Here is a 115,343-nt window from a genome sequence, read left to right as displayed (position 1 = left end):
TCTGCAGATCAGTAAGGGCGGACCGATCATCCTTGTTCAGGTAGAGAATGAATTTGGTTCGTATGTGTCGCAGCGAAAAGATATACCGCTGGAAGAACACAAGAAGTACAATGCCGCCATCCAAAAGTTATTGACGGATGCAGGCTTCGAAGGACCTTTCTTTACATCGGATGGTACATGGTTGTTCGATGGTGGTTCTATAGCCGGCATATTACCAACTGCTAACGGAGAAGGTAACATTGATAACCTGAAGAAGGCTGTAAATAAATATCATAACAATCAAGGTCCCTATATGGTGGCCGAGTTTTACCCGGGATGGCTTGATCATTGGGCAGAACCTTTTGTCCGGATTGGTGCCAATGAGATTGTGAAGCAAACCGAGAAGTACCTGCAGAACAATGTGCACTTTAATTTCTATATGGCACATGGGGGTACAAATTTTGGTTTCACCTCGGGCGCTAACTATAACGATGAGCACGATATACAGCCGGATATAACGAGCTACGATTATGACGCACCGATCAGCGAAGCCGGGTGGGCAAGTCCCAAGTATATGGCTATCCGCGAACTGATGAAAAAGTATGTGAAATATACTATACCTGAAATTCCGGAAAAGATACCGGTGTTGAAATTGCCGGATGTGGCTATATCAAAAATGGCTGACTTCTTTGAGTGGAAAAATACAGTGAAGCCCATAGTGAACGATACACCACTGTCTTTTGAAGATTTAGGACAAGGCCACGGGTATGTATTGTACAGTAAATCGTTTAACCAGCCTATACAAGGTTTACTTCAGATCAACGGTCTGCGCGATTATGCACTGGTATATGTTAATGGAAGGAAAGCGGGTGAGTTAAGTCGTCAGGATAAAAAGTATACGCTGGAGGTAAATATACCTTTCAATGGCAGATTGGACATTCTGGTAGAGAACATGGGCCGCATTAACTATGGTGCTGACATTGTAAACAGTACCAAGGGCATTATTTCTCCCGTAACCATCAACGACTTTGAAATTACTGGTGGCTGGAAAATGTATAGCCTGCCGTTTGATAAGGTGCCGGATCTTTCAAAGAGCGCTGCTAAAAATGTCGCAGGCCTTCCGGTATTTTATACCGCTACCCTTGCTGTTGAAAAACCTGGCGATGTTTTCCTCGATATGCAGGGCTGGGGTAAAGGAATTGTCTTTATCAATGGTATACATATAGGACGTTACTGGAAAGTAGGTCCGCAGCAAACACTCTATGTGCCGGGCTGCTGGCTGAAAAAAGGGCAGAACGAAATAGTAATATTTGAACAGCAGAACGATGTTGTTCAGAAGACCATAAAAACATCGAGTGAGCCTATACTTGAGGCGCTTGCGTTGCCACAAAACTGATTTGACTTAAAACGAAATTCTGCATGAAGTATACTGCTATAGTGGCAACGGCCCTCTCTGTAATTTTAGCCGTAACGGGATGTAAAAAGGAAACAACAACTGACCATACCGATGCCGTGACTTTGAAGAAAGATAGTTTAATACTCTCGGAGCAGGATTTCGTTTTTGGTGACGATCGTCCGTTTCCGCAGTGCCATGCTTCAACGCTGGTTCGTACAAACGATGATAATTTTCTGGTAGCCTGGTTTGGCGGAACGCACGAGAAGCATGACGATGTAGGTATATGGTTGTCTAAAGGTAAAACCAAACACTGGTCTGCTCCGATCGAAGTAGCCAAGATACGCGAGGAGCCTCACTGGAACCCGGTGCTTCACAAAACTTCTTCGGGTGATATCATCCTATATTTCAAAGTTGGTAAGCCGATTGATGTCTGGGAAACATGGTATATGATCTCGCAAGACAACGGCACAACATGGTCAACACCGAAAGAACTTGTGCCGGGTGATAAAGGAGGCCGCGGACCAGTAAAGAATAAACTTATTGTACTGTCCAATGGTACATGGCTGGCTCCTGCATCCAATGAACGGAAGGGTGTATGGAACGCATTTGTTGATCGCAGTGAAGACAACGGCCAGACGTGGAAGTCAACCCCGTTCCTGACATTCAATCGCGACTCTATTTCGGGCGAAGGTGTTATACAGCCTACACTATGGGAATCGTCTCCAGGTAAAGTTCACATGTTGTTGAGAAGTTCAGCCGGAGTGATCTGTCGTAGTGATTCTGAAGATTATGGTAAAACATGGTCGCCCGTATATAAAACAGATTTACCCAATCCCAACAGCGGCATTGATCTTACAAAATTGGACAACGGTATATTAGCCCTTGTATATAATCGTGATGGAAAGAATTGGGGAAATCGCAGACCTGTGTCGATAGCCTTGTCGCATGATAACGGTAAGACATGGCCGGTTATAAAAGATCTTGAGACAGGCCAGCAAGGTGATGAATTTTCATATCCGGCCATTATACATTATGGAGATACAATAGCGCTGACGTATACATGGAAACGTCAGCGCATTGCATTCTGGAAAGCGAAGATATTATAATCAGCGTAAGCTTCCGGGAACTGGTAGCTAGAAGCTTTTCGATACTGCCCAATCTTCTTTAGCAGTGCCCCATGTAGGAGAAGGTTTGTTACCCATCTCGAGTATCATGTCTCCGCCATTCATAATATCGCTGTAGCGGAAATATGATTTGGTATAGGGCTTGCCATTCAGCGTAACCTGCTGGATATAGATGTTGGCAGCTGAGTTGTTCTTTACATCTATCGTAAATTTCTTTTTCCCCGGAAGGTTGATCACGGCATGATCCATCGCCGGACTTCCAAATATATATATACCATTGGCCGGGTTTGCCTGGTAGAAGCCAAGCGATGAAAGTACATACCAGGCAGACATCTGTCCTACGTCTTCATTTCCACTGAGACCATCGGGTTTGTCAGTATATAAACTGTCGATGATGTAGCGCACCTTCTCAGCGGTTTTCCAGGGTTGTCCTGCGTAAGCATAGAGATAAGGTATATGGTGACTTGGTTCGTTGCCATGTGCATATTGCCCGATGAGCCCCGTGATGTCATTGGATGCTTCTTCGCCCATATCGCCTTGTACGGTAAATAACGAATCAAGCTTTGCCAGGAATGCCTGCTCACCGCCCATCAGTTTTATCAGACCTTCTACATCGTGTGGCACAAGCCATGTATATTGCCAGGAGTTTCCTTCGGCAAAATCATCCTTCATGTGTCGCGCAGCAAACGGACTGAATGGTGTTCTCCATTCTTTGTCCGATATTCTTCCGCGCACAAAGTTTATCGTAGTATCAAAATAGTGTTGATAGTTCTGTCCACGCTTGCTAAAGAATTCGTACTCTTCTTTATTTCCAAGTGCCTGCGCTAACTGTGCAGCACACCAGTCATCAATGGAGTATTCAAGTCCTTTTGCTACCGTTTCAGTTTCTGCATTAGCCGGTATATATCCTTGCTCGCGCACATATTTCAGTCCGCGATCATCGCGCATTACAGAAGCTTTCATAGCCTTTAGCGCGAGGGCTCCATCAAATCCGCGGAAGCCCTTCAGGTAGGCATCTGCTATAACCGGGAACGCACTGTTGCCGGGCATCGTGTTGGTTTCGTTACCAACCAAATGCCACACCGGAAGTTTACCTTGTTGTTCGTAGATCTTCAGCATGGAGTTTACCATATCATCTACACGCTCCGGTTGAGTAATGGTATAGAGTGAATGCGCTGCACGATAGGTATCCCACAATGAAAATGTAGTGAGATTGGTAAATGTAGTGTCGTGGTATACCTGCTTGTCGGTGCCGCGGTAATCGCCGTTGTGATCATTGAAGATTGAAGGTGCGATCATCGTGTGATAGAAGGCTGTGTAGAATTTACGCATGCGCTCTTCGCTTGCTTTGATCTGTACCTTGTTCAGCTCCTTGTTCCAGGCTGCATCTGCTTCTTGCGCAGTGCGGTCAAAATCCCAGTGTGGTATCTCTGCTGCTATATTCTGCAAAGCATTTTCTGTACTTACCGGCGATATACCAACTTTGACGAGCAACGGCTTTTCAACAGCATTACCAAAATGCAGTACACCTTTTACTTTTTTACCGCTGCCTTTTGTTCCCTGTATCGGTTCTGTGCCCTCGAAAAGATCGAGTTGGTTTACAGGAGCAGAGAACACAATAGCAAAGTACAGACGCTGATCTTCAGCCCATCCTTTTGAATGACGATATCCGGTAATGGTTGTATCGTTTACCTTCTCGATGAATGTCTCATACGGCAGATCCCATCCTATACCTTCACGCAGATCGATCAATACTTTAGCATCGTCTGTTTTTGGAAATATATACTTGTGAAAGCCCACGCGTTCAGATGCCGTAAGGGTTACATCAATATTATAGTCTTTTAGTTTTACACTATAGAAACCAGGTTTAACTTTCTCATCTGCGTGCGAGAAGAGTGAACCATAACCGCTGCCCGTAACACCGGGTTTACCTTTTACTAATTTAGTCTCTCCCGTTACAGGCATCAACAGTACATCACCAAGATCACCAATACCTGTTCCACTCAGATGCGTGTGCGAGAAACCTATAATGACTGAATCAGAATAATGATATCCGGAGCACCAGTCCCATCCTTCGGATAATTGTGTTGGTCCTACCTGAACAGCACCAAACGGAACATTTGCTCCGACAAAAACGTGTCCGTGAAATCCGCTTCCGATCAACGGATCAACATATTGAGTAAGATTTAAAGTCGTGTCTGCCGTGCCTTCCTGCACAGTCTCTTTACACGACCAGAATGTGAGCATCATTAACAATAAAACTCCAGCGCGCATTTTCATACCATGTATTTAGTGAGGGTGCAAGTATATTTAATGATGAGGGAATTTAATTGACAGGTTAGAAATTTAGTTTACCACCGTTGCGTTCTGCAGCACAATGTTGTTAATGGGTAAACAACTAATGAGACAGTGTTATGTAATATTGAATCCGTTTATTCAATACCGAAATCAAAAATGTTGTTTTTGGATAGCACTGCTGAAAATATTTTTTGAACACGGTTGAAGAAAGACACACGACACATCTGCATTAATTCACTCCTTTTACAGCCTTTTGTTACGGAAATGGTGCGTGAGAATTCTGTAATCCCGAAGATTATTGGGTTATGTAAATAATGTTTGCAATTAGATTTTATTTTTCCCGTTTAAATATCGATTTTGTACTATGTTTCCGCACACGGAGCCATTTATAAGCTACTTATAACCCAGATTATAAATACATGGAAGCTGCCAGACAAATTGATAACGATGCACTCCAGCCAGGGCAGGGGAGTCGTTCAATTTCCATGAATGATTATATACTTTGGAAGGAGTTCAAGTCCGGTGATCTTGCTGCGTACGCCATGATATACCGTAAGTATTTTTTCGCGCTCTATAATTATGGCAAGAAGCTTAGTGCAGACGAAGATCAGATCAAGGATTGTATACAGGAGTTGTTTGTTAAGATATGGAATAACCGCGAGAACCTGAATGAGACAACCTCGATCAAGTATTATCTCTTTACATCGCTCAAACGAAAATTACTCGATACGCTGAAGTCGCCACACGTGCGATTAAAAGCCGAAGAAGACTTTACTGATTTTGATGTTGAAGATGGAACGATGCAGGATGATGAAGTAATGCATTGGCAAAAGGAGCAAGTGCTCAAAGCGATGAGTTCTTTGTCCGGACATCAACAAAAGTTACTGCACATGAAATATTACCGGGAACTCTCGAATAAAGAGATATCAGACGAACTCGGTATTACCATTCAATCGGTTTACAATGCCGTATTCAAAGCGCTGCGTTCACTACGCAAGCAAATGCAAACCATTGTGCTTCTGGCACTCTCCTGGTTCATGCTGTAATTATTTACAGTTGCCACGCCTATTTACGGGCAAAGAAAAACTTTTATAATTTTTAGGTATAGCAGAGTAGAATTATACACCGCTGTCGTTTATAGGCCAGTGCTACCACACAGTTTTGGTAACGTCTGTGTGCGTAGTTGGGTTTGGGAGTCCTCCTTGTTCTTCTATAAGAAGGGCGGGAGGATTCAAACTTTACAGGCATTTCTTATAATACCCGATGTGCCAGGGATACCGTTCGCGCGTGCTATAGAATGATTCAGGTATAGTTGAAGGAGCTATACGAGGCGATTTGATACACTGAACTCATGTGATGTTGAATGATCGATTTTGTTTGCCGGTATCTGAAAGTATACGCAGTGCGTTATAATACCATAAGCCGCACTGCAGGAGCATTTACAACAGCCTTCGTATAAACCGATATGCACGCAAAAGATACATTGCTTTCGCAAGTCTTTGTTGGGATAGAACCCGCAGCCGCCAGAAAGTATTGGGCGTTGAAAGGTATGCTGAATACTTTTCACGGAGGCAATGGTATATTTCTGCAGCTTCAGTTGCTGGACCTTGACAACCGGATACTCAGTGAGAATTTTTACTGGTTGCCGGTTGATAACGATGCCTATACCGGGCTTAACAATACCCGGGCTGCGAGTATACAGGCCGAGGCCCGTTGGTTTGACGGAAAGATTGAATTGAAGCTTTCGAATTTCTCACCGGGTATGGTAGCCTTCTTCAGCAGAATAACCATGATGAACCCGAATACCCGGAAGCGGTTAATGTCCGGGTTCTACAGCGACAGCTATATATCCATAGCGCCCGGCAGTCAACGTACTATATATCTTGAGTATAATCCTGAAAAAGATTTCGGTACGCCCCTGGTATCCATCAGCGGGTGGAACGTGAGCGAGGCAACACTCGACACTATATAGTTTAAGATTGTCAGAATGATTTTATCCGGGTATCCCAGGCCGGTTCCATAGAGGCAGCTTCCTTGCAGGCCGGGAGTATAATTTTGAATTCTGTTCCCAGGTATATAGTACTCTCTACAAAAATGCGGCCGTTTAGTTTGGACAAAGCTTTTTGTACCAGGTGCAAGCCGAGACCGCTTCCTATAGATCGGTCGCTATACCGCGTGTAGGGATTGAATATAGACTTCAGATATTTCTGTTCGATGCCGATACCATTGTCTTTAAAGACAACCTCGACATGGCCGTTTGCGCGGGTTGACCGAACGGTTATCTCCGGGTCAATCTGGTTATTAAATATACAGGCATTCTCAAAGATGTTGATAAAGATGATATCGAGCAGCCTGATGTTGGAGTTTACAAGAATGTCATCTTCCAGGTCGGCATGAAACGTTATCTCGGGATAGAGTCCTTTGAACTGCTCCATCAGCGACAAAATATAGTCTTTCATGTTAACCGACTGGATACCTTCAAGTTTATCCAATTCGTAGGCCATGTGTATTTTAGACAGCATCTTGTCCATATCACGGGCCGTAAGATCGATCTTCTGTTGAATCGCTCTCCGTTCATTCTCATCGTGCGTTAACCCGGCAAGCTGTCCTAAACCTATAATACTGAGAATAGGTCTGCGAACATCATGAGAAGCGCGGTATAGATATGTGTCGAGTTCGCTGTTGAGTTTTACAAGTTCGGCCGTGCGGGCTTTTACTTTATTTTCAAGTTCAGCATTGAGTGCACTGGTTTTACGGTAGCTTCTGCGGATGGTATATAGCAGTATACTAATCAGTACGAGCACAGCGAGAATGGACACGATCAGAATTCTGCTGGTATTTAGTTCACTGCTTCTCAGTTGATTTTCGGCACGAAGCAACGTCAGTTGCTTTTCGAATTGAAGTTGTTTCTGCAAACGCAGCAACTGCTGGCTCTGCGGACTTTGCACCGAATCGCGCAGGGCTATATATCTTTCAAACGTAAGGTGTGCCGAATCAAATTGATGCATAAGCTCGAACCAACTGTGCAGACTTTTAAAGTAATCAAGCCAGATGGATGGTCTTCGTTCAACCCGCATCAAATGCCAGGCGCTATCGTAGTATTGTTTGGCGAGATCGTATTGTTTTTGCTCCACATATACTTCTGCCAATCCGGTAAGTGCTTTACCGGCTGCTGCCCGCTCGTTGTATTTGAGACACACGGTAGCTTCCTGTGTATATTTCGCTATAGCAGCGCCCAGGTTGCCGCGTATAAAATCAACGCGTGCTATATTTCCAAGAATCAGCCCTTCCCATATATCGCTGTTAATGTGCCTCGTAAGCGGGAGCGCAGCGCCATAACTTGTCGCAGCACTATCAATATATTTAAGGTGAACATACGACATGCCCATAGTATTGTAGGCGTTGATGATGTGAAGCGTGTCTTCTCTTTTCAGATCTTTACTTTTCTTGTAGAGCATAACGGCCTGTTTTGCATTTTCGAGAGCGATCTCAAAATTACCGGTATTAAACTGCAGGTTGGCAATGGACAGACGTTTGGAAGCTGCTTCTTTGGTAATGCCCAGCTCCATCAGAATATCAGCCGACTGATAGGCATCATACGCAGCGAGCTGTGCATTGAAATGATTGGTATGTATAAAACTCCGCAGCGATAACAGTATGGCTCGCTCGTATAGGTAATTATAGTCTTCTGTTTCAGGAAGTATACGGTTGATGATCCGGATGGCTTCGTCACCAAAGTCATTCTCGGAAAGTGCATGTGCTTTTTTATACTGAAGCCAGATCTCTTTTGTTTTGGCAGAAGGATTTACGGATGTGAGAAAAGAACTGGTATCGTCTGCGGAAGCGCATGCCAGTACTGAATCAGGCGTGCTGTGGCGACACCTGCGTGCGGCTTCATCCAGCCATGCAAAGACTTTGATTTTCTGCTGCAGGGGAATAATATAGCCATCGTCCTCGCATGCAGATACCATACATGTCAGGAGAATAACAATACATGCAAATCTATATGCTTGCATAGGACAATTTAATGTACAACAATTTTTAAACAAATGCTATGACGAAACTGTTTATGTAAACAGGCCCGGGATATCATTATAACCTATCTGGAGAAGAAAAAAATAGTAACCGCCTGAAGGATAAATAATTTTGTTTTTCAACAACGCACCACTGTTTGGTATGACAAGCAAAGGGTGCAATAAAAAAAGCCCGGTGGTGAACCGGGCCTTGTATACCCAACGGGTATATTATATATGTTTGAAAATCAAATACCGTACTTCTCCATTCTGCGATAGAGCGAAGCACGGGTTAGTCCTAATTCATCAGCAGCTTTTGAAATGTTACCGTTGTGCATATTCAATGCTTTCACAATCGCGGTCTTTTCCACCTCGTCCAGGTTCAGCGTGTTGCTGTTGGGGTTGGAGGAGACAGTGCGGCTCAAAAGGAAATCACTTTCCTGCAACGTTGCCGAGTCGGTCATGATCACGGCACGTTCAATACCATGCTGTAGTTCGCGGATGTTACCCGGCCATGCATAGCGCTTCAGTTTATCAATAGCCTCTGCCGTGATAGACGATACATGCTTGTGATATTTCCTGGCGTAGTAATTCAGGTAGTGTTGTGCCAGCATGGGTATATCTTCCACGCGCTCGGCCAAAGGCGGAACATGAAGCTCCACCGTATTGATACGATATAATAAATCCTGGCGGAACGTACCTTCCTGCACCATCTTGTGGAGCGGCATATTGGTAGCACAGATCAACCGGATGTTTACCGGTAATGATTGGTTGGCTCCAACGCGCGTTACCTGTCGCGACTGCAGGGCACTGAGTAATTTACTCTGTAAACTCATGCTCAGGTTTCCGATCTCATCGAGGAAGAGCGTACCGTTGTTGGCAAGTTCAAATCTACCCGGGCGATCTTCACGTGCATCGGTAAAGGCTCCTTTCTTATGACCGAAGAGTTCGCTTTCAAAAAGTGTCTCGGTTATGGCACCCATATCTACCGATACAAAGCTGTTGTCTTTTCGAAGCGAGCGTTGATGTATAGCACGGGCTATAAGTTCTTTACCCGTTCCGTTCTCTCCGAGTATAAGTATATTGGCGTCCGTCTTGGCTACCTTATCTATCAACGTAAATACTTCCTGTATAGCTTTACTCTCTCCTATAATTTCACCGAAAGGTCTGCTGATCTGCTCTTCCAGCATTTCTTTTGCCTTCTTCAGTTTATCTACTTCGTTATACGATTGCTTCAGGCGTATAGCGGTAGATATAGTGGCAACCAGTTTTTCATTTTGCCATGGCTTGAGTATAAAATCGGTAGCGCCTGCTTTCAGGGCACGCACGGCCATCTCTACATCGCCAAAGGCTGTAATGAGTATAACAACAGCAGAAGGATCGTGTCCTAAAATCTGCTCGAGCCAATAGAAACCTTCTTTACCACTCGTAATGTCTTTGCTGAAGTTCATGTCGAGCAGAATGACATCGTAGGTATCGTTATGAAGTAGAAAAGGAATTTTCTTTGGATTCTTTTCAATGATCACATGATGACCTTGTTTCTTCAACAACATTTTTGCCGCGAGGAGTACATCCTCATCATCATCAATCATTAGAATTTTGCCGCCTTCCGGATTCACAATACAATAGATTTAGGTGAAACGCTTTTCAGTCAGAAATTTTATGCCAGATTTAGAAATGTGCGATTTTAAATCATATCAGGTACATTGCCGTTTCTGAAGATGCAAATATGTTCAAAAGTGAACAGTTTCAGAAATCTTTTGCTACGTATCTGAGCTATTCTATTGTGCGCGGTATATTTCAATGATGTTCTTTCGGATCAGGAAGAATCGCTCATCGGTAATGAGCGCAAAGTTACCCTGTGTAGCCAGCTTCTGCTCGCGTGTTTCGGTAGTGAAGAGATCGAAGAAGCGAAGGGTATCGCCTTGCAGGTAATAGAGCTCTTCGCCCAGGAAGTTGAAGTAACTGAGATTCTTTACAGCGATGGTTCGGATATGTTTGCCAACACCGTTGAAGATCAGAATTCCTTCGCTTACATCCAGCAGAAACACAAAGCCCTGGTACTCGCGAAGAAAGGTATAGTTTGATTTTTGTTTTGATTTCGTTTCTATCACTTCTTCCACCGATAGGGCACCCGTTGTAGTGTTTATTTTCTTGAGTGTCCAATCGGCCACATCGAACAGCCAGATGTTATAGTCACCGGATACGCAGGCAAGCCAGGGTTCGGTGGCAAACGATGAGTCGATCGAAAAAGCCTGCACAGCTTCGAACGATGGATTGAGAAAATTGTATTGTCTTGATTCACGGAAAAAAGCAAAGAGTCTGCTGCCATCACGCGGATCGAACAGGGTAGGAGCAGGTTTGTCTTTATGGAGGGCTAAGAGTTTACCATCGGTATCAAATTTCTGAAGTTGTCCGGAAGTAGTTACAATATATAGCTCACCGGGGCGGTCAACAGCCGCATAGCGAATGGTATCGCTCACTTCCAGCGTTTTGATCTTTCGGGTTTGGGCTGAAGCGGAAGCGTATAGCAGTATACCGGTCAATAAAAGAACGTATACTTTTATATATACCGGTATAGGTGAATGATGTCGGGAATATTGTCTTACAGTAAATTTCACAAGTCAAATGTTTTAAGCGCTACCGTTTTTCCATCGTACACAGCGTAGGTGCTGAAATTTACCCACTCGCCCAGGTTGATATAGCGGCTGTGCTCACCAATGGGCAGATCGAGCGGTAAATGCCGGTGTCCAAATATATAATAGTCGTGATGCTGCTTTTGCTCTATCTCACTACAATATACCCAGAGAAATTCTTTTTCATTTTCCTGGTATCCGTCTTCACGTTTCATATTGGTAAGACGACTGCTCTTGGACCAACGATTTGCAATACCAATGCCAAGATTAGGGTGGAGGCGTGCAAACATCCACTGACAGAAACTGCTGTTGAAAAACTTCTTGAGTATTTTATAAGTATGATCACCCGGACCTAAGCCATCACCGTGTCCGATCAGTAATCGTTGCGAGCCCACTTCGAGTACAAGCGGATCGCGATATACCGGTATACCCAACTCTTTCGGGAAGTAATCGAACATCCACATATCATGATTGCCGGTAAAAAATACAATGGGTATACCGGCATCGCGAAGCTCGGCTAATTTACCCTGCAGCCTGATGTGTCCTTTGGGTATAGCGTGTTTATACTCAAACCAGAAATCAAATATATCGCCCAGCAGATAGATCGTGTGCGCTTCATTTTTTATAGAGTCTAGCCATGCAATGATCTTTTTCTCACGTGCTACACTGGCGTCATGATTTGGCACACCCAGGTGAAAGTCTGATGCGAAGAAGATCTTTTTATGCTGCAGGTCTTGAATTCTTTCAAGCATATCGTTTCGCGGTTACGCAGAAATAGAAAGAACAGTACGCTGCATGGTTGAAAATATAGGCCTGCGGTAAAAGAATAAAGTTGCTCTGTTCATGGCAAAAGTTGCGTATAGGGGTATCGTAAAAAAAAATGGACTCAGGCACTTCGGTACCTGAGTCCAAAAATAAGAGTATTCTCTTTAAGTTCTATTGATTCGCCAGCTCATCCGGTTTATCACCCTCCAGGGTAGGAGTAGGGTCAACGCCAGGCTGCTCGCTTTCCTGTTGCTTCTTCTCATATTTACCCTGTCCGTTGGTAAACTGCTGGTATGTAGTAAGCTTCTCAAATGGACGCTTTCCGATCAGTCTTTCAAGATCTGCCTGGAAGAGAATTTCTTTCTCCAGCAATTCTTTCGCGATCACATCTAAGTGCTGGCGGTGTTGCATTAGCAAAGATCTGGTGCGTTCGTACGCCTCGTCAATGATCTTCTTTACTTCACGGTCAATCTTCTCGGATGTTGCTTCTGAGTAAGGCTTCTGGAAAGAGTAATCGTTGGCTTTCGAATCGTAGAACGACATGTTACCGATCTCTTTGTTCATACCATAGATGGTAACAATGCTGTAGGCCATCTTCGTGATACGTTCCAGGTCGCTCAATGCACCCGTTGATATTTTACCGAACACTATATCTTCTGCTGCACGACCACCAAAGGCCATGCACATTTCATCCAGCATTTGTTCTGTCTGGTAGAGGAACTGCTCTTTCGGCAAGTACTGAGCATAACCAAGTGCAGCTACACCACGCGGTACTATACTTACTTTAACCAGTGGATCAGCATGCTCCAGGAACCAGCCCGCTACTGCGTGACCTGCTTCGTGGAAGGCAACGATCTTCTTCTCTTCCGGAGAAATGATCTTGTTCTTCTTTTCCAAGCCACCGATCACACGGTCGATAGCATCCTGAAAGTCTTGCATATCTACAGCTTTCTTATCTCTGCGGGCAGCGATAAGCGCAGCTTCGTTACATACGTTGGCAATCTCTGCTCCGGCAAATCCGGGAGTTTGTGCCGAAAGTTTTTTAGCATCTACACTCGGATCAAGTTTGATAGGCTTGAGGTGTACTTTAAATATAGCTTCACGACCTACGATATCCGGTTTATCGATACTGATCTGGCGATCGAAACGACCCGGACGAAGTAACGCAGAGTCCAATACATCCGGACGGTTTGTTGCAGCCAGTATAATTACTCCAGAGTCGGTAGCAAAGCCGTCCATCTCCACGAGTAATGAGTTCAATGTATTTTCACGCTCATCGTTCGCTCCGGGTAATTGTCCACGACCACGTGAGCGACCTATAGCATCAATCTCGTCTATAAATACAATACAAGGAGCTTTTTCTTTTGCTTGTTTGAAGAGGTCGCGAACACGCGCAGCACCTACACCCACAAACATCTCCACGAAATCAGAACCTGATAGTGAGAAGAATGGTACACCGGCTTCACCGGCTACAGCTTTTGCAAGCAATGTTTTACCAGTACCGGGAGGGCCTACTAAAAGAGCACCTTTAGGAATTTTACCTCCGAGCTTGGTAAACTTGCCCGGGTTCTTCAGGAAGTCTACAATTTCTTTTACTTCTTCTTTCGCTTCATCAAGACCAGCAACGTTATCAAACGTGATCTTTACTTTGTTCTCAGCATCAAATAATGCAGCCTTGGATTTACCAATGTTGAAGATTTGTCCGCCAGGGCCACCGCCTCCGGTCATTCTGCGCATCAGCATCCAGAATCCGAAAAGCAGGAGGAATAAAAGTCCCCATTGGAAAAGTTGACTTACATAATCACCACGATCTTCTGTATCGTACTCGGGGCGCTGGCTTTGAGCAACCTGCTTATCGAGAAACGTACGGAACTCCTGGTCAAAATTACCGGCATCCACTACTTTCAAAACATAGTGCGGACCTGAGTTTCCGGAACTGAGCGGTCCGTTATTGATATCCTGTTTATACTTTGCATTCTGCAGGGCAGCAGAGGTAAGTGTAACTTCAACAAACTTTTGGTTTTGTATCAGTACAACCTTGCGTACATCTCCGTTTTTAACCATCTCTTTGAAGTCATCGTAGCGGACGGTTTTAAGACTGCTAGCAGAGTTAAAATACATTACACCAAAGATCACAGCTATCGTTGCGATAATTACCCAGATCTGGTAATTACCTTTCGGTGGCTTTGTTGGTAACAGCGGTTTATTATTTTCTTTCTTGTCGGCCATTTCTTACGTTCTTATTCAATCAATTTAAAAATATCAAAACATTAACGAGTTAAAAAGCTTTTGGTTCAATCGCCATCAATTTCAGTGATTTCTGCATCGCCCCATAAGCGTTCGAGGGCATAGAATTCTCTGCGGTCTTTTCTGAAAACATGGGCAACTACATCCGTGTAGTCGAGTAGCATCCACTCTTTATTGTTTTTTCCTTCAACGTGCCAGGGATTTTCTTTCAGCGCTTTGAAAACTTCTGCGTCAATTGAGTCGGCAATGGCATCGAGCTGTTTATCAGAATTACCAGAGCAAACAATAAAGAAATCGGCCACAGCATTTTTAACTTTCCGAAGATCCATGATAACGATGTCCAATGCTTTTTTTTCCTGCATGCCCTTCACAATCACTTCACTCAGTTTTTCTGAATTGGCTCCCTTCCTTTTTTTTGCCATTAAACTATATTCGTTTTTAGATTAACTCTCAAAATTAAACAAAATACCTTGTATAAAATTCCTGCCAATACCCTTTTCATGGGCGGCAACTTAGTTTTTGTGCCGGAATGTCACTCAACCAACACCCTGGCCCTGCAACTATGCCAGCAGCCTTCAACACCGGAAGGTACTGTGGTAATTACCAATAATCAAACTGCAGGCCGTGGCCAGCGAGGAAATTCATGGGAAGCAAAGCCGGGAATGAATCTTACCTTCTCCATTATTCTGAAACCTGTGTTCCTTGATTTGAAAGATCAATTCTTTCTAAACATCATTATTTCTCTCGGCATTCATGATTACCTGGTAACAAAGAAAATTTCAAATAGTCACATCAAATGGCCAAACGATTTGATGGTCGGTAAAAAAAAGCTTTGTGGTATTTTAATCGAAAACCAGGTGCAAGGTTCGCGTTTTACGGCCTCTGTTGTCGGTATTGGTATCAATATCAATCAGCAGTATTTTAATAACGATACAGCCACTTCATTAAGTATAGTTACCGGAACAGAACATCTTTTACAAGAAGAACTTGAGCAACTCCTGCAAAAGGTGGAAGCACGTTATCTGCAACTGCGACAGAACTCAGTGGCCAAAATCAAAAATGATTACCTCGATGTTTTATACTGGAAAGATGAAGTACATCAGTTCGCATCGAATGGCGAAAATTTTACAGGTGTTATCCAGGGGATTGATGATGGCGGCAGACTGAAAGTGCTGCGTAACGATACCGGGGAAGTAAAAACATTTGATCTGAAGGAAATCAGTTATCTGCAATAATGCAGGTGTAAATTATTCAAGCATCTTTGCAGCATGAATGTTTTTTCTGATCGCAGTCGTATCATCATTACGTGCAATAAACGGTTAACGCCCTACCTGGAGCTGGAGGTAACAGAACTTGGTTTTACGCTTACACGAACCTTTCAAACAGGCGTAGAGCTGGAAGGAACCATGGCGGATTGTATCCGGCTAAACCTCAACCTGCGTTGTGCCAGTCAGGTGCATTACTCACTCAAAGAATTTCGTGCCGAGCATCCGGAAGAACTATACAATGTACTGGTGCGGATGCCGTGGGAAAATATACTTAACAACACAAGCTATATATCGGTTACTTGCACGGTAGATCAACTGACGGTGAATAACGAGATGTTTGTAAATGTTAAAGTAAAAGATGCTATTGTAGATAAACTTCGGAGGGAGACCAGTGTACGACCTAACTCAGGACCTGATCTTACCGGAGCCGTGATTCATTTGTACTGGAAGGATGATCGTGCTGAAATATTTATCGATACCTCCGGTGAAACACTCGCGAAGCATGGCTATAGAAAGATACCGGGTAAAGCTCCGATGCTCGAAGCACTTGCTGCGTCAACGGTAATGGCTACGAAGTGGGACCGTCAGTCACCGTTCATCAACCCGATGTGTGGTTCCGGTACGGTAGCGATTGAAGCTGCACTACTAGCGACCAACCGAAGGCCGGGTTTATACAGAACGAATTATTCCTTCATGCACCTGAAAGATTATGATGAGCAGGTATACCTCGCAGAGATGCAAAGGCTGCGCGACCAGATAAAAGAAGTGCCGGGCTTGCTGGTGGAGGCAACCGATATCAGTGATGATGCGATCAACATCTCCAAAGTAAATGCTGGTATAGCCGGTGTTGAAAATATGATTCACTTCAAACGATGTGATTTTGCGCTCACGGATGTTCCCGAAGGTAAAGAAGGCGTTGTTTACTTTAACCCCGAGTATGGCGAACGACTGGGAGATGTAAAACAACTGGAAGAAACCTATGCACGCATGGGCGACTTTCTGAAACAGAAATGTAAAGGATATACCGGCTATATCTTTACGGGTAATCTTGACCTTGCTAAAAAGATAGGACTGAAAGCACGCAGAAGAATAGAGTTCTACAACGCCAAAATTGATTGTCGCTTACTGGAATATGAATTGTATTCCGGCAGTAAAGACAAGGATCGAAGAGAGAAAGTCAGTCAGGAATAACGATTCCGTAAAACATAACCTTCCGTTAATCACAGGAAGGTTTTTTATTTTCAACATCGCGCCTAAATTGAAAACGCAATCAGTATGCTATGATTTCAGTTCAGAATCTTTCGTTTCAATATGCTGCCGGAAACGCCATCCAGTTTCCTGATTTTACGGTAACACGTGGCGAGCATTGTTTGTTGCTGGGAGAATCCGGCAGTGGTAAAACAACCCTGCTTCATTTACTCGGAGGTTTACTTCGTCATTACTCCGGCTCTCTTAAGATAGAAGACACGGAATTAGCGCAGTTATCGGAAGCTTCGCTCGATCGTTTTCGCGGGCAAAATATAGGCTTTATCTTTCAACGTAATCATCTCATTAATGCCTTAACCGTTGAAAAGAATCTGATGATGGCACCTTACCTCGCTGGATTAAAAATAGAAAGCGAACGAATTACAGAAGTACTTTCGGGATTAGGACTGGCCGAGAAACGAAAGAGTCGTGTTACACAGTTAAGTCACGGACAGGCACAACGCGTAGCGATTGCACGCGCGGTGCTGAATAAACCTTCTATCATTTTTGCCGATGAACCAACGTCTGCGCTGGACGATAAAAACTGCGAACGCGTTATACACCTGTTAATGGATGTAGCGAATCAACATCAATCTACCTTGCTGGTAGCTACGCACGATCAGCGGCTCAAGGATAAAATATCAAATCAGGTTCGGTTATCATCACTATAGATTGGTTGGCCTGTTTTTATATTCATTGTATACTTTAATAATTGTAGCATGTCTATTTTCACACTCGTCTGGAATTATCTCAAGGCAAGACCTCTCAATACAGCGATTAACATTTTGCTCCTCTCACTGGGCATAGCCGTAATAACGATATTGTTACTTTTTAATAAGCAGCTTGAACAAAAAATTACCGAGAACGCGCGCGGTATAGACCTGGTAGTAGGAGCAAAGGGGAGCCCGCTGCAACTTATACTTTGCAATATATTTCATGTTGATTTTCCTACGGGTAATATCAAGCTTAATGAAGCTGAACGTTTTGCCAAACATCGCCTTGTAAAAAATGCTATACCGCTTGCATTGGGCGATAGTTACCAGTCGTATAGAATTATTGGTACCAGTCAAAAATATGCAGAGCTCTATAAAGCTGAGATACAACAAGGCAACTGGTGGAAGAACAACCTGGACGTTACCATCGGTGCCAATGTAGCCACGCTGACACAATTGAAGCTCGGTGATAAATTCGCCAGTGCCCACGGACTTGCTGATGGCGGTCATACACACAACGATCATCAATATATAGTGGTTGGTATACTTAAACCCACAAACAGTGTATTGGACAACCTGATACTCACCAACGTAGAAAGTGTTTGGGAAATGCACGAAGAGCATGCTGAGGAGGAAGAAGGACATGCCGAACATGAGCATGCCGCTGATTCGAACTTTATACCATCTCCATTAGTGCCTTCAGTAGGGAAAGGCGATTCACTGAAAGAAATTACTTCCATGCTTATTCAATACCGCTCACCGATGGGTGCTATACAATTGCCAAGATTGGTAAACTCACAAAGCAGTTTACAGGCAGCATCACCGGCATTTGAGACAGCGCGTTTGTTTTCTATTTTAGGTGTAGGCGTAGATATACTCATGGGTTTTGCGTATGTGCTTATCGTTATATCAGGGTTAAGTATATTTATTGCATTGTATAACTCGCTAAAAGAGCGGAGGTACGATCTGGCCATCATGCGGTCGATGGGGGCATCGCGGACCAAACTGTTTGTTTCGATCCTGCTGGAAGGTGGAGTGCTCACGATGTTAGGAAGTCTCATTGGGTTGTTGATGGGACACGGTGTACTCGTTCTTTTATCCGGAATGGTGGAAGAAACGCAGAAAGCCGGTATCAACGGATTTATTTTCTATCCGGAAGAATGGATAATTTTGGGCGGAAGTTTGTTACTGGGTCTGATATGTGCAGTGATTCCGGCCATACAAGCGTACCGCACGGATATATCGAAGGTACTGGCAGGGAATTGAAATTCATTCCGCAGAAGGCAGATTTACGCAGAAGAAATTTGCATTTAAATTCTGTGTCAATCTGCGGTCTCTGTGGGAAATAAAAGGAACGAATAAACTGGAAGAATATATAAAAGATAAAAACCATGAAGAAGATTTGTTTGCTTGGTGTATTTATACTTTGTGCAGGAAGTTTACTGGCACAGGGAAAAACGGATATGTGGGAAGCGTTTGCCAAAACCAAGTTCGAACCGAAGTATTATGAAAAACTTGGCGAGTATCTTTTCTACCCGACTTTCCCGGCCGAGATCAAAGCACTGGAAGGTAAAGAAATTACCGTGCAGGGATTTTATGTTCCGTTCGCTCCGGAAGATGGTACCTATATCATCATCTCCAAATACCCGATGAGTCAGTGTTTCTTTTGTGGAGGCGGTGGTCCCGAATCTATAGCAGAAGTAAACTTTGCGAAAGAACCACGTAAATTTCAGGTAGATGATCTGATCACCGTGAAAGGTAAATTAAAGCTGAATGCCGAAAACCTTGATCACGTGAATTTCATTTTAACCGATGCTGTATTGGTTAGTAAATAATAGACTGATACAGACGATCGGTTTCTTCTAAAACTATATATAGTATGACGAAACCGAAGATCAAAGAAAAGACAATCAGTGTACCCGTTTCTGAAAGTATAGGGGCGGTATCAGCTGTTATACTGGAGCCGGCATCATGTACTGCGATGATGACACTCGCGCACGGAGCGGGTGCCGGAATGAATCACACCTTTATGGTGCGTCTGGCCCAGGCGTTGGCGGAGCGCTCTATCGGTACCATTCGTTTCAATTTCCCTTATATGGAGCAAGGAAAGAAACGCCCCGATATGCCACCTACAGCTCACAAAGCTATCGAGGAGGTAATCGAGTATACTTCCAAACATTATCCAGCCCTTCCGTTGTTTGTTAGTGGTAAATCATTTGGTGGCCGCATGTCATCGCAATTGCTGGCTAAGAAAACATTCAGTCCGGTGAAGGGTATAATTTTCTATGGCTTTCCGCTGCATCCTGCAGGCGCGCCCGCTATAGATCGCGCGGACCATCTGCGCGACATTACTATACCCATGCTATTTCTACAAGGTACACGTGATGCATTAGCTGAGTGGAGTCTCATAACAAAAGTATCCGCATCATTATCTACGGCGAAGCTTGTGTCTTTTGAAGGAGCCGATCATAGTTTCAAAGCAAAAAAAACTGAACTGATTCCCGAACTCGCAGACGCTACACAATCCTTCATTCAATCTCTTTAATAAAAGATCCTTTTGAGATAAGAAAGTCACTTGCAACTATGTTGCATTTAATTTTTATGTTTTTATATTTGCAACGTTGTTGCATTTATGAGAGCGCTATTGATAATACTATTTCTGTTTGTCCTGGTATCCTTTGGACAAGCTGCTTTGTCGGATGACGGCTGGGATATACTGGCACGGGTAAAATTTACCGAGAAGTATTTCAAGGAAGAGAACGAGTATTACCTCTATCCATTTTTTGATAGTAAGATTCGCGCGCTCGAGGGGAAGGAGTTTACACTGAAAGGACATTACCTGCCAATGGATCTTGATGATAATCGTATGATCATCCTGTCCAGGTTTCCGTATTCCATGTGTTTCTTCTGCGGTGGTGCCAGCCCTGCATCAGTAGCAGAGATATACTTTAAAACGAAGCCACCGCGCTTCAAGGCCGATCAGATCATTACCGTAAAGGGTATACTGAAACTGAACGACAGCAATATCGATCACATGAATTTTATTTTGAAAGATGCTGAACTGATAACAGGTAAATGATATGAGCATATATCGCTATATATTGATTGGTGCCGGTATGCTGGTGGCATGCACGCAAAGCAAGGATGATGATAAACTATTAAAGGAAGCCGCTGCCATTCATAACGAAGCTATACAAACTGCTTTGAAGCTTGAGGACAGCCTTTATATACTGGCGATGGATACGATAATACAGGATTCCATAAAGCTATATATCGAGGCGATTGAAAACTGGAAGGCCGATATCGTGGAGGTGCCCGGTAATGAATCAGATCACCACGGTGAATTACATCATCATCATGCACCCGCTGAAATGATACCGATAACAGCAATCGAAATGGTGGTTGTGCAAAGCGCAATGAAGGTAAAGATTGATTCCATTGCTGCCAGCTTGCGGCAATTTCGCGGTGACTAAAAAATCAATGTCCTTTTAAGAAATATACTCTTTACGATATGATGAATCTTTTTAAACCGGGGAAGAAACTTCCGGTAACGGTACTCTCTGGCTTTTTGGGAGCCGGTAAAACTACATTGCTGAACCATGTACTCAACAATCGTCAGGGATTGAAAGTAGCTGTGATCGTAAATGATATGAGCGAAGTAAATATCGATGTACGCCTCGTGGCAAATGAAGTGCAGTTGTCGCGCACCGAAGAGAAACTGGTAGAGCTGAGTAACGGCTGCATTTGTTGTACCCTGCGCGATGACCTGATTCGCGAAGTACAAAAACTTGTAGCGCAACGTAAATTTGATTACCTGCTTATTGAAAGCACTGGTATATCGGAGCCTATACCCGTTGCCCAGACGTTTAGCTTTGATGTAGGGGATGCGTTGTATGATTTGTCTGCCGTTACACGGCTTGATACTATGGTAACCGTAGTGGATGCTTTTAACTTCTTTAAAGATTTTGGCAGTGCAGATACATTGTTGAAACGCAACCTTACCGATGATGCACAAGACCAGCGCACCATTGTGAATCTGCTCACCGATCAGATTGAATTTGCCAATGTCATTATACTCAACAAAACCGATCTTGTATCGGCACGCGAACTGAAGTTACTGGAAGGTATATTGATCAAGCTAAATCCCGGAGCCAGGATTGTCAAGTCGGTGCTGGGTAGAATTGATCCGCATGATATACTCGATACACGTTCTTTTAACTACGAAAAAGCATCGCAGGCTGCAGGCTGGATTCGTGCGTTGAACAATGAGCATACACCGGAGACAGAAGAGTATGGAATCACCTCGTTCGTTTTCCGAACGCACAGACCTTTTCATCCCGAGCGCTTCTGGCGGTATGTACAAACTGAATTTCCCGGAAACATTGTGCGAAGTAAAGGTATATTCTGGCTGGCATCACGACCGGATGATGCATTGGTGTGGAGCCAGGCAGGCGGTTCTTCGCAGGCGGAAGTATATGGCAAATGGTGGGCCTCAGTACCTGAGGTTGAACGTGTACGCAACCCTGCCTATATACAGGATGAGAAAAGTATTCAGAAAAAATGGAATGCAGAGTGGTGCGATCGTATGAATGAAATCGTATTCATCGGCACGCAAATGAACGAGCAACAGGTGCGCGATGAATTATATACCTGCATATTAACCGATGAAGAAGTATATACTTTTCATGCCGGTAAAAAATTTAACGATCCCTGGCCGATGTAAATCAGAATGTGAAACCGATGTTTACATAGCCGAGAACTTTCTGTGACTGATCGCTATACATCACAGAGAGACTGATGGGACCTATACCAGAGTCGTACCCGATGGACAATCCGTAACCGGAGAGATATCTTGTCTTTCGATTATCATCCTCGAGAAAATCATATACCGCTCCGTTAATACGGGCAGTGGCATATAAACTTTTGGAGATCTGGTATTGAAGGCCAGTCATCAGTACACCAACGCTATGCGCTGTAAGCTGATACTCATTGAGACCGGTGAACGGTACCTGGTTGCGTATAAAATCGTTGATGCCGCCTATATTAAAGAAGTTGAGATAAGCTTCGCGAGGCGAGAAGTTGATGGCAGTGTTGAACTGTGTTAGCAAGGTAAGACGAGGCGAAAGCGGCTTGAAGTTCTCTGCCTTGAAACGAAACTGCGCGTATCCATGCAGGTTGGTGGTGTCCGATTGTGTAAGCGAGTCGGTTTCGAAAGCGATGCTTCGCGGCTCCTGCGCGTATACCCATCCTAACTGAGCTTTAACATTCCAGCCGCGCGTGGAGAAGTTTCGCTTGTTCAGCGTGTTGAGCTGATAGTATATATAGTTGGTGAGGTAACTGTTGCTGGCTTCTGCGGCAACATCGGCACGCATCTTCGGCTTGATTTTAAAATACTCCAGCGAGGCGCCTATACCAAGCGCCTGACTAAACCCGAATGTATGTTGCAGGCGGGCATCAAAATCGGCATAGCGGCTGCGGTATAAATGAGTCTGCTCAAAGTCAGCGTAGATCGGGAAACGGAAACGCTCGTGATACATGGAGAGTATCAGGTTGTTGTTCTCCGATTCACCAAAGGTTTGGTTGTGCTCAATGAGAAACCGAAAGTTCTCGCTGATGTTTGCCTTTACAGTTGTTTTTGATCGATCGAATAACAGGTTTTTGGATGTTACGGCTGCAATGAGTGCTACGTTGCTAAAGGTATGGTAATGTATACCTACTTTGAAGTAGGTGAGGGGCTGCTCGATTACATTGAATTTGAGATTGGCTTTGCCGGGTTCGGTGGGTTGCCACTCATAGGCTATACGCCTGTAGTTCTGCGAACCGTATACTCTGCGAATGGCATTGGCAACTTCAATACCATCATACGCTTTTCCTTTTTCAAGATGCAGACGGTTTATGAACGATGTCTTCGTGGTGTGATGCAGGCCTTCCACCTTCATATCATCCACCGTTATCTTTTTGATGGTGGGTAAACGTTTGGTGTTCACTTTATACTTCGGGTATACCTGTCGCAGTGAATCAGCCAGGCGCTTGAACATCGGGTAGAATTTGTTGCCTGTATCTTTACCGCGTTCAATAATACTATCGGCACTGTTGAAGCTGGCCGCAGTAAAATCTTTCAGATCAGGTTCAATCAGTATATCACAGAGTTTGCGTTCGCGTTCGAAATCATCAGCATCTTTGTAGAAGCCAATCTGGTATAGTATATCTATAGCGCTGTGAAGTTCGGTGGCAGGCCGAAGCCCTTGCGACAAGTTTACACCGATGAGTATATCTGCGCCCATCGCTTTGGCATCGCGCACAGGGAAGTTTCGTACTACTCCGCCATCCACGAGTTTGGTTCCGTTGTAATCAATAGCCGTAAATACAGAAGGTATAGCCATGCTCGATCGTATAGCCGTAACGAGTTCGCCCTGATCGAGCAACACCGCTTTACCAGTTCCTACATCGGTGGCAATACACTTGAACGGTATTGGGAATTTTGAAAAATCTTTCACATCATACACCGGCAGCAACAGTTCCTGAAACTTCAGCCAGATCTCCTGCCCTTCAATAATTCCGGAAGCGATCTTGAACTTTCCATTTTCGAACGGTATCTCAATCGCATAATTTCCAAACTCATTCTTCTCATCAATGTTAACATTACTGATGGAAGGCTTGCCCGAGAAAAGAACTCCCCAATCCAGGGTGCGGGCAATCTTCTCGATCTCTTTGCCCGAATACCCGGCCGCATACAACGCACCAATGATGCTGCCCATACTCGTACCGGTCAGGTAATCTACCTTAAGTCCCGCACTATCAATTGCTTCGAGTATACCAATGTGCGCCAGGCCCTTTGCTCCGCCACCGCTCAGCGTCAATCCAATTTTAGGTTGGGCCGCAGCGAGACTTGCTATGAACAGAAAAATAACTGTGATTGGGTACTTCACCATGAGGGCATCAAAATAGTATTATTCATTTATCGGCTAAAGATACGTCCGATAAAGTGTCACTTTTTGGAGGATAGAACTAAACAAAAAGCTACCAGAACAATACACCAGATGGGAATTTTGCTTTCAGTTTTGTTATTTTGCGCAACTTTTGCCTAAATCTTAGTTCGTATGATCACTGTTGGGAACAGAAAATTGTCTGTTGACGATTTCGAAAAATTACTTTATCAGAATGGTAAAGTAGAATTGGACAACACGGCCCGTGAAAAAGTAGTGGTGAACTTTGACTTTCTGCAGTCCTATGCGCAGAACAAAGTCATCTATGGTATCAATACCGGCTTTGGACCGATGGCTCAATATAAAATCAGTGAAGATGACCAGCGTCAGCTTCAGTATAACCTCATCCGAAGCCACAGTGCCGGCTCCGGTCAGCCATTCTCGGAAGAGCTTTCGCGTGCTACAATGCTTGCGCGATTGAATAGTCTGATGCAAGGTGTTTCCGGTGTGCACGTTGAGACAGCGGAACTGATCCGCGACTTGCTCAACAAAAAAATCAGCGCGTGTATTTTTGAACGCGGTGGTGTTGGTGCCAGCGGTGACCTCGTGCAGTTGGCTCACCTCGCACTCAATCTGATAGGCGAAGGTGAAGTATTGGTAGATGGTAAACTTCGTCCGGCCAATGAAGTATATTCTGAAAACGGTCTCAAGCCGTTAGACATTCACCTGCGCGAAGGACTTGGACTGATGAACGGAACTTCTGCCATGACCGGTGTTGGTATGGTTAACATTATCCAGGCGAAACGTCTGCTTTCATGTGCTACCATTCTTTCAGCAATCACCAACGAACTGATGAAGTCGTTTGATGATCACTTCTCGGAAGAACTCAATCACGTAAAACTTCATAACGGACAAACCAAGATCGCAGCCGGTATCCGTACCGTGTTGTCTGATAGTAAATTGATTCGTAAACGTCCGGAGCATTTATACCATAGAAGGATTGTAGAAGCTGTATTTACTGATAAAGTTCAGGAGTACTACTCACTCCGTTGTGTGCCGCAGATCCTCGGACCGGTATACGATACGTTGGTTGAAGTACAACGCGTACTGGAAGATGAAGTTAACTCTGCTAACGACAACCCGGTGATCGATCATGAACGCGAAATGGTATACCACGGTGGTAACTTCCACGGTGATTACGTTTCGCTGGCCATGGATAAACTGAAGATCGTTATTACCAAGCTTACCATGCTTTCGGAGCGTCAGCTGAACTACCTGCTTAATGATAAACTCAATCAGAAACTTCCTCCGTTCATCAACCTGGGAACACTCGGTTTGAATTTCGGCTTGCAGGGTATGCAGTTCATGGCAACATCTACAACGGCCGAGAACCAGACCTTATCATTCCCGATGTATCTCCACAGCATTTCCAATAACAATGACAACCAGGATATTGTTAGTATGGGATGTAATGCTGCACTGATGACGAAGCGCGTGATCGACAATAGTTTTGATGTGCTTACCATTCAGCTTTTTGCTGTGGTGCAGGCGATCGATTTTCTGAAATGCCATACACGTCTTTCATCCTTTACAACCAAAGTATACGATGAATTCCGTGCGCTGGTAGGCCCCGTGCTCGAAGACAAACCACGGTATAACGATATACAAACGATACGCAAGTACCTGGTAAATCTCGGAGCTACGTTTCCGTTGAATTGATATTGTCCCACTTCCACTTATAAAAACTGTTAAATGAAATACGCACTCGTTACAGGAGGTTCACGTGGCATTGGTCGTTCCATTGCCATTAAACTTGCCGAACAAGGATATAATATACTCATCAACTACAAGAGCAACGAAGCAGAAGCTTTGAATACGAAGAAGCTTGTAGAAGAGAAAAATGTTACCGGTGAACTGTTGAAGTTTGATGTTTCGAACAAAGAAGAAGTAGCCACTGCGTTGGGTGGATGGATGGAGAAGAATGCTGACAAGCAGATTGAAATCCTGGTGAATAATGCGGGTATACGTCAGGATACGTTGCTGATGTGGATGACCGATGAGCAGTGGGATGGTGTGTTGGGATCAAGTCTCGATGGTTTCTTCTATGTAACGCGACTGGTGGTAAACAGCATGTTGAAAAAGCGTTATGGCAGAATTGTAAACGTAGTTTCACTGTCGGGTATAAAAGGTATGCCGGGCCAGGTAAATTACTCGGCGGCGAAAGCCGGTGTGATCGGTGCGACCAAAGCACTGGCACAGGAAGTTGCCCGCAGAAACATAACCGTGAACGCTGTTGCACCTGGTTTTATCCGTACCGATATGACGCAGGATCTGAACGAACAGGAACTGAAAGCTCTTATACCGATGCAACGCTTTGGCGAACCAGAAGAAGTGGCTGAAGCAATTGTATTTCTTGCATCGCCTAAAGCATCCTATATCACGGGTACAGTACTCTCCATCAACGGAGGCCTTTATTCGTAGATAATTATCTAAAAAGGTACATCACTGCTAATCTTTGTAGCACTACATGGGTTAATGGTGACAATCAGGATTAAAAAAATTATTTTTGCGAAAATAAAACATTACCTGCCCCTTGCGGGAAGGTAAACATTTAAAAAAACCTTGACCTCTCTATGAATAGAGTTGTTATTACGGGCATCGGTATCTATTCCTGCATCGGCAAAGACCTGGCAGAAGTAACACAGTCACTTTATGAAGGTAAATCTGGTATATGGCTGGATCCTGCCAGAAAAGAAATGGGGTATCGATCAGGGCTCACGGGTAAGGTGGAGAAACCTTCTCTGAAAGGTGTGCTTGAGAGACGTGCGCGCATCATGTTGCCCGAGCAAGGTGAATATGCTTTCATGTCTACCACGGAAGCATTGAAGAACGCTGGTCTTGATCAGGACTATCTCGATCAACACGAGATCGGTATCATTTTCGGTAACGACAGTTCTGCTCAACCAGTGATAGAAGCAACGGATATCATCCGCGAGAAAAAAGATACAATGCTTATCGGATCAGGGTCTGTATTCCAGTCCCTGAACTCTACTGTAAATATGAACCTGGCCACCATCTTCCGGTTAAAGGGTATAAACTTTACTGTAAGTGCTGCGTGTGCCAGCGGTTCACATTCTATCGGGCTCGCAGCGATGTTCATCAAGAACGGTATGCAAGACTGCATTATCTGCGGAGGTGCACAAGAAACGAATAAATACTCCATGGGAAATTTTGATGCGCTTAGTGCATTCTCAATCCGTGAGAATAATCCCACGGCTGCATCAAGACCTTTTGATAAGAACCGCGATGGTTTAGTACCGAGCGGAGGTTCTGCAACAGTTATTCTTGAAAGCCTGGAATCTGCACAACGCAGAGGAGCTAAAATATTAGGAGAGGTGATTGGCTATGGTTTCTCATCAAACGGTGAGCACATCTCCAATCCTACTGTTCAAGGACCTGCACGCTCACTTCGCATCGCGATGAAAGATTCGGGTTTGAAGGCTTCTGAAATAGACTATATCAACGCACATGCTACCTCAACACCGGCCGGAGATGCAAGTGAAGCGAAAGCGATATTTGATGTGTTTGGAGATGTGAAGACACCGGTGAGTTCTACCAAATCAATGACTGGCCACGAATGCTGGATGGCCGGAGCAAGTGAAATTGTATACTCGTTGCTGATGATGGAAAATTCATTCATGGCTCCGAATATTAATTTCGAAACTCCTGACGAAGACTCTGCGCGCCTGAACATTATCACCAAGGCCCAGAATAAAAATATTGACGTATTTTTGTCTAATTCTTTCGGATTCGGAGGAACAAACTCGACCTTAATTGTTAAAAAGTGGAAGCAATAGCGATGAATCAAACAGCAATCATTGAAAAAATCAATGGGTTTTTAGTAGAAGAATTTGAGGTAGAGGCCGGCAAGATTGTTCCGGAAGCCAACCTGCGCGAGACGCTTGAGCTGGATAGCCTCGACTACATTGACCTGGTGGTGGTAATTGAAAGTAACTTCGGTTTTAAAGTAAAGCCGGAAGACTTCGTGAACATTGTTACGTTTCAGAACTTCTATGACTACGTGACTAGCCGCGTAGGAGAGAAAGTAACTTCATGATCCTATGCCGCGATGGCAAGGTAAATCGAAGGGTAACAAACTGGGTTATAGGATATTTGTCTATGTAATAAAGTACATGGGAGTGAAGCCCGCGTACTTTTTACTACGGTTTGTTGCAGGTTATTATTTTCTGGTCTCCTGGAGTTCATCAAAACACATCTATGCTTATTTCAGAACGAGGCTTAAGTACGGAAAGCTTTCCTCGCTGCTGAAGATATATAGTAACTACTACGTTTTTGGTCAGACGTTACTGGACAAGGTCATTGTTATGGCCGGCATAGAAAACAAGTTTACCTATAATTTTGATGGTGAAGAAAATCTCCGCGACATTGTGAAAGGTGGTCGCGGTGGTATATTACTCAGTGGCCACGTAGGCAACTGGGAGGCTGCCGGTCATTTATTAAAACGCCTTAACACGCGTGTTAACGTGGTGATGTTTGATGGCGAACATGAGCGCATCAAACAATATTTACAGGAAGTTACCGGTGGCCATAACTTCAACGTGATCGTTATCAAGAACGACATATCTCATGTATATGCCATAGGTCAGGCGTTGCAACGCAATGAATTGATCTGCCTGCATGCCGATCGTTTCCTCGAAGGCAACAAAACACAAGCACTGGATTTTCTTGGAGATAAAGCTTTGTTTCCGCTTGGTCCCTTTCAACTCGCGGCTGGCTTCAAAGTGCCGGTGTCTATTGTATTTGCGTTTAAAGAATCTCCTACACATTATCATTTTTTTGGCAGCGAGCTTTACGAGCGCAGGGATGACGAGCCCAAGCAGGAGTTTACCGATAAACTGATGAAGGCTTTTGTAGATGAGCTCGAGCAAAAAGTATTTCTATACCCGATACAGTGGTTTAATTATTATAACTTTTGGGAAAAATAGTGTCGGTTATACCGCACGTGTCACGTCAGAAAAGTAAACATCATGCTTGCAACGAAATCCAACATTACAAACTATATCCCGCAGCGCGAGCCGATTGTGATGATCCACAACCTGGTGGAGGTAAGCGATGCGCATGCTGTAACACAATTAGCCATCGAGCCGGATAATGTATTTGTAACGGCTGGATATTTTGCAGAACCCGGACTTGTGGAAAATATAGCACAGACGGCTGCGGTACATGTTGGGTATCAATGTCAACAAAAAAATATACCGGTACCGATCGGATATATAGCGGCTGTGAGAGATTTAAAGATCAATGCACTACCCCGCGAGAACTCAACGATAACAACATCCATTCGCATTGTTAACCAAGTGCTGGAACTAACCATAGCACAAGGTAAAGTTGAGCAGGATGGACAACTGTTGTGCTCTTGCGAAATGAGAATTTTTGCTAAAATTGAAACGCCTTAATTTTTCTATAGCATCCTAATGCTATAGTTGTATAATGCGTAAACTATATTCTTAAAACACTAACTATGAAACAACTCCAAACCCTCATCGTCCTCCTGTTTGTTGCTTCTATAGCAGTTGCTCAGGACCGCAGCGATGTATTCAAGGAAGATGCAAAAATTACCTGGCTTGGTCTAGACTTTTCGCAGGCAAAACTCATTGGTGATCGCGAGAAACTTGGTTCGGAATCGGACATCCGTCATTTGGTGGAAGCGTGGAATAATCTCATCGTTACAGAAGGAGAAAAGTTTGATATTGCTTTAGCCATCGAGAAAAAGAAGATCGATAAAAACATTCAGCCTACACTTGATAACAATGCATCGCTGGATGTATTGTCTATGCTCTCGAATGCTGAAAAAGATTATATACACCTGAACCGCGATGGTGTATCGTCAATCGTTTCATCGTACGACTTTAAAGGATTGTCCGGTATCGGTATGATGTTCAATGTGGAGAGCTTCAGCAAGTTGAATGAAGAGGCATCAGTTTGGGTAACATTTATCAAACTGGACACCAAGGAAGTTCTCTTTTCAGAACGAGTAACCGGAGAGCCAAGAGGATTTGGCATGCGCAATTTCTGGGGAGGAGCACTCTTCATGATTGTGGAGCGTATCAAGAAGAAAGAATACCCGATGTGGCGTAAGAAATACTATCGCCCGTAAGATCATCCGATAAAAAGTAAGATTCTGAAGGCACAAAGCTGAAAGTTTTCTCAAATAAGCTTTTAGCTTTGTGCTTTTGTTTTAATACCCCCAAAGCGTGCTGATTTACCGAACAGAAGTTATCGTGCGATTCAATGAGGCCGACCCGCTCGGCATTGTGTGGCATGGCCATTACCTCCGATATTTTGAAGATGGCCGTGAAGCATTCGGTATGAAATACGGAATTTCCTATCTCGATTTTTACAAGAACGGATTAGCAGTGCCTGTGGTTTCAGCGCAGTGCGACTATAAGAAACCGCTTCGATATGGTAACTCGGTTATTGTAGAATCTATATACGAGCCCACCAACGCAGCCAAACTGAAATTCAGTTACAACATGTACGAGTCGGTATCAAACGACCTTGTAGCTGTAGGCAGTACCATGCAGGTATTTGTTGATATCAAGAATTTTCAATTGCAACTCACCGTGCCTGAATTTTTTCAAGCCTGGAAAAAAAAGATGGAGGTATAATGGCGCGCGCAGTATGGTCAGTAGCAGATAGTATCGTTTCTCCGCTGGGTGCTACCAGCGAAGAGAACTACCATGCTATACGCCAGGGTATATCGGGAGTGAAGTCTGTTACCAACACTTCATGGAACGATAAACCTTTCATGGCATCGGCTATGGATACGCTGGTACCAACTGATGAGCGCACGCGTTTTGAAGAGATCAGTATAAAAGCAGTGGAAGCTGCGCTGAAGAAATTTACCCTACCGGCAGATAAAACAATTTTTATTCTGTCAACCACAAAGGGGAATATAGATCAACTCGATCATGAAAATCCCAATCATCCACGAATACATTTGCACGAAGTAGCGGAGTATCTCGGTGGTATATTTGGTTTTAAAAGAAATATAGTCGTGTCCAACGCCTGTATATCCGGAGTGCTGGCGCTAATTATAGCGAAACGCTTTCTGGAAAACGGGCAGTACGATCACGCAGTTATACTCGGAGCCGATGTGTTGAGTCGCTTTGTAGTATCCGGTTTTCAAAGTCTGCAGGCTATAAGTCCTGCGCATTGCAAACCGTTTGATGCCAATCGTACCGGTATAAATTTAGGTGAAGCTGCGGGCGTGATGGTTTTGTCAGCAGATCCGGCATCCTTGGGTATAACTCCAGTGATTCGTTTACTCGGCAGCGGTGTAAGCAACGATGCGAACCATATATCCGGTCCATCGCGCACGGGCGAAGAGTTGGCTTCCGCGATTAGTCATGCACTTCAGGCATCAGAACTTACTCCGGCAGATATAGACTTTGTATCAGCTCACGGAACAGCAACTATATATAACGATGAGATGGAAGCCAAGGCATTTAACTATGCCGGGTTGAGTACAATTCCACTCAATAGTCTGAAAGGATACTACGGCCATACACTGGGTGCAGCCGGTGTTATAGAAACGGTAATAACCATGTATGGTCTCTTGAAGAACGAATTGATACCCACACGTGGATTTGATACTTTTGGCGTTCCGAAAGAGATAAATGTTTGCAGTGCGTTTCAATCAAAACCACTGAGAAGAATTTTAAAAACTGCTTCCGGCTTTGGCGGATGCAATGCCGCACTAGTTGTGGAAAAAGTTAATCAATAAAACAGTTTATGAATTTTTTCGAAGAAGACAAACTCACAGCTCTACAGTCAATTGAAAAGGCACAATGGATAGCATTCGCTCCGGCCGTATTTCAAACAACCCGCGTACTTCGCGACACGGGTATACTGCAACTTATTCAACAACATGCTGACGGCCTGACACAGGAACAGGTTGTTGAAAAAACGAATGTGTCCAAATATGGTGTGCGCGTATTGATGGAAGCTGCGTTGGGTATAGGTTTACTCACTTGCAAAGATGGTATATATAAAGTAACGAAGACAGCAACCTTCATATTGAATGACAAGCTTACACAAGTGAACTTTGATTTCATGAATGATGTATGCTATCAGGGTTTATTTACGCTGGATAAAAGTATAGAGAACGGCAAGCCGGAAGGATTGAAAGTGTTTGGCGACTGGCCTACACTATACCGCGCGCTTGCACACTTCCCTCCGAAAGTAAGAGAGAGCTGGCTGGCCTTTGACCATTATTATTCTGATGCATCCTTTGCTGATGTATTACCAATCGTATTCAAGCATAAACCTAAATCATTACTGGATATAGGCGGTAACACCGGTAAATGGGCGCTGGAGTGTTTTCAGTACGATCCGGATGTAGTCGTTACTATTTTTGATTTGCCGGGCCAGGTAAATATGGCCAATAAAAATATTACAGCACGGGGCTTTGGCGATCGTATCCGTTTCCACGAAAGTGATATACTGGTTGAGTCACTGCCATTCCCGAAAGGCTTTGATGCTATATGGATGAGCCAGTTCCTTGACTGCTTCTCCGATGAGCAAATTATATCGATCCTGAAGCGATGCCGCCAGGCGTTGAATCCGGGCGGAAGTGTATATATACTCGAGCCGTTCTGGGATTGCCAGCGATTCCAGGTAGGAGCGTTCGCATTGCAGCAAACATCTATATACTTCACGGCTATGGCCAACGGTAACAGCCAGATGTACCACTCGGATATATTCAAAGGCTTTATCAAAGAAGCAGGTTTTGAAGTAGCTGAACAAAAAGATATGCTGGGAGTTGGTAACACCCTGCTGGTGTGCAAGCCGGTATAATAAAGCGCTCTATAGCTATATATATAGTCATACGAAAAGAATCAGATACATAGAGAATAGAAAGTCCCACTAGAACTGTAGCAATGAAAGAGAAAATTGACGTTTTGGTAATCGGAGCGGGCCCTGCTGGTAGCATCGCAGCTTCTATCATTCACAAAGCCGGATTCACTGTGCGGGTTGTTGAACGTGAAAAGTTCCCACGCTTTGTTATTGGCGAAAGTTTATTGCCGCGTTGTATGGAAGTATTGGATGATGCAGGTTTACTGGAAGCAGTAAAAGCGAAGAACTTCCAGCAAAAGTTTGGTGCTAAATTTCTGAAGGAAGAAAATGTATCAGACTTCAATTTCAGCGATCAGTTTTCAAAAGGATGGAATTGGACATGGCAGGTGCAACGTGCCGAGTTCGATCTTACCCTTGCTACAGAAGTACAGCGCAAAGGCGTACAGGTTGATTTTGAGACAACGGTTACAGCGATCGAATTCTTTGAAGACGAAAGTTCAGTTACCACCGTGCAACGTCTCGATGGATCAACTGAAGAAATAGCGGCACGTTTCATCATCGATGCCAGCGGATACGGTCGTGTTATACCGCGGTTGTTCAACCTGGATAAACCATCCAACCTGGATCCGCGCAAAGCGGTATTCGCACACGTACACGATGTGCACCGCGATAACTTTGATGAGCCGAACCGTATCATCGCGATTATGTATGCTCCCGGTTTCTGGACCTGGATTATACCATTCTCGAATGGCGTAACGTCTCTTGGTTTTGTAGGGGGCTTCGATTACTTCAACAATATACCGGGCGATCTTTCTGCGCAATACAAAGCGTGCATCGAAGGACATCCATATCTGAAGAAGCGTTTTGGTGATGTGAAATGGGTATGGGACGAACCACGCAAACTCGAAGCATGGTCTGCCACAACGGATAAGTTCTACGGAAAAGGATTTGTGTTAACGGGTAACGTTACCGAGTTCCTCGATCCGATCTTCTCATCAGGCGTAATGTTTGCTACGGTGTCAAGCCATCTGGCAAGTAAGCAGGTGGTGCGCAAACTGAAAGGCGAATCTGTCGATTGGGACAAAGACTATACAAAAGTAGTACAGCAAGGTGTAGATGTATTCCGCACGTATGTAATGGCCTGGTATGACGGAACACTGGAGAAAGTATTCTTCTCTAAAAATCCGGATCCGCTTATCAAGAGTCAGATATGCTCTGTACTCGCAGGGTATGTGTGGGATCAGACCAACCCGTATGTAAGCGATCACAGCAACTCGCTCAAGCGCCTGGTAAAACTGATCGATGTAAACGAGCGCATGGCTCGTAACTAAGTATACATATGTTTATTTCGGCCACCAGTAAAATTCGTAAGCAGGCTATTTATCACCAGGGCACGTTGGCATTTGAAAATACGTCCGTATCCCTGGATGATTTTCTGACAGGCGCTTACGATTACCTGTCACCGGAGTATCCTAAATTTTATAAAATGGATCGGCTCGCAAAGCTCGGCTTTCTGGCAACAGAAGTGCTGCTTCGCGATGCATCGATAAAGCAATACGCTCCCGAAGCGGTGTCGCTGGTGCTGTCCAATGCACACGCAAGTCTCGATACCGATGTGCGGTATCATGAAGCTGCCAAAACATCTTCAAGTCCTGCGTTGTTTGTATATACACTGCCCAACATCGTATCAGGCGAGATTTGCATCAGGCATAAAATTAAAGGTGAGAATACGTTCTTTGTATCGCCTTCCTTTGATGCCGGACTGCTCGAAGCGTATGTAAACCAGGTGATGCAACAGCCATCGGTACAGGCCTGTATAGCGGGCTGGATCGATGTAATGGACAGTCACCACGATGTTTTCTTATATTTGATAGAGAAAGAAAAACGGGGAATAGCGTTGCCCCACACAGCAGAAGAATTAACAAAATTATACCGGTAGTAACTATGGAACAGTTGATGGCAGATCTGAAAAAACAGATCATTGAAGCTTTGAATTTGAAACACCTGAAGCCAGAAAATATAGGCGATGATCAGCCTTTGTTTGGTGACGGATTAGGCCTGGATTCTATTGATGCGCTGGAGCTCATCGTTCTGTTGCAACAGAACTATAAGGTAAAGATCGATAATCCACAGGATGGACCTTCGATCTTTCGCTCAGTAAAATCCATCGCGGAGTATATCCGTGCGAATCAAACTGCCTGATTATTTTGAAAGGCACGATACATGTTGCTGGTCTTGGTGTAATAACCTCCATTGGAAATGGTGTGGAGGAGTGCATGCATTCTTTTCGGCAACATACTTCCGGTATAGGTGATATTACGTTGTTCGATTCGGTGCACCGTGGCGTACTGCCTGTAGGTGAAGTAAAGGCCACGAACGAAGCACTCGCAAAGAAGTTAGGGTTGCGAGAGTATACCAGTCGTACAGCATTGCTGGCTTTGCAGGCTGCGCGCGAAGCAGTAGCACATGCTGGCATCGATCTTAAAAAGTGGCGAACCGGTTTGATCTCTGCCACTACCGTAGGCGGTATGGATCGAACGGAGAATTTCTTTCCGGCATTTCACCAGGATCACAGCAAGGGAAAACTGCACGATGTGGTAAATCACGAGTGCGGAAGATCAACCGAGATTGTTGCTGATGATCTGGGTATACATCATTTCATTTCTACGATCAACACCGCATGCTCTTCATCGGTAAATGCTATAGCATTGGGGTCGCGACTCATCAACCACGGTATATTGGATGTAGTGGTAGCCGGTGGAACGGATGCACTTTCTAAATTTACCCTCAACGGTTTCAACAGTCTCATGATCCTGGACAAAGAACCTTGCAGACCATTCGATGCTACACGCAAAGGTCTCAACCTGGGCGAAGGTGCCGGGTTCGTGGTCATTGTTTCCGATCGTGTTCTTGAGCAAGAGAAAAAAAAATCGCTCGCAACAGTAGCCGGCTACGGTAACACCAATGATGCTTACCACCAGACAGCATCATCTCCGGAAGGAAGAGGCTCGTATGCTGCCATGCAAAAAGCATTGGCCATGAGCGGGCTTTCAGTAACAGATATAGACTATATTAACCTGCATGGCACCGGTACATTGAACAACGATGTTTCGGAAGGTACAGCTGTAAAACGATTCTTTGGCGATCAGCTTCCGCGCATGAGTTCTACCAAAGCATTTACCGGGCATACCCTGGGAGCAAGCGGAGGTATAGAAGCGGTGTTCTCCGTATTAGCGATCATGCATCAGTGCGTGTTTCCCAACCTGCGCTTCGAAACCATGATGCCCGAAGTTGATATTATACCACAACAGAAATTTGAGCAGACAGCGGTTAATCATGTTATGAGCAATTCCTTTGGCTTTGGCGGGAACTGTTCATCCATCATTTTCTCGAAGTAGCGCTGCGTATACTATATACCTATATATCGAATGGCTAATATTTTCATTACAGGCATGGGTACTATATCGCCACAGAAAACGTGGGGCGATGCACCGTTGTTATCGGAAGTGACCGAACATAACTCGGAGCGCCTTGCTTGTGTTGAGCCCGACTACACCCAGTGGTTTGATCCGCGCCAGTTACGCAGAATGAGCCGCGTATTGAAGATGGGTGTGGCAGCCGGATCGATGGCGTTGAAAGAAGCTAACATTGCGGTGCCGGATGCTATCATTACCGGAACCGGATATGGTTGTCTTGAAGACACTGGTATATTTCTCACCAAGATGGTGGAGAACAACGAAGAAGCTCTCAATCCGACACCGTTTATACAATCCACGCACAATACCATTGGTTCGCTCATTGCGCTGATGTTGCAGTGCCAGGGGTATAACCAGACCTATACACAAGGTGCGTTCTCATTCGAGAATTCATTGCTTGATGCATTGATGATGTTGAAAGATGAACCGGCACTGAAAGTATTGGTAGGCGGTGTTGATGAGATCACAGACCTCAGTCATACCATCCAGAAACGCTTCGGTATATTTCGTCAGCAACCGGAGTCGAACCTGAACCTGTTCACTACGGGTAAAGGTGCCGTGAATGGAGAAGGCGCAACATACTTTGTGCTGTCAGGAGAAAACACAAGCGACAGCGCGGTTGGTGTTGAAGCCGTAGCCACGTTTTACAAAGCGGATGAACAAACCCTGAAGCAGGGTTTAGACAATTTGCTTCGCGATGCAAATCTCAAGGTCAGCGATATAGATTTTGTTTTACTGGGCACCAGCGGTGATGCCGGTATAGATAAAACATTACTGGACTATACAGTAAAGATGTTCCCTGAAAGTTCTACCGGTGTATTCAAACACCTGAGTGGAGAACATCCGGTGGCGTCTTCTTTTGCATTTTGGCTTGCCGCGAAAATGATACAGGAGCAGACTATTCCTTCCATTGTCATGCTGCATGACACAGGTCGCAAGCCGAAGAACGTGCTGATCTTTAACCAGTATTTTGGTACACACCACTCATTCATTCTGCTGAAGTCATGTCGCGCTTCTGGATAGTCAATATTGTCTTCCTGGTTTTATTGATCGTCCTGCTCGTGTTGGATGCCAACTATAGTATATCTGCCTGGTGGTATGTTGCACTTATAGCACCGCTCATCGCTCTTCATACATTCGGTTCCATCTATTTATCCATGCAATTCTTTATCCCGGCAAAATGCCAGGGTAAACCACAGCAGGCTATAGCCATTACATTTGATGACGGACCGATTGCCGGCATGACCGAAAAGATACTGGCTATATTGGATAAGCATAAAGTAAAGGCATCATTCTTTTGCATAGGTCACCGTATAGCGCGCGAGCCTGAGCTTGCGAAACGCTTACACGATGAAGGACATCTGATCGGCAATCACACCTACTGGCACAAAGCCACATTTGATTTGCAGTCTGGCGGTAGTATAGCCCGGGAGTTGGCCGATACGGACAAAGCCATTGTAAAAGCCGTTGGCGTTAAACCGAAATTTTTCAGACCACCCTATGGCGTTACCAACCCGATGGTGGCTAAAGGTATTCGCAGTGGCGATTATACGGTTATCGGCTGGAGTGTGCGCTCGTTCGATACGGTTATAAAAGATCGGGCAAAACTCTTCAACCGCGTTACCCGATCGCTGAAAGGTGGCGATATTGTTTTATTTCACGATTACAGCGAAAGCACTCACGATATCCTCGATGACTTTCTGAATCACGTTTCCAAACTTGGTTTAAAAGTTGTAAGAGTAGATGAGTTGTTAAACGAGAAGGCTTATGTTTAGAAATTTCATACAGAATAAAGGCATTGTGGCGAAATATACCCTGCTGTTGATCGCTGGTCTCACGGTGGCGTTGCAGGTGTCTGCACAATATGCGGGCTATAAATCAGTCAACGATCTGGCGGCATTCAAAAAGCAGTTCGCTACACAGTCTGCCAAGGTTCAATCCATCACCAGCGACTTTGTGCAGCAGAAAGAATTACTGGCGCTTACCGAAACGATTACATCGTCTGGTAAGTTCTGGTTCAAGCGCAGCAACCGCGTTCGTATAGACTATACTAAACCCTTTACCTACCGCATGGTAATGAATGGAGACAAGATGCTGGTGAAAGATGATCAGAAAGAAAGCCGCATCAATGTAAAATCAAACAAGCTGTTTCAGCAGGTAAACAAGATCATGATCGATTGTGTGCAGGGAACTATACTGGACAGTAAAGATTTTACAACACGTGTTTTTGAAAATGATAAAACGTATCTGCTGGAAATGACACCGGTGTCCAAAACACTGAAAGAGTTTTTTCAGACGATCGTGTTGAATGTAGAGAAGAAAGATTACTCGGTGAAGTCGATCGATATGAACGAACCATCAGGTGATAAAACCACCATAACGTTTTCCAACAAAGTGCTGAATGCACAGGTAGCCGATGAAGTTTTTGCATTATAGTATACTGTTGTTGCTGGTGGCAGCGTGTGCGTCAGACTATAAAGCGCGCAAGGCTGTGGCTCCCGATTCAGTTTGTACTGAAAAGATTAAACCGGTGGGTATAAAAACAGCGTGGTATACTACACATATTGATGTTATCGGTAAACATATCAGCGGATTACTGCTGGTGAAACAAATGCCCGACTCTTCGAAACGAGTTGTGTTTACCAATGAAGCCGGTGTTACGTTTCTGGATTTTGAATTTCGTGCTGACGGATCTTTCCAGGTAAAGCAGGTGATCAAACAACTGGATCGAAAAGCGGTTATACAATTACTGCAGAAAGACTTTGAGTTGATGTTGGGTATTCCGTTCCGCAAGGGAGTTTATGAGTCGTGGCAAATGAATGATGAGCGCTACTTTGGTGTACCTCAAAAAAAGGAAACGGCCTATTTCATTACCGGTGCAGATTGTGCTTCTTTGCGAAGAATAGAGCTCGGATCGAAACGCAAAAAGAAAGTAACGGTTGAAATGTGGGGCGATAATCTGACAACTCCGGACTCTGTAAAAGTAAAGCACTATACTTTCAACATGGTGATTGGTTTGAAAAAAATTGAACGCTGAAATGTTACTGGATAATTTCTATAGCATCGTAAAAAAAGAATTCACTCCGGCAGGAGGCAGCGCTGTTATTGCCATTGATGCTGAGCATAAAATCCTGAAAGGTCATTTCCCGGGGCAGCCTGTAGTGCCAGGAGTTTGTATGATGCAGATCGTACGCGAGCTTACCGAGTTGGCGATCAACAAGAAGTTGAAGATTGTGGAAGGTGATAATCTTAAATTCCTTTCCATTATCGATCCGCGACAAAACCGCGAAGTAGAGGTAACACTAACCAGCAAGGAAGAAGGCGACAGCTATATAGTAAATGCTACACTCTTTGCAGGTGCGGTTACATTTTTTAAATTCAAGGGAACACTCCAGACCGTATGATGAACGAAGCATTTGAACAGCATAAGGTTTGTGTTCTTATACCCACCTATAACAATAACCAGACATTAGAAAATGTACTGCAGGATGTAATGCGTTTCACTACGCACATCATTGTAGTAAATGATGGCTCTACGGATAACACGGCAGATATACTTGCTAAATATCCATCCATACGAACAGTACAGTATGCTAACAACCAGGGTAAGGGCCACGCGCTTCGCCTGGGTTTTAAGAAAGCCGTTGAGTATGGATATGATTATGCGATTACCATAGATTCAGACGGACAACATTTTGCGGAAGACCTGCCTAAATTTTTAGAGAAGCTCAGGCAGCATCCGAAGGCGATCATTATGGGTGCGCGCAATATGGATCAGGCAAGTGTACCGGGGAAGAGCAGCTTTGGACATAAGTTCTCGAACTTCTGGTTCAAGGTAGAAACCGGTGTGCAGATGGGCGATACTCAAAGTGGCTACAGACTATATCCGGTTAAACTGTTGCAGAATTTCAGATTCATGACGAAGAAATTTGAATTTGAAATCGAAGTAATGGTACGTGCAGTCTGGAGTGGTATAGAAATTACTGAAGTACCCGTGCGCGTGTTCTATGCCGAGAAGGGTAAACGTATTTCGCATTTCAGGCCGTTCAAGGATTTTACACGCATTAGTATTTTGAATACCGTGCTGGTTACGATGGCATTGCTATACTATAAACCCCGTGATTTTTTCCGGAGCATTAAAAAAAAAATTTAAGACAGATAATTCGCGAGCAGATCTTCAATCCGGAAGAGTCTGATGCTGTAAAGGCAAGTTCGGTGGGCTTCGGTATATTTATGGGCATTGTGCCACTGTGGGGATTTCAGCTTGCCATAGCCATTGCGTTGTCTATCGTATTTCGACTTAACAAAGCGCTGGTCATTATTGCAGCCAACATCAGTATACCACCCATGATTCCGCTGATCCTTTTTCTGAGTCACCGCACCGGGGCAATCTGGATGGGCGACCAGGCTAAAATGATCTCCTTTACCGATGGTATTACGCTGGAGGTGGTGCATAATAATTTTATACAATATGTGGTGGGAGGTACAACTCTTTCCATTCTGGCCGGGCTGGGTTTTGGACTGGTAACATTTATACTCCTGAAGATTTTCAGGAAACGATAAACGAATATATACCGGAAGAAGGTATAGCGATATGGAGCAGATATTTTTAGCCATCTATAATTTTTTCAAAGAGCGTAAAAAGGTCTTCTGGATTTTCTTTGTATTTACGCTGGCGCTGATCGGCTGGAGTGCATCGCGTATCGAACTAGAAGAAGATATCACCAAATTCTTCCCGGACGATGCACGTGTTGAAAAGCTGAACTATATATTCCGCAACTCCAAATTTGTAGAGCGCGTGGTGGTGATGGTCTCTATGAAAGACAGTACCTCGCAACCACAGCCTGATAGTCTGGTAGTATTGGCCGACTCGCTGGTAGCGCGCATGGAACGCGATCTGCAGCCGTATGTAAAGAAAATTACGGCACAGGTAAATGACGAAAAGGTTATGGAAGTCTTCAGCTCCGTGCAGCAATCATTGCCGATATACCTGGACGAGAAAGACTATATAGTACTCGATTCAATTACCCGACCCGAAGTTGCCCGCGAAGTTTTACAGCGTAACTATCAGCAGCTGATTTCGCCTTCCGGTATAGTAACCAAACGCATCATTGTTCAGGACCCGCTCGGCTTTTCATTCCTGGCGCTGAAGAAATTGCAACAGCTTCAATACGATGAGAACTTTGAATTGTACGATAACTATATCATCACCAAAGATCATCGCCATATACTTTTCTTTTTGCAACCTGCGTATCCTCCGGCAGAGACCAAGCATAATTCTGAATTTGTTGATGCGCTGAATACGATAGTGACAGAGACAACTGCAGGACATGAAGAACTGATGGCTTCATATTTTGGGGCTTCGGTCGTGGCGGTAGGCAATGCCAAGCAACTGCGCAGCGACACTATCATTACACTCAGCATCATGATGGTTTTGCTGATGGTGGTAATTCTGGGTTTCTTCCGCAAGAAGCGCGTGCCGTTACTGATGATGGTGCCGGTAATTTTCGGGGCGTTCTTCTCATTGGGTTGTATAGCATTTCTACAGGGAACATTGTCTATTCTCGCGCTGGCGGTAGGAGCGATCGTGCTGGGTATAGCAGTAAATTACTCATTGCATTATCTCACGATTCTGAAACATGAGCATTCTGCCAAACATGTTATTCAGGAATTAGCAAAGCCGCTTACGATAGGAAGTACAACTACCGTATTGGCGTTTCTGTGTCTTCAGTTCACCAATGCTACTGTATTGGGAGATATAGGTTTATTTGCCGGATTGAGTTTAGTCGGAGCTGCATTGTGCTCATTAATCTTCTTACCACACTTGGTGCGTGAAGATTTGTTTGTAAACCAGAAAACCGATAGCAAACTTGAACGCCTCACAGCATTGTCATTCGAGTCGAATAAATACCTGGTATATGGTATACTGATCCTGACACCCGTGTTCTTCTACTTCGCAGGCAGTGTAAAGTTCAATTCGGACATGAGTAAGCTTAACTTCATGAACGAAAAAACGCAACAGGCGCAAACCCGTTTAGAGACCATCAGCAAGTCATCGCTCACTGCAGTATACATCGTATCAGACGGAAGCACACTTGAGAAAGCACTGCGAAGCAACGAGCAGGCTATGCCGGTCTTGGACAAGCTGAAAGCTACTGGTCTTGTAACAAAAGTATCATCCGTATCATCGTTCATGATCTCGGATTCGTTGCAGCAGGTTCGCATCGAACGCTGGAATTCTTTTTGGGATGCAAAGCGCAGAGAAGACGTTCAGAAAGTTGTACGCGGAGAAGGAGAGAAACTGCACTTTTCTCCGCGTGTGTTATCAAACTTTGATACACTGATCACGCGTAAATTTCTGCCCTTACCTTCGGGTGAAGCCAATCCGCTGCGCACCGCTTTCTTTGACGATTTCATTATCGAAAAAGATGGTCTGGCTACAGTTATTACATTAGCCAACGTAAAGCCTGAGAATAAGCCTGTAGTATATCAGCAATTGGAAAAGACACCTGCGCACGGTGTTGATCGCCAGATGATGACGAACCTGTTTGTGGAGTATATACACAGCGATTTCAATTTCATTGTAACCTTTACTTCTATACTGGTGTTTATGGCGCTGCTCATTTCATACGGGCGCATAGAGCTTACGTTGATCACATTTGTGCCCATGCTGATCACGTGGATCTGGATACTGGGTATTATGGCACTGGTTGGTATAGAGTTCAACATCATCAACGTGATGATCTCCACTTTCATCTTTGGTTTGGGCGATGACTACTCCATCTTTACCATGGATGGTTTACAACAAGAATATCAAACCGGTAAGAAGGTGCTGGGTACAATACGCACATCCATATTTCTTTCTGCCATCACTACGATCTGCGGTCTCGGTGTACTTATTTTTGCCAAGCATCCAGCTTTGCGATCCATCGCAGCAATTTCGATCATTGGTATAGTATGCGTGTTCATTATGGCACAAACCATTATGCCGTTCCTGTTCCGTATGCTCATCACTAACAGAACGAGCAAAGGATTTACACCGGTTACATTGTTCAGCTTCTTCAGAACATTGGTTACCTATACATTTTTTGTAGGCGGTGCCATACTGCTTACCATCGTAGGGTTTGTTCTTAAACTTATCCCGGTAGGCAAGCAACGCATCAAGATTATATACCATTCCATGCTGCGAGCGTGTGCCTGGTTTGTGATCTATGTAGAGCCGAATGTGAAAAAACGAATTATAGGCATAACACCTGAGACGTTCTCACGCCCAAGCGTGATCATTGCCAATCATGCTTCTTTCCTGGATATACTTTTAACCGTAATGCTGCATCCTAAATTGATTCTGCTTACCAATCAATGGGTGTGGGACTCGCCCGTGTTTGGCGGTGTCGTTCGACTCGCGGACTACTACCCGGTAAGCGAGGGTGCCGAAGACAGTGTTGAACGATTGAGACATCGTGTAGAAGAAGGTTACTCTATCGTAGTGTTTCCCGAAGGATCACGTTCGCCCGATGGAAAGATCAAGCGCTTTCACAAAGGAGCATTTTACCTGGCAGAAACGTTTAATATACCAGTTCGTCCGTTGTTGATACATGGCGCAGCGGATGCTATACCGAAAGGAAGTTTTATACTGAACGAAGGACAGCTCACGCTGAAGTTTCTGCCTCCTATAGAACCGAATGATACACGCTATGGCGACAAGTATGCGCAGCGCACTAAAGAGATAAGCCGGTATTTTAAAGCAGAGTATAAAACACTCGCCCAGGAAATTGAGACAAACGACTATTTCGCCAAGAGGCTTATCACAAACTATATCTACAAAGGGCCGGTACTCGAATGGTATATGCGTGTAAAACTCCGACTGGAGAAGAACTATGCACCTTTCGAAAAACTGGTTCCGAAAAAAGCATCTATACTCGACCTTGGTTGTGGTTACGGATTTCTGAGCTATATGCTTCAATTCCTTTCGGAAGAACGCACCATTACCGGTGTTGATTACGATGAGCAAAAAATAGCCACTGCCAACAACGGTTATCTGAAATCAGAGCGCCTGCAGTTTTTTCACGGTGATGCCACTACGTTCCCGGTGGAAGGGTATGATGTTATTATCATCAGCGATGTGCTGCATTACCTGACCGTAGAAGCGCAGGATGCTTTATTGGTAACATGTTTCCGTGCGCTCAATGCCGGAGGCATGCTTATTCTGCGCGATGGAAATGCCGATCTGCAGGAGCGACACAAGGGAACCAGGCTTACCGAGTTTTTTTCCATCAAGGTGCTCGGGTTCAATAAATCTCAAAACGAACTGAATTTCATTTCAGGTAAGAAAATAAGGCATTTAGCAGGGGAATACGGTATGAAAGTGGAAGAGGTGGATGATACAAAGTATACTTCCAATGTTATTTTTGTGATTCGGAAAAACGCGTAGAAAATATTCAGCGCAGAATAAAAGTCAGTATTTGTAATCGACCCAAATAGAAATGCAAGAGTACGATGTAGTTATTATTGGAAGCGGTTTAGGCGGTTTGGCCTGCGGCACCATTCTGGCCAAAGAAGGCTATAATGTTTGTGTGCTTGAAAAGAACAAGCAGATAGGAGGTATGCTCCAGACCTTTGCCCGCGATAAAGTTATATTCGATACCGGTGTGCATTATGTTGGCGGTCTTAGTGAAGGACAGAACCTCTACCAGTTTTTCAAATACTTCGGTATTATGGACAAACTGAAACTGCGCAAGATGGATGAAGACTTTGTGGATGGTTTGATATTCGGAGACGATCCTACAGTATATAAATACGCGCAAGGCTATGACAACTTCATACGCCAGATGCTGGAATATTTTCCGGATGAAGAGCCGGCTATTCGTAAGTATTGCGAAACCATTCAGGACATCTGTAAAAATTTTCCACTTTACAACGTACAGGCTGGTTCCTATACCGATTCAGCGAAAGCCTACCAGACCGATACACAGGAGTTTCTCGAATCATTAACAACCAATAAAAAGCTACAGACTGTTTTAGCAGGCACCAACCTGCTATATGCCGGTGATGCTTATAAAACTCCATTGTTCGTTCACGCATTGATTGTGAACCACTATGTTGAAAGCTCCTGGAAATTTGTAGACGGAGGTTCGCAGATAGCCCGCTTGCTGGCGAGAGAAATTACATCGCGTGGCGGTAAAGTTATCAAGCACGTAAAGATCGTGAAGCTGAAAGAAGAAGATCGTAAGATCACGTATGCTGAAGCCGAGAACGGCGACCGCTACTACGCAAAGACCTTCATTTCAAATGTGCACCCGTTGAAAACCGTGGAGATGACCGAGACGCAAATGATCAAGAATGCCTATCGTTCGCGGTTGAAAAGTCTGGAGAGTACTATATCGGTGTTCTATGCGAACGTGGTGATGAAGAAAGATTCCTTCAAGTATATCAACAGCAATTATTATTATTTCGCGGAGGAGAATGCGTGGTGTGGCGATAAGTACACCGAGAGCACATGGCCGCGCGGGTATGCGTTGTTCTTCACACCTTCATCACGTTCACCAGAGCATGCAGAAGGTATTACGGTGATGTCGTATATGCGCATGGAAGATGTTAAGCAGTGGGAGGCAACCTTCAACACAGTGTCGCACGAAGCGGATCGTGGCGCAGACTACGAAGTTTTCAAGCGCGAGAAGGCTGAAAAACTTTTTGACATGGTGGAGAAGCATTTTCCTGGTTTTAAAGAAAATATCAAATCCTATACATGCGCAACACCACTTTCTGCCCGCGATTATATTGGAACAGATGATGGCTCACTGTACGGCTATGCCAAGGATTACCGCGAGCCGTTGAAGACGTTTATAGCGCCTCAAACCAAAATTCCGAATCTGCTGTTGACAGGACAAAACATCAATATGCACGGTGTACTCGGAGTAACGATCAGCGCAATTATGACATGCTCTAGTCTTTTAGGACTTGATTATCTGATTCAAAAAGTGAGAGATGCTCAGAAAGCTAGCTAAGATCGCCGCCTGGATAGTGGCCATATTGATCGTATTGATCGTGATACTTCTGGTTTATGTACGAAGTGTTGCCACGGTTGACCCTCCGGTGCCGGCTTCACTCGCTATACTCGATGCAAAAGTAGAGCAGCCTGATTCCGGGTTATATACCATTGGCAACAACTGGTTTCGTAAAAGCGAAAGCGGTTTGTACGAACTATATGTAGAAGGAACTCCCTTCGAGCGTGGCGTGGTAAATGGTAAGCTTACGCATGAACTGGTGCAATACCAGGAAGAAGTATTTACCGGGCAGCTTCATCGACTGGTGCCCTCTTCGTTTTACCTGAATATACTCAAGTATTTTGTCGGATGGTTTAACCGCGATCTGGACAAACATATATCGGAAGAGTATAAACAGGAGATCTATGGAATATCGCAGGTGGCTTCTCATGATTTTGATGATATAGCGACTCCGTATCAACGTATACTCAACTATCACGCAGCACATGATATAGGCCATGCGTTGCAGAATATGTCGCTGGTAGGATGTACAGCCTTTGCTACATGGGGCTCTCACTCGGAAGACAGCACACTCATCATCGGTCGTAATTTTGATTTTTATGTAGGCGATGATTTTGCCCGCGACAAGATCATGGCATTCTATAGTCCTGATAAAGGCTATAAATTCATGATGGTAACATTTGGAGGAATGACCGGTGTACTGTCGGGGATGAATGCTGAAGGACTTACGGTAACAATCAACGCAGCGAAATCTGATGTACCTTCGGCATCAGCAACACCGGTTTCATTGGTGGCGCGCGAAATACTGCAGTATGCATCTACCATTAAAGAAGCGTATGCTATAGCCGAGAAGCACAAGATGTTTGTAGCGGAATCATTCCTCATTGGTTCTGCGAAAGACGGCAAGGCAGCACTCATTGAAAAAACTCCGGAAGGTATAGATTTCTACGAAGCACCGGGCGATCAGCTTGTGAGTACGAATCATTTTCAGGGGAAGACATTAGGACAAACTGAACTCAATCGCGAACACATGCGCACCAGTGCATCACCTTATCGCTATCAGCGTGTAGAAGAACTGTTGCAACAGAACGGAAAGAACTCGGTGGTGAAGACTGCATCTATACTACGCAATCAAAAAGGATTGGGCGGAGCAGATATAGGCATGGGGAACGAAAAACTGGTTAATCAGTTGGTGGCGCACCATGGTATAATTTTTCAACCGGAGAAGCGATTGGTATGGATCTCAACAGCACCGTGGCAACTGGGTAAATTTGTTTGTTACGATTTGAATAAGGTCTTTGCCAGGAAGATGACGAAGAATGAAGAGGTATATGAAACTACCTTGACCATTCCTGCGGATACATTCCTGACCATGAAAGACTATACGCGTTATACCAAATTTCATCCGTATCGTTTTCCGTTCAACCCGAGAACCGATATACAACCGGATAGTCTGATAGCGTGGAATCCGAACTCGTACCATGCCTATATGCTGGCAGGTGACTACTGCCTCGACCATGGGCAATACAATAAAGCCGTTGAAATCTATAGGCTGGGATTGACCAAAGAAATTGCTACGTTGCAGGAGAAAGAGCATATGGAGAAGAATCTGAAAAAAGCAGAAGAGAAACTGAAATGATTCTGGGCACGGGCATCGATATTATTGAAGTTGATCGTGTTGCTGAACGCGTAGCCCGGAAGAATGGCTTTACCGAGAAGGTTTTTTCTCCTGCTGAAATATCATTCTGTGAATCGATGTCCAACAAAGGACAACACTATGCAGTGCGCTTTGCTGCCAAGGAAGCATTTCTGAAAGCAACAGGAAAGGGTTTACTGGCCGGACATGATTTGTGTGAAGTTGAAATTGTAAGTGATGAACTGGGCAAACCGGGAATCAGGCTGCATGGTAATTTTTACGAACAGGCCATTCAAAACAATTGGAATAAAATACATGTATCACTCTCGCACCTGAAAGACATGGCGTGCGCAGTAGTTATTATCGAGCAATGAAACACACACCGGAAATAGAGTTCAAGCCAGCGGCAGCCATCAGAAGTTTTCAGGAAGATAAACTGAAGGAACTGCTGGTATACCTGCAAAAGTATTCTCTTTTTTATCAGCGACATTTCGCAAATCATAGTATAGATATAGCGTCTATAAAAACTCTGGAAGATCTGCAGCGCATTCCACCTACTACGAAAGATGATCTTCAGCAGAACAACTGGGATTTCTTAGCCGCTTCGAAAAGCGACATCGTAGAGTTTGCCAGTACCTCGGGTACATTGGGTAAACCGGTAACACTTGCCCTTACTGATAACGATCTTCATCGCCTCGCATATAACGAATGTATATCATTTGCCTGCGCAGATGGTACACCTGATGATCTGTACCAATTGATGTTAACACTCGATCGCCAGTTTATGGCGGGTATAGCATACTATGAAGGTATACGCAAGCTCGGAGCAGGACTCGTGCGGGTAGGCCCCGGGTTGCCCGCCATGCAGTGGGAAACTATCGAGCGATTAAAACCAACAGCACTCGTAGCGGTACCATCGTTCATTGTAAAGCTGATTGAGTATGCGCGGCAGAATGGTATAGATCCCAACAAGAGCTCTGTAAAAAAAGCTATTTGTATAGGGGAGGGGCTGCGCACCGGTGCATTCGACCTGAATATCATCGGACAGAAAATCAAGGACGCCTGGAATATAGATCTGTATAGCACGTATGCTTCGTCTGAAATGCAAACGGCCTTTACAGAATGTAAGCAGGGCATAGGCGGACATCACCATCCAGAGTTATTAATAGTAGAGGTATTAGACGACAACGGTAAACCGGTGCCAGCCGGAGAGCCGGGAGAAGTTACCATTACTACACTGGGTGTTGAAGGTATGCCTTTGCTGCGTTATAAAACCGGAGATATAGCGGTAGCCTATACCGAACCGTGTGCATGTGGAAGAACAACACTTCGTCTCGGACCTGTACTGGGGCGCAAGCAGCAACTTATCAAGTTAAAGGGAACCACTATTTACCCTCCCGGTATATTTGAGTTGCTGAATGAAATGTCATCCATTCGTGATTATGTCGTGGAGGCTTCTACAGGAGAACTTGGTACCGATGAATTGAAACTTCACCTGCTGGTAAGTGAAGAGATGAAAGATGATATCAAGAAACGTTTGTCTACTATATTTCAATCGCGCCTGCGCGTTGTACCGGAGATATACTTTGCCAGTGCCCAGGAGCTGGAGAAGCTTCAGTTCGGCAAAATGGATCGCAAGATCCGGAAGTTTATCGATAACCGTAACTTCTGATATATAAGTTGTAAGTCACAGTATATATATACCCGGTTATATACTGCCCTGAAATAAGAAAAGGTGCCTCCCCACCTGGGAGCCACCTTAACTCTACTCTAACCTACCTGTCTGAGCAATTTTAACCTAACCTATTACTTTTTCGAGCTCATCAATTTTAGTCTGAGCTTCGGTTTTACCGAGCGATAAAGACAGCTTGTATAATTCAAGAGCTTCACGCTGGGTTTCTTTTTTCTTCTTTGGAGCAAACTTGGTTCGGGAAGCCGCAGTTTCAAGAGCAGCAGCCTGAGCGTAGTACATGTCAGCCTGAGTTTTGTTTGCCTGTGCGTTGATTTCAACAACCTTGTTCTCAAGGTTCGCTACATCCTGCTCGCGCATTTTGATCACGCCTTCTCTTTCAGTCAAAGTAGAATCGCGTTGGCTTACAGTCATAGCGAGTTGCTGATTTTCAGAGCGCATTTTTTCAACTTCCTGTTGCAGTGAAGCAATCTGTTGTGTGCTTACTTCAAGGTCGTTTTTCAGACGCTTGATCGTAGCGTTGTAACCAGCAGATGCATTCTTGGAAGTCTTAACTGACTTTTCAAGTTCAGCGATTTTTGCTTCGGTGTCTCTTATGTGACGGTTAATAGCCGAAAGGCGGCTTTTATAGTCCTTGTAAGAAGTACCTTCCACAACATCGGTGCGCAGTAATTGACGACTTGCATCGATGGAGTCGATCAGAGAGCCTACTTCTTCCAAAGTAGCCGCAGTTTGCTGACTCATTTGTAATTCAGTACGCAGTGAGTCCACTTGCGCGCGGAGTTGTTCTTTTTCTTTGGTGCCACAACTCCAAAGCATACCTATAACGGGTAGTGCAAATACTATTCTTTTGATCATAGCCATATTGTTTATGTTCTGCCAAAGCCTTCTTCAAACTTTTGTACAACTTTGGCGGCCAGTTCCAAAACGAGGGATAAACCGTTATTTATGGCGATTGATTCAGTTTTATAGCTTTAAACGGATATAGAGGGAAATACGTGAGTTTCGCAACGTTGTGTAAATGTTACTCACATTGGGGAGAATTCTGTGAAAAAATGAGGGCAGCCTTTTGGGCTGCCCGCTATATATACTATATGAATTTTGATTACTTAGCCTCTTTCGAGATAAGTTTACCCAGCTCTTTACCAGCTTTTGCATAGGCTTCCTGCAGACGAACTCCGGTTTCGAAGTCCATACCCATCGCCTGGTAACCCAGTGATTTCAGAATGGTGATCTTGGCAACTACTTTCGTAGGATCAGCAGTCTCTACGATCGTTACCTCAGCATCTATATAGGCTGGCTTGCTGGCAACACCTACGTTGAAACCAACTTCCGTACGGGTTGTGTGGAAGATGATCGTATACTGAGCTTTTTCATCTACAGTAGACATTTCAGAGTGCTTGGAGAACAGTTCGCGGAATTGCGGCTCGAAACGCTCTTTGCGATCTGCAAACCATGCTGCCTCAAACTTGTCACCTCTGCCCGGTTCTTTTTCATCAAGCTCTTTCTTTCTTTTCTCAAGGTAAGCTTGCTCGGCAAGGTCCTTACCACCAATCAGCATATTGTCATACGTGAATTGTGTGTTTACAGATTTCTGGCCTTTCAGGGGCTTCAGGCTTCCTTCTGTGATCTTGATTTTCTGGGCATAACTGGTCAACGACACAGCCACTAACATGATTGTAAAAATTCTTTTTAGCATAGTGATTAAGTTTTGGTGTCAAGAAAAGTAAAGTTCTGCACTAACACAATACAGCAAGGGGTAGAATTGGAATATAAAGGTACACCCTTATTACATTAACAGAGACTTAATCCGTAAAATGGAAATGCTGTATATCTTTATCCCGTAATTGGAATTTTTCCAACGCCATAATTGTGAAAAGATTCGTTTTTTACGTTTAAACGCAATAATTACTTTCTGTTACCAAAGTTGTAGTATCTGTTTCGAACGACTAACCAAGTAATTATGAAAACATATTCTGCCATCGTACTAATAGCTGCCCTCGCGATTGTGAAACCTTTTCAGGCATCATCTCATACGCTTGAGGTAACTGAACATGCACAATCCAAACCGGCACCCGGCAAGATCACAATCATTTCAAACAACCTGTCAGGCGACAGTGTTAGCGTAGCTGATGCGAATCGTTATAGTGTGATTCTCACCAAACATGAAGATGGTAACCTGGATCTTAACCTCGATCAGATTGACGTGAACAATGCTTCCGGTAAATCCATGAACGACAAAGTAATTATCCATATACTCAGCATGTCAAAATTCGAAATTGATCTGTCTGCACTGCCTGCAGGAGTATACCAGATAAAAACAAAAACAGGTTCTGTTACCGTAGAGAAGAAGTAAAGCGCTTTGCTTTGGCGAAAGTGTAGATGAAATTCCGAATATCTTCTACATGAAAATGTTATAGTTAACGTGTTGTACATTACTTTAGCGTATAGGTAAAACACCACCTATGTACAAAGTATTTGCTACTCTCCTTGTTCTTCTGAACGTTGTTTATTCTACAGCCCAGGTTAAAAACACACAAATCGTTGAGGCAGAAAATTCGGGCAACGTCAGCATAGCCTTCAACTCTAAAAACAGTCAGTATCTAACGGCTGCCCTCGGCAACAGTATCTATTATAGTATAGATGGCGGAGCAACGTGGGAGCGAAGTGCAGCAACCTTTCCGGCAGGAGAACATTCTGCATTGATTGCCGACACTAAAGGAGATTTGTATTATTTTCTGCAAACTGCAGAAGGCGGTGTCCATAAAATTATAAGCTACACTTCCGGAGATGGCGGGAAAAGCTGGAGCGAAGGCGTACCTGTAAATGCAGAATCTACGAAAGACCAGGTTGCTCCCAGTGTTACGTTGGACGATAAGAATAATATTTACCTCACCTATACACAGTTCGATAAATATATAAGCAGTGACGCCAACTGCCTCTCACACGTACAACTCACTACATCTTCAAGCGGAAAGAAATGGAGTAACCCCCAGGAACTTTCGCAAACACCCGGTAATTGTACAGACGATCACAACACTGTTGCGGGTAGCATGGCCGTTGTAAGTTTTGATGGCAAGGAGTACTGCACATGGTCTAACCAAAACAAAATATACCTCGACCGTTCCTTCAATGGTAAAATATGGTTGACAAATGATATCGCCATCATCCGCCAGTCAGAAGGCTGTGATGAAAATGTAACCGGAGATAAACGATGTGCCACGGTGCCGGTTATTTCAACAGATCGAAGCAAAGGTTCTTATAAAGGAAGTCTGTACCTGGTGTGGTCTGATTGGATGCGCAGCGACCAGGATGTGTTGTTTGTACGCTCGCATAACTTTGGCGATAACTGGACATCCCTTTTGAAAATAAATGATGTGGAGGCTGGCCATCAATATAGTCCGTGGCTGGCGGTAGACCAAACTACCGGGTATATCTATATACTATATTTCAATCGCAATGAAGAGGGCATGACTGATATATACATGTCGTATTCAGTTGATGGTGGCTCCAGTTTCAAAAATGTGAAAGTCAGCGAAAGTGCTTTTAAAACAGAAAGTGCTTCTAATGTAAGTTGCCATATAGCAGCCGGTAAAGGAACGATTGTATCGGCATGGACCCGCATTGAGCAGGGAAAAACAACTGTACTGACAACGGTGATCAAACACGATGATCTTGCAAAAATGAAGTGATCGTTATCAACTCATACGAACTGATAACGATCTATATTTTATTTAGCAGTTCTTGCCGTCTACATCACAAGCTTCACCGGAAGTTACTTCTTTGCCAACTTCTTTGAATACCTGTACAAATGTCTCCGGAGTCTGTGCTCCTGAAACTCCATATTTACTGTTAATGATATAGAACGGTACACCACTGATGCCGAGTTTATGCATTTCTTTCTCCATGTCGGCAATGCGTTTCAGTGAGCCTTCATCGGATAAAAGCAACTCTACTTCTTCGCGGTCAAGACCAGCCTGTATAGCCAGGGCAATAAGATTTTTATCACTTGTCAGATCTGTACCTTCTGTAAAATAAGCTTTAAAGAGATCTTCAATAACCGTGAGGTCTTTACCTTTTAACTTGGCAAGCTGTACAATGGCATGCGCTTTACGGGTATTGGGTGATATATGTTGTTTATCGAAATTAAAGGTTAGTCCTTCCGTAGCAGCGACTTGTGTTGTGTGATTGGTGATCTGTTCGTAACGATCTTCACTTCCAAATTTATCGACCAGGTAAGCTCTGTGGTTCGTGCCTTGTGCTGGCATCTCGGGGTTCAATTCAAACGGATGATATTCTACTTCGAAGGTATATTCAGAAGAAAGTTGCTGCATCGCTTTTTCAAGCCTGCGTTTACCAATGTAACACCACGGACATACTACATCCGAAACGACATCGATCTTGATAACGGGCTTGTTTAACATTGTTATAGGCGTATTCATGTATAATTTCTTTGTTTGATAGGCAAACAGGGATCGTATTTCAATAGTTCAGTCCAGGGGGAGTGCCAAGGTTTTGAGGACGTTCTTCGGCATGAAATATCAAACCTTTGTTGTACTTTTGTGTTCCCAGTTAAAAGAAAAAATCAATATATAACATGACCGTAGACGAAAAACTCAAATTCAAGGTTAAAGACCTGTCCCTGGCTCCATGGGGTCGTAAAGAAATAACATTAGCCGAGGCTGAAATGCCGGGTTTGATGGCTCTTCGCGAAGAGTTTGGTAAACAAAAACCATTGAAAGGTGCACGCATCGCAGGCTGTCTTCACATGACTATCCAGACTGCTGTATTGATCGAGACACTGGTTGAGCTTGGTGCAGAAGTATCGTGGTCATCCTGCAATATTTTCTCTACGCAGGATCATGCCGCGGCTGCTATAGCTGCTGCCGGAATTCCTGTATTTGCCTGGAAAGGTATGAATGAAAAAGAGTTTGACTGGTGTATCGAGCAAACGCTTCATGCTTTTAAAGATGGCAAGCCTTTGAATATGATTCTGGATGACGGTGGTGATCTTACCAACATGGTGCTTGATCGTTTCCCTGAACTCGTAGCCGGTATCAGAGGTATATCTGAAGAAACTACTACCGGTGTACACCGCCTGGTTGAGCGTATGCACAATGGTAAACTTCCATTGCCTGCTATCAACATCAACGACTCCGTAACCAAATCAAAATTCGATAATAAATACGGTTGTAAAGAATCTTGTGTGGATGCTATCCGCAGAGCAACCGATGTTATGATCGCTGGTAAAGTAGCGGTTGTAGCGGGTTATGGTGATGTGGGTAAGGGTTCTGCTGCTTCATTGCGCGGTGCCGGTGCCCGGGTTATTGTAACCGAGATCGATCCGATCTGCGCGCTGCAGGCTGCAATGGACGGCTATGCAGTGAAGAAGATGGACGATGCTGTGAAGGAAGCTGACATCGTGGTTACTGCAACCGGTAACTTCAACATTGTTGTAGAGCGTCACTTCCTCAGCATGAAAGACAAAGCTATCGTTTGTAACATCGGACACTTTGATAACGAGATCGATGTAGCATGGCTTAACAAGAATGCAACGAAAGACGAGATCAAACCACAGGTAGATCTATACACACTGAAGAGTGGCCGTCAGGTAATCCTGTTGGCAGAAGGCCGCCTGGTAAACCTGGGTTGCGCTATGGGACACCCTTCATTTGTAATGTCTAACTCTTTCACAAACCAGACCCTGGCTCAATTGGAACTTTGGAATCATTCTGACAAGTATGAGAACAAAGTATATATGCTGCCGAAACACCTGGATGAGAAAGTGGCATCGTTGCACCTGAAGAAGATCGGTGTAGAGCTTGATATTCTTTCAGATGCACAAGCGAAATACATTGGCGTAGAGACAAAAGGTCCGTTCAAACCGGATTACTATCGCTATTAATTCAACATTGAATTATATTGGAGAAGCCCGCGGTTATATCGCGGGCTTTTTTGTTTACAGGCGTGTACAGTCGCCTAACGGTTGCTCTATGTGTTTACATTGCCTGAAGTCTTTTCTACCTTTGGTTTGTACCTTACAATTGATAATTTCTATGAAAACTGCTTTTTATTGTATACTTCTTTCGTTTATCGCACTAACCGGATTCAGAAATTACTACCAGGGAGAAAATATCGAATTCTCGTGCATGAAAACGCACAAAGCCTCTAACACCTGCCACTTCAATTTCAAGGTAGATGGAGCCAAGTATCGTTATGTAGATATAGGTTGCAAATTCAGCAGCAAGCGCGATGAAGTAATCAAGAAAGCAAAAGAAGGAACCATTGCCCTCTCCAGAGACTGGAAGATCGAATGCCCCGAACCCAAAGAACAAAAACCTGACGGTGGACTTTAATTGAGAATATATAGGAAGAGTATATATAGGGTATATCTATCGAAGTATATCTTAGCCTCACCAAACATCAACACAAAGCCTAGGCCTGCATCCTGCGCTGAAAGTAAGGTCGAAGAATAGCCCTGTCCAAAAGTATCCAACCCACCACGATGTTAAGCATGATGATGATGTTTATGATCAGCTTTCCACTGAATGTAAAGACTGGAATCTCCTGCTGAATAATTTTTTGAGGAAGCGAAGAGTCATTGAGACTGATGCTGGTTGATCCGTCAAACACTCCGGAAGCGATCAACAGCGCTGCAGCGCCGATCGCAGTTAATACACCGATCAGTAAAAATATAGCATTGCGTATAGGCCATCGTGAAGGTGTTGGTGACGGAGCGGTGTCCAGCTTTTGCATAACGCGCGCTGTAAAATCACGCGAAGGTTCAGCAAGCGATGCGTGTTGAAATATAGTATGTACAGCACGCAGTTCATCCAGTCGTAAACGGAGCAAAGCATTCACGCGAAGCTCTTCTTCAAGCTTTATTTTCGCTGGAGCAGCCAGTGTACCATCCAGGTACTCAAGCAGTATATCTTCTTGTGCTTGTGATAGTCTGTTCATGTTCCTACAAAGTTAACGCTTCGTGGTTCAATAATATTTTCAATTCATCTGCCAATCGCTGGCGTGCCCGGTGTATGCGCACCTTTACCGTATTGGCCTGCATACCGGTAATGTCGGCAATTTCATCCAGCGAAAATTCATCGAGGTAAAACAATGTCAGGGCAGTGCGGTCAGCTTCATTCAGCTTCATCATAGCCTGGTTAAGATAGCGCGTTTTGTCCGTTTTCTCTAGCGATACTTCACCTTCGTGGTTATATACAATTACGGTATTCTCTATACTCTGAAATACTTTATTGTTCTTTCGCTTATAGCTGATGGAAGTGTTGAAGACAATACGGTATAGCCAGGTAGAGAACCGTGCCTGCCGGTTAAAGCCTGCCAGGTTCTGATATGCTTTAATAAAGGCATCTTGCGCAGCTTCTTCGGCTTCCGGTCTGTTTTGCAGAATCTTTACGGCAATAGTATATGCATACTGCTTGTGCCGGTTTATGAGCTCGGCAAAAACATTCTGCTCACCTGCCAGAATTCTGTCAATTAGCGGTAGATCCGGATCCAATATCATGTTGCGTGGTTTGACGCAGCGTCTTCAGCGGAAGTTACAGCTTCTGTGCTATATTTTCTTGCTATAATAACTGAATAACTTTTGGTGAAGGCGTGTAACGTGATGGTAAATGCCTGCGTCAAAGCTGCAAATCTCAAATAATAAAGTATATGAATATCGAATTTCTGGCCATCATGATCCCGATCATTTCCATCATTGGATTTTTTATAATGATCATTTACCTGCGCAAGTACGAAAACACCGAACGAATGGCGATGATCGAAAAAGGCGTAAGCCCGGAGTTCCTCAACATTCGTAAAATCAGAAACACATCTTTTCCGTTGCGCGCTTCATTGTTACTGATAGGAGCAGGGTTAGGCTTGCTGTTAGGGCACATTCTGGAGCGCAGCTTCGCGCTTGAAGAAGAAGTAGCATACTTCTCCATGCTGTTCATCTTCGGAGGTATAGGACTCGGCCTCGCCTATGTTATAGAAGAGAACAAGAATGCGAAGGAAAAACAACTCTAGTTCTTACTTTGTTGTCGTAACATGTACAAGAGGACTGGCATATATATTGGCCAGTCCTCTTGTGTTTATACAGTATTGCTCGTGATGTAGCGATATAGCATGTGTATATCGTGTAGTAAACGTATATGTTTTCCAACACGTTGTAGAACAATTCAACAGGTATCGGTCCGGTTAAAATCTTTTAATAACTGTAAGTGGTTGTTGTGCAGTAATTTATTAGTCAGTGAGCTCCCTTGGCATATAATTGTAATAAGAGGTAAACAGAATGAATGTTTAACTTAATTTTTTAAAACCATGAAAAAAGTATTGTTCGTTTTCGCATTAGTTGCAGGTATAGGTGCAGCAAACGCTCAAGTAGCAAGTGAACCAGCTCCAGCAGCTACTGAGTCAACACAAATGCAGGATGAGAAAGTAAAGATTAAGGCAGAAGAACTTCCTCAAACTATCAAGAAACAATTGGAAGGTGAAGATTACCGCGGATGGTTGATTAACGCTGCTTACCACAACAAAGCAAAAAATACATACGAAGTTGAACTGAAAAACGGTGCTGAAACTAAAACTGTTAAGTTCGACAAAGAAGGTAAAAAGGTTGATTAATTCGCCCTCCAAACAATCCCTATTTGTTAATTTGAGAAAGCCGGAATTATTCCGGCTTTCTTTTTTATTTTTCGGCCAGTTATGGCGAATATCCTAGTAATTGAAGATGACCTGACCTTTTCCAGAATACTGGAGGGGTTTCTGAAAAAACATAAATATTCAGTTCAACTGAGTCATAAAGGGAAGGATGGATTAAAGACGTTTACATCAGGAGCATTTGACCTGGTGCTGGTGGATTACCGCCTGCCCGATGCCACCGGTATGGATGTATTGCTCGATATAAAGAATACATCACCCGATATACCGGTAATTATCATGACCAGTTTTTCGGATATACGTACAGCTGTAAAAGCGATCAAAGCAGGAGCCTTCGAGTATATTACCAAGCCGGTAAACCCGGATGAGTTGCTGATGATTGTTTCGCAGGCACTCAAAAAAGAAAAACGAAAAATTTCTGAAGTAATAGCAGCTCCCGTTGCCAGCACCAGTGCTTTTGTGCAAGGTAAAAGTGTGCAGTCGCAGCAACTGCATGAGTATATACGACTCGTTGCGCCTACCGATATGTCGGTGATCATTGAAGGAGAAAGCGGTACCGGAAAGGAATATGTAGCGCGTTCTATTCATCAATACAGCAAGCGCGCCTCGCAGACTTTTGTAGCGGTTGATTGTGGTGCGCTTTCAAAAGATCTTGCTGCCAGCGAATTGTTTGGTCACGTAAAGGGTGCCTTTACCGGTGCGCTGCAGGATAAAACGGGTCAGTTCGAAATGGCCAACGGTGGTACGTTATTCCTGGATGAAGTTGGAAACCTTTCGTACGAAGTACAGGTAAAATTACTGCGTGCTATACAGGAGCGTATCATTTCACCGGTAGGCAGCAACAAAGAGTCACGCGTAGATGTACGCATCATTACAGCAACCAACGATGATCTTGCCGAGAGTGTTCGCAAAGGACAGTTCCGCGAAGATTTATACCACCGGTTGAATGAATTCAAAATGCGTGTGCCGGCTCTTCGTGAGCGCAACGATGATGTCGAAGAGTTTCTGACGTTCTTCCGTACAGGTGCCAATAAAGAGCTCGGTAAAAATGTTATAGGCTTTGACGATGATGTACTGGCCATCTTTGCTTCGTACGACTGGCCCGGTAACTTACGCGAGCTCAAGAACGTTGTGAAGCGCGCTGTGCTACTTACCACAGGCGATCGCGTACAGATGGATGCTATACCGGTGGAAATGATTACAGCCGTTAAAGAGCTTCAGGCAAAAGGTAAACCTGCTGCTCCGGTATATGATCTCAAAGCGTTACAGGAAGTGCAGGAGCGCGAAATGATTATGCGCACGTTGAAGGAAGCACGCTATAATAAATCGAAAGCGGCTCGTATTCTCAATATCGACAGGAAGACGCTTTATTTGAAGATGGAGAAGTATGGGATTGAGTGATAGAAGTAAGAAGTAGGTAAAATATACTAAAGATACCTTTTCTACTCTGCGGCTACACGGACTCCTTTTACGAGAGTTTCTACTTCTTCGCGTAGTTGGTGGATGCGCCCGGAAAGTGTTCCAACTTTTTGACCTTGTATAATCTGGGTCTCCAGATCACGGAGTTTTTTGCTGAGGGCTACAGCGCCCATTTGTCCTACGCGGCCTGCCAGTTTATGCACAACATCACGAACAGCATCACTGTTCAATGTCAATAATTGTTTGTCAAGGTAATGAAGGTCGGCTTCGGTTTCTTCGAGGAACTGGTTGATTACCGATTGGAAAAGTTCTTCATCACCCATTGTCATTTTTCGTACAGCCGAGAAATCTATAACCGCTGTTTCTGCCAATACAGCCGTGGAGGTGGAGGCCGATATACCCAACAAGTTCAATAACTCATATTCATGGAAAGGTTTGGACAGTACTTTGTCAAACCCCTCATCGAGCAGCTTCTGCTGATCTTGTGGAAATACATGGGCTGTTAACGCTATATATTTTACTTCAGGAGTATATTTCTTGCGGAGCTCCTTGCAGAGATCTATACCATTAATACCCGGCATACGAATGTCGATGAGTATATGCGTTACGTCCGGATCGGGCAGCTCGGCCAGTAATCGTTCTGATTGCTGATAGGTTGTATTCGCAATGGCGTGCTTGTCAAAAATAAGTTTGCCGAGTCGTAAAATCATCGTGTCGTCATCTACCAGTATAACTTTTCCGGTAAATGGTGCAGAGGCGATTGCAGAAGCAGGCTTAGGTATATGCGCGTGGTCGATTATACTTTCCGGTGCTTTATCAAACGTAAGCTTTACAGTAAAGGTCGATCCTATACCCGGCTCGCTATATACCTCCAGGTTCCCGTGCTGCGCTTCTACCAGCGAGCGCACAATGGTAAGTCCAAGACCAGAGCCGCCACCCTGTTGTTGAAATATAGATGAACCTGCCTGTTCAAACTGGTTGAAGATTCGTTTTATATCCTCCGGACGAATGCCGATGCCGGAATCTGTAATATCAAATGCACAGGTAATTTTATCAGGATACTCGGCCGTCTTTATCATCAGCTTTACAAAACCCCTGTGTGTAAATTTGATAGCGTTGCCAAGTAAATTATAGAGTACCTGGCGCAAGCGGAACGGATCGCCCATCACATCGTGTTCTGCAGCCTGTTCGGTGTCGAGTAAAAACGTGAGATTCTTTTTATCGGCCTGCACGCGCATGGCGTTTTCAACTTCCTGTACTAACTGCAGGAGTTTAAAAGGTTCATGTGCCAATGAAAAATTACCGGAAGATATACGACTATAGTCCAGCACCTCATTTACAATATGCAGTAAATGTTCGGACGAGCTATGGATAGCATCGGCAGCTTCCTGGTTGCTGCCCGGATGTTTCTTGAGTTGTTCAGCAAAGCCGATAATGGATTGTAACGGTGTGCGTATCTCGTGACTCATGTTGGCCAGAAAGCGTTCTTTGATCTTACTAAGTTCTTCCGCTTCATCACGGGCATCTTCAAGCTGCTCTTTATAGTAATTGCTTTTGCTGATATCGATCCAGATGAAATATACCAGTATAGCGGCAATCAGAAAGAAGGCAAGCACCAGTATACTAATGCGCGATATACTTTGATTGAAAAGAAATCCTGCGCGGTTGTTATTGTCGCGCATCTTCTGCAATTCTTCATTCTCTACTTCGTGCAGCGTGTTAAGCAGGCGGTTAATGAAGAGACTGTTCGCGTGGATGAGTTCCAGTTCGCGATGCTGCAGGCGTTTACTCTGCGATTGCTGGCTCGCTTCCAGGTCGAGCATAATGCGCTCTACCTCCTCAAGTGCTTTGTTTTGTCGTGCGAAGGCCAGCGTATCAACTTTTACACTAAACTCTTCCTGTACTTTGATATGCGTTTCAGGAACAGCCGTAGTTTTTTTCTTACCAAAGAGTCTGCCGATGCCTGAACGTTCCTGTTCTTTTTGTACGATGGAGTCTGTATAGGTAGTAATGGTTTTGCGTTGCGTGGTTACAACACTGGTATCAATCTGACTTTGTTCGATGATGGTAGAGAGTGTATCGAGTCTTTTGGTGAACTGTTTCTTCTCGGCATACTTTGATTTGAGCTTGAGGTATGAGAAGAAAAGTTTGTTGCGTTGTGAAAGTATATCTTTCATCGAGCGCAGGCGTTCCAGTTGCAGCGAGTCCCACGACATCAGCATGAGTGAATCAATCATGATGGATACAGACTTCGACTGATTGAGAAATGCTTTATAGGGCTTGCGCGGATTCTTTATTGCTTCAGCACGTTGCAGTTGATCGAGCGTTGTGATTTCTTCGAACACGCGGTTCAGTATGGTGATCTTTTCGTTGGGAGCTGAAAGTTCATCCACGGTATCGAGCATCTCACGAAACGAAAAATGCGTTATACCCAACGCCAGTATAATGGCTACAAATGCCAACAGGAAACCTGCCAGCACTTTTTGCTTCATGGAGGTAGGGTATATCTTATCGCGCAAATACTGCATGCCTCATTCGTTCGTAAAAGCGTTCTGTCGTCCCTGTAAATTTACGCATTGTAAAAGTGTATACAGCTATCGGGCGGCTTTCTTTTCCGGACAGAACGCCTGAAATCTCTTCGACTGGAGTGCCAATAAATGCGATGCTCCCTATAAAGTTACAACTGCTGTCCGAATATCCATACCATTAACGTGACGGATGCCAGCAGTATAATGGCGATAGAAAATACATCCAGCAGGAAACCGGCCTTTACCATATCTTTGATGCGGATATAACCGCTCGAAAAAACAATGGCATTGGGTGGTGTTGCCACGGGAAACATAAACCCGATGCTGGCACTCAGCGTAACAGGAAGCGCTAGCAGTATCGGATTTACATCCAGTCCATCCGCGATACCGAATACAACCGGAACAAAAATCTGTACCAGCGCCACGTTGCTCATAAACTCCGAAAGTATAACACTGGCGGTAATAAGTATAAAGATGAGTCCTACAGTATAGGAGCTTTCGTTTGCAATCATCTGGCCCACCAGTTGAATGATTTCGGCGCGTTTCAGGGCATCGGCCAGGCACAAGCCACCACCGAATAACAATAATATACCCCACTGTATATCTTTACTGTCTTTCCAGTCAAGCAGAAATTTCTTTTCAGCCAGGTTAACCGGCATCAGGAACATGAGCATACCACCGACCATGGCTACGTTGGTATCGTTGAGTATATTTTTGTGAAGGAGATATGTATTGATCGCTTCCTGGAAGATCCAGAAGAAAGAAGTAATGAAAAATATAGCCATTACTAACTTCTCTTCCTTGCGTATTCTTCCTATCTCCTGAAGTTTATCAGCGATGAGTTTGTCCGAGCCCTCAATCTTGTCCAGGTTATTAGGAAAGAGAAATCGTGTTACCATCCAGTACGTCATCAATAACAACGCAGTGGCTACCGGCACACCAATCAGCATCCATTCTCCGAAATCTATACTCTGATGATAAAAGTCTTCGAGCAGTCCCTTAAACACAACGTTGGGTGGCGTGCCGATAACGGTAGCCAGTCCGCCCAGTGTAGAGGCATAGCCTACCATCAGCATAAGTCCCAGGGCAAAGTTTCGTTCGGGCCTGGGTAATTCGTGAGGTGCCTGATCTTTATTTTTCTTTACCAGGTTTATAACCGAGAGCGCTATGGGCAACATCATCATGGCTGTAGCAGTATTGCTGATCCACATGCTGATGAAGGCTGTAGAGATCATAAAGCCGAGTATAATTCCATTACCCGAAGTGCCTGTAATGCGAATAAGGTTGAGTGCAATACGTTCATGAAGCTTATGTTTTTCAAGTCCGAGTGCGATCATAAAACCACCGAGAAAAAGAAAGATGATCGGGTTGGCATACGGTGCTGCAGCCTGTTCCGCTGTCATAACACCGAGAATAGGAAACATGACGAGTGGCAACAGGGCCGCTACCGGTATGGCTACTGCTTCCATTACCCACCACGTTATCATCCATATACCTACGGCCAATACTTTGTTGGCTCCGGGCGAAATAAAATCAGCGGGTATACTTAGCAGAGCGATAATAAATAACAACGGGCCAAGAAAGAAACCAATGACGCGTGTTGAAAGAAATTGTTTATTCACGTAGCGTTAGTGTTTGTTGGAATGTTAAATATAAACTTATCTTTTTATGAATACAGCGCCCTATATATTTAGCAAATAAAAAGTCCTCCGATTTTAATCAGAGGACTTGAAAACTCGGGAAGATCCACATTCACCTTTAATAATTATCTGAAGCTGCAGTCTTGGGGTTAGCCGGCTTCACAACAATCACTTTACCGTCAAACTCTTTTTCGTTTAAGGCAGCAATAGCATTATTGGCCTCGTCATCATTGGGCATTTCAACAAAGCCATAACCTTTCGATCGGCCGGTCTCTTTATCGCGAACAATCTTTGCAGAAGCTACCTGACCGAACTTTGCAAAAGCTGCTTCCAGTTCTTCTTTACGAGTCTTGAAGTTCAATTTTGCAACGAAAATATTCATAGTATAAATATTAGGTAAATAATATACTGGTATACATGTATTGCGACATGTGTACTAAACAAATATAACGAATTATTCCTATATATGCTTGTATTAACAACGGTATGTACAGGTATAAAAAAGGCCTCACGGATTGCGCGAGGCCTTGCCCATAGAAATGAATCCAGAATAACCGCTAAACACTTCTGCCGCGAATAAGTCGCAGCAGTATAGCTATAATGGCGATCACCAGAAGCAGGTGAATTATACTGCCTGCACTGAATACAAATGCACCCAGCAACCATCCTATAATCAGGATGACAGCGATGATATATAGTAAGTCTCCCATAATTTTTTTATTTACCAGGATATATAAAAACCAGTGCCACCCGGTAAATGCTATAGTTTAAAGCAGGAGTAGGGTATAGATTATGGTTTTCTAATCGGGATACAGTTGTGGGTGTTATGCCAGAATTGGGGAATAGTGTCCGCAAAAAATGGGGATTAATTCAACAGAATCATGTTTTGACAATGAACAGGAGCATTCCGTTTTCTGGCATTTAATTTTCTCTGGTGATCATTAAATTTTACTGTCTATGAATGTTTTAACGATCATTTTAACCTTTATAGTAGCCTACCTCGCTTTTATGACGGCTACCTATTTCCTGGCCCGCATTTTCTTCCCGCTGGAAGATACCACCGAGAAGAGTCTGAAGAAGATAAGACACACCAATACGATTCGCAACATGCGCAAACAAATGTTGGAGCGCGCGTCTGCAAAAGTTTTAGTAAACAAAGCCATGGCGTAACAGCCATGGCTCTATATCGTTGTAAATGCCTGTTAATACAGCATAGAATAAGAAATACCCGGTTTTAATTTACTTTTTGGCTGGTAGATAAATACTGCGGGGATATAGTTTCTGTGCATTTGCCTGTTCGGTACGCACAGGTTTATCATCGGTAAGATATAGCAGAAGTGTAATGATGATGGTGAAGGCGGAACCTATCCAAAAGCATCGTTGATTGAATCTTCGTTTTATCATCATGGCGAAATTAAAAGTTATCGGATGACCAAAATTTCTGTGCCATAGCGTTGAGCCGGTAAAAATGGAACGAATGAGACAAGCATTTATTACCCGACCCCGAAATAACCTATGATTTTTTTGAAACGTGTAAAGAACCTGTTAAAAAAGAAACGTAGTGGTATACATACCACCGCGTTGAAATGCGATGATGCTGTAAATGCTTCGTTGAAACATGAAGTGGTAAAACGAAGACAGGAACTGCTCGACTTGATCAGGTTGCTTGACACGCTATGAAGTTAAAAAAGAAAGTATATATAAACTATAAAAATGTATGAAGACATTATTGAGATTGATTGTTTCGGTGTTGCTTACATACGGTCTGTTGATGATGACCGCATGTGAGCCTGCTAAGAAAAGCGAAACAGCGGAAGCGCTGAAAGAAGATTTAAAGGATGTTAAAGACGATGTGAAAAAACAACGCGATGAACTCAGCGCTGACCTGCGCGAACTGCGTGACGACATCGATAAGAAAATTGAAAAAGTAAATGATAAGATGGATGAAGCTTCAGATGATGGCAAGAAGAAACTCGAAGATGCGCGTGAAGAATTACAAGACGAACGCAAGCGTGTAGAGAAGGCACTCGAAGATGTAGAGAATGCCAGTGAAGAAACATGGCAGGATGTACGTAAAAGTGCGCGCAACACTTTTAAAGATGTAAAGGAAGGATTTAACGAATTGGGTAATCGCATTTCAAACCTGTTTGAATAAACGTGTTTTAAATAGCAATCCTGTTTCCGATATATACAGAAGCCTTGGTAATTGCCGGGGCTTTTGTATTTTTAGCGCGAGTGAGGCAATACCATGGCTGCAGACGAATATCCGAAAGTGTATTTATACAGGCGCATCGTTCATGCCAAGCTCTTCATTGATAATCATTATGACGGTGCGATCGATCTGGATAATATAGCAGACGAAGCACTCTTCTCGAAATTTCACTTTATACGGCTGTTCAAGAGAATATACGGACTTACACCGCATCAGTATTTAATTCACGTGCGCATAGAAAAAGCCATGCAGCTCTTGCGTAACGGTATGCCCGTATCGGATACATGCTTTGCTGTGGGCTTTGAAAGTCTGAGTTCCTTTAGCAGTCTGTTCAAGCGCACGGCAGGTATATCACCCACCGATTTTACAGCCTATCATCAAAAGATAAAGGCACTGGTAACTCAGAAACCATTGGGCTTTGTACCCGGATGTTTTGCGAAGGCAAATGGCTGGCACTAAAAAAGCAATTTTCGATAAACGAAAGAAGTTGCTGCTGTTCACCTTTGTGCTATACTTAAGACAACACAAGCGTATGATCAACAAAATGTCGCACGTAAGCATCTACGTCCTAGATCAGGACAGTGCCTATGATTTTTATGTGAACAAACTAGGATTTAAAGTGGCCACCGATGCAGCCATGGGGCCGGGCATGCGCTGGCTTACGGTTACACCGCCTGATCAGCCGGATCTTGAAATAACATTAATGCCGATCAAGTCGGGTATGATGTTCACCGAAGAGAGTGCCGAGCAAATGAAGAACCTGGTGAAGAAAGGTACCTTTGGCTTCGGTGTTTTTAAATGCAACGATATATATGCTACCTACGAGGAACTTAAAGCCAAAGGTGTAGAGTTTAGTAAGGCCCCTAAGAAAGAGTTTTATGGTATAGAAGCACTTTTCAAAGATGATTCAGGTAACTGGTTCTCACTCGGACAGAAAGAAGAAGGGGAAAACTGACGTGCTATAGATGATAAGAAGAAGCATAACGGATATACTATATCGTTTACCCGTTATGCTTTTTTTGCTAGAGCGTTTTGTTTTTCATTTTGGTATAGTCGGCACGAATCGTTTCCGCCTGGGCATCATCGATCTCGAACCGAAGCTTTTTGCTGTTGAGTTTTGAGACAGCTTTCTTCTGATACTTCACTGCTTCTTTGGTTTTACCGGTTTTATAGAGGAGGTGTGCATACGTATCCAGGAAGTATGGATTCTCCGGATCCAACGCCAGCGATGATTGTGACCATGTTACGGCCTGCTGTAATTTGTCTTTATCGGTTACGTGTTGATAGTAATGCCATGCTACATGGTTCAGTGTTTCAGCATGCTTGTAATAGCCATACCGTACACTGGCCTGGTCATCGACATTATACCGGTAATTGCCACCCAGGTAGTAATAGTAATTGTTGCTATAGTCATAATTCATGGCATCTGGTGTGTTCTCACGTGTCAGTTGCTGCATAATGGCATCGGTCTTCGCGATCGCGGCAGATGCATTGCCGCCAATCTCCTGCAAATAATCCGTTACAAATTTATCCTGCAGATCCGTATGCTGCAGCGTATCATACCAGACTACCAGGTTCGAGATGTATAGTGGCATCTCTAAATGACGAAGTTGCGGAAGATGTTTGATTAGCTCTTTTTGAAAATCCAGAGCTTTTTGCTTTTCGCCATTGGAGGCTTCAATATAGGTAATGAACCGGTTGACCCGCTTGCTGATTAACTCATATAGTGAAACGTAGTAACCGGAATACAGTACATCAGACAGGTAGCTATAGCGCGAAAGTGTGTTATAATTCTTGATGAGGTATTGAAAGGATATCCGCGGATTGAAGATCGTGTCATTTGTGGTGAGGAACGAACTGCTGTAAAACGGACAATAGTAATCATCGAACTGGTATACTATACTTACAATGTTTGCAGCACGCGCGCTGTCTGCAGGGACATTGATATAGTATTTGCTTACGAGTGAATCGAGTATTGCCTGAGCAAAGGCAGTGTCGGCATGCAAGGTGAAAGTACTGTAGAAGTTGTCATCCACGGCTGGTGGATATACATAGCCGTAGTCCGTATAATTGTCATCAGTAACAATGGTGGTGAGACTGTCAATTATATCAGCGGCACCAGCAAGAGTGTCGGGTATAAGGGCTGGCGCGGTTACATCGACCACACCATCGTTATAGTATAGTTGGTTCTGGTATTGACCGGAAAGCGGGAGCGTCTGCAGATATTGGTTAATGTAGATGCTGTCGTAACCGCTGGCTTTGATCTTCTCCGGTAAATACGTAAACGTTTCATGAAGTTTGAGTTTTTCGTAGAATGTTGATGCATCGTAGCCGCCAAATCCGGGACGGGTAAGATCTAACGTTTTGCCGTGTGCTATATAGAGTGGCTTCTCATCCGGAGTAAGAATGATGGCTGCCGGCAATTCGGTTGCTCCCGATGTTTTAAAACGCAGACTGTCCTTTTCGGGCGCTATGTAAAATATATACTGGCCGTTGAATGTTGCAGGGAAATCGTAATAGGTATACGGATCATTCCAAGCCTGCAACACTTCTCTCGTGGCATGTCTTCCGCAATCTATACAGCCTTTGGCATCGTAGTATAGCAGGAGATAGCGCGATGAATCCTTAGCCTGTTTCAGGGCCGTTTTATAGTCGTTTACATAGTGTACGGTGTCTTTGGTTTCGTAGTAGTCTGCGTATGCAGTGGTGTCTGTATAATAGGCGTCATCGTAGCTATAATTGTCTGCCGGGGGATCGATGATCTCAGAAACCGACAGGTAAGTATACCCTTCGGGAATAGGGTAATGCTGCGGTCGCGCAACAAACATGTTGGCGTCAAATGAAATATACTGTAACGTATCGATGCGTTCGTTGTTCTTGTTGTTGGCTTCGGTAATGGCGATACCATCACTTGTTCTCCAGGCTTTTAAATGCGCGGTAAAGAAATTGCCGACATTGCGCGTAACGTAAATGTCGTTGGCCTTTTCAGGCACGCTATAGGAGTAAGTTTTACGACTTCCATAGTCATCTGTAAACTGAATCTTGTCTCCGGGTAATGCCGCTACAATTTTTGAGTAGACTGAATCTTTGCTTTCAAAATCAGATACATAGTAAAGCTCATGCAGACTGTCTTGGGCAAACGTAGCGAGCGTAAGGCCATACATGCCTATAGGCGTATCATGAACTGAAATTTTTATAGATCCCTGTTTTACTTTTTTATTATACCGGGTGCCCAGGTGAAATTCCTGGAAGTAAGGATCTATCGTAAATAAAATTGTGTCGTTATCGATGGTATAGGCCCCCCAATAACTTCGGGAAAGCTTGTCAGCATTGATGTGCACAACAAACTGGTTTTGATCATTCAGGCATACATTCAGTTCAATTGCATCAACAAGCGAATCGATGTTGACTTCAAAGCGATGATAGTAGCAACCTTTAATTTCCTGAGGTGTTAAGGTTTGTGCCCCGGCCCGGGGCGCTACAGATAGTGACAACGTTACAATGAGTGCATACAAGCACACTAGGGAATATTTCATGATTTATAAATTGGCTATAAAGCTAGTGTAAATAATCAATAGAACAGGAGCGGAATGCTGCAATAACTATATAGATGCAAGGGTATAAACGTTTATAGGTAGTTCAGGTATCCATACGGAAATATACCCGAAAGGTTTTAGGACAACGTATTGTGTAGGAGAATAATAGTAATGTATAGTTGAATAAAAAAAGCCTGTGGAATTATTCCACAGGCTTTGCAAAGAATATAACAGTAATTAATCAAGTGCTTTTACACCTGGTAATACTTTACCTTCGAAATATTCCAGCAATGCACCACCACCGGTAGATACATAGCTTACGTCATCGTTAAAACCAAACTGGTTTACAGCCGCAGCAGAGTCACCACCACCGATCAGCGAGAAGCCACCTTTCTTCGTTGCTTTTACTACAGCTTCAGCAACTGCTTTTGTACCGGCTGCAAATTTCTCCATTTCAAACACGCCCATCGGACCATTCCATAATATAGTCTTGGAGTTTTCGATTGCTTTTGCAAATACCTGCGTTGCTTGCGGACCGATGTCAAGTCCCATCCATCCATCTTTAATCGCGTTGTTGTTCGCTATATCTGTGTTTGCATCAGCAGCGAATTTATCCGCTACAACAGAGTCAATCGGTAAGAGTAAATCTACACCTTTCGCTTTTGCTTTCTGGATAAGTTCTTTTGCGAGATCAAGTTTATCGGCTTCTACGAGTGAGTTACCAATGTTACCGCCCATGGCTTTGAAGAAGGTATAGGCCATACCACCACCGATGATCAGGTTGTTTACTTTATCAAGCAGGTTCTCGATGATCAATATCTTGTCAGAGATTTTAGCGCCACCCATAATCGCAGTAAAAGGTTTCTCAGCGTTACCCATTACTTTCTTCGCGTTGTCAAGTTCTGCCGCCATTACAAAGCCTGCACATTTATCTTTGAAGAACTGTGCTACTATAGTTGTAGAAGCATGGGCACGGTGTGCCGTTCCGAATGCATCGTTTACATAGATATCACCATGCTTCGAAAGTTTTTCTGCAAAGGCAACATCACCTTTCTCTTCTTCTTTGTAGAAGCGAAGGTTCTCTAGTAAAAGAACTTCGCCTGGCTTTAATGCAGCGGAGAGTTTGTAAGCTTCTTCACCAATACAATCGCCACCGAATTTTACCGGACGACCCAACAACTCTTCCGTTTTCTTGATGGTGTGCTTCAATGAATATTTATCTTCAGGACCTTCTTTCGGACGGCCGAGGTGAGACATCAATATACAGCTTCCTCCGTCTTTCAGAATTTTGTTCAGGGTAGGAATGGTAGCACTGATACGGTTGTCGTCAGTAACGTTAAAGCTCTTATCGAGCGGAACATTAAAGTCAACGCGGATGAGTGCGCGCTTGCCGTTAAAGTTGATGTCGTTGATTGTCTTCATGGTTCGGATGTAGTTTTAAAATTTTACGGACAGCAAAGCTAAGATTTTTGAGTTTTTACAATCATGTCGTTCCGTAAAAAAGCCGGATTCTATTTGGCGATTTTGATTTTTTTCAAAACAAACGATTGCTGGATGGCATTTTGTTGAAGTTGTTTCAACGCCAGAGCGCCATTTTTACCACGAATCTCAGTCGCCAAAGCTTATACCGAGTCCGCGCGCAGCCTGCACCAGATACGAATCTTTACTTACACCGTGGTAATCTTTGGTGGCTTCTTCCAGCGATACACCAATGAACTCGTTGTTCTTGAGCGCTACCATTTTGCCAAAGTCACCCGCCAATGCAAGTTCAAAAGCTTTCACACCAAACAGCGTGGCGAGTACCCGATCATAAGCAACCGGTGTTCCACCGCGTTGTACGTGTCCTAATACGGTCTCACGTATCTCGGCTTTACATCCGGCATCTTTGAGTTGTTTTGAAAGTTGATAGGCTACACCACCGAGTCGCACGTGTTCAGAGCCTTTCTCTCCGGCAGTCGAAGTAATGGTTCCTTCCTGTGGTCTGGCTCCTTCCGCCACCACTATATTTACAAAGCCTCTGCCTTTTTTATAGCGCAGGTTTATACGCTTTACAATCTTGTTTATATCATACGGTATTTCCGGTATCAAACAGATCTCGGCACCGCCTGCTATAGCTGTATGCAGGGCGATCCATCCGGCATCGCGTCCCATCACTTCCATGATCATGGTACGGTGATGACTCTCGGCTGTTGTTACAAGTTTATCAAAGCTATCGGTACCAATCTGCACCGCGGTTTGAAAACCGAAAGTAACATCAGTTGCAGAAAGATCATTGTCGATTGTCTTCGGCACACCAATCACCGGTATACCTTTATCGAATAATACTTTGGATATTTTCTGAGAGCCATCGCCCCCTATATTTATCACGGCATCGAATTTTAATGCCTTCAGTTTTTTTACGAGCTCGTTGGAGCGATCTATAAATTTAACCGTGCCATCCTTTTGAGGTACCGGGAATTTTATAGGGTTAGACTTGTTGGTTGTTTTCAGAACTGTACCACCACGCACATGTATACCGGCTGTAAATTTACTGGTGATGCGAATAATCTCCTGCGGCTCATTGAGTACACCATTAAAGGCTTCTATACTGCCATATACTTCCCAGTCTTTTTCCTTGCGTGCCCGCTTGGCAACTCCTCTGATCACAGCATTTAATCCCGGACAATCACCACCGCCGGTGAGGATGAGTATTTTTTTTGGTTTCTCCATACTGTTATGCGTTCATGGTTTACTATAAAAAAACTAAAAAAGTAAGCAGCAAGCAAAAACGCCTGCAACCTTTTTCAAGGGGATGCAATGCTATACTTGAATTAGTAACGATTAATTTTTGATAGCACGTTATTCCGCGGCTGCCCGTCTTAACCGATCGTTGATGGCCCTTCCCAATCCGGTCTCCGGCACAAGTTCAGCCAGTATATAATCGATGGGCATCTTATCGAAGGCACGCAACGCAGTGAACAGGTTTTGTGCTGCTTCGTCCAGGTTGCCGGAAGGAGACAAGATATATTGAAACGGTGAGTTGAAATCGTTATGAAACGTAAGCAACCCTGATGTGTGAGCCGGGTATTGCTGAAGAAGTTCTTCAATAACGCCAATGATAACTTTTTTTCCGGGCGCATAATGACTCTTCAATTGTCCCGGAGCTTTTGGATTTGAAGAGGAGTGTGCCTGCACCTGTACCGGTCCCGTGATGTGTTCAATCTGTTCAAGACTCAATCCACCCATGCGGTATACCGTGGGTATATCATTTTCAAAACCGATGATGGTAGACTCAATGCCTACACGACATGCACCACCATCCAATATATACTGTAGCTTGTCACCCAGTTGCTCATTGACATGCTGTGGTGTTGTAGGACTAACATACCCGAATGGATTAGCACTTGGAGCCGCTAACGGAAATGGAAGTTCTTTCAGTAATTGTCTCGTCAATGGGTGGTCAGGACAACGAATGCCCACGGTGCTCAATCCTGATGTGACCAGGTCTGGAATTATATCTTTCTTTTCAAGTAACAACGTGAGTGGCCCCGGCCAGAAGTAGTCTGCGAGTTGTCGTGCTGCAGCGGGTATATTTTGTATATAGTTTTCAGCAGTGTTGAGGTCAGGCACGTGTACAATGAGCGGATCAAACTGCGGCCTGTTCTTAACATCAAAGATGCGCGCTACGGCAGCAACGTTCAACGCGTTTCCCGCCAGTCCATATACCGTCTCGGTAGGTATTGCTACCACATCGCCTTGCTCGAGCAGAGCTTTCGCATATTGAATATCGGTTCCGATCGCTGCCATCGACCGCAAAGCTAAAATTTATTTGCTACCCTGCGGTAAAGCAGGTAAGTTGTATTTGCTAAATTTTACAACATGCGTTTACCTCTCATCATGCTGCTGTCGTGCCTGTGCCTGGTATGCAAGGCTCAGAAGACTGACAAGATACTCGAACAGAAACTGCAGGCTCTTGTAAAAGATTTTAAAGGTGATGTGGGTATTTATGTGCGGCATCTCAAAACCGATAAAGTTGCTGCGCTCCAGGCGGATACATTGTTTCCTACAGCGTCCATGATCAAGGTACCGATCACTATTGGTATGTTTGACAAGATCGAGAAGAACGAGATCGGTTATGACTCCACACTGGTCTATAAAGATTCACTGCTATATGAGGGTGAAGATCTTTTGGGTTCTTTTAAGGATGGAGAGAAGATAGCGTTGAAAGCTGTGCTGATGTTGATGATCACCACAAGCGACAACACGGCAAGCTTGTGGTGTCAGTTAATGGCAGGTACAGGCACTACGATTAATAGCTGGTTGCAACGCAATGGCTTTGCCAATACAAGAGTAAATTCGAGAACACCGGGACGTGAAGCGAACAAAGCTAAATATGGCTGGGGACAAACCACACCGCGGGAAATGGCGGAACTGGTGGTACGCATCCGGCAGGGGAAAGTAATTAATCCGCGGGTAAGCGAACGTATATACCGGAACATGGTGCGTATCTATTGGGACACTGAAGCGCTCTCGCAGATACCGCCCTATATTCAGGCAGCATCGAAGCAAGGTGCTGTTAATCAGTCACGGTCGGAAGTTGTACTGGTTAATGCACCGCATGGTGATTATGTATTCTGCATCATTACCAAGAATCAAAATGATCAGCGCTGGACGTTCGACAATGAGGGGTGGGTGTTGATCAGGAAAGTCTCCAACTTACTGTGGAATTACTTTGAACCCGATTCCGACTGGAAACCCGCCAAAGGAATAGAGGAATGGTATTGATAGTTTGGTATACCCCAATAAATCTGAAACTATATTTTTAGCTTTGCAGGAATCCAATGGCACAAAGAAATCACGAAGGAGACACAAAGGGGCACGCACAAAGTTTTTTTTCTCTGTGTAACTCAATATCTTCTGTATGTTCTGCGTGTAAATGGATGCCATGATTAACCAATAACTTGTAACGATTAACGAACACATGAGTAACAAAACCAGATCTATCCTTAAAGCCATCGCTGTTATACTTGTCCTCCTGGCCGTGCTGATGCAATTAGGCTGGGTATCGATCGCAGTAATTTCAGTATATAAATTCTGGCTGGTGGTGATTGCATTCGGATTACTTTTAATCAGTAGTAAATAATGTTTATTCGGCAGACAGTAAAAATACTGTTGCTGATTTTTCTACTGGCGCTGCTCACGGCGGTGACGCAGACCGGTGGTATAGTTTTACTCTGTACCATCGGTATCATTTTTTTTTTTCGGAAGCGACTTTCATCATCGTGGAAGATATACTTGTCGGGCACCGTTGTGTTTATCCTGTTGTATACGATCAGTAATTTTACGATTGTTCCCCTTGCTGCCAAACATTTTGGACGGGTACCGCTTCCATTACGCGGTAGAGTTAAGCCACTGAACATAGGCACTTGCTTATTGAACCGACACTATGTGCGACCCGCGCTTCGCGATGTTGTTATGAAATCGTATCAGGTACTCGATTCTAAATATTCGGGATGCACGGTGAATTACCTTGATGCCGGGTTTCCGTTCTACAATGGTTTCCCGCTGCTACCACACTTGAGCCATAACGATGGACGCAAACTTGATCTTGCATTCTTCTACAAAGACAAGAACGGTAAACCTCTGAACGATGCTCCATCAGCTATAGGGTATGGCGTATATGAATCACCGCGCGGTTCTGAAGTAAATTATGCCGAACGCTGTACTTCAAAAGGGTATTGGCAGTATGGTGTGATGGAACAAATCGTACCGCAGCGTAACAAGCCTGACTATATATTTGATGCCGCACGTACTGCGGCATTGGTAAATATACTATCAGCGAATAAGAGCGTTGAAAAGATATTCATCGAGCCGCATTTAAAGAGACGTCTCGGATTACCCTCACCTAAAATTCGCTTTCACGGTTGTCAGGCTGTGCGCCATGATGATCACGTGCATGTACAGGTATATTGATTATCCTAGTACCTTTTGCAGCATTCGCTGGATCGAAATGTTGGATGTATACTCGGATAACTGATTTAGTGGTACCCACTTCAAATCCTGCGATTCATCGGTAATGACTAACTCTTCATTTGGATCAGCTTCGAATATAAACCGGATGTCGTAATGCAAATGTTCCGGGAAATCCTTTCGTGCCGGTATAGTATGGATGTCCAGGTCAAATATACCTTGCTGCAGGAGCTTGAAATTTTTCAGACCGGTCTCTTCTTCAGCTTCACGCAACGCTACACCGGATACATTTTCATCACCATCGGCATGACCACCGGGTTGTAACCACTTATCAAGTTTAGCGTGGTGAGTGAGGAGCACCGACTGACGCGCAGCATCTATAATCCAGGCAGAGCCAGTAATGTGTCCCGGTAAATGATCGCGATAAAAGGCACGGTCGTGTTCCAGTAACTTCAGAAAATCGGCAGCAAATGGTTTCTCATCTTCAAATGTAGTGGTATAGTTTGTTAATGCTTGGATTAACGTGGCGCGTGTATAGTTCATGAGTTTGTCAGGTCGTACGATTGTTTGATCCACTGGATAACCGGCTTTGTAATGTCAGCGGGCTTCTCGAGTCGGGCTGCATGCAGCACACGTTTTTTCGATTGCTGCAGGGATGCAAAGATGGGAAACTCTTCGGTTTTTTCTGGAAGGAAAAAACTGATGTCAAGATATTTCTTTCGGGGCTTAATGGTGAGGAATGTGCTCTTGTGTTTGAGCATGATATAGTCCTTTATAGGACTTACTGAAAATATACCGATCTTCTTCACAACGTCCAGCAGGCGATCGTGTATTTCAACGATCACCTCCGGTTGAGTTTTAAATTGTGCAGCGGCAGTAGTGCGTTCGCAGTGATGCCGCTGATTTGTATTCTTAAAGCTGCGTCCGCACTTCGGACATTTCCACATACAGGTTACTGAATAACGATCGTAACTTTGTTAATACGGTTCGCTTCCAGTTTTCCGGTTTGTTCTCCACCACCTGTGTTGTCTTTATCATCTTTGCTGGCTATAACATAATACGAGATAGCCTTCAGCTCCTTGAATTTTACAACACCTTTGGCATCGGTTTTCCCTTCGGCTACCGGGTTGGTTTCGGCTTTATAATCGTCTTCCGTTTCGAATAGACGTACCGTTGTACCTGCTTCGGTGTTTCCTAGTTCATTGCGAATAGTAATCGTGAGTTGTGTCTTGATCAGCTGAAAGCTCATCATTGCAAGCAGCAGTAATACAGCGGTAAGTGATCTTAGCGTTGTCTTCATGGTCGTTATAAGTTATTCGTTAATCGTATCAGTAAATCCCAATACACAGAGAAACTTCCTTTGTGTAAGGGATATAAAAATAATAAGGCTGCTGATGTTTTCAATCAGCAGCCCTAAGATAAGCTTAAAGTTTGGTTAGCACACTACCTGCGTAGCGTGCTCTGTTAGTTGTCAATTAGTTCTTTGAAACGTTTAAACTGTCTGTTTCTTTCCGGATGTGTTTGGCGTAGTTCACCTTCCACTCATCGAGGCGTTTGAAATGTATGTTCATGCGCGTCAGAAAATCGTTGTAATCGCGACTTTCTTTTGGTGACCATACCACTTCTGCCATAGCGCAGGCACGTGGATATACCATGTACTCTACGTGATCGCTGGTGGGTATATATTCAGTCCATACATTGGCTTGTGCACCCAGTATATGTTTTGCCTCCTGTGTCGTAAGTTGTGGCGGAACCGGTTCATATGAATATACTTCGCTTACAGGAGTATAATTGCCAATGGCAAGGGGTTCTGTTTTGCTGGTGTCCTGGTAGTGATCGAAGTAGCACCAGTTACCGGGAGTCATGATCACATCGTGATTTTGTTTTGCGGCAGCTATACCGCCTTCTTCACCGCGCCAGCTCATTACTGTTGCATTAGGCGCTAAACCTCCTTCGAGTATTTCATCCCAGCCAATGATCTGGCGGTTCTTGCTGTTGAGGTATTTTTCGATGCGCTGAATGAAATAACTTTGAAGTTCATGGGTGTCCTTCAGCTTTTCTTCCTTCATGCGCTTCTTGCAATGCGGACATTTCTCCCAGCGTGTCTTCGGACACTCATCGCCTCCTATATGTATATATTGACTTGGGAAAAGTTCTACGACTTCATCCAGCACACCTTCCAGGAACTGGAATGTTTCTTCTTTGCCTGCACAGAATACATCATCGAAAACTCCCCAGGTAGTGGCAGCTTCATAGGGACCACCGGTACAACCAAGACTCGGATACGCTGATAATGCTGCAAGTGCGTGACCAGGTAATTCAATTTCCGGAATGATGGTTACGTAGCGATCAGCCGCATACTTCACAATTTCTTTTACTTCTTCCTGTGTATAGAAACCACCATAGCGTTTGCCATCATAGTTCTTTTTGTCATTACGATCAGCAGTACGTGCATGTCCTATTACTGTTTCTTTGCGATATGCACCGATCTCCTGCAGCTTCGGATATTTCTTGATCTCGATTCTCCATCCCTGGTCTTCCGTCAGGTGCCAGTGAAAGCGGTTGAATTTATGATGCGCGAGCAGATCTATATATTTCTTGATGAACTCCGGGGGGAACATGTGGCGTCCTACATCGAGGTGAAGTCCACGATACGCGAAGCGCGGGTAATCCGTAATTGTTACGAAAGGAACTTCTTTACTGTTCTCCGTTAAGAGCTGCAGTAATGTTTGTGCACCGTAAAATAAACCGGCACCGTTGTTGGCCTGTATACTTACTCCTTTTTCATCGATGGTAAGTTTATAGCCTTCGTTGTGAAGCGTAGTATCTTCCGCGGTATATAGTGCGATCTGGTTTTTGTCTTCAGAAAATTCTGCGATCGAAGCATCGATGTTCTTTGCTTTAAGAAATGTGGCGAGCAGTTCGCCAACATTCTTTTCGTCTGCCGATTTAGCGATGATGGCAACCGATCCGTCCCAATGTAAATGACCATTTCCGGGGGTGAGGGAAACAGGCTTTGGAATAATACCGGGTATCGTTACCGCTGCATGTTCTTCCTTCTTACTACACGCTGCGAGCAGCAATATAGCCATCAGGGGGTAGATGAGTTTTAGTTTTTGCATGGTGTCTGATGATTGTTGATTGGTAGATTACATAAATAGAAAAACAATTATCAATAACCAACGAAATCAGAAAGTGTGTCCGTGTGCTTGTGATGGCTGGTGGTGGGATTGGAGGATCGGGGGGAGGGAAAATTGGAAGATTAGAAGATTGGAATATTTTAAGATTGTAAGGTTGGAAAATTACAAAATTGGAAGGTTGAAAAATTTGCGCGCTGATATATATCATTTGCGATGGTGTATATCTTACACCTATAGCAATTTAATTTTCAATCTTCTAATCTTACAATCGTTCAATCATAAAAGGAAATGCCAGGCATCACCCGGCACTTCAATTTTATAATCTTATAATTTTTTTAATCTTCCAATCGTCTATCGCACCAGCAGCACGCCTCCGCGTTTTTCCTTCGTTCCATCTTCAGGACGATACGAGCTCTTGTAACGGACTACGTAGGAGTATGTACCGGCCGGTAACATCTGACCTGCGTTGTTGTTATAGCCACCATTCCATTCGAACTGACGGTCGGATGATGCGAACACCATCTCGCCCCAACGATTGAATATATATACCTGGAAGCCATCATCATCGATGAAGAATGTGAAGAGCTTGAAGTTTTTGTTTTGTTCTATACCGGTTACAGGACGGAATGCATTCGGTCCGACAATTACCGGGTCGCACTGAACGCTTACTGTCGTGCGGTCTGTGCTCGGACAACCGAATGAGTTCTCGAGTGTTACCTGGAATATACCAGCGCGATCGGCTGTATAAGTTTGTGTAGTTACTCCGAGCGGTGAAGGAGAGCCTGCTATAACTTCAAACCATTCATAGCTTTCATAGTCTGGACCTGGATCAAGAACGGCCACGCGTGTATTCGGATCCGGGTTCGCATCATCCGGACAGATCAATCTTGTATCGGTAAGATTGCCTGGTGTGGTAGGAGCGAGGAGTACATCAAGGTCAGCCGTTGCTTCGCATTGTCCATCGGATACGGTTACAGAGTATAAGCCTGCCAATGTTTGTCCGTTAAGCTGTGCTGTTGTTCCTCCGGATATAGCCGTTCCGTTCAGTGACCACTGATAGCTGCTCACCGTTCTGCTTGGTGTCGCCAGCAATGCAAACTGAGAACCATCGCAGGGAGGATTTACAGTTGTTATCGTTACACTCAACGGACCTGCTATTGTCACGTTCTTCACTATAGCCGGGGTAGTTGTACATCCTGAGATTGGACTTTGCACCGAGAGGGCTACATTATAAGATTGGCCAATGTTTCCGTTTAATTGTAGTTGCTGGCCAGATACAGGAGAGCCTCCATCTATACTCCATCTATAGAAGTAACTGCTTGCAGGATTGGTATTGCCAGTTAATGATGCAACGAGTATCACCGGAGTGTTGCAGCCATCGAAAGTAAAATCGGGTACTACAGTTTCCACTGATACCCGCTGTGTTACTGTGGTAGGACATAGTCCTCCTGCACCATCATCGAGTATTACCTGAAGATCATATGTGCCGGGATTAACTGTAATTGTCGCTAGTGATGGGTCTGTACTAATGCCATTAGCGGGCGTTGACGTCCATGCATATGTTGTTGCACCCGTTCCCAATGCTGTTACTTGTGAAGTGGTACAAAGATTAGTTGTGTTAATGGAAGCATTAGTAACTGCGTTACCTGGAGTAAGGGTTACTGTTGTTCCGGAAACGCAATTTAAAGTGTTGGTTACTTCAATTTGATAATCACCAGGAGGATAAGATCCGGTTGATGATTGCGGGTTTGAAACAATATTTCCAGTTTCAACTGGAGTTGTTGGATTTGAGGCAGCAAAAATCTTATATGTACCTGTTACTGCTACCGATGTGCCAATCGAAATTGGAGCGGAATCACAAATGGTGGCAGAGGTGTTATTAACGGTAAAGGCAGTTGTGCTAATTGTAGTTGCATCATTCGTAAAACATCCTGTTACCTGATCGATAACCTGTATCGAGTATGTTCCTGCTTCCAGGTTTGGAACAGTTCCGTTATACGGTACTGCTATATTGGATTGTGTATCGGCAAAATTAGGACCACCTAATGTATAGGATACTGGTGAACCAACCGGTTGTGTAATGGCGATTGATATCTGTCCGTTGGTTGCTCCGCAGGCAATGGTACCATTGGATGTGATATTCACCACAGGGGATTGATTAACAGTATACACTACGGTGTCGCGTGTTGTACAGCTTGTAGTAGGGTCTGTATATATAGCTATATATTCAAATGTGCCAGCGGTTGCAAAACTTACCTGCTGTGTAGGACCGGAGTTATTCTGGTTAACACCATTCAAGAACCATGTGTGGTTTTGCAGATTTATACCGGTATTCAAGGTTATGCCACCATTCGCAACAGAACATATTGTCGAATCCGGACCAAAATCTATGGTTGTAAGCGAAGGGAATACATCGATCTGTCCTTCGGTTGTACATCCGGATACATTGTTCGTAACAGTTATACCATAGAAGCCCGCGCGACTTACACTGATTGTCTTGGTTGTGTCACCGGTTTCCCACAGGTAAGAAAGATCAGGTGCGTTGGTCGGGTTTGCATCCAGTGTAAGCGGAGGATTACATAATGCCAATGTAGCAGAAGGATCAGCCGGAGGTGCATATATTCTGAACTGCTGTGTTAATACAGTGTCCAATCCGCATCGGTTGGTGATCTGTAAGGTAGCGGTATATAACCCCGCTGCCTGGAAGAGGAAACTGAAGCTTTCTTCGGTAGAGCTTGTTATAACCGATCCGCCTTGTGTGATCTGCCAGAAGAATTCATCGATTGGATCTGTGCCGGAACCGGAGAATGTTGTTGAGTCTCCCAAACATTGTCCCGCGACAGATATACCCGGCCCTTGCGTTGGATCGGAAATGATCTGTATAAAGTTCGGTAAACCTAAACGGCTTAATGTACTGCGTGCCGGTGTTGCCGGTTGTAATGCGAATCCCTGTACGTTGAATGTCGAGGCAACGGTTGTATCTCCGTTCACCTGTATAACTCCGAGGTAAGGTTTATTGTTAACGGCTACATATAGCTGTCCGTCAGGCGCAATTTGAATAGCACCCAACTCTTCGTTATAGGTCTGATCTGACATAGCCGGAGGACCATCCACTTCATAAGGTCTGCCTAATGTATCGAAGGCAAACTCATAGATCTTGGAAGTAGCATCTTTCAGTGTAGCAAAAAGTTTATTACCGCCTGCTCCGAACTCAACGCCATATACCTGGCCGGTAGCGCTTCCTAAATTTACCGAGCGGAAGTTGGTAACAGTACCACTTGAATCAGCAAAGTCAAACACTTCAACTATGTTTGATACACCTGGAGTTGACAAAGCAACAGCAAGTCTGTTCTGTGCACCGAGCTTCATATAACCTTGTCCGGCTACAGCGGTTGCCATCGTATGATCTGAACCAATACTCGACACAACCGGGTTACCGATACCTGTCGCGGTGATCTGGTACGCACGGAATGAGTTGTTGCCATACTCGTGGGCAATTAACCAAGTGTCGTTACCGGTAATTCTTTCGGTGCTCTTGGTGAATAGTGTTACGTTCTGTTCAATCAGTCCACCGGTACCATTGTTCAATTTCAAATCGAACAGCGAGTAAGCCAGGCGGTAGGTATAAGAACCGTATATCTCCTGTGTGGTAAAGATATAGTATAGTGTTTCATCACCGGGTACAGGTATGATTAGTACTGATTGTGTGGCACTAACATCACCACCTATACCGGTTGCTACTTCCGTAAAGTTTCGGTCCCATACCTTGTTACCATCGGTAAAGAAGATCACCTGACCGTTGCGATCGGATATAGTAGAAGTTCCTTCCGGAGCATCCATGACCGGGTTTGATATAGGCACAGCCGGTGATGAAGGCACATCAAACAGTGGATTGAAATCTATACCGGCATTCTGACCAAAGTACCAGATGTTGGCGCGCTGGTCCTGTATGCCGTATTCTTTAATATTTACTCCGGCATACGTAGAACATCCGCCTACCGTAGCTACGAGATAATAGTATCCTGCTGAGTCAGGCGTTAATGTTGCTGTTGTGCCTGAACCGGAATTCATGGCACCTGCCGGACCAAACCATTGCCAGGTAGCGCTTCCGCTTCCCTGTATCTGGGCCGTTACACTAAATGTGCGACCGCACGAGGCAACAGTTTTATCTTTTGGATAGGGAAGTTCACAGCTACAAGCCGTTGTATCTTGTACGAGTGTGATCTGTGTATCAAAATCATTTATAGTGATCGTCTGTGTGGTGTCTTTTTCCTGACCGTTAAGGAACGCGGTAAGCTTTACATCGTACGTTCCGCCTGCTTCGTAGGTATATACCGGGCTCCAGTCGCTGGATGTAGTACCATCACCAAAGTCCCAGTTAAGACTGTCGGCATTCGGAGTAACGGTCGGAAAGAAAGATGTAGGAGCATTGGCACAGAAACCTTGTGCCTCGAAATATACTTTCATTTTTATACTGTCGCGAGGTGCGAACTGAGGGAACTGGCGTCCGCCAAAGTTGCCTGCAAAAGCAGGTGTACCGTAATTTACTTCACTCGCCACGGTGTCGGTATTGGTCAAGGCTCCTAACAGAAACGATCCGCCCGACTGGTATAAATGGTAGATGACACTGTCAGGCCCCATCTGCAATCCATAACTCTCCGTTGGTGGTGTGTTCAGTACCGATACAGGTGATAATGTTGGAGCGGTGAGATCGTACTGCAATACATTACCGGTAGCGGCACCTTCTCCAAATACAGATACATACAGGTATTGTCCGTTCGGACTAAACTCAGAATCGTATATAGCCTGCGTTGTGGCAGGCGTTACGGCTGAGTTGTTAACGCGTGTTCCGGTTAAGGTCGGTAACGTGGCAGGAGCAACGGGAAAAGCAATGGTAAGTATCTCGACATCGCGGTTCGCTTCTTTTGGTGAAACGGCAATGCGCTTAGAGGAAGCGTTGTAAGCAAGGTTGGCAACATTCTGCACCAGGCCGATGGCTACACTACCCTGGTATGTAACACCCGTGGCATTGATCTTCACAAAATGGTAGTTGATCGTGCCGGTCTGGTGGGTTATCAACCAAAAGTCATCACCATTGGTGTCGGCCACCATGATCATCCCTTCTGATAAATTACCGGGAAGGCCTGCTATAGTCTGGTTCTTGATTGTAATCACAAGATCTCCGAGCGGAGGCTGACCGAACGCAGTAGCATTTCCAATCAGGGTAGAGTCATATACACTATATCTCACCGTGCCGGTGGCATCGGCATGAAATATATAGTACTGAGCAGAGTTAGCCGGGTTCTGACAGATGGCTACAGGCTGGTTGCGCGTGTTGTCGCCTATGATGGTACCGTTAGGTACAGCTTGGTGTGATGCATCGACCACGCGTGTTCCATCGGTATAAAAAACAAGATTACCCGTTACGGGATCACTGGCTACTGCACTACCTCCGGTACCAAAGGGAGTAAACTGATTGGTTACCAGTGAGGCAGAATTATCGGAACGGCTGAAGCGTATGCCCTGATTACTGTTACCGAAGTACCAGTTATGGCCGGCATAGTTCTGCGCCTGGGAGCAGACCGGTATGACTGCTGCTAAGAAGAATAGGAACCGGTAAAGATTTTTTCTCACGTTCGTTTCAGTATTAGGTTCTGTAACTTACCTATCAACACAATTATGTGTCAAATGTAAAACGCTCAAGTTGTTTTAAAGTATACAATTTGAGGTAAAATTAACCGTTAATCGTTAGCAGTTTACCGTTAACCGATAATACTGCACATAGATGTGTTAAACGGTGTCTGAATACAATTGAAAGATAACGGTTAGCGCACAACGGTTTTTCTGCGGAAGGATAACGGATAACGAATAACTTTTTATTACTTTGCCCCGATTGCATACTCTAAAAGAACACGACTCGATGTACAGGATACTCCTGCTTTCATGTGTATTAATGCTGATGCTGAATGGTGCGGTAACTGCTCAGGACCCTCAATTTTCGCAATTTTATGCAGCGCCCCTATATCTCAACCCGGCTCTGACCGGTGCCACCAATCAGGCGCGGGCCGGTATAAATTACAGGAATCAATGGCCTGCTATTGATGCTAACTTTACTACACTGTCGGCCTACTTCGATTATTTTATTGAGGATAAGAATAGTGGTGTGGGGGTTATCATTACGCGTGACCGTGAAGGACTTGCAGGCTTGCAGTCCATCAGTCTCGGGCTTCAATACTCCTATGAACTTCAGCTTACCAAGTATCTCGGCTTTCGTCCGGGAGTACAGGTGGCTGTCTTTAACCGCGATGTAAATTTTGACAAACTTACCTTCGGAGATCAGTTCGATGCTTCCACCGGACAGATCATCAGTCAGGAAACTGCCGAGACGTTCAATACACAGTCAAGCAAAACTTTTGTTGACCTCTCTTTCGGTGGTGTGTTCTTTACAAAAAGTGCATGGCTTGGTGTTTCAACCTGGCACCTTACACGCCCTAACCAGAGTTTGATCGGCGAGGAAAGTAAATTGCCGGTAAAGCTTTCAGTGCACGGAGGTTTTAAATTCTATATGCAACCCGGTGTAGTGGGGAGCGGAGCATACGCACGCAAATCAGAGCGAAGCATTGCGCCAGCGTTTCAATATCGTCATCAGGGACAGTGGGATCAGGTTGATCTCGGTCTATACTTTACATTCGAACCGCTTGTGCTGGGAACATGGTACCGTGGTGTACCCTTCAAGAACCTGGGCGGTACGGTGAACAATGAATCGATCGTATTGCTGCTCGGCTTCACCAAGCTCGGAGCGAAGGATGCCATCAACATTGGTTATAGTTATGACTATACTATATCGAAGCTCGGTCCCGGCAGCGGAGGCGCGCATGAATTCAGCCTCGTATATACCTGGCCGATGCGTAACCCGAGAAAGCCACCAAAAGATAAACTTGTGATTCCGTGCCCCGACTTCTAATGAGATTCACGGTAAATTCAATGCAATAACATACAAAGAGGCTTTCATTGCGAAAGCCTCTTTTATTTTGTACTCGGCTATATTTGTAAGATTATACCTAACGCCTATGAATCTTCAATATACACTCGAACTGTTCGGCACATTCGTCTTCGCCATTTCGGGAGCACTCGCCATTCAGGACAAAGAGCACGATTGGTTCGGAGCGGGCTTCACCGGGTTTGTTACAGCTATAGGAGGAGGGAGTCTCCGCGATATGATCCTCGGCAGCTATCCGCTGGTGTGGGTGGGCGATATATACTTTCTGTACAGTATCATTGCCGGTACGGTTGCTGCCATTGTCTTCTACCGGTATATCATTACCCTGCGCAAAACATTTTTTCTGTTTGATACTTTTGGTATAGCCTTCTTTACCGTATTGGGAGTAGAGAAGTCGCTGAGCCTGGGTGTTCGTCCGGAGATAGCCGCGATCATGGGAATGTTTTCAGCGGTGATGGGCGGTGTGATCCGCGATACACTTACCAACGAAACTCCAGTGATCTTCCGTAAAGAGATTTATGCAACGGCATGTCTGGCTGGGGCAGTGTGTTATTTACTTCTGGATCTGTTCACAGACATAACGCGCAATGCCAACCTACTGGTGTCTGCCGGAATCATTATCGCTATACGACTCGTGGCGGTGAAGTATAGGCTGTCGCTTCCGGAGTTGAAGTGACAGCTTGGGTTAACGTTATCCGTTAATCGTGGTATGTTGCGCAAACGATCAAATGCCTGAATGAAAAATGTATTGTCATACCAGGTGCAAATAAATTATACTTTGGATACGTAGCAATGCATCTATACATCTTTTAGCTCAGGCAGTTACTATATATGGCATGCTGCGGAATATAAGCAGGTGCAACGAAAGTCTGTAAATACGGTATTGGGAGTCTGATTTTTGTCTTTTGCTTTAATTGAAATAAAGAGCAGAACTGATTGACTGTGAGTGAATTCTTATTGTATAACGATGTGTGTATTTTCAATTGTCAGAAGCATTCGGTGGCTTTAGAAATTTTGGCAGATGTATGGTTGTGGTAACTTCGGTTTAAACAATCTACAGCCTTACGTCCTAAATCTCTATGAAACACATCCTTCTAAAGAACTTTTTGTTACTGCTCATTGCGAGCATACCTTCGATTACATATTCTCAGGATCCTAATTTTCACATCTACCTTTTGTTCGGACAATCAAACATGGAGGGTGCAGGTGCCATCGAAAGTCAGGACAGAACAAATGTAGATGAACGTTTCCGCGTAATCGGAGCGGTTACTTGCAGTGGTAACAATACATCGTTTACCCTTGGAAAATGGAGAACAGCGACTCCGCCAATCTTTCGTTGCTGGACAGGGCTTGGTGTTGGTGATTACTTCGGCAGAACAATGGTTGAAAATCTTCCGCAACATATCAGGGTTGGAATTGTACCAGTAGCGATTGGAGGAAGTGATATTCGTTTATTCGACAAAGAAAATTATGAAACGTATGTTACCAACGCACCTGATTGGCAGAAAAACATAATTAGTGAATATGGAGGCAATCCCTATGCGCGACTTGTTGAAGTGGCGAAGCTTGCACAGAAAGATGGCGTTATTAAAGGTATACTTTTACACCAGGGAGAAACGAACACCAACAATCCATCCTGGAAGAATTATGTGCAGCAGGTTGTAGCAAACCTTAAATCTGATCTTGGACTTGGAGATATACCGTTTCTGGCTGGTGAACTTCTTGCTTCACAAGGTGCGTGCTGCGGTTCGCACAATGTGGAAGTTAATAAGCTCCCCGATGTTATACCAAACACACACGTGATCTCATCTTCAGGGCTTGTGGGATCAGATCCCGCACACTTTACATCAGCTTCTTACAGAACATTTGGTCAGCGATATGCTAAAAAAATGCTCGAGCTGGTCGAAGTAGATACAAGTCCTGTTACCAGTGCGGAAGATCATAAAACAGAAAGCCAGGTTAACGTATATCCTGTACCGGCTGTAAACCGTGCATTCACGATTGACAATATTGGTGACATTAGTCAGATTGAAGTGTTTACTTCGCTGGGTGCAAAAATTGCAACGTTCGATAATCCGAATCGATCTGCATCTTTGAAAATTCAGATAGATTCATGCCAGGGACTCCTCTTGATAAAACTTTATGATATACAGAAAAGAATCTCCTACAAGAAGATTTTAGTTCAATGAGTAAGGTGTGACTTTAATACTTTCTGTATAGAACAGGAGCATGATAAGTCTGTATTCCGAAGCAACGATTTCTGTATCAGCCTTTACGTAAGGAAGGATATATATTACTTACAGGAACAGGTTTACTTTACCAGTCTGCTCATAAGTCAGGTCTGCCATGTTTTATATTGAAGTTGAATGTTAGACTTTACGTTGTACATGATATAATTTTGTGGGGAAGCAAGTGCCACCTGGATCTTCAGGGTGGAAGGAGAGTGCCATGTAACCAGGTGAAACGAGCCGGTATGGTTATTGAACAGACTATTTTTGACGGCTGATGTTGGGGTAAATTCTTACTAACGAAAGTTAGCGGTTAAAAAAAATAAAGTTTCTTACCCCAAATGTTTGCCATTAAACAAACTTTTCCGTTTAATTTTGCATTTAGAAAAAAAACATAAACAAAAGCTGAATGATTTTCATCTAACGTTTCACTTTAACGCTTGAAAAGAAATTGAAAACATTGTTCACCATAATTAACGCAGCCAAGGCTGCCTACCAATCTGACAGAACTATTCAGTTCTTATTTACTGCCTGCATGGTGACCAGGCGACCGCGACCCGTACGCTTTGCGCGTATCTGATACCTCCATCATACAACCTCTGTTGTTGAGCTAACGTGATGTCAAGGACATTGCGTTATTGTGCTTTTGGGCCTCGGCCGTTTTCAATTAATCACTACTAATTCAGAATTTAACATTGGAAAATCATAATATCATTGTTCGACTGGCAACAGTTGACGATAAACATTACGCAGAGACCATCACCAAAGAGATGGAAGAATCTGCCAAAGCGCGCGGCACCGGTATAGCCAAGCGTTCACCTCTTTACATCGAGAAGAAGATGGAAGAAGGTAAAGCGATTATTGCCGTTACAGCGGAGGGAACATGGGTTGGCTTTTGCTACATCGAAGCGTGGGAGCACGACAAGTATGTTGCTAACTCAGGTCTCATCGTATCTCCGGCATTCCGTAAAACCGGAGTGGCTACAGAGATTAAACATAAAGTATTCAATCTTTCCCGTCAGAAATATCCGCACGCCAAAATATTTGGTCTTACAACAGGTTTGGCCGTTATGAAGATCAACTCGGATCTCGGTTATGAGCCGGTAACTTATTCTGAGCTCACCAACGATGAAGAGTTCTGGAAAGGCTGCCAGAGCTGCGTTAACTACGAGATCCTGATGAGTAAGGGCAGAAAAAACTGCATGTGTACAGCCATGTTGTTCGATCCGGTAGAAGCCGAAGCCAAGATCAAAGCTGCTGAAGCTGCCCGCGCACTGGCGCAGCCCCAACCTGTAAAAGCTCCTGAAACGGTAGTAACTCCGGAAGGCGAGCTGGTAACGCACCGTCATCGTGAATTCAAAGGCAACTTCAAACTGTTTGAACGCTGGGTGCGCTTCAAGCAATTCGTGTTGTTGAAGTCCCGTAAAAGAGACGAGTCCAACGGAGATAAATCCGATAAGAAAACATTGTTAAGCTTTTTCTTCTTTTGGTAGAATACCAAAGATGAGAAGTAATTTGCACCAGGCAGTTCCGCTTAAAGCAACGGGCTGACTGGTGTGAAAGAGGTGTGTCCGGAAGGGTACTAGCCATTCACAGAGAAATATATAGTTAAACCCCCACAGCAGTCAAATAGATATACACATGAGCAAAAAGAAAGTCGTATTAGCATTCAGCGGAGGTCTCGATACTTCGTATTGTGTAAAGTATTTAGGTGAAGAAAAAGGATTTGAAGTTCACACCATCACTGTTAACACCGGTGGTTTTGATGACAAGGAGATCAAGGAGATTGAAACACGCGCCAAAAATCTGGGCGTAGCTTCACACAAAACAGTAGACGAAACGAAGAATTACTATGATAAGGTAATCCGTTACCTCATCTATGGAAATATACTGAAGAATAATACCTATCCACTCAGTGTAAGTGCCGAGCGTATGTCGCAGGCATTGGCGGTGGCTATATATGCGAAAGAAATAAAGGCTGATGCGGTAGCGCACGGTAGCACCGGTGCCGGTAACGACCAGGTTCGTTTCGATATGATCCTGAATATACTCGTACCAGGTATTGAGATCATCACTCCGATCCGCGAGCTAAAACTATCACGCGAAGAAGAAATAGCATACCTGAAATCGAAAGGTGTGCAGATGAACTTCGACAAAGCCATGTACTCGATCAACAAAGGTATATGGGGAACATCTGTCGGCGGAAAAGAAACACTGAAGTCACTCGGTATGCTTCCGGAAGAAGCGTGGCCCACACAAGTAACCAAAACAGGAAATGAAACGGTAAAGCTTACGTTCGAGAAAGGTGAGCTTCGTAAAGTAAATGACAAAGCTTTCGCTCATCCTGCGGAAGCCATTCAACACCTGCAGGCTATAGCAGGTCCATACGGTATAGGAAGAGATATACATGTGGGCGATACGATCATCGGTATAAAAGGACGTGTAGGTTTTGAAGCTGCAGCTCCTATATTGGTATTGAAAGCCCACCATGCGCTGGAGAAGCACGTACTCACCAAGTGGCAGCTAAGCTGGAAAGATCAGCTCGCACAATTCTACGGTAACTGGTTACACGAAGGCCAGTATCTTGACCCTGTAATGCGCGACATCGAAGCATTCCTCACCAACACACAACAACATGTAACCGGTGAAGTGTCTATCGAATTGCATCCATACCGTTACCAGGTATTGGGTATCGAATCTTCGTACGACCTCATGTCATCGAAGTTTGGCAAGTATGGTGAAATGAACCTTGGCTGGACCGGTGATGACGTAAAAGGCTTCACCAAAATATTCGGCAACCAGACTGCTATATACCAGCAGGTAAAAGAAGAAAACGAAAAGTAATATTTGTCTCAAAGCTCATAGCGCACAGCTCGTAACTTAAAATATAGTGCTCATGACAAAGAATAAAATAAAAGCAGGAATCATCGGAGGTGCAGGCTATACCGGGGGCGAAACGATCCGGTTGCTGCTGAACCACCCTCAGGTAGATCTTGCTTTTGTACATAGCCGAAGCAACGCAGGTAATCCGCTATATTCTGCTCATGCTGATTTGCAGGGTGATACCGAGCTGAAATTTACCGATACCATTCTGCAGGATGTCGATGTAATCTTTCTGTGTCTCGGACATGGTGAGAGTAAAAAGTTTCTGCAGGAGAATACAATCAACGACAAGATCAAGATCATTGATCTGAGTCAGGATTTTCGATTGGGTGAATCGGTTAACGGAAGAACCTTTGTATATGGTTTACCCGAACTGAATCGTGCCGATATAGTAAAGGCAAACAACATTGCGAACCCGGGCTGCTTCGCTACCGCTATACAATTGGGATTACTTCCCTTGGCAAAAGCCGGTATACTGAAAGAAGTATTTGCAACGGGTATAACCGGTTCAACCGGAGCCGGACAAAAGCTGCAGGATACTACGCACTTCACGTGGCGCGCTAATAATATATCCGCTTACAAAACACTTTCACATCAGCACCTGAAAGAGATCAACCAGTCGCTGAAACAACTTCAGTCAGGCTTCAGCGATGCTATAAATTTTGTGCCGTGGCGGGGAGATTTCACCCGCGGTATATTTGTAAGCTCCTGCATTGCTACTGATAAATCACTGGAAGAAGTAAAAAAACTATATAAAGATTTTTACAACGGACATCCCTTCACTATTGTATCCGATGATACAATCGATCTGAAGCAAGTAGTAAACACCAATAAATGTTTGATCGGCATCGAGAAAGAAGGCAACAAAATAGTAGTTCATTCTGCTATAGACAACCTCCTGAAAGGAGCCTCCGGCCAGGCCGTCCAAAACATGAACCTGTTATTCAATCTTGAAGAAACTACAGGAATCAAACTAAAAAGTATAGCATTCTAAAATTAACCCAATCAGGCTGGCAGCTAATAGCTCGCAGCCAGCAGCTAAAAAAATGAAACTATTTGACGTATACCCGCTATTCAATATAACACCTGCTAAAGCGCAGGGCTCATGGCTTTGGGATGACAAGGGCGAGAAGTATCTCGATTTGTATGGAGGCCATGCGGTAATCTCTATAGGGCACTCGCATCCTCATTATGTAAAAACACTTTCGGATCAGTTAAGCAAGATCGCTTTCTACTCCAACAGTGTTCAGAACCCGATACAGGAGCGACTCGCTGAAAAATTAGGACAACTGTCGGGCTATGCGGACTATCAGCTTTTTCTATGTAACTCTGGTGCCGAAGCAAATGAGAATGCGCTGAAGCTTGCTTCGTTTGTTACAGGGCGTAAAAAAGTTATTGCCTTCAAGAAAGCTTTTCACGGAAGAACATCCGGTGCTGTAGCGGCTACCGATAATCCGAAGATCGTGGCACCGTTCAACGCAGGACATGATATTGTGTTTGTACCGATGAACGATGAAGCCGCCTTCGATGCTGCATTGGACAACACTGTTGCTGCGGTAATTATTGAAGGTATACAAGGTGTTGGTGGTATACAATTACCAGATGACTCATTCCTGCAACACCTCGAAAAGAAATGTAAAGAAAACGGCTCGCTGTTTATACTTGATGAAATTCAGAGTGGCTATGGAAGAACCGGAAAATTCTTCGCGCATCAGCATGCCGGTGTAAGACCGCATCTGATCACCACAGCAAAAGGTATGGGTAACGGATTTCCGATTGGTGGTGTGTTGATTCACCCGGATATAAAACCATGGGCGGGTATGCTTGGCACAACGTTCGGAGGTGCTTATCTTGCTTCTGTAGCCGGGCTCGCGGTGCTGGAAGTCATGGAGAAGGAAAATCTCATTCACAACGCAGCGATGCAAGGCGAATACCTCATCGCGAAGTTGAAGACATATAGTATATTAAAAGATGTGCGCGGCAGAGGTTTGATGATAGGCTTTGATTTGCCGGAAGAGAAGAAGAGTGTGCGCAACGATCTTTTGCAGAAACATAAGATATTTACAGGCGAGGCCAAGCCCAATACCATACGCTTGCTGCCTTCGTTAACATTAACCACACAGGAAGCAGATATATTTATAACGGCACTGACTGAAGAATTGAAATGAAGAATTTTATTTCCGTCAATGATGTAAGCGACATCAACGGTCTGGTTGCAAAGGCCCTTGACTTCAAAGCTAACCCGCTGAAAAACCAGGCCCTGGGACAGAACAAACGGATTGGCTTGTTATTTCTCAACCCCAGCATGCGTACCCGTTTAAGTACGCAGATCGCGGCCGAAAATTTAGGCATGAAGGTGATCGTGTTCAACGTTGGTCAGGATGGATGGGCGCTTGAGTTTGAAGATGAAGCCATCATGAGTGGTAATACGGTGGAGCACGTGAAAGATGCCGCACCGATCATGGGTAAATATTTTGATGTACTCGGTATCCGTACGTTTCCATCGCTGCAGAATAAAGTGGATGATTATAGCGAACTATATATCAACCAGTTTATCAAGTATGCCGGTATACCCGTGCTGAGCCTGGAGAGTGCAACACTCCATCCGCTGCAAAGTCTTACGGATGTTATTACGATACAGGAGACTTTCAAGGAGAAACGTAAACCGAAGATCGTACTCACATGGGCTCCGCATGTAAAGGCATTGCCTCAATGTGTAGCGAACAGTTTTTCGCAGTGGATCAATGCATGGGGTGAATCTGATTTTGTGATCACACACCCGGAAGATTACGAGCTCGATGAGAAATTCACCAAAGGTGCTGCCATTGAACTCGATCAGCAGAAAGCATTAAAGGATGCTGATTTTGTATATGTAAAGAATTGGAGTACATATACTGATTATGGAAGAATATACTGCAACGATCCTTCGTGGATGCTCACCAATGAAAAGCTGAAGCTTACTAACAACGCGAAGGTAATGCACTGTCTCCCGGTAAGACGTAACGTGGAATTGAGCGATGAGATATTGGATGGACCTAACAGTGTAGTAACACAACAGGCTTCCAATCGCGTGTGGGCAGCGCAAACTGTACTGCACGAATTACTCTCGGCTAAAACTAAATAAGCGAACGGTTCATGAATAAACTTTTCATCATCAAGATAGGAGGTAACGTACTGGATAACCCGGCAGCGTTAAATTCTTTTCTGAAAGATTTTGCATCGATTAAGGAACCGAAGATATTGATTCACGGTGGCGGAAAGATCGCGACTAAACTTGGCGATCAGCTCGGTATAGAATCAAAGTATATTAATGGGCGCAGAATTACCGATGCGCAAACGCTGGACGTTGTTACCATGGTATACGGTGGTTTGGTGAACAAGCAAATCGTAGCAACTCTGCAAACCTTGAGTTGCAACGCGATGGGCGTTACCGGTGCCGATGGTAATCTGATCAAGGCCGTGAAGCGCCCGGTAAAAGATATAGACTATGGTTTTGTAGGCGATATAAAAGCAGAGGGTGTTAACACGGCACTGCTATATTTCCTGTTACAGCAAAATGTAGTGCCCATCTTCGCACCGCTTACGCATGCCGATGGTTCAATACTGAATACCAATGCCGATACAATAGCTTCGGTATTGGCCGTAGCGCTCAGTAAACATTTTGATGTACGACTGATCTTCTGTTTCGAGAAGAAAGGCGTATTGATGGATGTGAACAATCAGGGCTCTGTAATAACCCACTTGCCGAAGAAACGTTACGATGAACTGTTGCCGCAAGGTATATTTGCCGATGGTATACTGCCGAAGCTTGAAAATGCTTACGCGGCTATACAGACAGGTGTAAAAGAAGTGTTGATCGGAGAAGCGAAAGACCTGTTGAAGAATACAGGACAGGTAACAGAAGGAACTTTGATAACTTTATAAAGGCCAGAGCGGGCAACGCTTCGGGAAATGTGAAGAAGAAGGAAGGGTAATGTCTCGAAGCTTAAAGCTCATAGCTCGAAGCTAACTAAACTATGGATTCATTATACGAAAAGGCTACCAATCTGCTGATTAAGCTCATCGCTATTCCTTCGTTCAGCAAGGAAGAAGATGAGGTAGCTTCGGTATTGGAAGAGTTCTTTGAGAAGGAACGCGTTCATTCCTATCGCAAAGGCAACAATGTATGGGTAAAAAATCAATACTTTGATCCGGCAAAACCCACCGTGTTATTAAACTCACATCACGACACAGTTAAACCCAATCCGCAGTATACACGCGATCCATTCAAACCCGAGATCATCGATGGGAAATTATTTGGTTTAGGCAGCAATGATGCCGGTGGACCGCTCGTATCGTTGATCGCTACATTTTTACATTACTATCCGCAGCAGAACCTGAAATATAATGTGATGCTCGCGGCTACAGCGGAAGAAGAAATTTCAGGAACGGGTGGAGTTGAAAGTATATGGTCTTCACTACCACCGGTTGACTTTGCTATCGTAGGTGAGCCTACGCTATGCCAGATGGCTACCGCAGAAAAAGGACTGATGGTGCTGGATTGCATAGCACGCGGCAAAGCTGGTCATGCAGCACGCGAAGAAGGCATCAATGCTATATATGAAGCATTGCCGGATATAGAGTGGTTCCGGAACTATAGATTCCCGGTCGTGTCTCAAACACTCGGACCGATCAAGATGACGGTAACGATCATAAATGCAGGTAAGCAACACAACGTTGTGCCGGCTGAATGTCACTATACTGTAGACGTTCGGGTGACGGATGCCTATACATTGGAAGAATTACTCGCGGTTATTAAACAGAACGTAAAGAGTGAAGTATCACCGCGCTCCATGCGCATGCGCCCTTCCGGTATAGCGGATGAACACCCATTGGTACAGGCAGCCATCAAGCTCGGTATAAACCGCTATGGTTCGCCTACTACATCTGATCAGGCGCTTATCCCGACTCCGTCTGTAAAAATGGGGCCAGGCGATTCGGCTCGTTCGCATACAGCCGATGAGTTTATCTATGCCGATGAAATCCGGCAGGGGATAGATACCTATATCAAAGTGCTTAACGAAGTGATCCTGTAGGCATGAAGCAGCCGGCTCTGATCGTGATTGATGTACAGAAAGGTATTGACGAAGCCGGGCATTGGGGAGGAAATCGCAATAACCCGCAGGCCGAAGAAAATATAGTATATCTGCTGAGGGCGTGGCGCGATAAAAATTTTCCGGTGATGTTCGTTCAGCATTGCTCTGTCTCAAACGTATCACCCTTCCGACCCGGATATGCAGGCAACGACTTCAAAGATATCGTGAAGCCCTTTGTTAACGATAACGTTTTTAAGAAATCAGTTACCAATGCTTTTATCGGTACCAGTTTACAGCAGACATTAACAGATCATCGTGTTTCCGAAGTTGTGATCACTGGTTTTGTAACCAACAACTCGGTGGAGGCAACAGCACGCATGGCAGGCGATCTGGGTTTTAAAACAACAGTAGTCACAGATGCTACAGCTGCATTTGATAAACAAGGCATTGACGGAACTATATATCCGGCATACCTGGTACACGCCTTGTCATTGGCGCACTTAAAAGATGAATACGCTTCTATAGCTACAACAGCAGAAGTGTTACAGTATATATCAGCAAATCAACCGATCTAAAAATTTCAGTTCATGAAGCTCTGGCAAAAAGATAAAGCATCGCTCAAGGAAGTAGAAAAATTTACAGTGGGCAGAGATCAGGAGATGGATATGTTCCTGGCTCCGTTTGATGTACAGGGATCACTCGCTCACATTACGATGCTTGAATCAATCGGACTGCTTGAAAAAAATGAACTTGCAATCTTGTCTGCCGAACTGAAGAATATATACAAACGCATTCAGCAAGGCGACTTCAAGGTAGAAGATGGTGTTGAAGATATACACTCGCAGGTTGAACTTGAGCTTACGCGCAAACTCGGTGATGTAGGTAAAAAAATTCACAGCGGTCGCTCGCGTAACGACCAGGTGTTGGTTGATATTAAACTATACCTGCGCCATGAAATAAAAGAAGTGACTACAGAAGTAAAACACTTCTTTGATCTGCTGATCGAGCAGAGTAATGCCTATAAAAATCATTTGGTACCGGGCTATACGCATCTTCAGTTAGCGATGCCTTCATCGTTCGGGCTTTGGTTTGGCGCGTATGCAGAAAGCCTGGTTGATGACATCATTACCCTGCAGGCTGCTTACAAGATCGTGAATAAAAATCCGCTGGGTTCAGCTGCCGGATACGGTTCATCATTCCCGCTGAATCGTACGATGACTACACAGCTCCTGGGCTTTGAAGATCTTAACTACAATGTAGTATATGCGCAGATGGGCCGTGGTAAAACAGAACGTATTGTTGCTTCGGCATTATCCAATATAGCTTCCACGCTGGGTAAACTTTCGATGGATGCCTGCTTGTTCCTGAATCAGAACTTTGGCTTTATCAGTTTTCCGGATGAACTCACAACCGGTTCGAGCATCATGCCACATAAGAAAAATCCGGATGTGTTCGAGTTGATTCGCGCGCGTTGCAACCAGTTGACTGCACTTCCGAATGATATAGCGTTGTCATTGGCGAATCTTCCTTCCGGCTATCATCGCGATATGCAATTGCTGAAAGAAATTCTTTTCCCGGCCATTCAACGGTTGAAAGAGTGTTTGCGTATGGCGCACCTCATGCTCTCTAACATCACCGTAAAAGAGAATATACTGGCTGATGAAAAGTATAAATTCCTGTTCAGTGTCGAGGAAGTAAATCGCCTGGTATTATCGGGTGTTCCGTTCCGTGATGCCTATAAGAAAATAGGACTTGATATTGAGCAAGGTAAATATCAGCCTCAGACAACTGTTGATCACACGCACGAAGGAAGTATAGGAAATCTTAATCTTCCGGAGATCAACAAAATGATGAGTCGCGCATTGGAGTCTTTTCAATTTGCAGACGCTGAGCAAGCCGTAGAAAAACTGATCGACTAACGTACGATAAACTCATTTACAGAGAGAGTACACGTGAAAACACGTAGTACTCTTTTTTTATTTCCATCCGTTATTCCTTTTTGGTGCTGTGTAGAATTTAATCATCGATTTTACCAGCCGTTGCAGTGCGTTACGATAGGTTCCATTACCCGCAAAATAACGCTTGTAAAGGCATAGGCATGGTTTTTACCTTTTTCAGGTGTATTAACCCACGCTGTATGAATTTTGCGGGCATATAACTTCACCAGCTGTGTATTGCAAAAGAAGAAAGTAAAGTGGTGAGATGGGCTTGCGCGATGTAAAGATACTGATGGCTATATATGAAGCCGCACATACAGGCAAGAAAGTTCAATTGACAAACCTTTAAAGTAAACAGCTATGAGAAAGAGTAATAAAGGAAATGCTGCAAGTAAGACAAGTAAAACGAAAGCAGATAAAAAACTTCCGGGCGAATACCCGCCCAGTGAAGATATCATGAACCCGGTAAATGATGCTGAACGCGTTCATGTTGATTTGGACAATCTAAGTTTATCAAGAGCAACTTCGGCAGAGGCTGTGCAGGATACACCGCGTCCATTGGATAATGAATCAAATCTTACCAACGAAGACAAGGAGGCGTTGGGCCCGCGGGATCTGAGCCTGGACATGGGGGATGATGAACAGCTGAAGCACCGAAAGTGGCCGGTAGATTTTACAGCACGTGACCTGGATATACCAGGCAGTGAACTCGATGATCGAAATGAAATGATCGGTTCAGAAGATGAAGAAAATAACTCCTATAGTCTGGGAGGCGATGATAAAGAGAATCTGGAAGAAGACTCAACGAACCGCTATTGATTCGTTGAATCCCGTTGAGACTATATTTTGATTTTTTACAGGGCAACCGGAAGTTGCTGGGCTGAATCTTTTTCAACAGAAGCAGATTCCTCAGCACTTTCCGCTACCTGGTGCTCCCAAAGTTCTTTAAACACGAGGCTCGTACGCTTCAGTTCATCAAACGTTCCTTCGGCTATAACAGAACCGTTTCTCAGAATATAGATATAGTCGAACTTCGTAAGTAAATGAAGTCTGTGCAAGGACGATATAACCGCTTTCTTCTTGAATGCCTTGAACAGGTTTGCATAGATCCAATTCTCCGTTCGCGGATCAACGCTGCTGGTAGGCTCATCCAGCAATACAATGCTGCTGCTGCGTGCCGCGAGTATACCACGGGCCAGTGCTAAACGCTGCTTCTGTCCACCCGAAAGATTTACTCCTTTCTCCTTGATGTGTGTCTCAAGTCCCTGCGGAAGTTTGTTGATCACATCAGCAAAGTGTGCAGCCTCGCACACTTCCATCACTTCCTGTTCAGAGAAGGGGAGTCCGAGTGTTATATTATACAGAATTGTGTTTTCAAAAATTTCCGGTTCCTGAGGAAACAGCGTTACAGCATTGGCAATGCTGTCGAAATCACTGGCCACACCGTTGTCAGTGTATACGCGTGATCCTTCTTTCGGAGTATATAGTCCGCGCAGCAGTGAGAGTAATGTACTCTTGCCACTTCCGCTTTCACCGATCAAGGCAATGCGTTCGCCTCTTTTTATGCGCATATCCAGGTCTTTCAACCCGGTAGGAGTTCTGTCGCCCGCTTTTTCACTGCGCTCGAAGTTGAGGCTTTGTATTTCAATCTGTTTCCAGTCTTTCGGTAAATGACGTTCTTCGCGAACGTGGTGAAACTCGTCATACGCTTTTTCCAGCTCGCGTGAATTCTGGATCTCTACATCATACTTCGTAATCTGCGTATAGTGCGATGCTATATCGTTAAACACACTTGTAAACTGATTCACATATCCCAACAGAATTACGAGACCACCGATATATAGTGTTTCACCCGGAGTATAGTGCTGGTATAAATAACCAATGGTTGTAACGGCATAGATAAGTCCCACCATCATCTGCGCGATAAACCATTTCCATTCATTGATGGTAACATTACGTTTGAACGGAGGAAAAACTTTCATAAGCTTCTCCATAAAGCTTTTCTGAATCCGCTTCTCAAGACGCAGTGTTATAACCGTAATGATGTTGGAAAGACTGTCGAACAGCGTGGAAGAAACCTCATGCTCGCGTTCGGTTACCTCGCGCTGACTGGCAATGAAAGGCTTGTCGAATTTAATGATGATGAATACCGTGATAGCTCCGAGTGCAATGCCGATCGTTCCGAACAGAGGCGAAAAGTAAAGCATTGCACTGAACGAAAAGAAAAACTTGCCAAAAGAGTACATGTAGATGAAACCGTTCTGGAAGAAATCACGAAGCGCCTCATGCGATTTGCGCAGGCGATTGATCGTGGCACCGCTGTGGTGATCCTGGTGCCACTTTACAGGCAAGTGTAAAACTTTATGATATAATTCCTCTACGTAGTTACGGGCAATGCCAAAGGCAAGCTTACGCTCCATAACGCGAGCCGGACCGTGAAAGGCCCATTCTAGCAGACGAAGTCCAATGAAGCCTCCGGCATACATCCAGCCCACTTCTAAAACTGCTTGAGTGTTTTGCTGAAGCGCATTGACAAACCAGCCGTAAAAAAGTGGGTTGATCGCGACAATGATGTTTGAGACAACAAACATCGAGTATATCAATACAAATCGTTTCTTCTCGTGGCGCGCATACTTCCATGCCGTTTTGAGCATGGATACATATGGATTTCTCATAAAAAATGGGGGTGTTTTTTGCATTACAAAGTTGATGAAGCAACGGGGTCGGAGCCACTTAAATGTACTGGCAATATTACATCCGACTATATTTTACCGCAATCATACATTTTCTGAAGATTTCCAGAAGTACACTCTTCTTGAGTTTTCGTTATAGCAAACAGTCGTTAACCTGTTACTGTAGAATTTTGACAACACTAAGATTGGATTGATCTGCCTTTATTCTGCGTAAGTCTGCGACCTCTGCGGGAAAGAATTTTGCGCGGGACTTAGCATGAACATAATGGTATATTTTTTTACGTACGCATGTATACTCCCTGCATGAATATGCAAAGGACAACATGAAATTTACTTTTAATGTAATTAGTTATGAGCAGCTATAACACAGACGTAAACAGAGATGCCGGGGCATTGCTGACATCAGTTTCATCCATCACAAATGTTACTCCTGGCGAGCGAATTATATCCGTAGTAAGCGGACTCGCGCTGGCTGTAGCAGGCGTTCGTCACTTTGAAAGAGGTAAAGGTATTTCGTTGATACTCGGAGGCGGATATCTTTTAGCAAGAGGTATAACAGGCTATTGCGCTGTCAACGCATTGCTCAATAAAAGCAAAGCCGTAAATGCAGCATTACCACAGGCAACCGGTACATTCAAGGTACTGGCTTACTAAGCTTGCTTATATATGCTTGCCGGTATGTTTTTTTGAAACTATAAAGCAACAACAGATGAAAGCTATATTCATTCCATGGATCATTATACTTATCGGCATAACCGAGCTTCACGCGCAAGTGAGTGATTCAAGTAAACGTACGCAAAGCAGAAGGCCCACTATAAATCAGAGCCAGGCTAAACCGAGCCAGAAAGAACTTCGTGAGTTGGAGTTGAATCGTAATCGCAATAAAGGAACGCAAGCCGATACAACCACGACCACCGGTATAAATGCGCGCCAGCAACCAACTGAAAATCGCGCAGTGAAAAACGAATCGAACAAGGCACAGGATGATGCGAATCCGAATAGTCCGGCCAACACCAACGAGACATCTATTTTTGAAACCGGTACAAGCTCGGCAGGTTCGCCCAGCACTATTTCCGAGAATGATGGTAAGGATCGCGATGGAACCAACAATGTACAACGCAGTACACCGAACATGGCAGGCTCACCGCCACCTCGCAGAGGCAGTGTGAAGGCATCAAACGCTTCGTCTTCATCCGGATCAGAGCGCGCGACAAAAGAATCGAAAGACGAACGGAAAGCTGAAGTAAAGAGCGAGAAAGAATCTTCGAAAGATAAAGACAAGTCCCGAAAAGAAGACAGGGCCAATAAAAAAGATAAAGCCAGGGGCAGCAAAAGCAACGATTAGTTTAAAACAACAATTAGTATACAACAAAGTAGCGCTTATCAAACGAATACGTTGATTTACTCGCGAAACTTGATGATTTTTGCGGCTTCATAAACGAACCTATGCAACCGCAGACGATCCTGTATATTATAATTTCCATCACGACCATCAGCTATATTTTCGAGCAGATCCTGGAGTATATAAACCTGCAGGCACAACGCGAAGATATTCCGGATGAGATTGCTGCTTTCTATGATCGTGCGAAGTATATCAAGTCGCTGCAGTATCATCGCGAGTTAACTAATTTTTCATTCCTTACTTCCGCATTCAGTTTTCTGTTGTCGCTTGGTATGCTTTTCTTCGGAGGTTTTGGCTGGATTGATGGTATACTTCGAAATGTAGTGGAGAATGAGATATTGCTGGCATTAACCTTCTTCGGTGTTATTAGCGTTGCTTCCGATATTCTTACGCTTCCGTTTCAATGGCATCGCATCTTTGTGATTGAGGAAAAATATGGTTTCAATAAGACAACCCTTAAAATATTTATAGCCGATAAACTGAAGGGGTATATATTGGGTGCGCTTATCGGTGGCGCACTGCTCGCTGCATTGATATACCTGGTGCAGACTATAGGACCGAACTTCTGGATCTGGTTTGCGCTTATTGCCTGTTCGTTCATGTTGCTGATGAATATGTTCTATGCATCGGTAATTCTTCCGCTGTTCAATAAACTTGCTCCGTTGCCGGAAGGAGAATTGAAAACCGCCATCGAAGCATTTGCCCGGAAAGTAGATTTTCCGCTTGATAATATTTTTGTGATCGATGGATCGAAACGTTCCAGCAAAGCCAATGCGTTCTTCTCGGGCATCGGTAAAAAGAAAAAGATTGTATTGTACGATACACTCATCAGCAACCATACAACGGAAGAGCTGGTGGCCGTACTGGCACACGAAGTAGGGCACTTTAAAAAGAAGCACATTGTGTGGAGCTATATCGTATCGGTAGTACAAATTGTTTTTATGCTCTATGTGCTTTCGCTGATGATCTTCAATGAAAATCTTTCGCTGGCGTTGGGTGGACAGCAACAAGCCATTCATCTGAACCTGATAGCCTTTGCTATTTTATTTTCACCGGTATCGGGTATAACAGGTTTACTGATGAGTATACTCAGTCGCAAGAATGAGTTTGAAGCAGATGCATATGCGCGGCAGACCTACAGCGGGACTGCGTTGGCCAATGCGTTGAAGAAGTTATCAGTGGATAGTTTGAGCGATCTATACCCGCATCCGCTATATGTATTCTTTCATTATTCGCATCCTCCGCTGCTGGAGCGATTGCATGCCATTAACCGTTGATGGAGAAATGGTGTGATCTTTTTGGAGAAAGCCTTAATTTCTCATTCAAAAAAAAGACGCCCATGCATCGCAGACAATTTATCAAGGCTTCTGTCGCTACCGGTGTAGCGCTTGCGGCACCGCTCATCTATGTTCCAGGTAAAGATAAGAAGTATAAAACCGCACTTATCGGCAGTGGCTGGTGGGGTAATAACATCCTGCGGTGTGCTATACAGGCAGGTGAAAGTAAAATTGTGGCGCTCTGCGATGTTGATGCAAGTCATTTGACAAAGACAGCTGAAGAGGTAAAGCGGTTAAACGGAGATACACCGAAGCTATATCGCGACTATCGCGAACTGTTAAGCAAAGAGAAACCCGAGATTGTTATTGTGGCAACACCCGATCACTGGCATCCACTGATTGCTATTGCTGCCATGGAGATTGGTGCGCATGTATATGTTGAGAAACCTATATGTCATACCATCAACGAAGGTAAAGCGATGGTGAAGGCTGCGCGCGATACACAACGTATTGTACAGGTAGGAACGCACCGCAGAGTATCGCCTCACAACGTATCGGGTATGCAGTTTTTGAAATCAGGCAAAGCCGGGAAGATTGGTATGGTACGAGCCTTCGTACACTACCCCGGTGGTGCCGGTACAAAGACTCCCGATAGTGAGCCACCGAAAGAGCTGGACTGGAATATGTGGTGTGGACCAGCACCGTTGAGGCCCTTCAACAAAACCATTCATCCGAAAGGTTTTCGAACGCATTTGGATTATGCCAATGGTCAGCTTGGAGACTGGGGTATACATTGGATGGACCAGATATTGATGTGGACTGAAGAAAAGCATCCGAAAAAAGTATACTCAACGGGTGGAAGATTTATTCGTCAGGACAGCACCGATGCGCCCGATACCCAGACCGTTAGTTTTGAGTTTGAATCTTTTATAGCTACATGGGAGCATCGTCTCTATGCAGGTAATGAAGCAGAGAAGACAAATATAGGCTGTTACTTCTATGGCACCGAAGGCACCTTTCACATGGGCTGGCTTGACGGGTGGACGTTCTATCCATCGGATACCAAAAAGCAGATTATTCACGAAGCACCAAAGCTCGATGAACCCGATCAGCAAAATATAGCAGGCCTGTGGTCTGACTTCCTTCAATCCATCAAGACTAATAAATTACCGGTATGCGATATTGAAATAGGACAACGCTCAACCAACATGAGCTTACTCGGCATGCTCAGCTGGAAACTCGGAAGAAGTGTTGAATGGAACGGAGAGAAAGGATTGATTGAAAATGATGCCGAAGCGAATAAACTCCTGAGTCGCGCATATAGGGGAGAGTGGAAGTACCCGGGAATAATATAGGTTATTAAAACGAACTATAGTCTGGAGATGCGAAGGACATACACGAAGTGTCCCTCGCGTTTTAAACTATATATACGATGAATTACTTCTTGCAGTTCACAGCTAAAAACTCACAGCTATTGCAACGGAGTCTTAAACCCAATCTGTAAACTCACACCATTCAAATTTCCATCATATACCTGCGTAGTGATTGGGAAACTCAGGAATTGGGATTCGAAGTAGAGAATGAAGAACCTGTTGATTTTATAGTCGATGCCGACACCGGTGCGAAACGAAAGCGCAGATCGCGATCGGGACGTTAAGCTTATGTTGCCGGATGAAGAAGTCTCTTCCAGAAAAGGTATATCGGTAATCGCTATACCCGCTCCGGTATACGCATACGGTGAGAATTTCTTGATGCGGAAGCTATACCCCATATCCAGGCCGATCAGCGTACTGGGTATCTTTCCTTTGATGGAAAGGCTGGAGCCATCCCGGGCCGTGTAGTCGGTGAGAAAAGCTATGTTGTACTGATCGAGATATAGTCGTGAGAAGAAATGCTTTTTGTAGTCGACCTGGAATTGGAAGCTGCTGGCAAAACCGGTTTCACTAAGCGCACCGTGTGTTGATGTGGGAATATAGAGTCCTATTCCTCCGTTGAAATAGTATAGCAGCTTGCGCGCCTGGTTAAGGGTATCTACTTGTGCCTTTACAGGTATTGCGAACAGAAGCAGCAGACTACAGGTTGTTAATTTTAGCATGGATATTTTATTTCAGAGTTTCACAAGTAAAGCCGTGGTTATACAGAATGTCCTGGATAGAGGCTGTAATGTCTTTCTCAGTCAGCACCCGTAGCACTTTATCTTCATCGCCTATATCTACAGACCAGTTATTTCTGCCTGTAATTTTTGTCAGTTCGGCTGCAATGTGTTCAACATCATGGCTACAGGCCAGATCGGTTTTAAAAAGGAGAATCATATATGATTGTTATTAGTAGAGATTAAAGACCTGTAAGGTGTTCCAATTCAGCAATTGTCAGCAGGTATGATAACTGTGCAGCGTAGAAGTCTGCTTCCGATTTTGCTGCGGCAGCCTCTACTTCAAGCAAAGCACTTTTGATATTCAGACCTGCACCTTGTTTGTCCCGCTGTACTTTTAGCTCCTCGTGTCGATATCGCATGGCTTTGCGTGCAACTTCCATTAGCGCTTTGGTTTGATTTACCTTGCGATGTGTTTTATCTATATCTGCACGAAGCTGCTGCTGCTGGTATAAAACCTTGTGCTCGGCTTGCTTTAGCTGTGCTTCACGTTGTCTCAATACCTGGTGGTTGGTAAAAAGATCCTGCAGATTCCATCGCAGGTTTATACCTATATATGGACTCGATGTTGGTAGTATAGGATTCCCTTTTTGATAGTAGTATCCCGCCACCAGACCTATATCAGGCAGATTACTTCGCTTTGCTGCTTTTATGCCCAGAAGTGCTTTCTCTTGATCGATTCGCGCGATCCGTAAATCAGTGTTTGCTGCTTTAGCATTCTGGAAAGTCTCTTCTACAGGTGAGGTTTCGATATGTGCAGTTGTTGTATCAAGCGGCTGCAGGCTTATGTTGGTATCATGCTGGATATTGGTAATATCAGACAGTTCGTGATTATAGTCCTGTAGAACAATGTCGAGTTTTAGAATGTTTTGTTCTTCTTCCGCAACCAGTGCCCGGAGTCCCGCCAGGTTGGAGGATATTGTTTTCCCTGCGGTAAGTGCACTCTCTGCATCTGTTAGTTTAACCTGCGCAAGTTCAAGGCGTACAACCGCTTCCTCGCGCTGCTTCCGGGTAATCAATATACCATAGTATAATTTCCGTACAGCGAGTTTTAGTTCGCGTACCATTTTTACTTTCTCTTTTTCAGAGCGTGCTATATCGGCCCTATCAATGTCCAGACCGGTTTTAATCCTGGCCTGTTGCAGCAACGGCTGGTATAGTGCTATATCGGCACCATAGTTTGCGTGTTGTCCTAATTGCATTTGCTGATTCTCGGCCGGAAGCAATCGATCACCGTTAAGTGTCGGTACCGAACCAATAGCACCGGCCGGTATATTGAGATCACCGAGTGAAAAATTATACTGGTAATTCGCACCGAGTATAACCGATGGATAACGTTTGGTTTCGTCCTCTTTAAGTTTACTTATCTTTTCCTGAAGCTGCCATTCTTTTATAGACACCAGATTGTTTTTGGCGACAGCCGAATCAATAAGTTGCTGCAGTGTATAGGGTGCATTGTTCTGTGCCCGCAGCGAAACGCAGGAGACAAGAAGGATGCCTGCAAGCAGTAGAGTACGCTTGATGTATGAATTCATGAATAGAAGGAGTTGAGATGTTAAGATTGTATTTTCTCTTGTGGGCGGATCATCGCTATATATAAGACCGGAACGGTGAGTAACGCCATGATCATGCTCCATACTACACCGAAGGCAAGCACACTCGCGAGTGGTGCCCACATGCCTGAACCGGAAATGATCATGGGGAGTACACCAATTGCTGCAGCCATAGCAGTAAGAAATATAGGGCGAAGTCTTCGTTTGGCGGCTTCGGTCGCCGCAGTCTTGATGTCCATTCCCTGTCGCAGGAGTATATTGGTATAGTCAACCAGTATAATAGCATTTCGTACTACGATTCCGGAGAGTGCGATCAGTCCAATGAAAGCTGTGAAACTGAAATTGTTGCCCGTTACGACCAGTCCCAGGATAGCACCAAATAAACTGAGTGGTATCGTTAACATGATAATGATCGTTTCTTTTATGTTTCTGAATTGAAACAGCAGTATCAGGAAGATCAATACAAGGCTTATCAGGAGTGCTGTAACCATCTCCGCGAATACCTCATCCTTATTAGCCTCTTCACCACCATACTCAACGCGATAGCCTGCCGGTAAATGAAGCTTTTCGATTTTCGGTTTTATAGCTTCAAGAAGTTCTGCCGGTAATATACCCGGTTGTGTTTCGCTTTGCACAGTAAGTGCGCGTACACCGTTGCGATGCATGATTTTACCTGATTGCCATTGTGGTGTAAGCGTAGCGATTTGTCTCAGTGGTAATTCAGCACCTGTAGCGGGAGAGGTGAGGTATATATTCTGAAGATCGGTGGTGCTTTGTCGTTTGTTCGCATCGAGGCGAAGTACTATATCTACAGGTGTGCTGCCTTCATAGAGTGTTGATATAGGCGCTCCGTTGAATCCGGTAAATACCGATTGTGCTATACTGGTGGTAGTGAAGCCCAGGCGTTTAGCTTCTTCGTTCAGTTGAAGACCGATACCATAATGATCTTCGGAAAAATCATCGCGTACAAAGAGACTACCCGGAGTCTGTTTAAGAATTTCGTGAACTTCATTTCGGATTTGCTTGAGTCGCGTAATATCATCGCCGACTATCCGTACTTCAACGGGTGCCTGGAGCGATGATCCTTGCTGCATCAACTTTACAAAGAATCTGCCATCGGCTGCAATCTTCCTGACCTTCGTAGTAAGTTCTTCTGCTAATTCTTCTGACGTTGCTTCGGATGTAGTGTTTACCAGTATGAGTGCATAATTAGTGGTAGGAAACTCCGGTGAAAAGTTATAGTAGAAACGAGGTGCAGATGTTCCGGTAAAGGTAGCATACGAGGTAACGCGTGCATCACCTTTTAGCAAATGTTCAGCTTTCAGAATTGTCTCATTTGTCTTTTCGAGTTTAGTACCCGTTGGCATCCATAACTCTATAACAAACTGGTTGCGTTCAGCCGGAGGAAAAAATAATTCGCGAACACCAAACTTGAACAGCAAGGCTACGAGCAGGAGGGAAGCGAAACTTCCGATCACTGTAGTTTTAGGATTTCGTATACACCAGTCTAATGCGGTGTTATATCCATCTTGCATATAGGTTAGTACAGACTTTTTCGGTTTTGTCCCGGGGGCAGAATGTATCGCGGGCGTTGTGTGATCGTGCTGATGCAGTCCTTTTTTAATAAAGGTATAGCAAAGTAGCGGTGTCAGGAATAACGCAACGAAGTAAGAGGCTATAAGCGCAATCGCTACGGTAACGGGCAGTGTTGCTATAAATTCACCCGTAGAACCACTGATCAGGATCATCGGCATAAACGATGCTATAATGGTAATTGTAGCGGCCAGCACCGGTATAATCAGATCGTGCGCACTTCGCCATGCGGCTGTCCAGCGATCTACTTTTTCATCGAGTAACTCTACATAATTATCAGCAATAACAATCGCATCATCCACCACCATGCCCAGTACAAGTATCAATGCCGCTAATGATACCTGGTGCAGTTCTATACCGAGTAAGTTCATCATCGCGAATGTAAGGGCGACAGTCATCGGTATCGCCATGGCTGCTACGGATGCAATACGAAAGGGCAACAGCAGGATTACCACAACAATAACAGACGCTATAGCGAGGAAAAACTCTTTGATGAAATGCGATATATTCTGATCGACCAATGTTGGTTGTGATACGAGTGTAGTGATGTTTATACTACCCGGAATAATGGTTCGTGCATCCTTGATTCTAGCCTCTACAGCCTTTCCGAATTCGACAATATTATTTCCTTCACGCATCTGGATGCACAGCATAATAGCTTTGTTACCATTGCAGGTAAGGATGCTTTCAGGTTCGGTATAGCCACGCTTCAACGTAGCAACATCGCCTAATCGCACAAGTGCTCCTGAAGGTGAAGCTCCTACAATCTGGCTGGACAGATCCTGTTCGGTGTGAAAGTACCCTTCTGTGTAGAGTGGTGTTTTCTGTGTTTCCGTTTTTACTTCTCCTGTAGCACGAATGCTGTTTTGAGACTGCAGCAGTTGTACAACCTGGTCGAACTTTATACCATACTGTGATAATTTTTCTGAATTGGATGAAGCTACGATCTGCTGGCGCTGGTCGCCAATGCGTTTTATTTTTGATGCGGCTGGTATTGTGCGAATCATATCTTCAACTTTCTGCGCATAGCCCTTCAGTTGTTCGTAGGTTGCATATTTACTGTCCAATGCAATTACCATCGCTTCAGTATCACCAAAGTCAGAGTCTACGATCGGACCGTTTACGCCTGCGGGTAAATCGAGTTCGCGTGCAAGGAGAAGCTGGTGTCTTAGTTTACTCCAGAATACATCCGGATGTTTTACATCCTGGCTTAATTCAACCGTAATCACTACCATGCCGTCCTTTGATGCCGAGGTAGTTTTGGTCTTGTCTACTTCTTCGTATTGAAAAAGATATTGCTCCAGTTTTTTGGTGACCTGGTCTTCCACCTGCGTAGCGTTCGCTCCGGGAAAATAGGCAATCACGAGTCCTTGCCGGATGGTGATTTTTGGATCTTCGCGCCTGGGCATATTCAAAAGCGAGTTAACACCCACGGCAAATAACATGAGTAGTACGGCCAGCGTTACCTGCTTGTACTTAAGTGCTGCTTCAATAAAATTCATGACTTATTATTTTACGACTGTGATACTGACACCATCGGTGAGTTTTGACTGACCAGCTGTTACAATTACTTCACCTGCCGACAAGCCCGCGATAATCTGTAGTTTATTATCGATCATGCTACCCAGACTTACCTTGCGTCTGAATGCTTTGTGCGTGGCTTCATCCACAACATATATATAGCTTTGATTGTCTACATCATGAATGACAGACTCTGCCGGAACCAGTATACCCATACTATCTGAGTTACCGTTGAGTTGTACTTCAGCAATCATTCCCGGGCGTATAAGCATATCGTTGTTCGCGATCTCCGCTTTTATTGTAAAGGCGCGCGATGTAGCATCTGCAATAGCACCGACCTCAGTAATCTTGCCGGTAAATTTCTTATTCAATGCGGCAATGCTGATCGCTGCCTGTTGCCCAATGGTAACATGGTGTAATTCTCCTTCCGGTATAAATGCTGTGACAATAACATGTTGTATATCTGCGATTACAAACAAGGGTGTACCGGCTGCAATGATCTCGCCTGCTTCTGCCTGCCTGTTCAGCAGTATACCGGTTAATGGTGCATAGAGCTTTGTGTCGGTCAGGTTTTTATTCTCAAGCTTTTGCTGAAGTTTAGCCTGTTGTAGTGAAAAGGATGCTTTCGTGTGATCGCTTTCACTCAGGCTGCCTCGTTTATATAACTGGTCTAAGCGGTTGAATTCATCCTGGGCAGCATTTTCCTGCACATCAGAAAGCTGCTTGGCAATGGTATAGTTAGTAGGCTCCAGGTTTGCGAGTAATTGATCTTTTGTTACCTGTGAACCTTCTTTTACGGCTATATATTCAATTTTACCCGGTACCATAAAACCGAGCTTTACGGTAGTTTTTCCTTCAATGCTTCCACTTAAAGTGATTACGTTCGGAACTGTTTGTGCTGTTACCTTCTGCACTTCTACAGCCGTGGCGCTGTCTGCGTCAGCGTGGATTTGTTCGTGATTGCCTGTGCAGGCTGTGAATAGCACGAGCACGGCGAGAATAGAGTTGTATTTCATATAGTATATATAATTTTCTGTTGATGAATTATGTGATGTGTAGTGTGCTACAGGTCGGTAAAGAACTGCTCATGAACAGTAACTGTGTTGATACCCAGGAACTGTAAAACTGTTTTGACTTGTTCAATAAATTCAGTTTGTCCTGATACGATAAAGCTCGTCTCCGGAATGATGTTCGTGTTAATAATGGCTTCTATCGTTCTTTGACAGGATATATTATTACCGGACATGGCCTCGGATTCGTACGATATATATAGCTTTCCGGGAAAATACCGTTCGAGTATGTTCAGCTCTTTTGTAAATGCAAAGTGATCGTTGACGGATTGGTATAGTATGGTTATTGCCGTTGAAGACGTTTCGGTAAGTTCGTGCTTTAATTCAGGGAAAACAGAAGCCATGCCTGCTTCGTCAGCTATATATACCAGGTGTTTGTTGAACGTTTTGTCTTGCATCTCTTTTCTTTTTTGATGAAGCAAAGGAAACTATAAGACATAGTATATTTTTTAAGATATATTAAAAACGAATAGGCATAAGGTGATTTTGTTAAGCATGTATGGTAACTATGTGAAAATAAATTTGGACTTGTATTGAGTATGCCGGCAATATGATTTCAGAAGCCACTATTAAATGGCCGTAAAGTATAGTTGGCTATAGGTATGAAAACCTAGTGTATTGAAGGTGTTGTTATTTCGTAGATAGTGGTTTCAGAAGCTTTACCGCGAAAGGTAAGCTGTGTAGCAAATGAGGCAGTAAACCGGTCTGCTTCCTGGAGCCAGTTCGCTACGGGTGATGATACCAGTAAATTTTTCTTCAGCGTGTTACATTGCTCCAGCATCCGCGCACAGGTATTCAGTACATCTCCGTGATAAACGATGTCTCGTTTTATAGTACGTATTTCGGTAACGGTAACAAGCCCGGTATGTACTGCAGCTTTAAAGCGAGGCGTTTCTCCAAATGATTTTGTAAAGTAATTGCTCTGCTGATCGATTTTTTTGATAAAGTCAAAATATAGCTTTAATGGTGCGAGTGTTTTCTGGGCAGTTTGCGCAGGCCAAAGCAGCACGGCTTCATCACCTACAAACTGGTAAAGAATTGCATCGTGCTGATGTATACTTTCGGTTAGTAGTTGAAAGCTGCTTTCTATAAAACGACTATATTGTGCATGTCCTAATTGTTCGGCAATGCGGGTGGATGCCTGCAGGTCGATGAACAAAAACGTAAGATCTTCTTCTACCGGCTGACTATATTTTCCGAGAAGAGCACCTACAATAGCTTGCGGCCCCAGGTAGTCATAGATCGTTTTGATCATGTTTAGTAAAATACTGAAAAGTATAAGATAGAGGAATACCGAAAGGAATATCTCGGTTTGCAGGAATTCGGGTATGGACTGCAGCGATGCATTCAGAGATTTGTTCTCAAAAACCTGTGCAAAGAATATAAAAACGAGAATACAACCGGTCGTTATCAACAAGATAATGATGCTGTATTTATACAGTATAAATCTTCCGAAAGGATAGTTTTCCCAGCGATTAAATATATACACCTCCATGAATGCTATACCCAGTGCCACGAGCAGGGCCATGCACGATGAGAGTGGGAGCAGAGCCTGTTGAGTTTGGAGATTGATCTCGTTCAATTCTTTTAGCCCGAGCATTTTCAGCAGGACAAAAATGTTCATTCCGGCTACGTAAGCGATGACCAATACAATGAGGTAAGGTCGGTTAACTTTCCGCGCGTAGTTATTTATGGCCGCTTTCATGAATTACTTTGTTCTGCCGTTGCAGGTGCAAAAGAAGCGAGAAGCGGAGAATACTTTTTTAAGATATATTAAAAAGCGCCCTGTAGGGAAAAGAAATTTACCGTTTGGCCCTGATCACACTAAGCGTTTGCTGGGTTATGCCGAGGTATGAGGCTATATGACCGAGCGGTACGCGTAGTAATATTTCGGGGTACATTTCCATCATGGAGCTGTAGCGCTGCTCGGCCGTCTGGAATTGAAGAGACTCCAGCTTAATAACAAACATATTCAGCGTGTCGATGGCAGCCAGAAAAAGCATCCGCTGAACCTCGGGTATACGAACGCACATTGCTTCCAGTTCGTGGTATGGAATTACCTTTACGATGGTGTCTTCCAGAGTTTCCCATCCGTAGGGCTCTTGTTTACCGTAGAAGACACTATTCAGAGGCGTGGTAAACGACCCTGCATCGAAAAAGAACTGTGTTATGTCACGCTCATCTTTATAGTAAAACGTACGTATCAATCCTTTTTCGATAAAATATACTTTTGATGACGAACCGCCCGGCTTTATCAGGTGTGCGCCCCTGGTATATGATTCCGTTTTAAAGGCTGCTACTATTTTGGAACATACTTCGGGATCGAGTTTAATCTTCGAGGTTATATAGGATAGTAGCTCCATAATTTTTGTTTACATACCACAAATTAACGAGAACCGTTGGCACCTCGGTGAAAATGACTACGATTTTAGATGTTCGGTACTATAAAAGATACTATTGCGTACCCTGAAAAAGAAAAGCCGCATCAGGTAGACGCGGCTTTTTATATAGTTTGAATTTCTATAATCTAGTCTCTGTACAATACAGCTTTCACAGCCTTCACCGTTCTTTCTACGTTTGGCAGAATAGCTTGGATCAATGTAGGTGCATATGGCAGTGGTACATCCAGGCTGTTGATACGGTGGATAGGAGCATCCAGGTAATCGAACGCATGTTTCTGTACGTGGTATGTAATTTCAGTCGCGATAGATGAAAGAGGCCATGCTTCTTCAACGATCACCAGGCGGTTTGTTTTCTTTACAGATTCAACCACAGTAGCATAGTCGATCGGACGAACGGAACGAAGATCGATCACTTCAGCAGATATACCTTCTTTCTCAAGTTCAGCCGCTGCAGCCAAAGCAACTTTCATGATCTTACCGAATGAAACGATGGTAACATCACTACCGGCCTTCTTGATATCAGCAAGACCAATCGGGATAATGTATTCCTCTGCAGGAACTTCACCTTTATCACCATACATCACTTCAGACTCCATGAAGATCACCGGATCGTTATCGCGGATGGAAGCTTTCAGAAGACCTTTTGCATCATATGGATTGGAAGGAACTACTACTTTCAATCCCGGGCAGTTAGCATACCAGTTCTCGAAGTTTTGAGAGTGCTGTGCACCAAGCTGACCTGCGTTACCGGTAGGTCCGCGGAAAACCATCGGAGCACTATATTGCCCGCCAGACATTGAATATATTTTGGCAGCAGAGTTGATCACCTGGTCGATAGCCACCAGGGAAAAGTTGAATGTCATAAATTCAACGATTGGACGCAGCCCGTTCATGGCCGCTCCGACACCGATACCTGCAAAACCAAGTTCTGAAATAGGAGTGTCTAAAACACGCTCGGCACCGAATTCGGCCAGCATGCCCTGGCTCACCTTGTAGGCACCGTTGTATTCGGCAACCTCTTCACCCATAAGCACTACGCTTGGGTCTCTGCGCATTTCTTCGCTCATGGCCTCGCGCAAGGCCTCTCTAAACTGGATTTCTCTCATGTCGGTATTTTGAAAAGCGTGTAAAAATAGTATCCGTGGACGGATTGGGCAAATAAAAAACCCTCCCGAT

General features: G+C 44.3%; 107 protein-coding genes (1 of these 107 cut by a window edge). 71 read left to right on the top strand and 36 right to left on the bottom strand.

All coding sequences use genetic code 11. From position 1 onward, the window contains the following. A protein-coding gene (locus ACFQ21_RS06455; RefSeq protein ID WP_377576477.1) for a glycoside hydrolase family 35 protein crosses the window boundary here: on the top strand, positions 1 to 1,375 show its 3' portion. It extends 497 nt beyond the left edge of the window; 1,375 of the gene's 1,872 nt are visible here — the last part of the coding sequence; its start codon lies off the left edge, out of view; its stop codon occupies positions 1,373 to 1,375. A gap of 23 nt (positions 1,376 to 1,398) precedes the next feature. Then, entirely contained in the window at positions 1,399 to 2,481 is a 1,083-nt protein-coding gene (locus ACFQ21_RS06450; RefSeq protein WP_377576475.1) for a sialidase family protein, read from the top strand. A gap of 27 nt (positions 2,482 to 2,508) precedes the next feature. Here ACFQ21_RS06450 and ACFQ21_RS06445 read toward each other — a convergent pair whose 3' ends face one another. Further along, complete coding sequence (locus ACFQ21_RS06445; protein ID WP_377576472.1) at positions 2,509 to 4,779, bottom strand: GH92 family glycosyl hydrolase; 2,271 nt, start codon at positions 4,777 to 4,779, stop codon at positions 2,509 to 2,511. Positions 4,780 to 5,216: 437 nt separating this feature from the next. On the opposite strand from ACFQ21_RS06445, the gene ACFQ21_RS06440 reads away from it, so the two are divergent. Together ACFQ21_RS06440 and ACFQ21_RS06435 are read left to right on the top strand one after the other, a co-directional pair. Continuing rightward, on the top strand, positions 5,217 to 5,843 hold the full coding sequence (locus ACFQ21_RS06440) for an RNA polymerase sigma factor (RefSeq protein ID WP_377576469.1): 627 nt from the start codon (positions 5,217 to 5,219) through the stop codon (positions 5,841 to 5,843). A 419-nt stretch (positions 5,844 to 6,262) separates the two neighbouring features. After that, positions 6,263 to 6,769, top strand: coding sequence for a hypothetical protein (locus ACFQ21_RS06435; protein WP_377576466.1), 507 nt, complete (start codon positions 6,263 to 6,265; stop codon positions 6,767 to 6,769). A gap of 10 nt (positions 6,770 to 6,779) precedes the next feature. Here ACFQ21_RS06435 and ACFQ21_RS06430 read toward each other — a convergent pair whose 3' ends face one another. From ACFQ21_RS06430 to rsfS, 6 genes are all read right to left on the bottom strand, one after another. Next, complete coding sequence (locus ACFQ21_RS06430; protein WP_377576463.1) at positions 6,780 to 8,813, bottom strand: ATP-binding protein; 2,034 nt, start codon at positions 8,811 to 8,813, stop codon at positions 6,780 to 6,782. Between the two features lie 245 nt (positions 8,814 to 9,058). Further along, entirely contained in the window at positions 9,059 to 10,432 is a 1,374-nt protein-coding gene (locus ACFQ21_RS06425; protein ID WP_377578275.1) for a sigma-54-dependent transcriptional regulator, read from the bottom strand. Between the two features lie 159 nt (positions 10,433 to 10,591). Continuing rightward, positions 10,592 to 11,431, bottom strand: coding sequence for a hypothetical protein (locus tag ACFQ21_RS06420; protein WP_377576460.1), 840 nt, complete (start codon positions 11,429 to 11,431; stop codon positions 10,592 to 10,594). Then, positions 11,428 to 12,198: a UDP-2,3-diacylglucosamine diphosphatase gene (locus tag ACFQ21_RS06415; protein WP_377576457.1), complete on the bottom strand. Its 771-nt coding sequence runs from the start codon at positions 12,196 to 12,198 to the stop codon at positions 11,428 to 11,430. The genes ACFQ21_RS06420 and ACFQ21_RS06415 overlap by 4 nt, the downstream gene beginning before the upstream one ends. Before the next feature lie 184 nt (positions 12,199 to 12,382). Continuing rightward, positions 12,383 to 14,440 carry an ATP-dependent zinc metalloprotease FtsH gene (gene ftsH, locus ACFQ21_RS06410; RefSeq protein WP_377576454.1) on the bottom strand — a complete coding sequence of 686 codons (2,058 nt, stop codon included), beginning with the start codon at positions 14,438 to 14,440 and terminating at the stop codon, positions 12,383 to 12,385. Positions 14,441 to 14,505: 65 nt separating this feature from the next. Further along, complete coding sequence (rsfS, locus tag ACFQ21_RS06405; RefSeq protein ID WP_377576451.1) at positions 14,506 to 14,880, bottom strand: ribosome silencing factor; 375 nt, start codon at positions 14,878 to 14,880, stop codon at positions 14,506 to 14,508. 78 nt (positions 14,881 to 14,958) lie between these two features. On the opposite strand from rsfS, the gene ACFQ21_RS06400 reads away from it, so the two are divergent. The 9 genes from ACFQ21_RS06400 to ACFQ21_RS06360 all read left to right on the top strand — a co-directional run bounded on the left by ACFQ21_RS06400 (position 14,959) and on the right by ACFQ21_RS06360 (position 22,407). Beyond that, positions 14,959 to 15,693: a biotin--[acetyl-CoA-carboxylase] ligase gene (locus ACFQ21_RS06400; RefSeq protein ID WP_377576448.1), complete on the top strand. Its 735-nt coding sequence runs from the start codon at positions 14,959 to 14,961 to the stop codon at positions 15,691 to 15,693. 33 nt (positions 15,694 to 15,726) lie between these two features. Beyond that, on the top strand, positions 15,727 to 16,917 hold the full coding sequence (locus tag ACFQ21_RS06395; RefSeq protein ID WP_377576445.1) for a THUMP domain-containing class I SAM-dependent RNA methyltransferase: 1,191 nt from the start codon (positions 15,727 to 15,729) through the stop codon (positions 16,915 to 16,917). An 89-nt stretch (positions 16,918 to 17,006) separates the two neighbouring features. Then, entirely contained in the window at positions 17,007 to 17,642 is a 636-nt protein-coding gene (locus ACFQ21_RS06390) for an ABC transporter ATP-binding protein (protein ID WP_377576442.1), read from the top strand. Positions 17,643 to 17,690: 48 nt separating this feature from the next. Continuing rightward, a complete protein-coding gene (locus ACFQ21_RS06385; RefSeq protein ID WP_377576439.1) occupies positions 17,691 to 18,950 on the top strand; it encodes an ABC transporter permease in 1,260 nt (419 codons plus the stop codon). A 125-nt stretch (positions 18,951 to 19,075) separates the two neighbouring features. Then, positions 19,076 to 19,519 (top strand): hypothetical protein, encoded by a 444-nt coding sequence (locus ACFQ21_RS06380; RefSeq protein WP_377576437.1) that lies wholly within the window; start codon positions 19,076 to 19,078, stop codon positions 19,517 to 19,519. Positions 19,520 to 19,563: 44 nt separating this feature from the next. Then, positions 19,564 to 20,229 (top strand): alpha/beta hydrolase family protein, encoded by a 666-nt coding sequence (locus tag ACFQ21_RS06375; protein ID WP_377576434.1) that lies wholly within the window; start codon positions 19,564 to 19,566, stop codon positions 20,227 to 20,229. Between the two features lie 87 nt (positions 20,230 to 20,316). Continuing rightward, a complete protein-coding gene (locus ACFQ21_RS06370) occupies positions 20,317 to 20,763 on the top strand; it encodes a hypothetical protein (protein ID WP_377576432.1) in 447 nt (148 codons plus the stop codon). Between the two features lies 1 nt (position 20,764). After that, positions 20,765 to 21,157, top strand: coding sequence for a hypothetical protein (locus tag ACFQ21_RS06365; RefSeq protein WP_377576429.1), 393 nt, complete (start codon positions 20,765 to 20,767; stop codon positions 21,155 to 21,157). A 38-nt stretch (positions 21,158 to 21,195) separates the two neighbouring features. Next, positions 21,196 to 22,407, top strand: a complete 1,212-nt coding sequence (locus ACFQ21_RS06360) for a GTP-binding protein (RefSeq protein ID WP_377576426.1) — start codon at positions 21,196 to 21,198, stop codon at positions 22,405 to 22,407. A gap of 1 nt (position 22,408) precedes the next feature. Here ACFQ21_RS06360 and ACFQ21_RS06355 read toward each other — a convergent pair whose 3' ends face one another. After that, complete coding sequence (locus ACFQ21_RS06355; RefSeq protein ID WP_377576423.1) at positions 22,409 to 24,616, bottom strand: patatin-like phospholipase family protein; 2,208 nt, start codon at positions 24,614 to 24,616, stop codon at positions 22,409 to 22,411. A 168-nt stretch (positions 24,617 to 24,784) separates the two neighbouring features. Between ACFQ21_RS06355 and ACFQ21_RS06350 the strand changes: the two genes are divergently transcribed. The 26 genes from ACFQ21_RS06350 to ACFQ21_RS06225 all read left to right on the top strand — a co-directional run bounded on the left by ACFQ21_RS06350 (position 24,785) and on the right by ACFQ21_RS06225 (position 50,278). Continuing rightward, positions 24,785 to 26,329, top strand: a complete 1,545-nt coding sequence (locus tag ACFQ21_RS06350; protein WP_377576420.1) for an HAL/PAL/TAL family ammonia-lyase — start codon at positions 24,785 to 24,787, stop codon at positions 26,327 to 26,329. 33 nt (positions 26,330 to 26,362) lie between these two features. Further along, the gene (gene fabG / locus ACFQ21_RS06345) at positions 26,363 to 27,091 is read left to right on the top strand and encodes a 3-oxoacyl-ACP reductase FabG (RefSeq protein ID WP_377576417.1); all 729 of its coding nucleotides are present in this window, start codon (positions 26,363 to 26,365) and stop codon (positions 27,089 to 27,091) included. 152 nt (positions 27,092 to 27,243) lie between these two features. Continuing rightward, positions 27,244 to 28,467 carry a beta-ketoacyl-[acyl-carrier-protein] synthase family protein gene (locus ACFQ21_RS06340; protein WP_377576414.1) on the top strand — a complete coding sequence of 408 codons (1,224 nt, stop codon included), beginning with the start codon at positions 27,244 to 27,246 and terminating at the stop codon, positions 28,465 to 28,467. 2 nt (positions 28,468 to 28,469) lie between these two features. Next, complete coding sequence (locus ACFQ21_RS06335) at positions 28,470 to 28,727, top strand: acyl carrier protein (protein WP_377576411.1); 258 nt, start codon at positions 28,470 to 28,472, stop codon at positions 28,725 to 28,727. 4 nt (positions 28,728 to 28,731) lie between these two features. Beyond that, complete coding sequence (locus ACFQ21_RS06330) at positions 28,732 to 29,616, top strand: LpxL/LpxP family acyltransferase (RefSeq protein ID WP_377576408.1); 885 nt, start codon at positions 28,732 to 28,734, stop codon at positions 29,614 to 29,616. Between the two features lie 42 nt (positions 29,617 to 29,658). Next, on the top strand, positions 29,659 to 30,087 hold the full coding sequence (locus ACFQ21_RS06325) for a 3-hydroxyacyl-ACP dehydratase (RefSeq protein ID WP_377576405.1): 429 nt from the start codon (positions 29,659 to 29,661) through the stop codon (positions 30,085 to 30,087). Between the two features lie 65 nt (positions 30,088 to 30,152). After that, positions 30,153 to 30,788 carry a hypothetical protein gene (locus ACFQ21_RS06320; RefSeq protein WP_377576403.1) on the top strand — a complete coding sequence of 212 codons (636 nt, stop codon included), beginning with the start codon at positions 30,153 to 30,155 and terminating at the stop codon, positions 30,786 to 30,788. Positions 30,789 to 30,885: 97 nt separating this feature from the next. After that, positions 30,886 to 31,299: an acyl-CoA thioesterase gene (locus ACFQ21_RS06315; RefSeq protein WP_377576400.1), complete on the top strand. Its 414-nt coding sequence runs from the start codon at positions 30,886 to 30,888 to the stop codon at positions 31,297 to 31,299. Further along, the gene (locus ACFQ21_RS06310) at positions 31,299 to 32,417 is read left to right on the top strand and encodes a beta-ketoacyl synthase N-terminal-like domain-containing protein (protein ID WP_377576397.1); all 1,119 of its coding nucleotides are present in this window, start codon (positions 31,299 to 31,301) and stop codon (positions 32,415 to 32,417) included. Before ACFQ21_RS06315 ends, ACFQ21_RS06310 begins: the two co-directional genes overlap by 1 nt. Before the next feature lie 8 nt (positions 32,418 to 32,425). Then, positions 32,426 to 33,490 (top strand): methyltransferase, encoded by a 1,065-nt coding sequence (locus ACFQ21_RS06305; RefSeq protein WP_377576394.1) that lies wholly within the window; start codon positions 32,426 to 32,428, stop codon positions 33,488 to 33,490. 83 nt (positions 33,491 to 33,573) lie between these two features. Next, a complete protein-coding gene (locus tag ACFQ21_RS06300; RefSeq protein WP_377576391.1) occupies positions 33,574 to 34,821 on the top strand; it encodes an NAD(P)/FAD-dependent oxidoreductase in 1,248 nt (415 codons plus the stop codon). Positions 34,822 to 34,829: 8 nt separating this feature from the next. Then, positions 34,830 to 35,429, top strand: a complete 600-nt coding sequence (locus ACFQ21_RS06295) for a hypothetical protein (protein ID WP_377576388.1) — start codon at positions 34,830 to 34,832, stop codon at positions 35,427 to 35,429. 5 nt (positions 35,430 to 35,434) lie between these two features. Beyond that, positions 35,435 to 35,692, top strand: coding sequence for a phosphopantetheine-binding protein (locus ACFQ21_RS06290; RefSeq protein WP_377576385.1), 258 nt, complete (start codon positions 35,435 to 35,437; stop codon positions 35,690 to 35,692). Between the two features lie 5 nt (positions 35,693 to 35,697). Next, positions 35,698 to 36,888: a beta-ketoacyl-[acyl-carrier-protein] synthase family protein gene (locus tag ACFQ21_RS06285; protein WP_377576383.1), complete on the top strand. Its 1,191-nt coding sequence runs from the start codon at positions 35,698 to 35,700 to the stop codon at positions 36,886 to 36,888. Between the two features lie 30 nt (positions 36,889 to 36,918). Next, positions 36,919 to 37,989: a beta-ketoacyl synthase N-terminal-like domain-containing protein gene (locus ACFQ21_RS06280; protein ID WP_377576381.1), complete on the top strand. Its 1,071-nt coding sequence runs from the start codon at positions 36,919 to 36,921 to the stop codon at positions 37,987 to 37,989. Then, on the top strand, positions 37,971 to 38,741 hold the full coding sequence (locus ACFQ21_RS06275; RefSeq protein WP_377576378.1) for a polysaccharide deacetylase family protein: 771 nt from the start codon (positions 37,971 to 37,973) through the stop codon (positions 38,739 to 38,741). Before ACFQ21_RS06280 ends, ACFQ21_RS06275 begins: the two co-directional genes overlap by 19 nt. Further along, positions 38,734 to 39,402: a LolA family protein gene (locus ACFQ21_RS06270; protein WP_377576375.1), complete on the top strand. Its 669-nt coding sequence runs from the start codon at positions 38,734 to 38,736 to the stop codon at positions 39,400 to 39,402. Before ACFQ21_RS06275 ends, ACFQ21_RS06270 begins: the two co-directional genes overlap by 8 nt. Beyond that, entirely contained in the window at positions 39,383 to 40,003 is a 621-nt protein-coding gene (locus tag ACFQ21_RS06265) for a hypothetical protein (protein WP_377576373.1), read from the top strand. Before ACFQ21_RS06270 ends, ACFQ21_RS06265 begins: the two co-directional genes overlap by 20 nt. 1 nt (position 40,004) lies before the next feature. Continuing rightward, the gene (locus ACFQ21_RS06260) at positions 40,005 to 40,370 is read left to right on the top strand and encodes a 3-hydroxyacyl-ACP dehydratase (RefSeq protein WP_377576371.1); all 366 of its coding nucleotides are present in this window, start codon (positions 40,005 to 40,007) and stop codon (positions 40,368 to 40,370) included. Then, positions 40,367 to 41,119, top strand: coding sequence for a glycosyltransferase family 2 protein (locus ACFQ21_RS06255; RefSeq protein WP_377576369.1), 753 nt, complete (start codon positions 40,367 to 40,369; stop codon positions 41,117 to 41,119). Before ACFQ21_RS06260 ends, ACFQ21_RS06255 begins: the two co-directional genes overlap by 4 nt. 80 nt (positions 41,120 to 41,199) lie before the next feature. Continuing rightward, complete coding sequence (locus ACFQ21_RS06250) at positions 41,200 to 41,529, top strand: DUF2062 domain-containing protein (RefSeq protein WP_377576367.1); 330 nt, start codon at positions 41,200 to 41,202, stop codon at positions 41,527 to 41,529. A 31-nt stretch (positions 41,530 to 41,560) separates the two neighbouring features. Continuing rightward, a complete protein-coding gene (locus ACFQ21_RS06245; RefSeq protein WP_377576364.1) occupies positions 41,561 to 45,397 on the top strand; it encodes a 1-acyl-sn-glycerol-3-phosphate acyltransferase in 3,837 nt (1,278 codons plus the stop codon). Positions 45,398 to 45,449: 52 nt separating this feature from the next. Further along, positions 45,450 to 46,970, top strand: a complete 1,521-nt coding sequence (locus ACFQ21_RS06240) for a phytoene desaturase family protein (RefSeq protein WP_377576362.1) — start codon at positions 45,450 to 45,452, stop codon at positions 46,968 to 46,970. After that, complete coding sequence (locus ACFQ21_RS06235; protein WP_377576359.1) at positions 46,951 to 48,609, top strand: C45 family autoproteolytic acyltransferase/hydolase; 1,659 nt, start codon at positions 46,951 to 46,953, stop codon at positions 48,607 to 48,609. Before ACFQ21_RS06240 ends, ACFQ21_RS06235 begins: the two co-directional genes overlap by 20 nt. After that, positions 48,606 to 48,980 carry a holo-ACP synthase gene (gene acpS / locus ACFQ21_RS06230; protein WP_377576356.1) on the top strand — a complete coding sequence of 125 codons (375 nt, stop codon included), beginning with the start codon at positions 48,606 to 48,608 and terminating at the stop codon, positions 48,978 to 48,980. The genes ACFQ21_RS06235 and acpS overlap by 4 nt, the downstream gene beginning before the upstream one ends. Next, entirely contained in the window at positions 48,977 to 50,278 is a 1,302-nt protein-coding gene (locus ACFQ21_RS06225; RefSeq protein ID WP_377576353.1) for a phenylacetate--CoA ligase family protein, read from the top strand. Before acpS ends, ACFQ21_RS06225 begins: the two co-directional genes overlap by 4 nt. Before the next feature lie 126 nt (positions 50,279 to 50,404). Here the strand turns inward: ACFQ21_RS06225 and ACFQ21_RS06220 are convergent, their stop codons facing one another. Both ACFQ21_RS06220 and ACFQ21_RS06215 read right to left on the bottom strand, forming a co-directional pair. After that, positions 50,405 to 51,154 carry a hypothetical protein gene (locus ACFQ21_RS06220; RefSeq protein WP_377576350.1) on the bottom strand — a complete coding sequence of 250 codons (750 nt, stop codon included), beginning with the start codon at positions 51,152 to 51,154 and terminating at the stop codon, positions 50,405 to 50,407. A 247-nt stretch (positions 51,155 to 51,401) separates the two neighbouring features. Further along, positions 51,402 to 51,995: a hypothetical protein gene (locus ACFQ21_RS06215; RefSeq protein ID WP_377576348.1), complete on the bottom strand. Its 594-nt coding sequence runs from the start codon at positions 51,993 to 51,995 to the stop codon at positions 51,402 to 51,404. Between the two features lie 264 nt (positions 51,996 to 52,259). Here ACFQ21_RS06215 and ACFQ21_RS06210 point away from each other — a divergent pair, with 264 nt between their 5' ends. Both ACFQ21_RS06210 and ACFQ21_RS06205 read left to right on the top strand, forming a co-directional pair. Further along, on the top strand, positions 52,260 to 52,652 hold the full coding sequence (locus ACFQ21_RS06210; protein ID WP_377576345.1) for a hypothetical protein: 393 nt from the start codon (positions 52,260 to 52,262) through the stop codon (positions 52,650 to 52,652). Positions 52,653 to 52,761: 109 nt separating this feature from the next. Continuing rightward, positions 52,762 to 53,988: a sialidase family protein gene (locus tag ACFQ21_RS06205; protein ID WP_377576342.1), complete on the top strand. Its 1,227-nt coding sequence runs from the start codon at positions 52,762 to 52,764 to the stop codon at positions 53,986 to 53,988. A 42-nt stretch (positions 53,989 to 54,030) separates the two neighbouring features. On the opposite strand, the gene ACFQ21_RS06200 is transcribed toward ACFQ21_RS06205, so the two are convergent. Further along, a complete protein-coding gene (locus tag ACFQ21_RS06200; protein WP_377576339.1) occupies positions 54,031 to 54,738 on the bottom strand; it encodes a DsbA family oxidoreductase in 708 nt (235 codons plus the stop codon). 155 nt (positions 54,739 to 54,893) lie between these two features. On the opposite strand from ACFQ21_RS06200, the gene ahcY reads away from it, so the two are divergent. Further along, positions 54,894 to 56,201 (top strand): adenosylhomocysteinase, encoded by a 1,308-nt coding sequence (gene ahcY / locus ACFQ21_RS06195; RefSeq protein WP_377576336.1) that lies wholly within the window; start codon positions 54,894 to 54,896, stop codon positions 56,199 to 56,201. Positions 56,202 to 56,352: 151 nt separating this feature from the next. Then, positions 56,353 to 56,652, top strand: coding sequence for a hypothetical protein (locus ACFQ21_RS06190; protein ID WP_377576333.1), 300 nt, complete (start codon positions 56,353 to 56,355; stop codon positions 56,650 to 56,652). A 79-nt stretch (positions 56,653 to 56,731) separates the two neighbouring features. On the opposite strand, the gene ACFQ21_RS06185 is transcribed toward ACFQ21_RS06190, so the two are convergent. Together ACFQ21_RS06185 and ACFQ21_RS06180 are read right to left on the bottom strand one after the other, a co-directional pair. Next, positions 56,732 to 57,256: a hypothetical protein gene (locus ACFQ21_RS06185; RefSeq protein ID WP_377576330.1), complete on the bottom strand. Its 525-nt coding sequence runs from the start codon at positions 57,254 to 57,256 to the stop codon at positions 56,732 to 56,734. Positions 57,257 to 57,260: 4 nt separating this feature from the next. Continuing rightward, positions 57,261 to 57,818 (bottom strand): RNA polymerase sigma factor, encoded by a 558-nt coding sequence (locus ACFQ21_RS06180; RefSeq protein WP_377576327.1) that lies wholly within the window; start codon positions 57,816 to 57,818, stop codon positions 57,261 to 57,263. Positions 57,819 to 57,967: 149 nt separating this feature from the next. Between ACFQ21_RS06180 and ACFQ21_RS06175 the strand changes: the two genes are divergently transcribed. The 3 genes from ACFQ21_RS06175 (at position 57,968) to ACFQ21_RS06165 (ending at position 60,358) form a co-directional block, all read left to right on the top strand. After that, entirely contained in the window at positions 57,968 to 58,324 is a 357-nt protein-coding gene (locus tag ACFQ21_RS06175) for a DUF6249 domain-containing protein (RefSeq protein WP_377576324.1), read from the top strand. A gap of 294 nt (positions 58,325 to 58,618) precedes the next feature. Next, on the top strand, positions 58,619 to 58,921 hold the full coding sequence (locus tag ACFQ21_RS06170; protein WP_377576321.1) for a hypothetical protein: 303 nt from the start codon (positions 58,619 to 58,621) through the stop codon (positions 58,919 to 58,921). A gap of 81 nt (positions 58,922 to 59,002) precedes the next feature. Further along, on the top strand, positions 59,003 to 60,358 hold the full coding sequence (locus ACFQ21_RS06165; protein ID WP_377576318.1) for a sigma-54-dependent transcriptional regulator: 1,356 nt from the start codon (positions 59,003 to 59,005) through the stop codon (positions 60,356 to 60,358). 41 nt (positions 60,359 to 60,399) lie between these two features. Here ACFQ21_RS06165 and ACFQ21_RS06160 read toward each other — a convergent pair whose 3' ends face one another. From ACFQ21_RS06160 to ACFQ21_RS06145, 4 genes are all read right to left on the bottom strand, one after another. Next, positions 60,400 to 62,868 carry an ATP-binding protein gene (locus ACFQ21_RS06160; RefSeq protein ID WP_377576315.1) on the bottom strand — a complete coding sequence of 823 codons (2,469 nt, stop codon included), beginning with the start codon at positions 62,866 to 62,868 and terminating at the stop codon, positions 60,400 to 60,402. Between the two features lie 185 nt (positions 62,869 to 63,053). Continuing rightward, positions 63,054 to 64,526: an SLC13 family permease gene (locus tag ACFQ21_RS06155; protein WP_377576312.1), complete on the bottom strand. Its 1,473-nt coding sequence runs from the start codon at positions 64,524 to 64,526 to the stop codon at positions 63,054 to 63,056. Between the two features lie 136 nt (positions 64,527 to 64,662). Next, positions 64,663 to 64,926: an RNA recognition motif domain-containing protein gene (locus ACFQ21_RS06150; RefSeq protein ID WP_377576309.1), complete on the bottom strand. Its 264-nt coding sequence runs from the start codon at positions 64,924 to 64,926 to the stop codon at positions 64,663 to 64,665. Positions 64,927 to 65,101: 175 nt separating this feature from the next. After that, positions 65,102 to 65,254 carry a lmo0937 family membrane protein gene (locus ACFQ21_RS06145; RefSeq protein WP_331958915.1) on the bottom strand — a complete coding sequence of 51 codons (153 nt, stop codon included), beginning with the start codon at positions 65,252 to 65,254 and terminating at the stop codon, positions 65,102 to 65,104. Positions 65,255 to 65,501: 247 nt separating this feature from the next. Between ACFQ21_RS06145 and ACFQ21_RS06140 the strand changes: the two genes are divergently transcribed. From ACFQ21_RS06140 to ACFQ21_RS06120, 5 genes are all read left to right on the top strand, one after another. Then, positions 65,502 to 65,714: a hypothetical protein gene (locus tag ACFQ21_RS06140; protein WP_377576304.1), complete on the top strand. Its 213-nt coding sequence runs from the start codon at positions 65,502 to 65,504 to the stop codon at positions 65,712 to 65,714. A 345-nt stretch (positions 65,715 to 66,059) separates the two neighbouring features. After that, positions 66,060 to 66,224 carry a hypothetical protein gene (locus tag ACFQ21_RS06135; protein WP_377576301.1) on the top strand — a complete coding sequence of 55 codons (165 nt, stop codon included), beginning with the start codon at positions 66,060 to 66,062 and terminating at the stop codon, positions 66,222 to 66,224. A 37-nt stretch (positions 66,225 to 66,261) separates the two neighbouring features. Next, positions 66,262 to 66,699, top strand: a complete 438-nt coding sequence (locus ACFQ21_RS06130; protein WP_377576298.1) for a hypothetical protein — start codon at positions 66,262 to 66,264, stop codon at positions 66,697 to 66,699. A gap of 93 nt (positions 66,700 to 66,792) precedes the next feature. Further along, positions 66,793 to 67,215 (top strand): helix-turn-helix domain-containing protein, encoded by a 423-nt coding sequence (locus ACFQ21_RS06125; protein ID WP_377576294.1) that lies wholly within the window; start codon positions 66,793 to 66,795, stop codon positions 67,213 to 67,215. Then, positions 67,202 to 67,711, top strand: coding sequence for a VOC family protein (locus tag ACFQ21_RS06120; protein ID WP_377576291.1), 510 nt, complete (start codon positions 67,202 to 67,204; stop codon positions 67,709 to 67,711). Before ACFQ21_RS06125 ends, ACFQ21_RS06120 begins: the two co-directional genes overlap by 14 nt. Before the next feature lie 67 nt (positions 67,712 to 67,778). On the opposite strand, the gene ACFQ21_RS06115 is transcribed toward ACFQ21_RS06120, so the two are convergent. From ACFQ21_RS06115 to ACFQ21_RS06100, 4 genes are all read right to left on the bottom strand, one after another. Further along, a complete protein-coding gene (locus tag ACFQ21_RS06115) occupies positions 67,779 to 70,292 on the bottom strand; it encodes a hypothetical protein (RefSeq protein ID WP_377576288.1) in 2,514 nt (837 codons plus the stop codon). 237 nt (positions 70,293 to 70,529) lie between these two features. Next, entirely contained in the window at positions 70,530 to 71,714 is a 1,185-nt protein-coding gene (locus ACFQ21_RS06110; RefSeq protein ID WP_377576285.1) for a phosphoglycerate kinase, read from the bottom strand. Between the two features lie 186 nt (positions 71,715 to 71,900). Continuing rightward, positions 71,901 to 73,001, bottom strand: a complete 1,101-nt coding sequence (locus tag ACFQ21_RS06105; RefSeq protein WP_377576282.1) for a 6-phosphofructokinase — start codon at positions 72,999 to 73,001, stop codon at positions 71,901 to 71,903. A gap of 129 nt (positions 73,002 to 73,130) precedes the next feature. Further along, on the bottom strand, positions 73,131 to 74,078 hold the full coding sequence (locus ACFQ21_RS06100; protein WP_377576279.1) for an L-threonylcarbamoyladenylate synthase: 948 nt from the start codon (positions 74,076 to 74,078) through the stop codon (positions 73,131 to 73,133). Between the two features lie 72 nt (positions 74,079 to 74,150). Here ACFQ21_RS06100 and ACFQ21_RS06095 point away from each other — a divergent pair, with 72 nt between their 5' ends. The 3 genes from ACFQ21_RS06095 to ACFQ21_RS06085 all read left to right on the top strand — a co-directional run bounded on the left by ACFQ21_RS06095 (position 74,151) and on the right by ACFQ21_RS06085 (position 76,244). Continuing rightward, positions 74,151 to 75,056 (top strand): serine hydrolase, encoded by a 906-nt coding sequence (locus ACFQ21_RS06095; protein WP_377576276.1) that lies wholly within the window; start codon positions 74,151 to 74,153, stop codon positions 75,054 to 75,056. Between the two features lie 196 nt (positions 75,057 to 75,252). Continuing rightward, on the top strand, positions 75,253 to 75,414 hold the full coding sequence (locus ACFQ21_RS06090) for a hypothetical protein (protein ID WP_377576273.1): 162 nt from the start codon (positions 75,253 to 75,255) through the stop codon (positions 75,412 to 75,414). Beyond that, a complete protein-coding gene (locus ACFQ21_RS06085) occupies positions 75,414 to 76,244 on the top strand; it encodes a hypothetical protein (protein WP_377576270.1) in 831 nt (276 codons plus the stop codon). The genes ACFQ21_RS06090 and ACFQ21_RS06085 overlap by 1 nt, the downstream gene beginning before the upstream one ends. Here the strand turns inward: ACFQ21_RS06085 and ACFQ21_RS06080 are convergent, their stop codons facing one another. The 5 genes from ACFQ21_RS06080 to ACFQ21_RS06060 form a co-directional block, all read right to left on the bottom strand. Further along, a complete protein-coding gene (locus tag ACFQ21_RS06080) occupies positions 76,245 to 76,784 on the bottom strand; it encodes an NUDIX hydrolase (protein WP_377576267.1) in 540 nt (179 codons plus the stop codon). Further along, on the bottom strand, positions 76,781 to 77,188 hold the full coding sequence (locus tag ACFQ21_RS06075) for a DUF5655 domain-containing protein (protein ID WP_377576264.1): 408 nt from the start codon (positions 77,186 to 77,188) through the stop codon (positions 76,781 to 76,783). The genes ACFQ21_RS06080 and ACFQ21_RS06075 overlap by 4 nt, the downstream gene beginning before the upstream one ends. Before the next feature lie 5 nt (positions 77,189 to 77,193). Continuing rightward, entirely contained in the window at positions 77,194 to 77,541 is a 348-nt protein-coding gene (locus ACFQ21_RS06070; RefSeq protein WP_377576261.1) for a hypothetical protein, read from the bottom strand. A 175-nt stretch (positions 77,542 to 77,716) separates the two neighbouring features. Continuing rightward, positions 77,717 to 79,363 (bottom strand): beta-N-acetylhexosaminidase, encoded by a 1,647-nt coding sequence (locus tag ACFQ21_RS06065; protein ID WP_377576259.1) that lies wholly within the window; start codon positions 79,361 to 79,363, stop codon positions 77,717 to 77,719. A 369-nt stretch (positions 79,364 to 79,732) separates the two neighbouring features. Continuing rightward, on the bottom strand, positions 79,733 to 85,015 hold the full coding sequence (locus ACFQ21_RS06060) for a PKD domain-containing protein (RefSeq protein WP_377576256.1): 5,283 nt from the start codon (positions 85,013 to 85,015) through the stop codon (positions 79,733 to 79,735). Positions 85,016 to 85,301: 286 nt separating this feature from the next. Here ACFQ21_RS06060 and ACFQ21_RS06055 point away from each other — a divergent pair, with 286 nt between their 5' ends. The 13 genes from ACFQ21_RS06055 to ACFQ21_RS05995 all read left to right on the top strand — a co-directional run bounded on the left by ACFQ21_RS06055 (position 85,302) and on the right by ACFQ21_RS05995 (position 99,323). Beyond that, the gene (locus ACFQ21_RS06055; RefSeq protein ID WP_377576253.1) at positions 85,302 to 86,345 is read left to right on the top strand and encodes a PorP/SprF family type IX secretion system membrane protein; all 1,044 of its coding nucleotides are present in this window, start codon (positions 85,302 to 85,304) and stop codon (positions 86,343 to 86,345) included. A 106-nt stretch (positions 86,346 to 86,451) separates the two neighbouring features. Further along, positions 86,452 to 87,057, top strand: a complete 606-nt coding sequence (locus tag ACFQ21_RS06050) for a trimeric intracellular cation channel family protein (RefSeq protein ID WP_377576250.1) — start codon at positions 86,452 to 86,454, stop codon at positions 87,055 to 87,057. Positions 87,058 to 87,460: 403 nt separating this feature from the next. Continuing rightward, on the top strand, positions 87,461 to 88,570 hold the full coding sequence (locus tag ACFQ21_RS06045; RefSeq protein ID WP_377576248.1) for a sialate O-acetylesterase: 1,110 nt from the start codon (positions 87,461 to 87,463) through the stop codon (positions 88,568 to 88,570). 734 nt (positions 88,571 to 89,304) lie between these two features. Then, complete coding sequence (locus tag ACFQ21_RS06040) at positions 89,305 to 90,102, top strand: GNAT family N-acetyltransferase (protein WP_377576245.1); 798 nt, start codon at positions 89,305 to 89,307, stop codon at positions 90,100 to 90,102. A gap of 148 nt (positions 90,103 to 90,250) precedes the next feature. Beyond that, a complete protein-coding gene (gene argG / locus ACFQ21_RS06035; RefSeq protein WP_377576243.1) occupies positions 90,251 to 91,453 on the top strand; it encodes an argininosuccinate synthase in 1,203 nt (400 codons plus the stop codon). 52 nt (positions 91,454 to 91,505) lie between these two features. Next, entirely contained in the window at positions 91,506 to 92,486 is a 981-nt protein-coding gene (argC, locus tag ACFQ21_RS06030; protein WP_377576240.1) for an N-acetyl-gamma-glutamyl-phosphate reductase, read from the top strand. Between the two features lie 52 nt (positions 92,487 to 92,538). After that, complete coding sequence (locus ACFQ21_RS06025; protein WP_377576237.1) at positions 92,539 to 93,660, top strand: aspartate aminotransferase family protein; 1,122 nt, start codon at positions 92,539 to 92,541, stop codon at positions 93,658 to 93,660. Continuing rightward, positions 93,657 to 94,616: an acetylornithine carbamoyltransferase gene (locus ACFQ21_RS06020; RefSeq protein WP_377576234.1), complete on the top strand. Its 960-nt coding sequence runs from the start codon at positions 93,657 to 93,659 to the stop codon at positions 94,614 to 94,616. Before ACFQ21_RS06025 ends, ACFQ21_RS06020 begins: the two co-directional genes overlap by 4 nt. Positions 94,617 to 94,627: 11 nt before the next feature. Beyond that, positions 94,628 to 95,416, top strand: coding sequence for an acetylglutamate kinase (argB, locus tag ACFQ21_RS06015; protein ID WP_377576231.1), 789 nt, complete (start codon positions 94,628 to 94,630; stop codon positions 95,414 to 95,416). Positions 95,417 to 95,508: 92 nt separating this feature from the next. After that, on the top strand, positions 95,509 to 96,567 hold the full coding sequence (locus ACFQ21_RS06010; protein WP_377576228.1) for a M20 family metallo-hydrolase: 1,059 nt from the start codon (positions 95,509 to 95,511) through the stop codon (positions 96,565 to 96,567). Positions 96,568 to 96,569: 2 nt separating this feature from the next. Continuing rightward, a complete protein-coding gene (locus tag ACFQ21_RS06005) occupies positions 96,570 to 97,142 on the top strand; it encodes a cysteine hydrolase family protein (RefSeq protein WP_377576225.1) in 573 nt (190 codons plus the stop codon). A 12-nt stretch (positions 97,143 to 97,154) separates the two neighbouring features. After that, on the top strand, positions 97,155 to 98,486 hold the full coding sequence (gene argH, locus ACFQ21_RS06000; protein ID WP_377576222.1) for an argininosuccinate lyase: 1,332 nt from the start codon (positions 97,155 to 97,157) through the stop codon (positions 98,484 to 98,486). A gap of 378 nt (positions 98,487 to 98,864) precedes the next feature. After that, the gene (locus ACFQ21_RS05995; protein ID WP_377576219.1) at positions 98,865 to 99,323 is read left to right on the top strand and encodes a hypothetical protein; all 459 of its coding nucleotides are present in this window, start codon (positions 98,865 to 98,867) and stop codon (positions 99,321 to 99,323) included. A 35-nt stretch (positions 99,324 to 99,358) separates the two neighbouring features. Here the strand turns inward: ACFQ21_RS05995 and ACFQ21_RS05990 are convergent, their stop codons facing one another. Then, entirely contained in the window at positions 99,359 to 101,179 is a 1,821-nt protein-coding gene (locus ACFQ21_RS05990; RefSeq protein ID WP_377576216.1) for an ABC transporter ATP-binding protein, read from the bottom strand. Between the two features lie 369 nt (positions 101,180 to 101,548). On the opposite strand from ACFQ21_RS05990, the gene ACFQ21_RS05985 reads away from it, so the two are divergent. From ACFQ21_RS05985 to ACFQ21_RS05970, 4 genes are all read left to right on the top strand, one after another. Then, complete coding sequence (locus ACFQ21_RS05985; protein WP_377576213.1) at positions 101,549 to 101,851, top strand: YgaP family membrane protein; 303 nt, start codon at positions 101,549 to 101,551, stop codon at positions 101,849 to 101,851. Between the two features lie 55 nt (positions 101,852 to 101,906). Continuing rightward, positions 101,907 to 102,542: a hypothetical protein gene (locus ACFQ21_RS05980; protein WP_377576210.1), complete on the top strand. Its 636-nt coding sequence runs from the start codon at positions 101,907 to 101,909 to the stop codon at positions 102,540 to 102,542. 101 nt (positions 102,543 to 102,643) lie between these two features. After that, complete coding sequence (locus ACFQ21_RS05975; protein ID WP_377576208.1) at positions 102,644 to 103,876, top strand: M48 family metallopeptidase; 1,233 nt, start codon at positions 102,644 to 102,646, stop codon at positions 103,874 to 103,876. A gap of 62 nt (positions 103,877 to 103,938) precedes the next feature. Beyond that, entirely contained in the window at positions 103,939 to 105,231 is a 1,293-nt protein-coding gene (locus ACFQ21_RS05970) for a Gfo/Idh/MocA family protein (RefSeq protein ID WP_377576205.1), read from the top strand. A 116-nt stretch (positions 105,232 to 105,347) separates the two neighbouring features. Here the strand turns inward: ACFQ21_RS05970 and ACFQ21_RS05965 are convergent, their stop codons facing one another. The 9 genes from ACFQ21_RS05965 to ACFQ21_RS05925 form a co-directional block, all read right to left on the bottom strand. Then, on the bottom strand, positions 105,348 to 105,971 hold the full coding sequence (locus tag ACFQ21_RS05965; RefSeq protein ID WP_377576202.1) for an outer membrane beta-barrel protein: 624 nt from the start codon (positions 105,969 to 105,971) through the stop codon (positions 105,348 to 105,350). A 7-nt stretch (positions 105,972 to 105,978) separates the two neighbouring features. Then, positions 105,979 to 106,188: a hypothetical protein gene (locus tag ACFQ21_RS05960; RefSeq protein ID WP_377576199.1), complete on the bottom strand. Its 210-nt coding sequence runs from the start codon at positions 106,186 to 106,188 to the stop codon at positions 105,979 to 105,981. A gap of 22 nt (positions 106,189 to 106,210) precedes the next feature. Further along, complete coding sequence (locus ACFQ21_RS05955) at positions 106,211 to 107,563, bottom strand: TolC family protein (protein WP_377576196.1); 1,353 nt, start codon at positions 107,561 to 107,563, stop codon at positions 106,211 to 106,213. 20 nt (positions 107,564 to 107,583) lie between these two features. Further along, on the bottom strand, positions 107,584 to 110,676 hold the full coding sequence (locus tag ACFQ21_RS05950; RefSeq protein ID WP_377576193.1) for an efflux RND transporter permease subunit: 3,093 nt from the start codon (positions 110,674 to 110,676) through the stop codon (positions 107,584 to 107,586). A gap of 6 nt (positions 110,677 to 110,682) precedes the next feature. After that, positions 110,683 to 111,711, bottom strand: a complete 1,029-nt coding sequence (locus tag ACFQ21_RS05945) for an efflux RND transporter periplasmic adaptor subunit (RefSeq protein WP_377576190.1) — start codon at positions 111,709 to 111,711, stop codon at positions 110,683 to 110,685. 47 nt (positions 111,712 to 111,758) lie between these two features. Further along, positions 111,759 to 112,163: a hypothetical protein gene (locus tag ACFQ21_RS05940; protein WP_377576187.1), complete on the bottom strand. Its 405-nt coding sequence runs from the start codon at positions 112,161 to 112,163 to the stop codon at positions 111,759 to 111,761. Positions 112,164 to 112,375: 212 nt separating this feature from the next. Next, positions 112,376 to 113,470 (bottom strand): adenylate/guanylate cyclase domain-containing protein, encoded by a 1,095-nt coding sequence (locus ACFQ21_RS05935; protein ID WP_377576185.1) that lies wholly within the window; start codon positions 113,468 to 113,470, stop codon positions 112,376 to 112,378. A 97-nt stretch (positions 113,471 to 113,567) separates the two neighbouring features. Next, positions 113,568 to 114,128, bottom strand: a complete 561-nt coding sequence (locus ACFQ21_RS05930) for a Crp/Fnr family transcriptional regulator (RefSeq protein ID WP_377576182.1) — start codon at positions 114,126 to 114,128, stop codon at positions 113,568 to 113,570. A gap of 164 nt (positions 114,129 to 114,292) precedes the next feature. Continuing rightward, a complete protein-coding gene (locus ACFQ21_RS05925; RefSeq protein WP_377576179.1) occupies positions 114,293 to 115,273 on the bottom strand; it encodes a pyruvate dehydrogenase complex E1 component subunit beta in 981 nt (326 codons plus the stop codon). Between the last annotated feature and the right edge of the window lie 70 nt (positions 115,274 to 115,343).

The sequence above is a fragment of the Ohtaekwangia kribbensis genome, from assembly GCF_042676245.1.
Lineage (GTDB): Bacteria > Bacteroidota > Bacteroidia > Cytophagales > Cyclobacteriaceae > Ohtaekwangia > Ohtaekwangia kribbensis.
Note: the sequence above shows the minus strand (reverse complement) of the source record. Positions and strands in the feature narration are given on the sequence as shown.

Coding starts and splice junctions, on each gene's coding strand:
- ACFQ21_RS06450 (WP_377576475.1), top strand. CDS start 1,399: ATGAAGTATACTGCTATAGTGGCAACGGCCCTCTCTGTAATTTTAGCC.
- ACFQ21_RS06445 (WP_377576472.1), bottom strand. CDS start 4,779: ATGAAAATGCGCGCTGGAGTTTTATTGTTAATGATGCTCACATTCTGG.
- ACFQ21_RS06440 (WP_377576469.1), top strand. CDS start 5,217: ATGGAAGCTGCCAGACAAATTGATAACGATGCACTCCAGCCAGGGCAG.
- ACFQ21_RS06435 (WP_377576466.1), top strand. CDS start 6,263: ATGCACGCAAAAGATACATTGCTTTCGCAAGTCTTTGTTGGGATAGAA.
- ACFQ21_RS06430 (WP_377576463.1), bottom strand. CDS start 8,813: ATGCAAGCATATAGATTTGCATGTATTGTTATTCTCCTGACATGTATG.
- ACFQ21_RS06415 (WP_377576457.1), bottom strand. CDS start 12,198: ATGCTTGAAAGAATTCAAGACCTGCAGCATAAAAAGATCTTCTTCGCA.
- ftsH (WP_377576454.1), bottom strand. CDS start 14,440: ATGGCCGACAAGAAAGAAAATAATAAACCGCTGTTACCAACAAAGCCA.
- rsfS (WP_377576451.1), bottom strand. CDS start 14,880: ATGGCAAAAAAAAGGAAGGGAGCCAATTCAGAAAAACTGAGTGAAGTG.
- ACFQ21_RS06400 (WP_377576448.1), top strand. CDS start 14,959: ATGGGCGGCAACTTAGTTTTTGTGCCGGAATGTCACTCAACCAACACC.
- ACFQ21_RS06395 (WP_377576445.1), top strand. CDS start 15,727: ATGAATGTTTTTTCTGATCGCAGTCGTATCATCATTACGTGCAATAAA.
- ACFQ21_RS06390 (WP_377576442.1), top strand. CDS start 17,007: ATGATTTCAGTTCAGAATCTTTCGTTTCAATATGCTGCCGGAAACGCC.
- ACFQ21_RS06385 (WP_377576439.1), top strand. CDS start 17,691: ATGTCTATTTTCACACTCGTCTGGAATTATCTCAAGGCAAGACCTCTC.
- ACFQ21_RS06380 (WP_377576437.1), top strand. CDS start 19,076: ATGAAGAAGATTTGTTTGCTTGGTGTATTTATACTTTGTGCAGGAAGT.
- ACFQ21_RS06375 (WP_377576434.1), top strand. CDS start 19,564: ATGACGAAACCGAAGATCAAAGAAAAGACAATCAGTGTACCCGTTTCT.
- ACFQ21_RS06370 (WP_377576432.1), top strand. CDS start 20,317: ATGAGAGCGCTATTGATAATACTATTTCTGTTTGTCCTGGTATCCTTT.
- ACFQ21_RS06365 (WP_377576429.1), top strand. CDS start 20,765: ATGAGCATATATCGCTATATATTGATTGGTGCCGGTATGCTGGTGGCA.
- ACFQ21_RS06360 (WP_377576426.1), top strand. CDS start 21,196: ATGATGAATCTTTTTAAACCGGGGAAGAAACTTCCGGTAACGGTACTC.
- ACFQ21_RS06355 (WP_377576423.1), bottom strand. CDS start 24,616: ATGGTGAAGTACCCAATCACAGTTATTTTTCTGTTCATAGCAAGTCTC.
- ACFQ21_RS06350 (WP_377576420.1), top strand. CDS start 24,785: ATGATCACTGTTGGGAACAGAAAATTGTCTGTTGACGATTTCGAAAAA.
- fabG (WP_377576417.1), top strand. CDS start 26,363: ATGAAATACGCACTCGTTACAGGAGGTTCACGTGGCATTGGTCGTTCC.
- ACFQ21_RS06340 (WP_377576414.1), top strand. CDS start 27,244: ATGAATAGAGTTGTTATTACGGGCATCGGTATCTATTCCTGCATCGGC.
- ACFQ21_RS06335 (WP_377576411.1), top strand. CDS start 28,470: ATGAATCAAACAGCAATCATTGAAAAAATCAATGGGTTTTTAGTAGAA.
- ACFQ21_RS06330 (WP_377576408.1), top strand. CDS start 28,732: ATGCCGCGATGGCAAGGTAAATCGAAGGGTAACAAACTGGGTTATAGG.
- ACFQ21_RS06325 (WP_377576405.1), top strand. CDS start 29,659: ATGCTTGCAACGAAATCCAACATTACAAACTATATCCCGCAGCGCGAG.
- ACFQ21_RS06320 (WP_377576403.1), top strand. CDS start 30,153: ATGAAACAACTCCAAACCCTCATCGTCCTCCTGTTTGTTGCTTCTATA.
- ACFQ21_RS06310 (WP_377576397.1), top strand. CDS start 31,299: ATGGCGCGCGCAGTATGGTCAGTAGCAGATAGTATCGTTTCTCCGCTG.
- ACFQ21_RS06305 (WP_377576394.1), top strand. CDS start 32,426: ATGAATTTTTTCGAAGAAGACAAACTCACAGCTCTACAGTCAATTGAA.
- ACFQ21_RS06300 (WP_377576391.1), top strand. CDS start 33,574: ATGAAAGAGAAAATTGACGTTTTGGTAATCGGAGCGGGCCCTGCTGGT.
- ACFQ21_RS06295 (WP_377576388.1), top strand. CDS start 34,830: ATGTTTATTTCGGCCACCAGTAAAATTCGTAAGCAGGCTATTTATCAC.
- ACFQ21_RS06290 (WP_377576385.1), top strand. CDS start 35,435: ATGGAACAGTTGATGGCAGATCTGAAAAAACAGATCATTGAAGCTTTG.
- ACFQ21_RS06280 (WP_377576381.1), top strand. CDS start 36,919: ATGGCTAATATTTTCATTACAGGCATGGGTACTATATCGCCACAGAAA.
- ACFQ21_RS06275 (WP_377576378.1), top strand. CDS start 37,971: ATGTCGCGCTTCTGGATAGTCAATATTGTCTTCCTGGTTTTATTGATC.
- ACFQ21_RS06270 (WP_377576375.1), top strand. CDS start 38,734: ATGTTTAGAAATTTCATACAGAATAAAGGCATTGTGGCGAAATATACC.
- ACFQ21_RS06265 (WP_377576373.1), top strand. CDS start 39,383: ATGAAGTTTTTGCATTATAGTATACTGTTGTTGCTGGTGGCAGCGTGT.
- ACFQ21_RS06260 (WP_377576371.1), top strand. CDS start 40,005: ATGTTACTGGATAATTTCTATAGCATCGTAAAAAAAGAATTCACTCCG.
- ACFQ21_RS06255 (WP_377576369.1), top strand. CDS start 40,367: ATGATGAACGAAGCATTTGAACAGCATAAGGTTTGTGTTCTTATACCC.
- ACFQ21_RS06250 (WP_377576367.1), top strand. CDS start 41,200: ATGGGCATTGTGCCACTGTGGGGATTTCAGCTTGCCATAGCCATTGCG.
- ACFQ21_RS06245 (WP_377576364.1), top strand. CDS start 41,561: ATGGAGCAGATATTTTTAGCCATCTATAATTTTTTCAAAGAGCGTAAA.
- ACFQ21_RS06240 (WP_377576362.1), top strand. CDS start 45,450: ATGCAAGAGTACGATGTAGTTATTATTGGAAGCGGTTTAGGCGGTTTG.
- ACFQ21_RS06235 (WP_377576359.1), top strand. CDS start 46,951: ATGCTCAGAAAGCTAGCTAAGATCGCCGCCTGGATAGTGGCCATATTG.
- acpS (WP_377576356.1), top strand. CDS start 48,606: ATGATTCTGGGCACGGGCATCGATATTATTGAAGTTGATCGTGTTGCT.
- ACFQ21_RS06225 (WP_377576353.1), top strand. CDS start 48,977: ATGAAACACACACCGGAAATAGAGTTCAAGCCAGCGGCAGCCATCAGA.
- ACFQ21_RS06220 (WP_377576350.1), bottom strand. CDS start 51,154: ATGATCAAAAGAATAGTATTTGCACTACCCGTTATAGGTATGCTTTGG.
- ACFQ21_RS06215 (WP_377576348.1), bottom strand. CDS start 51,995: ATGCTAAAAAGAATTTTTACAATCATGTTAGTGGCTGTGTCGTTGACC.
- ACFQ21_RS06210 (WP_377576345.1), top strand. CDS start 52,260: ATGAAAACATATTCTGCCATCGTACTAATAGCTGCCCTCGCGATTGTG.
- ACFQ21_RS06205 (WP_377576342.1), top strand. CDS start 52,762: ATGTACAAAGTATTTGCTACTCTCCTTGTTCTTCTGAACGTTGTTTAT.
- ACFQ21_RS06200 (WP_377576339.1), bottom strand. CDS start 54,738: ATGAATACGCCTATAACAATGTTAAACAAGCCCGTTATCAAGATCGAT.
- ahcY (WP_377576336.1), top strand. CDS start 54,894: ATGACCGTAGACGAAAAACTCAAATTCAAGGTTAAAGACCTGTCCCTG.
- ACFQ21_RS06190 (WP_377576333.1), top strand. CDS start 56,353: ATGAAAACTGCTTTTTATTGTATACTTCTTTCGTTTATCGCACTAACC.
- ACFQ21_RS06185 (WP_377576330.1), bottom strand. CDS start 57,256: ATGAACAGACTATCACAAGCACAAGAAGATATACTGCTTGAGTACCTG.
- ACFQ21_RS06180 (WP_377576327.1), bottom strand. CDS start 57,818: ATGATATTGGATCCGGATCTACCGCTAATTGACAGAATTCTGGCAGGT.
- ACFQ21_RS06175 (WP_377576324.1), top strand. CDS start 57,968: ATGAATATCGAATTTCTGGCCATCATGATCCCGATCATTTCCATCATT.
- ACFQ21_RS06170 (WP_377576321.1), top strand. CDS start 58,619: ATGAAAAAAGTATTGTTCGTTTTCGCATTAGTTGCAGGTATAGGTGCA.
- ACFQ21_RS06165 (WP_377576318.1), top strand. CDS start 59,003: ATGGCGAATATCCTAGTAATTGAAGATGACCTGACCTTTTCCAGAATA.
- ACFQ21_RS06160 (WP_377576315.1), bottom strand. CDS start 62,868: ATGAAGCAAAAAGTGCTGGCAGGTTTCCTGTTGGCATTTGTAGCCATT.
- ACFQ21_RS06150 (WP_377576309.1), bottom strand. CDS start 64,926: ATGAATATTTTCGTTGCAAAATTGAACTTCAAGACTCGTAAAGAAGAA.
- ACFQ21_RS06145 (WP_331958915.1), bottom strand. CDS start 65,254: ATGGGAGACTTACTATATATCATCGCTGTCATCCTGATTATAGGATGG.
- ACFQ21_RS06140 (WP_377576304.1), top strand. CDS start 65,502: ATGAATGTTTTAACGATCATTTTAACCTTTATAGTAGCCTACCTCGCT.
- ACFQ21_RS06135 (WP_377576301.1), top strand. CDS start 66,060: ATGATTTTTTTGAAACGTGTAAAGAACCTGTTAAAAAAGAAACGTAGT.
- ACFQ21_RS06130 (WP_377576298.1), top strand. CDS start 66,262: ATGAAGACATTATTGAGATTGATTGTTTCGGTGTTGCTTACATACGGT.
- ACFQ21_RS06125 (WP_377576294.1), top strand. CDS start 66,793: ATGGCTGCAGACGAATATCCGAAAGTGTATTTATACAGGCGCATCGTT.
- ACFQ21_RS06120 (WP_377576291.1), top strand. CDS start 67,202: ATGGCTGGCACTAAAAAAGCAATTTTCGATAAACGAAAGAAGTTGCTG.
- ACFQ21_RS06115 (WP_377576288.1), bottom strand. CDS start 70,292: ATGAAATATTCCCTAGTGTGCTTGTATGCACTCATTGTAACGTTGTCA.
- ACFQ21_RS06110 (WP_377576285.1), bottom strand. CDS start 71,714: ATGAAGACAATCAACGACATCAACTTTAACGGCAAGCGCGCACTCATC.
- ACFQ21_RS06105 (WP_377576282.1), bottom strand. CDS start 73,001: ATGGAGAAACCAAAAAAAATACTCATCCTCACCGGCGGTGGTGATTGT.
- ACFQ21_RS06100 (WP_377576279.1), bottom strand. CDS start 74,078: ATGGCAGCGATCGGAACCGATATTCAATATGCGAAAGCTCTGCTCGAG.
- ACFQ21_RS06095 (WP_377576276.1), top strand. CDS start 74,151: ATGCGTTTACCTCTCATCATGCTGCTGTCGTGCCTGTGCCTGGTATGC.
- ACFQ21_RS06090 (WP_377576273.1), top strand. CDS start 75,253: ATGAGTAACAAAACCAGATCTATCCTTAAAGCCATCGCTGTTATACTT.
- ACFQ21_RS06085 (WP_377576270.1), top strand. CDS start 75,414: ATGTTTATTCGGCAGACAGTAAAAATACTGTTGCTGATTTTTCTACTG.
- ACFQ21_RS06080 (WP_377576267.1), bottom strand. CDS start 76,784: ATGAACTATACACGCGCCACGTTAATCCAAGCATTAACAAACTATACC.
- ACFQ21_RS06075 (WP_377576264.1), bottom strand. CDS start 77,188: ATGTGGAAATGTCCGAAGTGCGGACGCAGCTTTAAGAATACAAATCAG.
- ACFQ21_RS06070 (WP_377576261.1), bottom strand. CDS start 77,541: ATGAAGACAACGCTAAGATCACTTACCGCTGTATTACTGCTGCTTGCA.
- ACFQ21_RS06065 (WP_377576259.1), bottom strand. CDS start 79,363: ATGCAAAAACTAAAACTCATCTACCCCCTGATGGCTATATTGCTGCTC.
- ACFQ21_RS06055 (WP_377576253.1), top strand. CDS start 85,302: ATGTACAGGATACTCCTGCTTTCATGTGTATTAATGCTGATGCTGAAT.
- ACFQ21_RS06050 (WP_377576250.1), top strand. CDS start 86,452: ATGAATCTTCAATATACACTCGAACTGTTCGGCACATTCGTCTTCGCC.
- ACFQ21_RS06045 (WP_377576248.1), top strand. CDS start 87,461: ATGAAACACATCCTTCTAAAGAACTTTTTGTTACTGCTCATTGCGAGC.
- argG (WP_377576243.1), top strand. CDS start 90,251: ATGAGCAAAAAGAAAGTCGTATTAGCATTCAGCGGAGGTCTCGATACT.
- argC (WP_377576240.1), top strand. CDS start 91,506: ATGACAAAGAATAAAATAAAAGCAGGAATCATCGGAGGTGCAGGCTAT.
- ACFQ21_RS06025 (WP_377576237.1), top strand. CDS start 92,539: ATGAAACTATTTGACGTATACCCGCTATTCAATATAACACCTGCTAAA.
- ACFQ21_RS06020 (WP_377576234.1), top strand. CDS start 93,657: ATGAAGAATTTTATTTCCGTCAATGATGTAAGCGACATCAACGGTCTG.
- argB (WP_377576231.1), top strand. CDS start 94,628: ATGAATAAACTTTTCATCATCAAGATAGGAGGTAACGTACTGGATAAC.
- ACFQ21_RS06010 (WP_377576228.1), top strand. CDS start 95,509: ATGGATTCATTATACGAAAAGGCTACCAATCTGCTGATTAAGCTCATC.
- ACFQ21_RS06005 (WP_377576225.1), top strand. CDS start 96,570: ATGAAGCAGCCGGCTCTGATCGTGATTGATGTACAGAAAGGTATTGAC.
- argH (WP_377576222.1), top strand. CDS start 97,155: ATGAAGCTCTGGCAAAAAGATAAAGCATCGCTCAAGGAAGTAGAAAAA.
- ACFQ21_RS05995 (WP_377576219.1), top strand. CDS start 98,865: ATGAGAAAGAGTAATAAAGGAAATGCTGCAAGTAAGACAAGTAAAACG.
- ACFQ21_RS05990 (WP_377576216.1), bottom strand. CDS start 101,179: ATGAGAAATCCATATGTATCCATGCTCAAAACGGCATGGAAGTATGCG.
- ACFQ21_RS05985 (WP_377576213.1), top strand. CDS start 101,549: ATGAGCAGCTATAACACAGACGTAAACAGAGATGCCGGGGCATTGCTG.
- ACFQ21_RS05980 (WP_377576210.1), top strand. CDS start 101,907: ATGAAAGCTATATTCATTCCATGGATCATTATACTTATCGGCATAACC.
- ACFQ21_RS05975 (WP_377576208.1), top strand. CDS start 102,644: ATGCAACCGCAGACGATCCTGTATATTATAATTTCCATCACGACCATC.
- ACFQ21_RS05970 (WP_377576205.1), top strand. CDS start 103,939: ATGCATCGCAGACAATTTATCAAGGCTTCTGTCGCTACCGGTGTAGCG.
- ACFQ21_RS05965 (WP_377576202.1), bottom strand. CDS start 105,971: ATGCTAAAATTAACAACCTGTAGTCTGCTGCTTCTGTTCGCAATACCT.
- ACFQ21_RS05960 (WP_377576199.1), bottom strand. CDS start 106,188: ATGATTCTCCTTTTTAAAACCGATCTGGCCTGTAGCCATGATGTTGAA.
- ACFQ21_RS05955 (WP_377576196.1), bottom strand. CDS start 107,563: ATGAATTCATACATCAAGCGTACTCTACTGCTTGCAGGCATCCTTCTT.
- ACFQ21_RS05950 (WP_377576193.1), bottom strand. CDS start 110,676: ATGAATTTTATTGAAGCAGCACTTAAGTACAAGCAGGTAACGCTGGCC.
- ACFQ21_RS05945 (WP_377576190.1), bottom strand. CDS start 111,711: ATGAAATACAACTCTATTCTCGCCGTGCTCGTGCTATTCACAGCCTGC.
- ACFQ21_RS05940 (WP_377576187.1), bottom strand. CDS start 112,163: ATGCAAGACAAAACGTTCAACAAACACCTGGTATATATAGCTGACGAA.
- ACFQ21_RS05935 (WP_377576185.1), bottom strand. CDS start 113,470: ATGAAAGCGGCCATAAATAACTACGCGCGGAAAGTTAACCGACCTTAC.
- ACFQ21_RS05930 (WP_377576182.1), bottom strand. CDS start 114,128: ATGGAGCTACTATCCTATATAACCTCGAAGATTAAACTCGATCCCGAA.
- ACFQ21_RS05925 (WP_377576179.1), bottom strand. CDS start 115,273: ATGAGAGAAATCCAGTTTAGAGAGGCCTTGCGCGAGGCCATGAGCGAA.